The following is a 92,931-nucleotide window of genomic DNA, read 5'->3' on the forward strand; positions in this document are numbered from 1 at the left end:
GGCAGATATTGATAGCCTCATCCGTGTAGCAAGAGAGCAACAAAAAAATGAAGAAGCTAATGCAAAGTCAGCGCGTGAAAATAACCGCGAAATGCTTCGAAAAATGCCAGAAACGCGTACTGACAATGAAATGATAAGTGACACTGTCACTGGCGCAATTGCAGATGCTGACGTTGCGGACGGTAAACAAAACAAAATGGCCGGTGATTTTTACTATGTGCTAGTTTCTGCATCACTGTCTGATAAGGAAATTAAAGACATGATGACCGACTACGATGGCCGCAGGGATGTCTCGTTGGTTATTCGTGGCGTTACTGATAAAGCAAAATTAATGGACGAACTCACTCGCTGGCAACAGCTGGTGCTCGACTCCGGTGCAGAAGTGACAGTTAATCTGGATCCGGTCATCTTCAAAGATAATGCCGTTACCGCAGTTCCAACCATCATCCATGAGAAAGATGGTGAGTTTGTAGCCAGCGTATCTGGCATCTCGAATATCGACTTCCTGAAGGGTAAAACCGGTAAGCTGGGTACCGCAGGCCCTACGAAAGAAGTCGTGGAGCGCAGCCTGCTGGACATGATTGAAGAAGGGGTTAAAAATCTCGACTTTGAGCAAATGAAAAAAGACGCTTTGAACAACTATTGGCCTCGCCAGCGCCAGGAATTTGAAGTGTTCCCGACAGTTAAGAAGCGCGCAACCCACACCATCGATCCTACGGTAATCATTCCCCAAGATATTGTCACGCCTGAAGGGGTTGTCGTCGCTAAAAAAGGAAAGGTGAATCCGTTAGATGTGATTCCGTTCGGCCAGAAGCTGATAGTGTTTGATGCCAGCGTGCCGTGGCAGCGTGACTTTGCGCGCCATGAGTACGAAAACACGGAGCCAGGCATCAATCCCATTCTGATCACAACGAACGTATACGGTGATGGCTGGGATACGTTCAAAGATGCAGCGCAGCATTACGGTGAGAAAGCCCGACTCTACATGATCCAGCCAGGTATGTCTGAGCGCTTTGGTATTGAAGCGGTACCCAGTATCGTCACTGCTGACAGAAAAGTATTCATCATCAATGAGTACCCTGAAGCCAACTATGCTAATAAGGTGGCAAAATGAAATCCTTACACAAAAAATTAAAATCATTCAGTTTGCACCTAATCGCTGCCACGGCTGTTTCCTTATGCTTTGCAGGCAATGCAATGGCTGATAAAACAGCCGAGACTGCGCCTGCGGTGAATGAGGTATGCCGTGATAATCAACTTCTTTCCTTCAAGCTTTTTACCGACGTATGCTGGGGGTGTATTTTCCCAATCAAGGTTGCAGGAATTACAATGGGCCCCTCCGGTAAAGTGCCAGACAATGCCGCTAGTGGTATGGCGTGTGCTTGCCAAGACGGTCTTGGGGTGTATCACCCAGGCGTGCTGACAGCTATGTGGGAGCCCCGCAAAATCATCGAACTGACACGCACGCCAGGCTGCATGTCTTCGCTGGGAGGGGTTAACCTTAACCTCGGCAATAACCTTCAGTACGGCATCCAAACCGACGGCGGTGATGAAGAGCGACGTAATAAGTTTTCAATCAGCTTCTATAACGCCCACATGTACGCTCTTCCTCTGTTGCGTATGCTTGACCTGTATTTGCCGGGGCAATGTACTGCTGACCCGTACAGTGACTTTGATGTGGTTAGTTTCTCTGAGATTGACCCAACCTGGAACAACACAGCTTTGGCTTTCTTCCAGAACCCGGAATCGGCTGCGGTTGCAAACGTCGTGGCACAGCAAGCTTGTGCATTAGAGGCAGCGGCTCAATTCGCGGGGAAACAACCAATGGACTCGCTTTGGTGGTGTGCGGGCTCTTGGGGAGGGCAATACCCATTGACGGGATCGGTGCGCAGTATGGACACGACTCGAACAACCAGCTTGGCCGGTATTCGCGAGCTTGCTGTTGAACACCGTCGTGGTTTGGCTTACCGGACTATGGGGAATGATACAGTCTGCCGGTCAAAGATCTACCCGACCTTACCTAAGCAGCAATACAAACTGAATATGTTCAGTCCGACACCTGAAACCAAAGAAGGCCATGAAGTCGGTGAATCCCCATATCAGTGGCAAGGTGGAATGTATCGCTACCCCACAGGAAAAGGCCAAGACTCAACATACATGATCTATCAATGGATGGATTGCTGCCGAACTATTTAACTCGCAGTTTTGATTGAATCAGACCCTTGTATATCTACAAGGGTTTTTTATTACCACCCTATTTGTGGAGTTACCGTAATATCACATTCTTTTGAAGAACTTTGTCTGCATGAATCTTTCAATTTTTCAAAAGCGATTATGTATTCTTCAGCTGGCTTATACCCTTTAACCTTTGCTTTATTAATCAGAAAAATACCGAAATCAACATCTTTGGGAAATCCAGCACCATCTATATACATTGTTCCTAATGTAAATTCCGCCCTGGCAGAGCCTTGACCTGCGGCCTGGTGAAACCAATATCCTGCTAACCGATAGTTAACCTTACCGTTTTTTCCGAAGTAATAATGTAACGCAAGGGATTCCTGGGATTTAAGATGGTTTTGTTTGGCAGCTTTAAGAAATGATTGTTCTGCGAGGTCGAACTTACCCTCGTTCGAATACCGCCAACCTTCTTGATACAGATTTTCAAGATCGTTCGTGATTTGCGTGTGGGGGGGATTTGTATTTTGTTGCTGTGTATTTGCACCTAGGGCAGGAAGGCACAAGGAGAAAGTTAGCAGAGCAATGGCTGTCTTCTTCATAGAAACCTATTTGTTATTTTATTAATTAAATCAAACAGAGGATGCGAAGAACGTTAACAAATATTTCACTAATTGCAAGCAAGCGCATACAGAAAAGGCAGGTGGGTGGCCTGCCTTGGTGAGGGGGCTTGATGAGAGGGTAATTACGCTTCGGTATGGCTTTCGGTTTGCGTGGCTTCAGCTTCGCTTTGCTCTTTGTTCGCTGGGCTCGCAACATCTGCATTCTTGCCATTATTGTCGTTCAGTTCTTCGACAGTGGCCGATGCGTGCCGGTCAAGGGTGTTAACCATGTTGCGAATACTGTCGCGCAAGCGGGTTTTATAGTCATCCACTTCATCCTGATTAAACAGGTTGTTCAACCACAAGCGATCAAGCAGCGTTATCAGCTCATCGAAGCTACGGAACAAACGCACTACACGCATGGCATCAGGAGTACGTACTCGAATGCTGTAGTCGCGCGGGGCCGTATACGAAACCTCTTCAATACGACTCGTTCCAGAAGCCTCGGCCTCTTCAAGAACTTTAGTCAGCGTTGAAATGCCGAAGCTAATTTCTTTTTCTGGTCCCGCCAGGATTTCACTCACGGCTTTTTTGGTGCGGTCAATCGCCCCTTTTACACCGAGGCGTTCCAGTCCGGTGCTGTTAATGGTCAGATTAAACAGCGCCTTTGACATCAAATTGTAGTGGCGTTGCTGCATGCGAATACCTTCTTGCGTTTGCAGCTGGAACGGTACGGTGATCTCCGGGTTAGAGTATTCGCGGCGTTCGCGTGTAGGTGCCTGCCCTTTGTTTTGCGTAGGCTCCGGCGAACGTGTACGGTTGCCACGGTTGTTACGTTTGATTTGACCCTGCTTTGCGTTATCAGTCACTTTAGCCTTCTCTGTAGTTGCCATGATTTATCCTCACATTTAGTCGCATTTAAGCCTGACTATTTAGTCATACGAAAACGGTCAAGTCATGGGAAAAGGCCAGCATTTCGCGGAAGAAAAACAGTTCTTGATTTGACTGGTTATCTGAAGTAGGCTTTTGTAACAGCCTAGCTGATGGCCTACTCTCTTCTCAGCATAACTTCAAACGCGAACCCGTAACTTCGGTGTGAATATACCACCGCCCCCTGGTAGCCTAACTGGCTTTCCTCACGGGTTTCGCACGCCTAAATCAGGCCAGAGCATCTCTGACGTGTTCTTGTTCTTTGAACAAAACATGTCACCTTGCCGCCCTAGCAAAGGGTATTTTTGGATCTCAATCCAAACCAAAAAAATTGTTAACTTCCTCTTATCTCAACTCCTGCGTTTTGTCTGTGTCCGGACTTCGTTTTTACGATGTCTGTCGCTTTGTTTACATCCATTGAATCCTCACATTTCAGGGTGTTTCTCTGTGGCCGGACTTCGCATATAAATTTATGGTGAATATTATGTCTTCTTTCGAATTGCAAGGCTTTGTTTATATTGGCATGTTCCTCTCGTTGTTCTGGCGTCCTAAGAACGCTTCGTTCGTAGTGCCAGCTGGCATTGCTTTTTATATTTTCACGGCTGGATTTGTGCAATCCACTATTCCTTTAATCATTGCCTGTGGCTGTCTGACTCTGTCAGCTGTTGTTCTGGCTGTTCAAATCATGTCTCGTTTCTCTACTGAAGATGACGAACTTGATGAGTCTGACGATTCTGATGATTCCACCACTTCAAGCGCCAAGCGTCCTTCTCGCACTGTTATCACTGAGCACGAAGGTAAGTTGGTTTCTTTTGGTATGGCTCATTGGAAAAATGACCGTTCAAACGATATGTCCTTCTATGTTGAAATCGAAGGGCAAAATAAAGTTTGGGCTATTGGTCTTAAAAAAGCTGTCGAGAATTCTGGTGCTAAAATTGGTGACACTGTTGTTTTCTGGAAAGACTCCGAAGTGCGCACCAGTAAAGCTCAGGTTCTTGATCGCAAGGGTAATGTGACTGGTTATCGCGACCTTGAAACTGACAAACGTCGTGGTCTCTGGATCATGGAAGTTGTTAGCTGATATTCACTAATCTCTCTTAAACAAGCCCAGATTCCTGGGCTTTTAACTATTTTAAATCTATTAATTTCAAGGTGATTTATGATTATCATTAATGCTTCCACGTTCGAAAACTGTATTCGTTGTGGTAGTCCTTGTCAGTTGGAAGGCTTTGATGCTTCCCGCAATACCTATACCCTCAATTGTAATGATTGTGGATGGCATTGCTGTCACCATGAAGGTGCTGATGATTGCCCTCTTTGTATCAGTCAAAATGATGATATTGCACTTCGTGAATGCGGCGTTAAAAACCGGACTGAAGCTATCAAGTTGATGGCCAAAGTTAAATTCATGTTGGCTTCAGTAGCATGCAATATTGGTAAGAATCGATTGAGAAAAAAAGATCGTTCACGTCTAGAAGACGCATTCATGATCTTTGTCCATCTGGATGGAACGAGCTACTCCAATAGCTTTACCTATCGCGCCACCCTGGACTTCATTCATCGTCGATACCTTCAATTAGCTGCTGCGTATCATTGAGTTTCGAATGTTCTTCTATCATTTTTCATCTTAACCTCCCAAGAAACCCAGCCTATGCTGGGTTTTTTTTTGCCTTTCGATTGACCCTTACGCTCCTATCGCTTACTCTGTTCTGGCGATTACATCGCATAACTTCCGGCAATAGCCCTTAACCAAAACACCTAATTTCGGCCACCAGCGCCTCTACGAATGAATCCCGCATTCATTCTCACGGCTTTTTCATGCCTACAAAACAGAATTCGACAGCCCGGTGCCCTATAAGGCTCCGGGCTTTTTGCTGCTCGTCGAACCGGTGTTTTTCCTCACGCTGAGGAATATCAGTGCGTCCAGTCACTCTACTGGGCATTGCAATACCCTTAACTTCCCTTCCTAAACAGACTGTACCTGAGATTTAACCTCAGGCTAGTCAGGCCTTTCCAGGCATAAACTTTCTAAATATTTTAAATCTATTAATTGAGGTATTAACTATGTTCTCCAAAGCTAAAGGTAAAGTAGCGATCGACCCTCGTTATACTCCCGCTAAAAACGGTAATGACTCTGTCATTTTTTTCCGTTTGGGTTGTGAAATGAAGATCAACTCGCAAAAAGTGATTGAGTTTTTCCCTATCAAGGCTTTCGGTAAAGTTGCTGATTTTCTCCACAATACCATCAAGAAAGACTCTGAGATCTCTATCGAAGCTATCGCTCGCACAGCTCGCTATGTGAAAGATGGTTCCGATGTTCAGCGTACTGAGTTCCATGCATTCTCCGTTCACGATATTGCGACCAACCTGGTCGTTGATACGCGAATTAATGATGCTAATCCTCAGTCTTACGTTGCTCCAATCACTGCTTCGACACCAACTCAACAACCACTGCGTTCGCCTGAATTACAGGCGCGTCTGGATGCTGAGTTAGTTGTTCAGAAGATGAGTTATGACGAAGTGAAAACGATCGGTAACAAGTTCCGTGCAGCACTCCAGCAAGCACAGAAAAGTGCCGCAGCCAAGAGAGAAGCCAAACAACAGCCGCCCGCTCAACAACCTACCGTTAAGCAAACTGTGACAGCTCGTAGCAGTGCGATCTTCGTACCTTCTACAAAGCCTACCGTCACAGACCAACTCATTGCAGCTCGTGCAATGGTTAGTAATGGCAGTTATTCCGATATGCGCGGTTAATACTCCGCAGTAAACGCCACTCGTTGAGTGGCGTTTTCATATCTGTTTGGTCAATTTTTAAATCTATTAAATATGAGGTACTACCATGTCTTATTCGAACAATGCCCGTCGCGCTTATGACAACAATAACGCGAAAAGAGCCAACACTGACATCACGGTCAGAGTTGACACAGTGACCCGTCACATGATGACTCTAGGTAGTCAGTTTGAAAAGGCTGCAATGCACCCACATATCTCTTTCCAGAGAGAGTGTGTGTTTGCCAAGCACATCATTAACAACAGTGACTATCTCACTGGTATTGCGTTAACTAACCCGCGTTCTTTCGAGACTGCGTTTTTACAGTTAGCGAGTTCCGGTTTGACACTCGACCCTGCACAGAAACAGGCATATCTGGTTCCACGCAATAATCGGGTGATCTTGGATGTCTCTTATCTCGGCCTGATCAAAATGGCTACAGATGAAGGACTCTGCCAAGACATTGTTGCTGAATTGGTGTTTGAGAATGATGCAGTATTTAAGCCACAAGGTCGTCGTAATAGTCCGATCCATGAGTTTGACCCATTTGCTAGCAAAGGGGATTTGATTCTGACGGTGACGGATAAAGGTACCTTAGGCGCTCGCGGTAACTTCCGTGGTGTCTATGTGGACTTTCTCATGCGAGATGGCCGCAACCTCGTTTACTTTGTAACTGTTGAAGATTTAGCCGCTGCTCGCGCAGTTTCTGAATCTTGGAAAAAAGTTGATAAAAGAGCATTATCTCCGTGGACAACATTCCCGTGGAAAATGGTTCTGAAATCCGCCCTTAAACAAACCGTTCATTTAATCCCAGGCAACCGAACTCGAATCAGCGCAGTGATTGATTATCTCAATACCTACGGTGAAGAAGGGTTCAAGTCTTCCGCTCATGTCCCTGTTGAAGCTGCTGCTGCTGAAATGGCTCAACGTCAAGCTGCTCAGGCTGCTAACAATGATGTTGCTTCATCTCAGCCTATTGTTGCTGACGACAGTGTTATTGAGGGTGAAATTGTTGCTCATGATGACGTCGCTCCCCCTGCGCAATCGGCCCAACCCGTTGAGAAGGCATCTCAGCCTGCGTCACAGGAAGCTCAGTCAGCTCCAGTTGATGTTCAACCCAAGTCTGATGCGGGTGGATCTCAGCCAGAAGAACTTCAAGTTCCGATGTCTGAAATTCCAGGTGTTCGTCAAAGCAGTTTCAAACGAATTGCGAAACTCGTTACCCGCGCAGAAAAAACGCTGGCTTACGAAACCATGATCGCCGAACTGAAAGACGCATTTTCTTTCAACGACAGCGAATTGGCTTACGCAAAACGTCAATTGGAACAATCGCGCCGTGACCTGCTCAGTACGAAAGTTTCTGAGTCAGTTCACATGTGTGATTTTGGGATCGCAAATGACTTTGTTAATCGTCTTGCTGACGGGGAGTTTAAAGCCAGTGCAGCCCAGTGGGTTTCTTCTGTTGAAGCTGAAACTAACTCCATGCAAGTGCTCTACTCTCAAGCTCTTCAGTCCGGTCAATTCGACGAACTTGAATCTGCCTTGAATTCAGTCAAACACAAAGGTCTCAAAGAGATGTTGTGCAACCTGATTTCAACAGCTAAAGCAGCATAAAACATAACCGGCATTTATTGCCGGTTTTTTAATTTTATAAATTTATTAATGGTGATCGTATGTCTGATTCAATCTGTGAAATTGTCGATATTGAACAAGGAACTCCAGAGTGGCACAAATGGCGTAGAACAGGTGTTACGGCAACATGCTCCCCAATTCTCTTGGGTGCGCCTGGAGCTATGAAAACGCCTTATCAGTTATACCTTCAGTATGCAGGCTTGCTTGCTTCTGAAGATCTATCTGCGATTAAGCAGGTGGATGCCGGTAACAAACTCGAAGCGCTTGCGCGGTCTTACTGCGAAAGTGAATTGGGGCAAATAGCCTCACCCTTTTGCGTTCGACATGCCAAGTACCCGTTCATGATAGCTTCGCTTGATGGACAGCTCGATGACCGTTCTGTACTGGAGATCAAGAATCTCTCAGAGAAAAAACATTTAGCTATCCTCGAACAAGGTTCAGCCTCGCCGGAATTTAAATATTACTTCTGGCAGGTGCAGCATCAGTTATTCGTAACAGGTGCCCCGCAAGCTTATCTTGTTTTCTGGTCCGCTAAAGATCAGCCGAAGATTTTCCTTATCAAACCTAACCAGGGCGCTTTCACACGTTTGTTTGCTGCATGCAAAGAGTTCTGGGAACGTTTAAATCAAAAGGTAGCTCCGGCTTTTGATAAACAGCAAGACATCCTGCTGGTTTCTGATGCCGATATTCTGGCCCAAACCAGTGAATTTACTGCTCCAGATGATCTCTCTGCTCGTATCGCTGACATCCGCCGTCAAGTTGCGAATGTCCGCGCCAAAGAAGCCGAGTTTGAAGCCGTGAAAGCCCAGTTGTCTAATCTTGAAGAAACGCTTAAGGCGTCGATTCAAGGTCTTGCAACAGGTCTTGGTTTCAAAAGCACAGACCCTGTCCGTATTGATGGGTTTGGTTTTCGCTATCTGGAAAGTAAAGTCAAAGGTCGCACTAACTGGAAAATGATCGCTGAGCGTCTTAATGTGACTGCTGAGCAATATCCGGACTGTGTGACTCAGGAGTCTCTTCGCTCCAGCCTGTCTGTCTATGAGTATGAAGCTTCCCCAGAGGACAGCGTTTATATTCCACCTGAAGCCATCAAACCTGTTGTGGCAGAAGGAGATGCACTCACCGGTGTTGAAGACAATGCCTTGTTGTTGTTTTAACTCTCTCACACCCGACTTCGGTCGGGTTTTTTCTTGTTGACCCAGCTGTAAGAATTGATTATTGTAGCGGTGCGGTACACACCGCCTAACTTCTGGCAACCTGCCCCTAAACACCTAATTTCGGCCATATCGCCATTCTGAATGCGTTTACTCTCATTCACACGGCACACGCATATCTGTACCAAATTCGATAGCCCGTTGCTTTTTAAGCAGCGGGTTTTTTTATGCGTCGAAAACGGTGTTTCGTTCTCAAGCTGAGAACAACAAGTGCCTCCAGTCACTCTACTGGAACTTTGCAATACCTTAAATCTCGCCTCTTTTCTGAGGCCTTAAACCTTTTAAATCTATTAATTTTAGGAGTCTCTCCATGTCCATCGTTAATCTGACTGCATATAAAGCATCCGACGCACAACGCGAAATGGGTGTGATTGATGTTGAACGTGACATTTCACAAATCATTCGTGAAAAACTCTCGTTCAATGACTGCCCCACCGTTTCGTTAATGCAGCAACGTGCCGACGAACTAGCAGATATCGCTTTGCTGCTGTGTTCCCGTCACCAGGCTGAAGGTGTTTTGGTTTATGCCAAAACCTACTTTATGCCAACCCTGATCACCGCGCTTTCCGAGCGTGGTATTACGGCGTTTGCCACTTATGCACCTAAGTCGATTGTCTGTGAACAAGGACAAATGAGTAGCCGGTATACACATTCCAATCTGGTTTGCTGTTCTCCTGCTGCTTAATTCGACGACTCTTCACTTTTAAATTCCCTAACTCTTTTAAATCTATCTAAATTATTGAGGTAATACATGTCTACTTTTAACACTACTCTAGCTGCTGATACCCTGGTTCGTAACGTCGCAATCTCTCCGGAATTATTCGGCGTTGTCATTCCAGAACACATGAAAGCGCAGGTTAAACCGTATGCTGGTTTCGCTGCGGATAATGCATTCAGTGCTGCCATCCCTAGCCTAAATGATCATTACGTGTTTGAGCCGTCTCTGCGTGCGTCTGTCCTGATGTGGATTAACTACCCTCAGGGTCAGTCGCTGTGGATCTCCGGCCCTACAGGCTGCGGTAAAACCAGTATTGTTGAGCAAGTTGCCGCTCGACTGAACTGGCCTTTGATGAAAACAACAGCTTCTCAGGATTTGGACATTAATAGTCTTGTCGGTGGTCTTCGTCTCGTTTGCGACACAATGACCGGTGATACCCGTACAGACTTCCTTTATGGTCCTCTGGCACTTGCTTACAAATTTGGCCTCATTTTCCTTTTGGATGAATACGACCAACTTGACCCAAGCTGTGCTAACGCTTTTAACGCGATCTTAGAAGGTGGGAATCTTGTTATTCCTGAAACCAACGAAGTGATCAAAAAGCATCCTAACTTCCGTTTTGTCGCTACAGCCAACTCGATCGGCCAAGGTGATTTAACGGGTGTCTATGGTGGTGTAAAAGTGCTGAACGTCGCGAACCTCGATCGCTATATGTTCATCAACGCGAATTACATGCCAAAAGACGTTGAAACCTCGTTAATCAAGAAGTTCATTTCAGATGAAGTGCTCGCAGGTAAGTTTGTTGAAATCGCTAACATCATTCGTAAGTTGTTTGTCGGCAGTGATATCGCTGGTGATTTTAATCAGTCCAATGACAGTTCTTCTGTCAAGGTATCCGCTGTTTCGCCAGACACGCGATTGTCTGTTACGTGCTCTACTCGCTCGCTGATTGCCTGGGTTGAACGTTTCTCGCTGATGAATAAGGCCAAAATGCCTGAAGCTCTGCAAGTTTCCTTCGACTTACAAATCGGTAACCGTGCCGGTGCTGATGATAAGCGTGCTCTGCATGCCATCCTCAAAGCGGTATTCGGTTAAACCTTGTTAACACCTCTCTAAATGCAATTCTCTAAATAAATAATGGCCCATTTCTGGGCCTTTTTAATATTTTAAATTTATAAATAAAAGGTAACTAATATGTCTACGAATAACCAAACTCACACTCAAGTTTTAGACCAATTAATCCTGGTTTCTCTTTCTGAGATTTCCTGCATTAGCGGCCGTAAAAAGCTGCAACGTCAAGACTTAGGTGAAAATGCCGAACTGCCACCAGAAGTCATGGTGTCTCTTGGTTCTAAGAAAGTGATTGACCCGCAGTTGATTAACCCGTTTGAACGCTTTAAGAACAAGGCTAAGAAAGCTTGTTTGTCCTACGGTGTTGCTTTCATGGGCGGCTATGCTGTCCCAACGGATAAGGTCAATGCACTCATCGATGAACTGAAGGATGTGAAGCAAGAGTTTTATGACTACAAAAAAGAATTTTTGAAGGCTGATTTTAATGGCTGGATTAATTCATTTGAGGAAAAGTATCGTGCAATCCTTGTGCGCGATGCCGCGATTGATATCGGCTATATGGATTCCCAAATTCAATTTGGGTTTACTGCGATTCATATCACTCCTTATGGCAATGCCATCATTCAAGATGGTTTTGCAAGTCAGGTAAAAAGTCTGGCAGATGAAGTCTATGAAGACGTTGCCTCCGTTGCTGACAAGTTCTTAAAGAACCTGAATAGCAAAGATGCAATCAGTCAACACACACTGAATCCGCTACGTCGTTCTGCTGAAAAACTTCGTACTCTGGCGTTTATTGACCCCAGTGTTGAAGGTCTGTGCGAGTACATGTCTCAAGTGCTTGATAACTTACCTTTGACAGGCAAAGTTACCGGTCAAGACTACAACAATGCATTATCCCTTCTAAACAACCTCCGCGATCCACAAGCTGCTAAGTCGTTTGTATCGTTGCTTTCAAATCCGCAAGCTGATTCTGGTTTGGATGCCTCTTTGGTTCTCGACGCCTCTTTTGAGTTGCCGACTACCGATTTGGTTTCTCCACCAGCACAACCTGCTTTGGAAACAACACCAGCCACTCCTGCTGACGTGGTTCCACACACGAACGCATTCGCTGTTGCTGAAACGATTGATGATAGCTTCTTGGCCGACCTGCCACTCGACTTGCCTCCGGCCGGTCCTGTTGCAGACCCGGTTGTTACAGTGGCTGATACGTCAAGCACTGTTGAAGTTAATCAGCCTGCTGGTTCTGTTGAAGTTGTTGATGATAGCGCGCTGCTGAGTTCTTTCGTCGTTCCTGCTGCCGCTGTCGATTTGAATGCCCCGGCTTCTGCTACTCCAGTTAATCTGGATTTTGCTGATACCGATTCAGACGATGGGATCATGATGTTCTAAATCTAAGGCCCCTTTACGGGCCTTTTTTAATTTCCTAAATATGGACTTGGTTATGCAAAAGTATCTTTTGTGCAACAACGAGTTACTTGTTGAGTTTAGTAAATACGGTGAGCAGCTTCCTATGGCTTTTGCTGTGTTGTTTGGTAATACCCTGCCCTGGCTTGGTGTTTCTGAAACTGATTTCGACATCCTCCGTTTAGGCCCGTCTCACTCTCTCTACCGCTTTACCTGGCAACAGGTACTGCAAAACGCCTCGGTGACTTTGGATAGCAAAACGTTTTTTTTACGTTTGGCTGACAACGGTGACCTTCGCACCTGTTTGAAACGTCCTTAACGACTCGTTTTCGTCCTTTTAAATTTATATTAAATCTATTGTGAGGTAAGTATGGGTATTTATAACTCTCTGCCCGTCGTTGCACGCGCCCTGAGCGATCAGCTCGGAGTGAATGTAACTGTTGGTGGTTCTACGGCTTGTGCTTCTCAGCAAGGTTCTTCATTCACTATCAACATTCCTTTCTATAAGGATGCTGAAAAATTGTCTGACGTCCTTCTGGGTTATTTGGTTCACGAAGCTGCGCATGTCAAATACACAGAATTTCCGATTCTGAAAGAAGACATTCCTGCTCGTGCCAAACAAGGCTACAACCCAAGTGTTCTTGGTAAGTTGGTAAACATAACCGAAGATCTTCGTATTGAACGTGCGATAGGTCGTCGCTTTCCCGGAGTGCCTTCATTTCTCAAAGCGTTAAATCACTTTGTTTTTAATGAGGACACGAAACCAACTGATGATCCTGCTGTAGCATTTATCAACGGTTTACTCTTGTGTGGTTTCAAACGGTATCACGCACTTAACATTCCTGTTGATCAAGCCCAATCAGACTTCATTCGCTTATTCGGACAAAACATGTTTGATACAGCGATGGACATTCTCGGTTTGGCGATTAACGCGCCTTCCATTGCCGACTGTCTGGATATTTCCTGTCGTCTTTACGATCTTGCAGTAGATTCTTTTAACGATAATCAACAAGACCAACATGATCTGCCTCCTGAGACCGGTGACGATTCACAATCCGAACCAAGCAGTGATAACTCACAGCCTGGCGAAGATAATGATAGTGCTGACTCTAATGTAGATGCTGGCGATGGCTCTTCTGACGGTCAATCGTCTCAAGGTACTTCCGCTCAGCCTGGTAATGAACCTGAAAATGGTGACAGCCCTGCTTCTGGCAGTGATGTTTCCACCAGCGTTTCTACCAGCTCAACACCGTCTAAATCAGACCATTCAGACCCTTTTGCCAATGTCACTGATGATAATCTCAACGAGGTTATTAAAGGTGCTGGTGAACGCTTGAATGACTGTATTAAAGACAACGTTTCTCCAAGTGAACGCACACCTGCTGCTACCCCGTTCGGTATTGCTCCGGCTAAGCGTCACGCAACCAGAGAAGCTTCGGTTCTCCGAGGTGTTCAGGCTGCGTCTGGCCTTCGTCAGTCAATGCACGGGCTACTACAAGGTATGCAACAAACTCGTCGTACACACAAAGAAACGGGTCGTGTTATGGATACGCGTCGGCTGACTTCGGCTCTTTTAGGAGAAACCAAGTTATTCCGACACAAATCTAAAGCTGTTGAGTTCAACTCTGCCTTTACTGTTCTGCTTGATTCAAGCAGTTCATTGGGTTCTGACATGGTTGAAGCTGAAGCCGCTGTTGTCTCCTTGCTCTTTGCGTTGGACGGCATCAAAGGTGTTTCGACTTCGGCCTATCATTTCCCACATGCCACCGCAAATAACGTTGGCTTGCTAAAAGCGCGTGAACAAAGCTTCCGGGCTGCGGTTAACGCTAAGCAATTTGGTATTAGCGCAAATGGTTGTACGCCACTGGAACAAGCTTTATGGCCTGCGTTCAGTGACTTGCTAAATGCGCGCGCTGATCGCCATGTCATGGTCGTGGTCACTGATGGTAAGCCCGATAACTCCGGGCCTGTTATTCAGATGGTTAATGACGCGAAAAAAGAAGGTGTGATTGTTATTGGTATTGGCTTCGGCGGTGCTAATTCAAACATTATGACTTCTCTATTCGATGATACTGGTGTTGCTGTAGGTTCTGTCTCTGCCCTTCGCGGAAAGCTTCTCGAAGTCTCCCGCAAAGCTTTAACTCGTTAATTTTAAAACCTTCCTAAACAAATCCTTAGCCTCCTGCTTTGCATGAGGCCGGGTTTTTAATTCCTAAATTTATTTTAAATCTATTAAAGGTGATCAAAATGACTATGTCCAAAAATGCATTTGCTCATGAAAATCAGCTGTCCTTCAACGAACTGTTTGAAGCTGACGACCGGACTTATGAAGCAATTTGCGCTGCCAAAGATGATCGTTATGAATTGCGTTATTCGCAACAGATGGCTTACGAAATTATTCGTGACTCTCTGTACATCATGACGGCCCCCAGAAGCAACGTTGAACAGCGTGTTGATGAAATTCTCTGGATCTTCTCTGATAAAAATCAGTCGGATCTGTGCTCTTTCACTAGCTGCTGCTTCTTCGCCAAACTGGACCCAGAAGAGACTCGTATGAGTGTTCTGCATCGCTGGAAGCATGACCTGGCTGAACAAGATCGTTTAATTCAGTCGAACCACTACGATGCGCCATCAAATATGGACTTCGTTGAATCACAGCGTCGCGGTTTCGAAAAATACAAGAAGGCGTTCTATCACTACTACCCGAACGAAGCTGCTCGGAAGTGTGCATAACCGCTTAAAGAATAACGCTGGCATTTGTCAGCGTTTTACTTTCTCTTGGAGATATTCATCATGGCTAAATATATTAATTTTGATACTTCTGTCGTTGAACCACAAAGCGGCTTTACCGTTGAAATGATTGATGACCTCATTGGTTACGTGCATGGCAATTCACCAAAGCGTAGTGTTAGTTTGTTTGAAAACCTACCCGTTTTTGAAGAGTCTTTCGTGATCAATACGTACCACCCAATGGCCCCGGATTCACTAGAAATACACTTCTTCCGTGATGAGACAGGTAATTGGTGGCCGTACATGACCGTTGATGCACTGTGTTTAGTGCATACGTTAACGACATACGGCTACGGTCTGATGGGCTCAGAGGGTTAAGCAATGCTGATACCTTATGTGTCTTTCACATCAAATAAACGGTCATATTTAATCCGCGAAACCTCAATTTCTCAGTCCTGGCCTGATAGTCGCCATGCTGATGTTGAGACCTTTGTGCTCTCTACTGGCAAAGTGCTTCGCGCCACCAACATTAAACGTTTTAACTTCATCGATATTGCTGCACATCAGGATCCTATTCCTGTCACAGTAAACGATAATATTAACTTCTGAAAAGCAAAGGCCCCGTAGCGGGCCTTTCGTTTTGGTGAACTGTATGAGTGCTTGTGCATTGATTGAATACAATAACGCTTCCGCGAAACTGCGTGGCGTTGTCGTTCCGGGTGATGAAGCTTGTATTAAATATGCTTTATCACGTTGGGCAGTGATTGCATTTCGTATCCGCAATACAGACGACAAATTCACCCGCATACCGGTTGAGGATTGGATGGAAGGCATTCAGGCAACTGTTAGCCCCTCCCCTGCTCGCGAACGCATTCTGGCCGCATTGGCTCGTTGCAAGCCCGGTATCTTTTAATTTTCTAAATTCATAAATCTATTAAAGAGGTACGTATGTCTCATTCTGTCGAATTGAGCATTTACGGATTCGTATCTGAAAAGATGCGCCTTTGGCCCACTTCTGATGTTCAGGAGCAAGCTGACTTGGCGTTAATTCATTCCGATATGTTAACTGTGAAATTGCTTAACGATCGTGGACTTGGCATTGCCAATACTGCGTTTGGTATTAATCAGAACGAATCCCAGGTATTAAAGCTGGCGACTCGTTTTGCGTATTGTTGTGCATGTGGCCGTTTCTCCGACCCTAGCCTTGACCTTCTCAAAAAAGAGATAGTCATGCTTGGCCGGAGTTTGTGTTCCAGGTTCTTCGACTCAACGATGGCTGAGGCTGTTCGTTTCGTGGCACATGAGCCCGAGTTCATGAAAGAACAATGTGTTTGGTAATCCTTACCCTTCATTTTTATCTACAGGAGTATTTCTCATGCGTTACGTTACCTCTGACAATAGCTACACCACAACTTTCCCTATCGCTGTTCGCAACATCCTTTTGGAAATTGTGCCCGTTGATGAAGAAGATTACTCGCGCGGTTCTGATTTACGCGATGATCTCGGTGTGGTGATTAATGAAGAAACCTATATTGACATCAATCATCGCTTTGCTGATTTGGAAGGCGAGGTTCGGACATTGCTTGCAATGAACCGAATTGGTGTTGGTACGGAATCGTTCAATGACCCTGACTGCCCTTCGCTGTCTGTTAATCAAGCATTATTGATTAACTTGGCGATGGACTTGAATGGGGTGATTCATACCAGTTTGTACCGGGATTTGTTTAAGAAAAACTCATTCTGCGCGCAGATGTTGGTGAGTATCGTGGAGATGGCTGAGGCTGTTTTGTCTGATAATGAAGAACCGGATGTTTTCAAAGATTCTCTCTTTGGTGGTATCTACTCTCGTTACACCATCGGTTTAAAAGCACACCTGTTTCACTAATTGCTTTTTTGCTGTCCACAAACTCTCTTTCACTGGTGATGTATGAAAAACATATTTAAATTCCTGCCGCTGATTCCTGCGGTAATCATTGTAGCTGCAACGGTATTTTTCAGCTTTGATGTCATGACTATGGTAGTTGTTATTGTTGTCATGTCTGTCATTGCTGCCGGTTGTGTTGCATTGGCCGCTTATTTCATCGTGCTCATCCTTCAGGATGTCTACGGTAAAATTATGAAACTGCGTCACTCTCTATAACTTCGATTTAACTTCCCCTCCGCACAACATCCTCGTTGTGCTTAACTTCCCTCAGTGAGCCCTAAAATGAAACTTAATACCCTTCGCTTCTTCTCTCTTGTTTTTACTGTTGCAATTGCTGTCATGGTGATTGTTTTCGGTAGTCACTTTGGCATCAAGGTGACAGAGGACTTTGTCATCAAAGTTCTTTTGATTGTCTCGATGCCGATCGCGTTTACTCGCAACAAGAGCAAATCGTAATTCCAGCCTAGGGTAACCACCCAAAACCCTGTCTTCGGACAGGGTTTTTTTTTGCTTTTTTTTACCAGCCATAACCGGAGCTGCATTCACAGACAACGGAAGGATGGTAAACAAAACGCAAGCACATGCGATTCCTTCAACCCTTTGAGAACACCGGTTTTTGGCCTCATTTTGCTGGCCTTTTTTGCCGTTTTCCTTGCCTGTGTATGACAAAATGACCGCTCATTGATTCATCAGATGAGGGATTTGATGAAACTTCTCGTATGTGCTCACAGCCGTTCGATGCTCATGCCTGTTTTTAAGCTGCCAGCCATACTCTGCACTGACTCTAACCGTCTCAGCTTGCAGCGTGAACTTGAACGTAAGTACGGCGGACGCATGACCCTCGATGAGGCCTGTAAGGAAATTGGTATAAAACCCGAAAGCATCATTAAGAAGATCGGGCAACAAAGATATAGACACTATCAACTGTGCCAACAGCTTGAAAAAGCCAGGGTTTTTAAGGGGAAAAACTCCTTTTTTTGGACTGACAGGATAGCGGCAATTCTTACCAAAGGTAATGAAGATGAAATTCCAAAGTTTCAATAAAACAGTCATCGCTACCCTGGTATTTGGGGTGCTCTCTGCTCATGCGGTAGCAGAGGGTGGCAAAGATAATAAACCAAAGGCTTCCAACGGGCAGGTTACCGCTGGAGGTACCTCGTTTCTGGATGGAAAAGAAGAAGGCTGGTTCTGGAAAAAAATGCCTCCTGAACCGCCGAAAGAAATCGAACCTGAGACTACTGTTGCTAAAGCGGACAAAACCGAAGAGCAGGACAAGCAAATGCCTGTCCCTGAACCTTCCGTTGCGGTTACTCCTGAAGAGGGGCCTGAAGCCTTTACCGTGGCCTGGTACCGTGAAAACGTACAGAAATTACGTGACCGCGCAATTGACGAGCCAACCCAGGAAAACGTCCGGGCCTATTACCTTGCGCAGCGCATTATGTTGGACAAGGCGAGCCGGTTTACTGATATGGCGCGCTTAGTGACATCTACAGATCCATTGATTGATGAAAGCAGTCGTCGCTCTACGTCTACCTTCGGCGCTATGGACCAGTCTGCGGAGGCTGAAAAAAACTCACGGCTTGTTATAAAAGACATTGCCACACGCGCTGGGGTTTTCTTTTTCTTCCGTGGCGAAGATTGCTCAATCTGTGTGAAACAAGCGGCGATCATGAATACGTTCACTTACATGACCGGTATGAAAGTTATTCCAATTTCGATTGATGGTAAACCAATGCCTGGAAACATCATGGAGAACTGGCGTGCAGATACTGGTCAAGCAGCAAAATTGCAGATCACCAACACTCCTGCGCTCGCACTGGCTATTCCTCCAGAGGCAACGCGGATTCTTTCATTCGGGCCTCTCAGTGCCGATCAGTTGATATCCCGCACAATCATGATTGCACATGACTCGGGGCTCATCACCAACGAGCAGTACAAAAGCACGCTTCCATATAACGACAATGGGTATATCGATTCGAGCATCCTGAAAGATATGCCGGAAGAGTACCTGGAGAACTCGGACGACTTTATCAAATACATTCAGAAGAAATCTGGTTACGCAGCATCTACAAAGGCGAAATAACAGTAGCGGGAGTAACAAAAAATGGTTTTACAACATCAAAAATCTAAAGGGCTCAAACGCACTATCTTAGCAATATCGATTGCTCTGTCGGGTGTGTTCACGTCTTCTTCCAATGCTGCGGATATCAGTACCCAGCTCGATAGTATGTTCGGTTCAATGTCCAATGTAACTGGCGCGGGAGATTATCACAGCATTACTCGTGATGGGTACACTGGTGGGGGCTTTGTTCTCCGAAATAAACTAAGAACTCTTACGCCAGTCACAATCGATCTTCCTGCCGCGTCGGGCGGCTGTGGAGGGATCGACCTTTTTGGTGGGTCTTTCTCATTTATCAATGCCGAGCAGTTTGTTCAGATGCTACGTAACATCGCCGCTAACGCGGCTGGTCTGGCTTTTCAGCTGGCACTTAACGCAATGGATGCAGTTCTGGATAATGCCATTTCAAAAATGCAGGCTGTTGTTCAGCAAATGAACGATCTGACCGTTAACTCCTGCCAATTAGCAAAAGGATTACTGGTAGATACAGCTTCCGCATTTGGTGAAAATGCCAAAATGTCCGTGTCATCCCAACTCTCGTCTGATGGTGTTGTTGACCAGTTCAAGGCAATGTGGGGTAACTCAGGTGGTGGTGAAGCCCCAGAGAAAGTCAAAGGTGATACAGGGAAACGTAAGCCTTGTGGCGACTATGGCAACCTCATGTGGTGCTTGCTGCAAAATGGACAGTTCTCATCTCAATTCGAAGGCTCTGAGCAACAACAGAAAGAATTGGTTATGTCTCTCACTGGTACGATTATTGTTGGAAAAGATATCAGTACAGACAAAGACGGATCCATTAAAAAAAGCGTTGTTCGACTTGGCCCTCTGGCAACTAGCTCCGTGTTGGATTCTATTATTCATGGTGACCCCGCCTTCCATATGTGGAGTTGCGTAAACCAAACCGAAACGTGCGAAAACCCAGTGCAACAGCAAATTGGCTTGAATGGCGTTGCTAACACCATTAATAAATTCTTCATTGATGATGGGTATCTGGTTTCGGCAAAATCGGGTGGTGAAGTATCTAGAGAGCGGCATGAACAGGCTGGGTATTACAACGTTGGTGGCGCTGGTAATAAAGCTATCATTTTGGCAAGGCATGACCTGAACGCCAGTCATTCGTATATTCGAGCCATCTCACCTGTCCTATCCTACTCGGCTGCGAATCAATACCTCAGTGATCTACTAACGGCCGCAGCAACAGGGGCCCGTATGGCGCAGTCTAACGATGATTCTGCTTCAGCTTACTACGAAGAGATGTATAAGTTGATAGAAGATGCGCGACGTAATTTGGCAATTTCCTATAGCACATTAGCGGCCAGATACGGCGGTGAAGAGAAGATCCAGGAAACCTTCCAGTCCTACATGCAATCCCTGCCTTTAACTGAATATCAAGGTGAAGGGTCGGTAGACGGCGCACTCTAAGAGGATATGAGTAAATGACTCAGTGGAACGTATATACCGTTGGTGACATTGAATTTATGCATAATGTTTTCAACGCAGTTGCAATGCTAATGAATAGTGGGATGTTCTCAGATCTATTTCGCATTGCTGCATTGTTAGGGGTGATCGGGATTGTTATTTCATCGGCTATTTCAGCAGGTAAAACCGTCTCCTTCCAAAACATGGCCGTCTGTATTGTCATGTATATGGTGTTCTTCCAGGTTTCGGCTCGTGTCAACATCGAAGATGTTACTAGCGGACGTTTCCGTGCAGTTGATAACGTTCCGGCAGGCCTTGCAGCATCGGCCTCCATCATATCCACTGTCGGGTATTCAATTACAGAAAAAATGGAGCAAGCATTCTCCACTCCTTCAATGACTGAGTATGGTGCATTGGATCCATTGGTGGCAATGACGTCTCTTTATGACACATTAAAAAACCCAATGCGCTGGTTTTTAGCCAACGAAAAACCGCGTGTAGATTTCGCCAGAAGCGTGGAAAGTTATATGAAAACCTGCGTGACTAAAGATGTTATTCGGGGGGCGAAAACCTACTCAACTCTTTATAGAGGCACTCAAGGCGTGCAAGGGCTGAGATCTGATGACCGCTTCCAGCACGTCGTGCTTTATGATGGCAATATGGTGGGCTGGGCTCCAGGAATGGAAGATATGAAAGGTGTATCTTCACAATATTCTTGTGCAGATGCTTTTGATAAATTGATCATGCAACATGCATCCTCTTCTGACATGTTCCGTAAAGCCTACCAGCGTTCTTATGCCGCTTTGGGCCGGACTTGTCAGGGCGATGGTGACGTCTGTAATACGAGCAGAAAAGTTCAGGAGATCATGAATTTTTACAACCTAAGCGGTACAACGATGCGTGATTTCCAAATGACGATGATCATGTACCCCTACCTTCGTGATGTGCCTAAGTATGGATATGAAGCCTCCTTCCGAGGTGCCGCTGCTATCACCCGAACTCAAACGCAAACCCAACAAGCCTTCCAGTGGGCATCCTCCGGCGCGTCTTTCCTGTCTTGGATGGCGGCGTTTATGCCAATTTTCCAAGGGCTAATCTATGCTCTTACGCCATTCATGGCCTTTTTATTCGGTCTGGGCATTATGGGTGTTCGCTTGGTTATGAAATATTTTCTGGTCATTATCTGGACTCAGACTTGGATGCCACTGGCAGCAGTTGTAAACATGTACGTGCTTGTTCACACTCAAACTAACTTGTCTGCCATTTTCAATGGTATAGATCCGATTTCATTCGATAAGCTATATCTGATGCTATTTGAAACTCAAAAAAGCATCGGCCTTGCTGGGAATTTATATGCGATGATCCCTGCATTGGGTGGCTTTATCGTATGGGGTAGTTCGGTCGCCTTTAACTCACTGGCAAACTCCGCCGCTGCGCCTCACGCAGCTGATACCAAGCAGATGGCTCCTGATGTATCGAACGCGCCAGCCATGAACAACCGAAGCGCTGATGTGAACTTCGATCGCTCCAGTGGGTCTGTCATGGGTGGTGCATCTTCCGCATTGCCTAAATTTGATATGAAGCAATCTGCTTCTACTAACCTCGCCAGCGCTAAACAGAACGTCGAGTCAGCCTCGGTTGAACGCTCTGCATCAGAAGGGAAAATGTTCCAAGAGGTTGCTTCCAACATGCGAAATGGAACCCAGTCTCAACAAAGCCAGGATGCCATGCAAGCTGCTTTGGGTTCTCTAACCTCTTCCCAGCGTTCGTTTGTTCAAGATGTCGCTTCGCGTAACGGGACTTCCGAAGCTGAAGCATTGACAGCTTTGAATATGGGCTCTGTTCAAGGTAGCGCTGAGGCATCTGCTGGTTTGAAAATTGGAGGGTCTGGTGCCTCAGTTTCTGGGTCGGCATCCTTACAGCGTAATGAGTCAGCTTCAAAAGGTAAAACTCACACGGCGGACGCGAGCTACTCAAGCAGTGATAACGCTTCAAACAGTGACGCGCTAAGCTCGCAACTCAGTCAAATCAGGTCACAGTCTTCAATGGCTTATTACAGCAGCATGCAGGCAGCAGGACAAAGCACTGCGGCAACCCAACAATACGGTGAAGCTTATAAAAAACAGGAGTCGGCTCAAAAATCCTATTCTGAAGCACAACAGTATTCGATGAGTAGCTCTCTGGGCCAAAACATGAACTCAGCACAGATTGCGCAATCCATTGGAGGTAGCAACGAAGCTCAAGCCGCACTAACTCAGGTATTGGCTGGTCGCGAAGACTTATCTCAGCGGATCAACGAAGATACAGCACGCCTCTCTTCACTAGGGATGACACAGGAAGATGCGCATACATTCGCTCAGTTCAGCGCAGCGGCTTCAATAGGTCAAGCTGGCGAAGTAGCTAAACTGTCAGGTTTCGTTAGTGGAGGTTCGCAACAACCAGAGGTCAGCGCTGATGCTGCCAGGGCAAACCAAGGGATCGCAGCTAACGCAGAGCAAGCCGAAGCGCATATCGATAGTATTGCTGGTGGTGTTAATAATGGTTCAAGTTCTACCCAGGGTCAGGCAGCAGCAGGCATAGCTGGTAATTATGCCCAATCAGCACCAGGCACAGCCCAGGGGCACGTTATTGATCAGCATTTCGATAATAAAGGACAGGTTGAGAATCATGAATCCCGTTCAACCCAAGAACTCAACACTATGAGAGGCAATGCTGCACGATATGAACTGGTGAACAAATCAAATTATGGAATGACGGGGGATGCGATGCCTAAGGTTCAAAGCGCCTTAGACAAGGTTTCAAACGGCATTAAGCCGGGGGGGTTCTCTTATCAGGAAGGTTACGGTCAGGGACAGGAAATGGCTTCTCAAGTAACTGGTGTTGGAGGTGAAAGAGGCGAATACGCTAAAAATGCCATCTCACACTTGTACGGTACCGTCAAAGACAAAGACAATACGCCAGAGCAAATGGAACACGCTCGTATTCAGGCCTTCCACGCTGTCACCCTCGCAACCGGCGGTGAATATGTGAACGGTAGGCTTGAAGGCGGCGATCAGCAGCTAGCAATGGCGATTATTGGCAAGGTAGAATCCACGAAGAGCAACATGCATCGTACTGATGCTCATGTCGTAAAAGAATCTGTCGAGGCGCTGATGTCTGATAACGAGAAGAAATAACCCTTAACATACAAAAGCCTCCAGTCGGAGGCTTTTTTTTGGCCTAAAAAACTCAACCGATATAGAGCATATAAGCAGCGGGAACGCTGAGTACCAGCCAAAACATGCAAAGCGCAATGTCTCTTTGGATCCCCGGTGGTTTGGGTGGTGACTTTTTCGTGCTTATTGGAACTCTGTGAACCACAATGGGGGGTAGATAGGCTACGCCGTGTGCGCCAAATGTACTCATGTTTTACTCCCAAATATCAGTAAAAGAAAAGCACCTCGTTTTGCTGCCCTTCTTTGTTGCCCGTATACGTCATTGATTTATGCTTGCTCAATGGCGTCTCTATGCATTGATTCTCTCACAGTTCTTTCAGGTGACGAAATTTTCTGTGATACGCCTAGCCATCAATGCCTGCAATCTACAAGGTGATTACGAATGATAACCCTTTTTAGGAAAAATTGGTTTTCAAAAACGGTCTGCACGTTGTTCACGATGAGCCACTTGGGTGTAGCGATGTATGCCCCCTACGCTTACTCGGCAAACTCGGCAGCAAATGCTCAGTCAGCGGTTGAATTCTATAAGTCTCTACCCGGTCTTTCTGCAAATAGTAACGGCACTGTTCAGTATGGGGATGGTGAGGCCGTTAACTTAAATAACGTGTATCCTGGCGAGGCGTCATCCACCTCCCTGGATCAGCTGAAATCCGTGTATGGTAATGATGGTGAAACCCAAAAGTTAGGCTTTGATACTGGTTCTGCACTTGCCTCTGAATCGTCATTGCGAGGCGAAGCCTATCGCGCCGTTTCAGGCTCAACGAAAACGACTGCAAAACTGAAAGCCACGGATTCTATCTTTGACAAACACAAAGATTTCTTGGCGAACCAGGATAAATACATGCAGGATCTGGATGACTGCTCAATGACCTCCGAACTGAATACGGACGGTGTTAAGCAACACATTCCTGATTATAAAGAGTGCACTCGCACCACCAGCGTCAGTGGCACCTATCGTTTAACCCACCCTTACGTGGCAGGCTTCCTGAGCCATAGCTCCGGTTCTGCCAACATTGAAGGTTGCGGTGAAGCCTGCGTAACTCTTTGGGTGGGTAGAGTCGGCGATAACTACTGGGATGGTCGTTGTAAAATATATGAAGAATATACAGGTGTTCGCGTTTACAACCCGCAAGCCATTTCCAGTGCAAAACTGACTTACGCAACCTGGGATGATTATATGCAGATCTACCTTGGTGAGAAAAAAGTATTTGCGGGCCCTGTTGCAGGAATGAAGGATGCAGGTACTGATGGGAAATACCGACCTTGGAACTACAGCAAAGGTGAGTTATTCCCACCAGAAACCGAAGGGCCTTGCGAGTTGGATACCAGTTGGCGTGTTGATCCACAGGCTGACGTGACTCAGAACTTCCAGGAAGTACAAGACGGCGATGAACTGATTTTCAAAACACGCGTTTCAGTTTATGGCAATGGTGAAGGCTATGCGAAATTGGAAGTTCGCTACGACCCATCTAAGGCCGTTAGCAAAGATGAATGGATTGCCGACAACCAAGAAGGGTTCAATACTTTTCTGGATGCAGTCAATCAGGGTTATTGCCAAAACTATTCGGTCACCTGCAATGAAACAGTCACACCTGACGCGAATGGCTGCGCTTATATCAATGGGGTTACTGTGTGCGAAAAGGATCTTAAAACACCACCGATCGGCGGGCTTTCCCCATTCTGCCGTAGTGCAACCGTTGTATCTAACTGTGGTACTGATGCCGGAGTGAATAACTCATGCAAAGACTTTGATAATAACAATGCCTGCAAATTTATTAAGTCTTCCTGCATCACAGGCGCAGCTGGTGGGCAAAGCGGTTGTTGGCAAGCTTCTGAGACCTGGGACTGCGGTCAAGATGTTACAGTGCCAAGCACTACACAAACCGAGACTTACCAGTGTGCTGGAGCGGTGCAGTGCATCAACGGTACCTGTTTAACGCCAGAATCGGAACCTAGTGGAGACTTCCAAACGGCAGTCGCAATGCTTCAAGCGGCGACTTACGCGGTTAACGAAATGACCTGCGGTGATGAAACTATCAACGTCAATCGCACTTGCTCCTTATTCAAAGGTGAAGCTGCTACTTGTAAATCAGCACTGGGTGGCTGGGTCGATTGCTGCAACCAGCCTGTTGATGTCAGCTGGATTGAGTATCTTCAGCTAACCTACTACACCCTGAAAGTTTCAGATGCGCTGGCCGTTAAAGCGGGCATGTTCGAGCAAGGTAAAGGCATGTTCGACATGGGTTCTGAATTGGCTAACAGTGCTATTGATGCAATCACTAAACCTGCAATGTCTGCACTGGATAGCTTAACTGGTAATGCAGGGTCAGCGGTTGCAGATAAAATTGCAGATCTCGGTATCGGAGAAATGATGGATCAGGCGGTGGGCACTTTAACTAAACAAGTTGCTCAATGGACTTTGGACACCTTTGGTTCGAGCGTAACAAATGCGTTATTCCAGGCCGGGGGCACAGCTGCTGGGTCAGAATCGGTTGCTGCGGTCGGGTCCGACGGCGCATTAGCCAGTTCTGTAGAGCTGTCTTCCACCCTTACTTCCGCTATTTCCGTTGTCGGTTATGCCTACATGGCATATCAGGTTGCAAACATCTTGGTAAACATCATCTGGGCTTGTACAGCAGATGAATTTAAGCTTGCTGTGAAAAAAGAAACCAAACTTGCGACCTTCATCGATAGCTGGTGCCAATCCAAAGTGTTAGGGCAGTGCATTGAAAAACGGTCAAGTTACTGCACGTTCAACTCACAGATTGGGCGAATTTTCCAAGAACAAGGGCGCGCCCAGTTGGGCATTGGTTGGGGTGATAACAAGAATCCGGATTGCCGTGGCTTAACGTTGGAAGAGTTTGGTCGAATTGACTTCCAAAAAGTCGATCTGTCGGAATGGATTGGTTCACTTTACTCAGCCGATTTACTGCCAACGCCCGAATCAGTCAATCTCGACAGCATTACCGGTTCAGGCAGCATTCTCAACGTTGACGGTAAACGTAAAAACAGCCTCGACCGTTTCAAGGATGGCGTTGATAGCGTTGATATAAATGACCTGAAGGATAAAGCAGGCGCTTCAATACAAGTGCGTTAATCATAAAAAACCCCGCTCAGTTTTGGCGGGGTTTCTACTTTCGTCTGTAATATTAGTTTTTGAATTCAAGAACCTTACCGTTGTAAAACACATACGGAGCATGCTCTTGGGAGGCTGGCACAAACAGAGCTCGTTTTGCACCAAGGGCCACAGATAGTTCCTTCATCAATGGCATGTTTTCTTTTTTCGCCGCAAGATAGAAGAAACAGGCCGATGCGTACCCAGAGCGATACTCTTCAGGGCTGACTAAAACAGGCGGTTTTGGTAGGTGCCCGGTTTCTTTAGCTTTACTTAACGAGAACCAACTCCAGCTCTTGTCCTGCCCGCATAGTTCATATTCATTAAAACCTGCCATTTTAGGGGCGAAGGTTTTAAAGGCTTCAAACATTTGAGACTGATCTACTTCCCGGTCTCCCCCTGCCCAGGAACCGAATAAAACAACCCCATCAGTATAAGGCTGAGGTCTTTTCGCGGTTAAAAAACCTGTTAAAGCAATGAATGGATCTTTAATAGCCAACCCACCAACAACATCTGCCGTACCGGCACCTGACCGTTGAGTTTTGGCAACCTCTCCTGCTCTTACTGGATTCTCAAGTGGGAGAATACGCCCGCCGTCAACCAGCTTGTTATAGATGACATAATTATCACCTGCATCTGTAATTTGGCGCATCTCCATTGCACGGGCAAACTGTAAAGCCTCCGACGGATTGGTATCCACCGGCATCGGAACAGGTTTAGAAGCACAGCCCGTCATTGCCATTGCCAGAGTAATCAAAGAAGCGGTCAGAATCTTTTTCATGTTCGGTACCTTATTCGTAGAGTTGCAGGTAAGTAGTTTTTCGTGTTGAGAGCATAGTAACCCCGCCATGACAGCTGACGAAGAAATCTGGCTAAAAAAAATCCCCTATTGTTTAAATAAGGGATCTAACACTGTGAATTTGATTTAAATTGAATCTTTCCAAGCGGTTAGCACTTGCTGGTGGCTGCATGTCGCATCTTTCGTGCAAGGTACTTTAAGGGCTGGTTCGAAATTTCCCGGAATAAATTCCCCTTCCAGAGGGGGGATTTCTGTCTTCAGTTCCGGGTCGTAGAAAACAAAAGGTGCATTCACTTTGTTTACCACCCATCCCCAACCAACAGAATCTGGAATGATATACCCCGCCGTGGAGGAAATGTCTTTCACGATCAGCCGTTTCTTGAACTCGCCAAACTTCGACTTGCAAAGCTCGGGCGAGTCCAGCTTTTGGCACAGATTCACGCGCATATAACCGGGAGCAACCAACTGGCTGCCAGGCAACGTATGAAAAGTGCATCCCTGCAAAGCTAACGCTGTGAATATTCCAATCAAAGTTCGCGTTTGCATTAATGAGCCTTATCTTCGCAGAACGGGCACTTATGCTTTTTATTCGAACGATCACCATCAAAGGGAGTGATAAAGGACATTTTACAATGTACGCATTTCACCATTCGGATCTCATCAGAACGGAAGTCACGCGCCAGTGTCCAGGCTTCGTTCGGATGAAGCATAACATCCGCCGCAATAGTCGGTCTGAATCGCATATTTAACTCGCGATACACTTCAAACGAATCGACCACTTCACTGATGTCATCCTGATTGCTAGGGTCCTTCGCGCGACGTAGATAGATGCTCATAAAGTTGGTTGCCTCCATCTTTTTTGGCTGCGAAGCCAAGAAGGTTTCCGACAGTTTCAAGCGTCCGATTGCCACTTCTTCCTGACCGAACTGTTTTTTCAAATGGTCAATGAGTCGGTCACTTGCATTAAGCGACGTGGTAATGATACGACGACGGAAGCCCAGTTTGACCATCCGCTGTGCCAAAGCAAAAATGTCTTCATCTTTTACGAGTGCGGCTTTCATAGATCTGTGCTCCAATGTTCAAAACGTAATTGCAAATAAGCTGGCAAAGTCATGTGCGGGTTATCACTGCCAAAAACAGAGCTCCACTCCCCAGAAGCGAGCTCCCGCAGCGAACGAACCGGTTTGATATACAGTTCGCCCTTGATGATGGCGTCAATGGTTTGACTATCGTCAAGCCGCTCAATGAAATTCAACGCTTCATCGGAGCCCAACCAGTAAAATGACTCGGCCAGCGTGCCGTTGAGAATTTTCACCCTGATGCTGTACACGAGAAGTGCAAGCCGAAGAATATAGGAGTCATGCCGGACGAAGTTATCCACTTCTGTAAGTTTGCGTCCAGGCATGTAGTCAACTATAAAAACAGGTACGTTGTATGATTTAACAGATTTTGTCAGCTGCGCTAGAAGGTCTTTGTCTTTTAACACTAAGCGATCATCTTCAGACAGAACAAACGGACTGCGGAAAAAAGATTGCGCGCGTGTTTCCAGTGAAGCAGCGCAGCTCAATAGCGATATGTTTTCATTAACCATTTTCAATCAGCCTCTTCCAGATTCTGAGCACATTCGTACCGTACCAACGCGCTTTGTCACGCAGTTCCGGGTTCGGAGTGTGATAACTACCTATTGCTAAAACGATGTCATCTGGGGAGTTTTTGATAGCGTTACATAACACTTTCGCGCCAACCCGAATGTTAGTGTCTACATCCAGAAGATCCTCTGGCTTGCTGACATACTTCCCGTTCCAGCGATAGTTGACCTGGGCGATACCGATATCGGTTACTTTAGATGCGGCTATGTAGCGCTTAAGCGCGCGCTTCGCATCTTCGTAGTTTTTTGGATAGTAGGCACCGTAAACTGCATTATTCAGTGCCCAAGGGCTTGGGGCGACATAACCGCCGCCACCGGCACGCTGTTTGCTTTCCCACAAAGCAACGGCGTATAAGAGATGCGGGTCCAGACCGCATTCATTCTTGGCATGTTTTTCCCATGCCGTTCCTTTCAAATCAACCACCCCAGCTTGTGCCGGGAGTATTTGAGATGAGAGGATTACTGCTGCCACACTGGCGCTTAACAGTAATTTACCCATTTTGTTTACCCCTAACCCAACAGAGTGGCTTAGCCTAAGCGGAACCGCTTACGCGGCAACGCGGTCTCTGTATGGATCGATTTTTCAGCGTTAACATCGGTATCCCTCTCAGTAGATTGAGTATCTACTGATACCGACAATGTATTTTCGCTTCCTGCCTCGCTCTTCATCAACACCGCCCCACGCGGCTCCGAAGACTCAATATTGCTTCCTGGTATAACGGATACTGCTTCTACTGCTTTTGATGCCAACGGCTGAGCTACTTGCTGCTTTGCTAACTCAGGTTGGTTTTCAGAATAAGACGATTGTAGACCGGTCCCCACCGGCGACGAAATATTCTGCCCTGTTTTTCCTCCTTTTGCCAATTTTTGTGAGCGCGGCTTCTCGCTTACCTTTCCTTTCTTGTAGATGTTGGGCGTTGCCTCACGCCCTAACCCTTCAAGATAAGCCCTGTTCGCCAGGGCAACCAGTGCGCTACTTCTTTTGCCTGGTGGACAGGACTCAAGGTACGCAGCGAGCTCGGGACAAAGAATGTCATTAATCGTCACCCGTAACTGCATTACGTATCCTTATCCGTTATTCGTCACCGTAGATGACGGTGTCAACGCCGTAGTTCCAGAAGCCAATTGCGTTGCTTGCGACCGGATTTGGGCTCGTTACAATACGGGCATTCTGGAACGCTTCGCGCACGGCCTGCTCATAATAAGGAGCTCCACCACCAGCGGTCACAATGATGTGAATAGCCCCTAACGCACGGACATTTTTGCGCAATTCTTTTACTACGCCACCAGCGATTTGCGGAATAACTTTGCTTAGCAGCGGTTTTACTTCAATGTGGCGGGCACCATTGAAGAACGAAGCCGCATCTTTGCGTAACGCAATTTCGACCATTTCAGGAAGATCATCACGCCGCTCATGCGGGTTTTCTTCATTGAGAGTGCGAACAATTCCTTCAATGATCGTGCTGGTGGCTTTCAGTGAAGAGCCGCTGGAGCCCATCACGCGGCTACCATTACTGAAGGCCACATAGTCCATCGAGAAAAAACCAGGGTCGATGACCAGAATATTAGATTCTGACAGTTCATCTTCACTGATAAAGCCTTCGCGGTTCGCGACATCGTTGATAACACCAACACCTTGCGGGATTACCATCACTTGCTTGACCGTCACTTTTGTGGACGGATTAATCGTGAATGTACCTGTCAACCTGGCGACCAACTTGGAGCGCTCGTTATCATCACTGGCGAGCCTTACAGGCAAACCAGTTACCAACAGGTCAATGGTGCTACCGACCTTCTCGGCAATTTTTGCCAACGAGCCAAAGTACAGCGCCAAGTACATTTCCGTGGTGTGATAACTGTCATGTAGTTCACGCCCATCTGGACGATCAGTAAATGCTCGCCACATGTTTCCGTTCGGGTAGACGGTGACTTCGTGGTCACGATTGCGCTTCACCAGATTTACATCCTCTTCTTCTTCCGTGGTGGCATACGCTGGGAAGATTGAGACGTCTGGTACAGAAGCAAAAGCATCGCCAGTCGCAATTTTGACGTTGCTATAACCAATGTCCACACCACATACGATCGCGTTTTTCTTACTCATTTGTTAACCTTTTATTAACACAATTACAGCTTGTGATACCCTTCCGTCCCCCCCATCCTTGCCACTTCATGCTGCTAACAAAGTGAGACAGTCGAGATATCACCCCGAAAAATTCGTTCGCCCCGAGACAATCGGAGCACATCATAGCCATTCGAAAATCACAAAACATCCTTTTTCATCGACAAAACGAGGACGAAAAAGGACATGATTTACGGCTATATTTAGCCAATTTTTAAGGCCAGATTTAGCCTTCATTCATGGCCTTTTTTATCCCTGATTTACGGCTAGATATGGCCGTAAATCAGGGCTATCGACTTAAAAATAATTCTTGTTTTTGGTACGGATTACCCCTCTCGTTTTATCATGGGGATAACCGCTGACGAAATTAACTAACCCAAATACAGGTCAGAAACTCACCGATTGAACCAAATTATTTTGAGTGGCAACACCTGCTAATCTTCATCTCTTTTCCACGATGTTTCGGCTGTTACCAGGATAGATTTTGATGGGACGATTTCGATCGCAAGCCGGAAAAGCGCCTCGTTTCGGGGACGAAAAACCTTGAGTTGATGTGCTGTTTTAGTGCTTAGTGTGCCTGGTGACTGGATTACGTAACGACTATTGAACTCTTATGCCTTTCTTTTCGCCATAAGAGTGTTAATCAAGGGAAATGCCACAAGATCACTCTGCTGCCATATTATATACGGGGTTAGTTAAAAGGCAGTGATTTAGCCTCTTTGCCCCCCAAAATCGCAGTCTTGCTCAAAAAGGTATTTTCATGTGTTCACCCAACAACTCTGATGCCTTTCTTTTCGCCATGAGAGTGCAAAAGAAGAGAAACAGTCCATGAGATCACTAAGGCGGCGTAATAATATTACCGCTTTTTTTGGGGGGGCTGAGTTTTTGAACCTATTTAGGGTGTTTTTGCTTTAGCCGGAAGAGATCTCATGTGGGGTAATAATAGGGGTTCCGTTTTTTTGGTCTTTTTGAATTTTTAAAGTGAGGGTAACTCTATGGATGTGGAAAGCTACATCAAGCATCTGGAGGAAAGCGTCAAAGCCTTGGACAGATCGGCTGATGTTTTGACTGCCGAAGCAACGACGCTGAGAGAAGATTTTTGGAAGCTGGCAACGGCCGGTGGTGAAAAAGCGCATTACTCATTCAACGTTGTTAAGCAGGGTCCATCCGTTCGGATCCGCTGGGCGAGGATGACTCCATTGCGAAAGGCGGGAGGGGAAATTGCAAGGGTGGTTCCGAAGTATTTGAAAGTGAACAAAGGGGAAAGCTATCCAGCGAAAGTTTTCACGGATGCTACACCCCGTGAATTGACGCTCATTGTTACTTACGAACCGCAGCTGAGTTTGATCCGTTCTGAGATGAAAAAGAACCGGGCAATTCGCCAGCTGTTATCCCGGCGGATAACAGAGAGTAGGAAGCAGCTTTAGCGTGGGGTTATAGCTGCGTAAACAAAACGACCGGTATGGTTAAAATCAACTCAAGAGGAATGTTGAGAATGTCTCACGAAAACGTTAACAGACACGCAACAATTGCAATCAGTGAAGTGTGCGCAAATTTCACCCGCAACCTGGGTACAAAACACGAAGAGTTACTTTGGGGACTAAAGGCGACCCATGAAGTTTTGGACGGTACTGTCGAAACGGTAATGACAATGGCGAATCACAAAAAGATCGCGGCCGTTAAGGTGTTGGCTGATACCAATAGTGATCTGGCTGCACTTGAAGTATTTGCGAAGGGTCTGCAACGCAACACTCTGGTGTATATCCATCATGCTGATGAATGGGATCAGGACGTTCTCTTGAAGGTGATGGCATTGTTCGGGGCGAGGGAATCGAAATGCATGCTGGGCTTCACTGAGCCTTCACGCTTGTGCTTCGGGATTTACATGTTCCTGGTCAGCTATCAAGTTGATGCTGAGAACAAGGTCTCCCGCTGGTCTCTCAATATGAGCGCGCCAATCCATGAGCTTGCCTCTATGAGCTAACTTAACGCATCGCCATAGCACATCTGAAGCCGGGCACCGTCCCGGTTTTTTACGCCTAATTTTAAACACGTCTCCCTCTGTAAAGTGAGCCTTCAGGCGATCAGTTAGTGAGCCTTTAGGCGACTCTCGGGCTTTCAACGGGCGCTGGGGTATCAAGAATGAATTCGGGATGGCCGGGTTTGTTTTTTTTGCGGTGACTATTTGCGATCGGGAAAGGTGGGAAGGTAAACGAAACAAGAAGGAGCGATTTTGTTTTTGTTTTGTTCTCGATGTGAATGTAATTCGGGTAAACAAAGTGAGAATGAGGTACGGAAATGGCGCTTTGTTTTTTCTCAGGGATTGCGGGCAATGATATGGGTGGGATTGTTTAGGGTGTTGAGTTAGAGCACTTCGCGGGTCGCGGATGGCGGGTTCAGTATGAGGTTTAGATGAGCAGGATGCCTCGAATGATTTTCCTCCGGGGGTTGTTGAGGGGTGTGAATGCATTTTGGATTTTTGGAGTGAGTTTCCTCCGGGGGTTTTGGGGTTTTTTACGGTTTATTCCACTGGGGGTGTTAACGGATTTGGTTTTGAGTCCGTCCCAAAACGGGCGCAAAACGAGGCCGATAACCTTTGCCTGATTTTTTTGGCTCCCGTACTCTTTGAGTCGTTTCTCGGGTGTGAAAGAGGGTTCAGCTTTCCACCCGGTTATTTGAGAAGGAAGCCCTGAGGGAGAGTTTTGGGGGTCCCCATAGTTCACGCTGTTGAAAAGTGTGGAGCCGAGCTTGTCGGATGCGGCGGAATTGCCACAGAGCGATCGGCGCAACGAGCATCTGGGGTGGGAGAGCGCACAGAGGTAGTTGCGTTGACGTTGAGCCTGGCGCTGGTGGATGAGATAGGTTTGGTGAAGTTACTTTGTGATTTCGCGGGCAAGGCATTCAGTGACGAAATTGGATACTCATCATTGGCTTCGTTAAGCAATTTCGTCACGGAGCGTATGGGTCTTAATATTCATCTGGTGATGTTGTGTCACAAGGTGGGTCACTCTGTCGGGGGCGAAGAAAGTGGCTTTATCGCGATTTGGTGATGAGGCTGGGCAGGGTTTTAAAGTTCTGAGTTTTGCTCTCGTTATCCGTGGGGGATGTCGAGGGCTCAAGTGATTGGATTGGCCGATCACGAACTAACAATCAACGAGGGGTAAGCATGAGCATCGAAGCGGCAAAGGCACCGAGTGAGTCTGGATTGTTTGGCACTAAAATACCGGCACCGGGATCTCTGTACTGGTTTAACGTATCGTTACTGTTTCTGGTTGTGGCGGGGATGAATGCCCTGGCTGATGGAGCGTTTCCGAGCCTGTTTATCTGTTTCGCTTTATTTGGTTGCGCGGTGTATGGGTGGCTAAGGCCATTGACAAACGGAGAGCAACGTTTGGTATCCGTTTCTGGTTTTCTGTGTTACGCCGGTTGCATGTGGGCGATCATGAACATTCAGCAGCATGTACTGCATGAACCAATTGGGTTTACTGGAACCATGTGTGTGGTGTTGAGCTCGTTCGTCGGGTTCTATCTGGGTCGCTATACCCGGATTGGGCGTTTCTCGTTGAAGCCTCTGACCGAGGAATAACGCGAGCAATATGCTGGATTTGAAACCGCCTTCACTTGGGCGGTTTTTTCATTTTGGGAACCGTGAACAGGAAAATAACTTGTTGTTCTCCTGTGAGGGGTTGGCCGAGAGAATCGCTGGCAAGTTGTGTTAATCCCGCTTTGTCGGAGGGTGCTTGGTGGTAGGATTGACCACAGACAAGAAAACGACACAGGAGAAGCGTATGGAGTTGGCAGGCAAGGTAAAAACGGCAAATGGTTATGCGCATGTTTCAGTGGAAGCGAGCTTCAGCCGATCGGTACATGGTGAACAAGTAGAGTTTCTGGTTACCCGCTCCATGAATGACCATCACCTGGTGGTCACCCATAAGCTGTCTGGCCGCATGGTGTGCCCGATCGACTTCCTGGCAACGGCATTGGAAGGGGCTGAGTTAGCGGGCCGTAAAGCGCTGGACTCGTTCTTGTTTGGTGTTGGGGAAAAACGTTTTATCGACGCCGTGAGTCGCTCCACGGCGTCGTAAAGTAGATCGGAGAAGGATCGGGATCCCTTCTCATTCGCCATGAAAACGTCTCAGGGCGACTTTTTGATTTAAATCCACATACGATTGCACTGGAAACAAAGAAACGCCTCTGGGAGCCGCTGAGGCGTTTTTAGCACATTTTAAGATCCCTTGGTTCAGTATCACTACATAGGGTGGAATTATGTCTGGGTGTATCCATGCAGTACATAGCAAAAAGCGGATTGAAGCCACCAGCGACGTGAGTACCATCCTCGAACGACTGGAGTCAGTAGGCATTGTGGTTGAGTATCAGTGCCGGGAAGGTTACTGCGGTTCGTGCCGAGTGTCTTTACTGGCCGGTACGGTGGAGTATGTGACTAAGCCCCTGGCCTTTGTGAATCCAGGCGAAGTGTTGCCTTGTTGTTGTCGTCCCCGAACTGACGTTGAGCTGGATATCTAATCGCTTCCGTCTGTTCCGTTCGATAATTCATACACGATATGATTAAGCGCCACCAGCAACAGTGGCGTTTTTTTCTGGTATCTCTCATACGTAATCAAGCGCTCTCACTTACCCAAAAAAGACGTTCTACTGTGGCCGCTCGCTATTCGTCAGCCAAATGCACCGTGCTAGCTTTGTTTTAAGATTAACAACCGGAGTATTTACGATGGCACTCTACGACCCCTCTCAAGGTGTTCTCCTTTCCATCCGGGATGACCGCTTCAGTACCATTCGCCCAATCATGCGCCCAGTAGTTCTATTGGTCATTGCGGTGCTGGTGGTAAAGCTGTCTATGTGGATTAACGACGGCAGTTCCTCTATGCCGATGACATCACTCCCAGCCATTTCCTTCTCGCTGATCGGTAGTGGGGTATTGGTATTTGCTCTCTTTGTTATGCGTATACAGCGGCGTGCTCGCTATCACCTCTATCTCGATTCCATTCTGGAGGAACAAATCACATTGCAGGCCGGTGACATGGATGCTGATTCTCAAAGAGAGATTGAGGCCTGGCAACAAATTCAGAAGAGCAAAATCAGTCAGTAAGCAGTAAAGACCCGTTACAAGTTGGCTTTAAAATCTGCGCGTTAAAGCGTTTATGAAATCGGAGAGAAGATGACTTTGCCGAAGTACACTAAACAGCAGCTTGAATTCCTTCAGGCAGATACGTCTGGTAATTTGACTGTGTTGGAGCGGTCGCTGGTGGCGCAGTTGTTGGCAGCTATGCACGTACAAGTAAAACAAGGCTCCGCCCCGGATTGGATACTGACCCACAGCGGGAAACGTTTTTCGTTCCAAGATATCAACCCTGATGCGATTAATATTGAGGATATCGCGACGGCTCTGTCCAATATCTGTCGTTTTACCGGTCACCTGGATCAGCATTACAGCGTGGCTCAGCATTGCGTGCTGGTCAGCCATTTGGTTGAACCGCATCTTGCGTTCGAAGCCTTGATGCATGATGCCAGTGAAGCATACTGCGGTGATGTGAGCAGCCCTCTTAAAGCGCGCTTGCCGGACTACCGTGAAATCGAAGGTCGTGTCGATCGCGCTATTCGAGCAAAGTATGGTTTGCCGCTGGTGGAGTCGCCGGAGGTGAAAGTGGCTGATTTGCGTATGCTCGCAACTGAAATGAGTATGTTCGGCCGACATGGTGCCCAGGCGTTTCCGGATCCCGCTAAATATCCACCAGCGGATTTGATGGGGTTACGACTTCTCCCGGCGGAGGAAGCCCGCGTTGCTTTCCTTCAACGTTTCGAGTTGCTTTACCCTGGCGGATAACCCAAAAAAACAGAACCGAGGTATATCAGAAATGATATGCTTCGGCAGATTATAATCCCAACAGGTTAATATCCAATGAAAAGATTGCTTATTTTATTGTCGCTGACCCTTGCGTTACCTACATTGGCTCAAGCTACTACGGCTGAGGGTGAGTTGCCAAAACTGCATCTGAACGAAGAGAACGAGCACATCGCTCGCAAGGTTGCATTTGATTATTTAGCAAATGCAAAGATTTTCATTTCCCAGGGTACGGTTTCTAAAGACACGTTAACCTATGAAGCCATCATTGCAGACCAGAGATGTACCATTGAAATGGAGTTAGAGACCCTCCCGGTTCAGCGCTGGCTCGTCAAAAAGCTCGACTGCAAAAACTGAGATCTGCTGCGCCATTCATATCGGCAGACCTAAGCATGATGTGGTTTGCCAATCTCTTTGCAATTAATCCCCGTTTTAACACCTTCCAAATTTGTCGTCCTTTTAACTTCGTCAGCGGTAAAGGTCATGGTTAACTATTAACACAAAAATAATTAACACATGGAGTTACAATGTTAAATCTGATTGCTCACCTGGCAGAAAGTGGTCATCAAGTTTGGTTCGGTGAAAACGATACTGTGACGGTGACACAGGTTCGTGGTGATTCGCGAGTGGTTCTTGAAAGCATCCTCGCTAAGGAACCAGCGGCCATCCTGAATCTGTTATCCCGTTATGGGGCTAGCGTTAAGGCTGTAGATGATAAACTGCTTATCTGGCGTGACGTAGATGGTGATGACTGGGCCTGCGATCGTGGTCACCTCTATCGTGGCATCAGAGGTGAATATGGTGTTCGCTGGGAAGTGAAGCTGATACATGGCATCAATATCCACTCCCCATTCGATGCCGTGTTCTGGTTTGCTATACCTTGGGCGTCCCGCGTTGATGTGAACGTCCATTTCTCTATCGGTAATTCGCTCCTGGTTGCCGCTCCGGCTTACATCACCCTGAGCGGCCAGTTGGACAAAGAACAAGTTATGGCCTGGGTGAAACTTTCCGGAATGCAAAATGCCACCAGCATTACCGAACGGTAATACGCCATCTAAACTATGGGGGGATCTCCCCCATTCTGTTTTGCCCTCCCCTCTCAAAAAAATATCTTTTTTTCCTTCGATTCGCTTCGTCAGCGGTTACCCGTGGGTGATACTGTTTTTAGAGGCAGTAAACAAAACGAATAACAGTTATCGAGGTCATTACTATGAACGCTATCAACCAAAAACCAAAACGCCCGAGCCAGACTCCGGCTCAGTTCATGCGCATAGCAAACGAGTCCGACCTGTTCAAGAAAGGTCGCACGTTGTGGTACCACTACAGCAGCAGCTTTGGTTATGAGCGTGAGCTGGTTCGTTCTAACACTCAGCGCCTGGCGCATGGCAGTGGTCTGCCGGTCTCGTTCGTTGAGCGTGCCATCAACCATTATCTGACCCACTGATCCACCAGCGTAAGGACAAAAGCGATGAGCGCAATCAACGGTACATACTGGGTCAAGAACGGCCACACATTTGGTTATACCTTTCCTGAGCAACCGAACATCTTAGGCGTTCTGGCAAGCAAGCCGCAGTTAGGTGCGTGCCTGTCTATGGAGCCGCAGCTGATCACCCCATCGGATGACATGCGTAAGGCCACCGTGCAGGACTTCGATTTTTTCCGCGTTGTCGTCCCTTCGGACTTCAAGCCTGAATAAAACCCTCGGTGCTCTTCGGGGCACCCTGCATTGAGAGTTACCTCCATGATTGACGAACTGAAGGGCCTGATCGTAATGCTCCTGGAAGATGCAACGCGTATTCAGCAGTTGGAACCAAACGCCGGAACATCGGCACGCATTCAAGCCGCTAAAAAAGCCTTGGCCTCTGGAGTATTCGACACACTGTTAATGCTGGTGGCTTCCAATTATCGCTTAGCAATTGCAGAAGCTGGGTATGAGTATGTCATTGGCGCTGATGGTTCGCTGATTGTCAGGGATCCTGTCCAATGCAGTAACGGTGCTTTCAAGTGGGTGGAGCACAAAGACGTTGTTCTGCGTAGCAACGATGATGCTATGCAATTCCTCATTGAGCGAAGTTAGGGGGTAGGTATGTTTCCTCAGGGTATAGAGGTGCGCGCACACCGTTACACTCAGGCGGGTGGCAAGCGCATGGTGCAATACAGCACCCCAGGCACCAATGGTTGGCTGATCACTAACGGCAGCGTAAGTGACTTGGCAGATGTACAGTCACGGCACAATGCTTTGCTAATACATGCCCGCGATAACGGCCTATTGGTGAAATCCCTACACTGATTAGCCATTTCAAAACTCGATACCCTGCCCGAACGCGCGTCGAGCGGGGTATGTCTGCTTGCCAATTTTGCGGCCAAGAGTTTGGCTCTGGTTTTCCTGGGGAATGGGATGAAAGGGCGCGTATTTTTTATCGTGATTCACTTCGTCAGCAGTTCGGGTCGTGTGAGAATTTAATGAGTAAACAAAACAAATAACACGAGGAAAACCGATGCATACTTTAGCTGAGTTGTTACGTTACGCAGGTATCACTTCCCATAAACGTACCCTGCTATCCATCCGTCAGCACACGACCAATTGGGGTCGCTCCGGTCGCGGTGTGCGTCAGAAGCCTCGTTACACGGTCTGGTACGACACCGAAGACAATAACGACCGTATTGTCTTTACCTTCGATGCTGTGCTTAACCTCAAACGTACCGCGCCGGAAAAGCTGGCGGATATCGATATTCAAATCAGTCATTACAGTGGCTGGGATCCCGTGAAGCGCAGATTGACCGTCACCCACCCAGAACGCTACCTGAAGGTCGATGGCATGGTTGAAGGTGGCGGTGAGAAGACCAAAGCCCTCTGGCAAGAAATCATCGCGCTGACTGAAGGCATGGAACGTGACGATAAACTGAGTTCGTATGAGATCACGTTCCTCGCAGCTTAATTGACTGACGACTGACCGCTCCGGCGGTCACTCCCCCTTCCCTATACCAATAACGAGGCAATAATGGGATATGAGATAATCATCACCTCTGACGAGGAACAAGCTGTTTTCGATTCACTCTTGGCAAGCGCGCTTACGGGTGTGGCATCTACCCTTTGGGACAATAACCGTCCATCGGGGCCGAGGGATAGCGAAGCGGCTAACGTGGCATTCAATCTTGCTGAAGAAGCCTTTAAACTCAGACAGGCATATTGCCGTCGAGCGTAATTGTATCGCCTCCGGTTACGGGGGCTAATTTCCCAATCTGAGGAATTTGTATGAATTTCGGCACTCGTGAGTACCTGATCAATTATCTGATGAGCAATTTCAAAGAAGGCCAGATGATTGCCATCGATACACTGACGCTCGAAAACGTCGCGGATGTTGCTTCTGACCTTTCCCTGGAACGCGCCCTTACTCCAGCCGAACAGGTACAGGTGCTGAATGCGGTAGTCAGTGATTATGATGTGAATACTGGGGCTGGCTTTGACCATATTCGCAAAGAGATCGCAGCTCTGGGTATTGCCCAACAGGACGGTGACAAATGAAAAAGGGGCTGCGCAAATTTTACTGCACACTGCCAAATGGCAAAGTGCAAGAAGCGGAACTGACGTGGAAAGCTACCCATGCTGTTGCCTGCCGAACTGGAGAGCGTGACTGGTATGCGCACTCGTGGTGCTCTGCAAAATCTGCGGCGTTGCGCTGTGTCGAGTTAACGCAAAAGGAACAGGGCGCTGAAGTTGAGATCTTGGTCGTTAAAGAAGTTCCACCCGCTGCGTAGCGAGTGAATCAAGTCGCGTGAGGTAGAACAATGCTGATACTTACAACCGATCTCATTCCTGATATTTATGCCATACAAAAAATTCATGGGATGGTTCAAGTCATCGCTAATTTTGAAGCCAATAGGCGGGGAGTGATACCGTCAAGGCAAGCTCGCGTCGCATTGGAGGAATTAAGTGCGGCTGCATCCGAGGCGTCAAATGGCGAGGCGAATGCCGTGTACGGTGTTAAAGCAACACCACTCCTGAACGGCGGCATGCTGTATATCGGAACTGCGGTAACCCTCAAGTGATGCAGCGGTAATAAATATGTTTTTTTCATCCTTTTGCCTTCGTCACCGGTTGGTGCTGGTGGATACTGGAAGTCCAACAACTGATAACACAAACGAGGATACACCATGTCTCTGAACCCAACTCTGGTCGCGATGTTCATCTTCAGCAGCTTCAACGAAACCCGCGTCCCACTCATCGTGAATGATGACACCGCGCAGGAACGTATCGACTTCAACGTTGCTGGTGGTGGTGAAATCGAATGTGCCGATTGGATCCGTGAACTGGCTATCGACATCGTTGAAGAGTGCGATGAGACCTTCACCGGGAAAGAAGGGCCGGGCATCTGGTATTACGAAGTGGCTGAAGTTATCGGCGCTAAGATCGCGAACGATGCTAACGAGGGGCACGTTTACCAATGTGACATCGTTAAGTTCGCGCTGGAGCAAACCACCAGCTGGGTTAACTCCTAACGTCCATCCACCAGCCGCCTGCGGGCGGCTTCATTTTATCTGCCGGGAACTCTGCTATGGTCATTAGCAAACTGAAGGTGGGCGATACCGTATGGTCTATCACTCGCCACAAACTGGGGAGCACGAATATTCCCACCGTGTCTGTACACCCTGTCCTGATCGTCGAGGTCAATGAGACCAGTGTTATCGCAAGCTGGAATCACAACAAGCCGAAGCCGTTTGGCTTGAACTCCATCAAGGGATGGAAAAAAGAGAAACCTGTTCTGATCAAGGGGTTGTTTGGTAGTCAGCGCCTTGCCACAAGAGCGGAAGTCGCTGCGTTACAGACTCAATAATTCGTCAAACGTACATTCCCTCTCAAACACAGTAATGCCAGTGCATTGGAGGGGGTGACCTATCTTTTAAATGTGAAAACAACCCCCTTGTTCGCCAACCCCCACCCTGACATTCACGATGCGAATATTTAATAATTGTGCATTACAATGCACTTTTACCTTGTCTTGCGCTCAATTTGCATTAATAATAATGAAAAACAATTAGAGGGCTATTTATGTCAATTCTTGATCAAATCCTGGTCATCGGCCAGCGAATGAAAGCCGAGCAAATTTCTCTGAAAGAATCCATCACCGAAGCCAATACCATCAAGGTCACTGATGAGCAGGTAGATGGCTTAGATAGACTCATTTATAACCATTGCCTGAACAAAACGATGCTCGCTGATTTCTTCGGCAAGTCACGTAATACGTTCACTAAAATTCTGACCGAGTTACAAGATCAGAAAATTATTGGTGAGCCTATCTTCCAAAACAAAAACCACCTTTACACACGATTTGACGTGCAGGCCATCATGAATGAGTTGGGCGCGCCCCGTTACTCCGACATGTATGAGTCTCGGGTTATCGTCGTTGAAAACCACAAAGGTGGTACAGGCAAAAGTACCACGACCGCGACGATCGCCTTGGCGTCAGCTTTGGATTTAAATCTGAACGCGCGTTGCTGCATCATTGACCTTGACCCCCAAGGGTCTATCGGTAACAACCTGATCCGCTCCACCAGCGAAGATGATATCTATCTGACTATCACTGATGTGCTGTTAGCCGAATACGAGCCTGAGGGTGATTTCTCACAGTACATCAACGCCGGTTACTCAGAAGCGGACATCATTGCCAACATTCCGTTTAGCACTCACCTGCCAAATATGGACGTCATCACGGCCTTCCCTACTGATGACCGTTTTACTGATACCTATTGGCGGTTGAACAAGGAAGAGCGCAATACGCTTTTAACGCGCTTTAGAGATGTTGTTATCCCTGTGCTGAAACAGCATTACGACCTAATCTTCATCGACACCCCACCGCAGGACTCACCAATTATCTGGTCTACGAACGAAGCCGCCGACGCCCTTCTCGTTCCTATCACTCCGCGTGAATATGACTTTGCATCCACGACGAACTACATGTTGACGATCGGCGCTCGTCTGCAACAACTTCCATCCAGGGGTGAAAACATCAAATGGATGAAGGTGCTGGCTGTTAATGTCGATGATAAAAGCCAGCACGAAGTTCGCACTCTGAATAAGCTGGTGCGAACTGTGCAGGACAAGTTTATGACTACGAACATCAAACACTCTGAAGCGTTTGTTGCTGCGGCCGAACGAGGCCGCACCGTCTTGGATATCAAGAAGTCAGAAGACCTGTGCCCTGCAAAACAATTTGACATGGCAGAAATGTCAGTCACTTCTGTGTATCAGCAATTTATTAATGAAATCAAAAGTTTTTCGGCGAAAAGTGAGAAATAAAAATGACCGACGTAGAAAGAGGCACAAGCAAGGATATGTATCTGGGTGCAGGCAAGCGAACCGGCTTTGAGCAAAAAAGCGGATTACCACCACTGCGGGGTGCAGGCGCACCTAAGAGAACATTCACCTTAAAAGATGGCCGTAAAGTCGATGCCGAGCATGTTGTCGTTCCTGGCAGTAAAGTATCTGAGCAAACAGTGGTTCACGCCCTCAACCCACGCAACCAGGAAGCGCTCGACGAGAACTCCATGCGTGACATCCTTGAGCAGATCAGGGAAAGAGGGGTGGATACCGAAGGTATCGCTGTCCGCGTAGATGGAATCTATCAACTCATTGAAGGTAGCCGACGCCGCTACTGCTGTGAAAAGCTATCAGCTGATTTACCGCTGTGGGTATTACCAAACGATATCTCAAACGAAGATATCTTCTCTATCATCAGCGCCGCACAAAGCTCTCGCAAATTCTCGTATCGCGAAGTTGGTATGCAGTATTTGAAACTGATGGAAGAGAATGGTTTCACGACCAATGAGGAACTTGCGCAGCATATCGGCATTAGTACCGAGTCTGTCCGTAAGCGGATTCAAGCTGCCCAAATCGACCCTCGCCTGATCGCTCTGTTCCCAGATTGCGAAGGTATCCCGAATACTTTCTATAGCCGTTTAGCGAAGGTGCAGGGTTCGGCGAAGAAGGAAATGATCGACATTGGTGAGCTGTGCCAGGAAGTCCAAGACAACCGTAAGGACAAGCCTGTTGAGAATATTCAGGAGACGCAGAAAGATATCCTGGAAGAAGTAGCCACTATGTTGGAAATCATGGCTGATAAAGCGAAGCCCGCCGCTGCATGGAAAACATCTGATATTGTCGCATTCGAGAACAAGGATCAGTATGCACGAATCAGTTACAGTGGTAACGGCCGGAAAGTCCGCTTTGAGTTTAACAGGCTCAATCAAAAAGTCGTCGAAGACATAGAGCGTCTGATACGTCTGAAGCTAACAAAAAGTCTTCAGGAAGACAGTGAGTAAGTTCTTTTCTAAGCCACCTACCCCGGTGGCTTTTTCTTTACAGCCCTCCCCTCCCCTCATTTCCTGTAGCAAAAACCATTTTTTTCGCCAAAAAAACCAAAGTTTAAAATCGCTTAATAAACAGCGTGTTACGATAGAATATCAACTAAAGCAGAAGAAAAACCAATAAAAACCACCCCCTTGTTCGCCAAAACAAAAAACACCTCCATCCCCCTTCGTCAACTGTAGAACTGCTGGATAATAGAACTCAATACCGCCCTTACTCGTGGATTAAAAATGCAGATCTCAAAGACAACCCATAGCTTTGCCGAGCGTCGCGGTTTGGAACTGACGACCGAAAACAACGACGGTACCGAGTTGCTGTGTATTTGGGAAACCAATAACGATTGGGAGTGGATTTGCAGCTTCCAACCAACTCAAGATCAGCTGGTATTCTTCGGTAATATCTACCTGCCCCAGGAATGCCTGAACGCCATCCCGGCTATCATCGCCGATGAAACTCAGCTGCGTGCGGTGCTCACCAAAATTGCCGAATCACTGAAAACCAAATCCTGACGCTGGAAAGGAAAATCATGAAGACGTGGACGCCGAACGAGAACATCACACAGGTCATTCTGGCATTTGGGCCTCCGGACATTGAAAAGTTTCTGCCAAAATGGGATCTCATCCCTGACGAATTCAAACAGGGAAAGAACCCCTGGATTGCATTCATTGAGCGTTGGTTTTACCACGGGCTTGAATGCCCACCAGCAGCCAAGGAAGGTGTCGAACTGAAATGGGCGCTGGCGCATATCGTGGTTATCCTGAAAAGCTTCGACCCGAAGCACGAACAAAAGATTGCCGGGTGCGCCTATCTTGCCTCGCTCTGGTTTGTGGAGTAAGTGAACTAAACCGCCTTTGTGGCGGTTTAATTTTGGATGTCACTTTGTCAGCGCTGGTGGTGCGATAAAATTAAATCAGTAAATAATAAATCTATGGGATAGAACGATGAGCAGCAAAACCAAATTGACCGCCGAAGAACAAACGGCAAAAGCATACAGCAACTTCCTGGAATCCAAGGGACTGAAGCCGCGTGCTGGTCAACAAGACATGATCCGCTTTTGCTCATCCATCATTACCAACATTCCCGAAGATAACGACAAGCCTATTGTCGGTGTAGTTGAAGCCGGTACCGGCACCGGTAAAACGCTGGGGTACTGCCTGCCGCTGATCCCGTTGGCGATGGAAAAGGGAAAGACTCTCGTTCTGTCTACAGCAACCGTGGCGCTTCAGGAGCAAGTTGTCGTTAAAGACCTGCCGGAAATCCAAAGCCAGGGCGGTCTTAAATTTTCATACGCTATGGCGAAAGGTCGTGGCCGTTACTTCTGCCGACTGCGCTACGATGCGCACGTCGATGCCGAGCATAATGCGTATGGTTACGTTCGCGACGACATGACGAGTCTGGGTAACGAATTCGCAAGTGGTGACTGGAATGGTGAGCGTGATACATATCCGCTGGAGCTTGCCGACAAATCCTGGAACAAAGTTAATGCGGTCGCCAGCCAGTGCCCTAAGATTAAATGCCCGCATTACAAAAACTGCCCCTTCTTTGCCGCGCGTAGCCGACTGGAAGAAGTCGATGTGGTGATAGCTAACCACGATATCGTTTTGAGCGATCTGTCTTTGGGTGGTGGTGTCATCCTGCCACCGCCGAAAGAAACCATCTACGTTTTCGACGAAGGCCATCACCTTACAAGTAAGGCCATTGAGCACTTTGCCGCAAATGCCTCGTTGGATAACACGGCGCGCTGGTTGGGTGACGTCAGTGACATGGTGATGGACATGCAGACCCCTTACGGTGAGAAGATGAATGACCACGTTTACAAGCTGGTGGCGCTGGCATCGGACACGGCTGCCGAGATGATGACAGTTCGCGGAACTCTTTTATCTTCACTCAACTTCCGGAACGACCACGGTAACATTGACGTCTATCGGTTCCCTGAAGGTGACGTACCCAATGATGTGCGCGCACTGTTTAAAAACGGGCTGTACCTGGCAAACCAAATGCAGAGTTTGGTTGAGAAAATGATAATCATCATTGATGAGGCAGGCGATAAAATTGTCGCTGAGGATAATGCCCGCCACAAAATGGCTATCGGTGATTTAAAGAACCGTGTAGAAAACTTGCTTGAAGCGATGAGTCGTTTTGCTGCCCCGGCGAAGAAAGGTGAGTTTGCAGTACCGGTAGCGCGCTGGGTAAACATCAAGCGTGACAATAAATCCGAGGTCATTATTCATAGCAGCCCAGTGCATGCTGGTGAGCAATTGGATAGAGAGCTGTGGAACGAAGCCTATGGGGTGATCATTACTTCAGCGACTTTGCGGACAATGGGCAACTTCAATGCCTACCTGAATGAAGCGGGTTTGAAAATGGACACGCCAACGTTGCTGGCGAGAAGCCCGTTCGACTACGAGAACAACGGTGTTCTGTTCGTACCCAGGATGCGCAGTACCCCAAAGAATGCCGAGGCGCATACCGATGAGCTGATCGAGTTGATGCCTAAGCTGATGTTACGGCGTAAAGGATGTCTGGTGCTGTTTTCATCCCGCAAGCAAATGACAGAGGTGTGTGAGGGTATGCCGGAGGACATCAAAGAGCACATCCTCATGCAGACCACGATGCCGAAAACGGAAATCGTTTCCCGTCATAAGCTGCGTATTGATCGTGGCGAGCCAAGCATTATCTTCGGCATGGCCTCTTTCAGTGAAGGCGTGGACCTGCCTGGGGATTACTGCGATAACGTGATTATTGCCAAGCTGCCATTTAGCGTACCGAGCGATCCGGTTAGTCAGACGATGACTGAGTGGATGGAGAAGGCGGGGCGTAACACCTTTGAAGAAATAACCGTTCCTCAGGCGTGTATCAAACTTATCCAGGCTGTGGGGCGACTCATCCGAACCGAGACCGATACAGGTGCAGTGACGATACTGGACTCTCGCATCAAGAACACACGGTACGGCCAGAACATTCTCGACTCGCTTCCGCCGTTTCGCCGTGTGATCAGATAGTGGTATCATTCGGTAAACAAAACGAATGAATAGGTGTGTAATGGAAAAGTATGAAAGTGTCATCACTGTGGTATTTCAGTTTGTAGGCAAAGTGCCCGCACCTTTTTCCACAAGCAGCCTGTTTGCCGAAAACCTACTGAAGGGCGAGAAACTGTGGAATGACCCTGGGACAGCAGGCAACCTGATGCTGCAAAAAATTCTGGCAGAGCAGGGCGCAGCCGATCACGACGATGGTAAAATTCATACTCGCACTACGGAGCTGAAAACACACGATGAACGTATGGCTTTCCAAAAGCTGGTGGGTTTACCGCCTTACAGCGATTTGACCAATGCCGTAGGTATCCTGATCGGTGGACTGGAGAAAGCAGGGCGGTTGATTAGTGTGAAAACCACTTCAGCCAGCCCGCTACCAAACGGGGAAACTATTATCTCTACCCGTGATGCACAACGTCGTTTGTTCTTCATGAACCAGCACGGGATATGCTTTACGGTAGATAGCCAGTTACTGATCGCTGTCGATAAACTGGAAGGAGCAAAGTTCTTCGCCACAGAAGAAGAGCTGGACGCTGCTGGTGTTAAGCTTTGGGGTGAGAATGGTACAGGTCGCTGGCGCGTGCTGGTGGCTCCGATCGGGGAAGAGATTTGCGGCCTCTTTGAATTCGGCGAGATGACGACCTTGGGTAAACGGCCGGAGGGCAGGATTAACGAACTGTCGTTGTAAGGCAAATCCCACTATGCATAGAAAGCACCTTTTTTGGTGCTTTTTTTGTTTTAGCTATTCGTCAGCGGGTGGAGTGGGATGATACTGATTGCAGGTAAACAAAACAAACAACATAAGGGAATCATCATGAAAACTCTTCTTGCTGCTCTGCGTGTTACTGATCAGGTTCAGCCTGATATTGCTATCCCGGCTTCAGGTAAAACTACTGGCTTTACCTACGACGCTGCCAAGATCGGTTCGTTCAAAGGTGAAACCATTGCTATTTATCCGGCCTGGTCAAAACCTAACTCACACGGCGCGGCCGGTAACCCAACTGAATTCTACGGTGGCTTGCCGCTGTATTCGACCAAGCTACTTGCCTATCAGGCACTGCGTAACGAAATCGAAAAGCGTTTCGCTGCACAGCTTCAGGCGATTGATAAACAGATCCTGGCACTGGAAGACCGTCCATAACCAATAGGGCAGGGGGGTTCCCCCTGTTTATGACAACCACCAGCTGAGGAACGAAAAATGAAAGAACAAGAACTGGTCACCAAAGCGGAACAGCTTATTCAGCGCAATGATGGTTCGCAGGCAAAAATTGTTGCTACGGCAATGTTTGGCGCTGGCCTGCACATGTCGGTCGATGTCTTCGTGCTTCGCCGCGATAGCGCTGACCAGAATTGGCAGCTTTGTAACGACAGGCCACATCCGGATTACAAAACCATGTCCCGTGAGGATTACGTTAAGTTCGGGCGCTCCGAAATGCTGCGCACAGTCACCGCTGGAGAACTGTTGAAGGTCACTGGGATGATCGGTCAACCACTTTCCAATTATCAGTAAAAGCACGGTTGCAGCGCCCCCCATTTTTCCACCAAACATCATGCGGGCCTGGCGTTTTAAAATACCAAAATAAAAGCATCTTTCGAGGTGCTTTTTTTATGTCAAATGCTTCGTCAGCCGTTGGGGGGAGGGGATACTGGTTGCAGGTAAACAAACTAACCGATAACAGGGGTCACCATGAAAGTCATTATCTTCAGCCTCCCAAATTGCCAGCCTTGCCGTATGACCAAAGAGCGCCTGGCCGCAAACGGTGTTGAGTTCGTAGAAGGCAGCATCGAAATTCATCGCGAGCTGTTCCGCAATATGGGCTTCAAGTCTGCGCCGGTTGTGCTGGTGGAGCCTGATGCAGGCGAAGCGGTGTCCTGGTCGGGTTATCGCCCCGATTGTATCAAGGCGCTGATTGACGGAAAGCCAGAAGGCGATGCTATCTCTGGTTATACCCGGATGTGTGTCATGATCGAGATGCGCGAGCCTGAACTGTTTTCGGCTCCTGGCGAAGCCAAGTAAGAAGGTGAATGCCGTGAGCTATCAAACCGTCGCAATCCCTCCAGCCTTAGGGCTTCAACCACCAAGCGGGGCTGACGTTGTCTTGCTCGCCGAGCTGACACAAGCGCTGGTGGATGCAAAAGTCGAAATGAAAGTGATGCTGGAGCCTATCAACTGGACGCCGCCTTCCGGCCGTCCGGTGATGTACCGACAGGACGCTATCGACGTACTGTTTAAAGCCGGGGTTCCTGTTGATGCGGGCGAAGTAGTGTCGGCCACCAGCAATGCCGTGCAGCCGATCGACGATGCCGAGCTGGAAGCGCTGCTGGATATGCGTGACGAAATGGCTGGCACAGATTCGTTTTACAAAGCGCTGGATGGCGCGCTGGATGGCATTCTGGCTCGCCTGTATGCCGCTGAACGTCAAACCAATCACTAAGAGTATCGATAATGACTGTACACGACTTTGTATCAGGAGCGAGTGGCATTTCACCCTTTGCCATTGTTATGTTGGCCTTTTTCATCCTCTTTTTCGTCGTAGCGTGCTGTATCCCTCGCCCATCATTGGGTCTGATGGTGGCGGGCGGAATTGCTGGGCTGGGTGCAATTGCCACAATTCTTTGGATTAACTTTGCTTAGACCTTAAGGCGATTTGTCATTAATGGGCCATTTAAACCAGATTTTATCGGCTATCGGTAAAACACCAGAAGGGCACGCTACCCTGGGTTATTTTCTTCTTGGGCTGATGAGTGTGATATTCGGTTGGGCCCTTTTTCAATTCAACAGCGAGAATGACATTCCTAAACGTTACCGCGTGATGTTGTCACTTTCTCTCTGTGCAATATGGCTGAGCATAGCCATAGAAATCATCGACCATCTCTGAGGAAAGTCGAATGTCACCAGTTCTGATGAACAGTTATTTTTGCGGTGCCGGGCTGATGGATATCGGCCTGAAGAATGCCGGTATTCAGATCGCCCAGTCTTTCGAACTGGACGAAGATGCCGTTAAGACCTATCGCCACAACCTGGGCGACCATATCAAACACTGCGATATCACACAGGAAATGGTGCTGGAGCAGGATAGCTGCCACGGCATGTCGTTTACCTATCCCTGTACGAAGTATTCGACGATCGGCGACATCCACGGCACGCGAACGGGTGATGAGCTATTCCTTCACGCACTGCGCCACCTGGCTGTCGCCCGGCCTGAGTTCTATGTCATTGAAAACGTGCCGGGCATGCAGGCTTTCCCGGTCGTTATGGAAGCCATGACCAAGCTGGCGGGCTATTTCATTCAGGTATTCTGCCCCGTGAAATCTGAGCTGTGGGTACCGCAGCGTCGGCACCGCCTGATCATCATTGGCACACGACGCCCGTTCGATATCCGCCCGCCGGAAAATACGCGCCCAATCCCCCTCAGCGCGATTTTAGAGGATAACCCGGATGTTCGTATCCCTAAGTCGGTAGAAACACGCCTACAGGGCGGATATCGCGATTTACCCATCATTAGCGACCCGGCCAAAGACGATATCGCGCCGACGTGTGTAGCTCACTATGCAAAGGATAAATCGACACGATTAGTCGTTGATAAACGTTTCCCTCTGGGAGCGCGTCCGTATTCAGTGCGTGAATATGCACGTTTGCAAGGGGTTCCAGACTGGTTTGAATTCCCGGTATGCGATACCTCCGCGTATAAGCAGATCGGTAACGGTGTCAGCACCTACGTCGGCGAGTGGGTAGGGATTGAGATGATCCGCTACATGGCGCAGGTTAGCGATAAGTTTTCCCTCATTCATTAACCCTGGAGAAAAAGATGAAATTAACGGAAGAGCAAAAAGCCGACCGTCGGGAACTTGCCATGCTGGTTCAGTATGCCGCTTTGGCATACGCACTGTTTGGTGCAGGCGTCGCGGGAATTCTGGGAGCGTTGGATATCAACTCACTGTGGATGGGAGTCGCGATTGCGCTGGTTTCTCATGTTCTCATTTTTTCCAGGCCTTCTGTCCGAGAGAACTTCCCTGAAACCATCTATTGGTTATCGCTGTGGGCGTGTGCCCTTGGCGGGCCGATCGTGATCGGTTTCGGTCCCTTTGAACCACCGTTTAAAAACCCACTCATTATGGCCGCGCTGATTGTGTTCATCGTTACAGCGCTATACCGTCGGCAGGAAAAAAAGGATATGCAGTAATGAGCCACTCACCAGCTAAAACCACCAGCGAACAGATACTGGAAGCGGGGCTGCGGATAATTCACACCTGCACGCACAGCGATCACCAGGGGTATTATGTGATAGGCAAAAACAGGGCTGTCTTATCCGATTGTGCAACGGTTAAGGCCTATGACGGCGGGGCTGTATCGGTTGAGTATTTCCGTCCTGGCAATATCCCCCTGGTGGTCGTTAACAATGATGATTGGCTCAAAATCATCACTCACCTGTTAAATGAGCCACCTGCACCATCATCGCTAGGCCGGATCCCTTTAGAACTGGTGAATTTTCTGGAGAAGATTGCGGGGCAAACACTGTCGCCTGAAGCCCGCATCCGCGCGCGCGATCTGGCTGAAGGTGAGTGCTTTAAAAATGAAGTGCTCACGTTAACGACGCTGTTCAACGTCTGGATGAGGGATCCGCTGCTGACTGAGTTCGTCTCGCCGCTGAAGCAATATACATTGCCAGGAGAGCACGCCAAACATTTCTGGTCATGTTGCAAATGACAGGGGCGAAAGCCCCTTTTTTTGTACCTGCAATAGCTTCGTTGGCTGAGAGGGCGGGGCGATACTGGTTGTGGAATATAAGCGCCCTTTGGATGGAAAAACGAAACAATGACTACTGAACAGAAACCCTCGCTCGCGACCGGTGCGCCATTAAACGCGGAAACCTGGGCTGATTTTGTCTCCCGCCTGAAATATCACTGCGTCGGCAAAGGCGTTGATGAGCACTGTACCGCAGACCCGTTGTTCGTCGTTCAAAAGAAACGCCTGATCACGGGGCTGGATATGGACTACATCGAAGACCGGCTGGTGGCCGTAGATGATGCTCGCTGGTTTAGCCCCCAAGAATACTGGGATGACCTGGATACGGACGAGCGAAACGAGCTCAACCAAAAATGCCAGGCCGAATACCAAGCTGATTTTCTGGCTATTCGCGTCGATCAGCAATGGGATGTGCTCGGCGAGTTACCAGAGCATACCGTAACCGGCTACGTCTGGGAGTGGGAATACGTCAACGCACACTTCACGCGCGAAGCCGCGCAGGCCTTCATTCAACGCAAAAAGCACGACTACAACAAGTTGGAAATTTTCGTCGATTCGCAGTATTGGGCGAAGGAGTTCAACACCATCCGCGACGCCATTTTGACTGGCAAACTGGTATATCAGGAGAAGAAAGATGACACCAATTGAGATCCAAGGTCTGCTGGACGGCAAATGCATTCCTCGCGACATGAAGGTCAACGAGCCGCTGGTGAATTATCTGGCGCGCAAATTGACTGAAGGCGAGCAGATGCGCGCTGAGAACATCCATCTGGTGGAAGAGCTCAAGCGCGTGACCGACGGTTTGGAGTTTTTCTCCTACAGTACCGACGGCGGTTACGATGAGCACGACAGCGCCGACAAAGCCCGAAAAGCCGCTGAAGAGCATATCGACTACTACCGGGGAGAGGCCTGTGACGGCTGGCCTGAAGAAACAGACCAGGTTGTTTGGGGTATCGTCGTGCAACGCGCCAGTCAGACCGACCTGCGCGAAGTGGGGCCGGAAGACAGCGTGGGCCGTCACATCACTCAGGTTTGTGACTATGCACTGATGCCTGCACTGGAAAACAGCCCGACGAAAGGTTACATCCCGACGTCTGAAGTGGAACAGCTGATGGCTGAAGGTAAAATGCTGAAAGATGCTCATGCGGCCATTCTTGAGCACATCGACGTGACGGACAAAGGCGCGGCCGGTACTGCGGCTATGATCGCAAACGACGCTCTCCACAACACGGACTACCCGGCGATTGAACGCGGCCTGCGGAAAATCAAGAAGGATGCCACCATCGCAGCGGCAAACCATGCCGGTAACATTGCGCAGGAAATGACGCGTGAAAGTAGCCAGGAAGTTGTCAAGGCCGTCGGTCGTCGCCTCCTTGTGCTGGCGGAACATGTAGGGAACGGCCAATGAACAACCTGAAGGCAACGATGCGCCGGATGTTGGATGGCGATGATATGGACTGCGTGAGCGATCGCACAGGTAAAAGCGGCGACTACTGCGAAGGCTTTGTGGACGGTATGCACGAAGCGCTTAACCAGCTGACTGAAGGCGTTGCACCTTTGCTGGCTGGGGCTGAAATCGCTGGGTTGGAGCGCTTTGTTGCTCGCATGTACCAGCGCGCTAATCAGCTAGTGGACGACAGCATGAGCACGGCGCTGATTAACCAGGCGCGCTCTGCGGCGGTATTGGCTGAGCAGATGATCAGCGAACTGAAAGGTGAAAGTAGGCAGTTATAGTCCCAACTTAGCAGTTCTTACTGACCAAGTTGGGATTGTACAAATTTTAATGTCTGCTCATGCCGTAATTTACAAACGACATTTTGGTTCGCGAAGACGCCTGAAAACGTTTTCGCCTGCTCTTTCGGAAGTTGTTTGATCCAGCGAACACCAACAACCCATTCTGAAAGCTCTTCATTGTCAGCGTTTTCGTCTGGGTATTGCGCTTTTAATCCGGCAGAGAGAAGAGGAACATTTGAATCAGTAATGAAATCGCGAATCATAACTGCTGATTTGGTTACTTCTCCAAAACCGACATAACCACATCCCTTCATGTAAGCATAAATTTTGTCACCAACTGCAAGTCGCTTAAGCGCAGATGAATACACTTTCCCTTGACCTGCGCCAATGAATCCAAATTTTCTATTATCATCCCAAGTTCTATATTCGCATTCACCTACATTCACGAACCAACTACCAGTCCAATCATCTTGACTTGAAGCAATGACTCTTTGCTTAACTTCTTTTCGTTCAATATAATCTTTAGCCTCCGGTAACGGAATAATCGTTTCAGGCTTAATAAATAGCTCCCCATTGGAATCAACATATGGAGCCAAGCGAGTGCATTGAATGTCTACACCATATTCTCGCAACCATAATACTGCTGAGATGACTTCCGAATTGAACTCCTTTGAGGCCAAGATAATATGCTGTTTAGTGTTAAGTGACGTGATATCAGCATCGATAAATTGCTCAATTTCTTTTGTTGCATCAAATTCTGATTTACCTAAATACGACGCGTATTGCTTAAAAATCTCACTGGGTAAAAGGCTTGAGCAATACGATGCATATTTTATTGCCTGCCATTCAACGGACGAGCCTGAATCATCCCTTTTTAGTTCTACAATAACAAGTGCTGCCGATTTATTCACGCAAAGCAAATCAAGACGCTTGTTGGAAGTAAGGGTGACCTCTTTTCCAATAACAAGGAGTTCCTGGCCTAAAATAGTTGGACTTTTTTCGATCCACTCCTGAATATCAAAGCGTTCCTTTAGCCCAAGCTCCGAAAAGCTTGTTGGTTTTAGTTTGATTAATGACTTATTTTCTACATCAACACGAAACATTGGTTATATCTCCTTTCAGAGGTTTCCCCCTCTTGAATATGCCATACTTGGCACGATAAGGCTGCCAAAGATAGTACGATAGCTCTGCTTTCCTCATAACAGAACATCGGGGGTTGATTGGAGTTCCAGTAAATAAGGAATAAAAAAGATATTAATTTTCATTTAATTCTTCATTACAATATTGACGATGTTCTTCCAAGTGAATTTCTAATGGCCAATGTCGTTTATCACTTGGTAATCTTAGTTTTTGCCCATCAAGTTCTGCATATTCTGTTCCAGCTAACAAATCAGATAACCTAATTAACATTTTGGAATCAATCCAAAGCAAGCCTCGGTCAAAAAGAGTATGAATGTCTGTTTTAAGTAACAATCCATGCTGGACTTGGGTGTGCCAGAGGCCTTCATAGGGAATTATATGAGCAGCCTCTAATAACACTTGGATAGAACACCCTGTCACAGCGCACTTACCCTCATAAGCTTCAATCAGCTTTCTTCTGAACGCTGGCTGGCCTTGTCGAATAACAACTTCACGTAAAGCTTTTAATCGGGAATCAACTTCTTCTTCAGATAAATCAGCAAATAATTCATCCCTAGCTTCCACAACTAAGCGATCACATTGCCTAGGGGAAATAATGCGCTTTGGCGTTTTGCCATCATCACTAATATCCCAAACTCCATGAAGCTCCTGAACATATAGCTCATATCTTGTATTTCTCAATTTTCCTGTACGGAATAATAAGTCATATGGGCTGCCCTGATCAGAACGTGCATTTTTGCGGCTACCAAGATATCTATATCTGGCCTTGCTGTTAACTGTTAATGCATCTAATTGAATACGAACTTCAGATTCCTTTAACGGAGCATTGCTATTAAGAATCCATTTGACAATATCCACTGCTGAAGCAGAACTAAGCTGAGTGACAGCATACCAAACACGAAGATATTGAGGATGAAGCATTTCTTCAGGAATAATCCCCGGAATGTCTGCTACATAAGTTGAAAAGTTATGAAAACGAATCCATTCTCCCCATTGCCGAGAATGAGTGCTAATACCAGTTCGATGGGGCTCACGTTTTCGTATTTCATTGTTAAATTCCTGACGGCTAGGAGCGCGGCCAAGTTTTTCATAAAGATCATCACAACAGTCCCAAACCGCCCGCACTAGCAAGCCAGTTGGATAGCCATTTTTATTTAATTCCATAAGCCCCTCTAGCAAAAATGAATTGAGCTGAGTAATAACAGATTCCGTTACGACGTTCACTATAATTCATTAACGCAACTGTAGCGAATGACAACTATCAAATTAAAGTGTATGGAAGGTTGTGAGTGCCAAACCTTCCAACACAAAATATCCATTCTATACATCACTCATGCCTCATGCCAAAAATCAGATCGGTAAGCAATAAAATAGGCGCCTTCAATAACTTCGTCAGCTGAACGGGTGGGGTAATACTGGTTTCACGGCAAGCAACACCGCCACACAATCCATAAATAATTTATGCGCCATCAGCGCGATAAGGATCTGACATGAAAAACGAACTGCTGGAAGTTGTCATTGCAATGCGCGATTACATCGACGCGCTGCCGTCTGATGTTGTGTCACGTTTGCCTGCAATGCCAGGGTTCGACCGCGATTGGGCTAATGAAGTGATTGATGCGGCGCAGCGCGCTGAAATAAGCCAAACGATCAGCGCTCCGGGTGCTGTGGCGTTCCGTGAACAGATCGTGAAATATGTCGGCGGTCTGGGTAGCTCCGTTATCGCACAATCCGTGGTGGAAGCCATTTTGAGTGCAGCTAAGCGCTCCGAAGCGAAGGATGCCAAAGCATGAAAGCATTATCTATCCGACAGCCGTGGGCATGGCTTATCACTCACGGCCACAAGGACATCGAAAACCGCAGCTGGAACACCCACCAGCGCGGACCGGTGCTCATTCACGCCAGTGCGCAACTGGCATCCAAAGCCGACATGGAAAAGGCGCGGGAGATCCTGCGCGCCAAATATGGCGATTCCCTGATGCTGCCTGAAAGAAAGTATTTATCTTACGGCGCGATTGTCGGCGTAGCCACAATCACAGGCTGTGTCGAAGAGAGCGAATCTCCGTGGTTCTTCGGGCCGAAAGGCTTCACGCTGGCGGATGCCAAGACGCTGAAGCCAGTGTCTATTCGCGGCCGACTGAGCTTTTTCGAGACTGGCCTTCGTCCACATGCGGTATTCAGCTTGCTCGTACCTAATGAGCATACGGATGATACCGAAACCAAAGCAGCATGTTTGCAGGGGGAAAGGGCATGAAACTGTTTCCTATCAATTTCACCGACGAACAGGTACGGGCAATCCACAGCGGCCAGAAGGTGCAAACCCGCCAACTGATCAAAGAAATCTGCCTCGATACCTTCCCGGAATCCCTGACCAAACGCCAGCGCGCGCTGGTGGATAAGGTTTTGCCCCCCAAGTTTGGGCCGACGTTTTTCTGTCGTTTCGGGCATGTAGGCGATCGGTTGTGGGTCCGTGAAACCTATGGCGATTGCGGTGTGCGACTGGTCTATCGTGCAGACCTTGAAGATGGCTCAGCCAATAAAGTTAAACGCTGGTTTCCGGCGCAGCAAATGACGCAGTTTGAGTCGCGAATTACGCTGGAGATTACGGCGGTTCGTATTGAGCCCCTTCGCGACATCAGTGATGCCGATGCGCTGAGGGAAGGCTGTTCTATCAGGGATACCCGCAGCGGTGACTGCCTGGCCGATGTGTTCGCCCGTAAGTGGTCGGTTATCCACGGCGTTGACTGCTGGGAGGCCAATCCGATGGTTTGGGTGATCGACTTCAAAGTCGTGGAAGATGCCCGATGAGCCGCCTGGTTGTTGTGACTTTGCTGGAAGACGGCGGGGAAGAGCATGTTCACTTGCCCGTGGGGGATTTGGGCACGGGTGGCGGCTATACGACTCTGTGCGGCCTTGATGGTGGCCTGAGCGACACGGCGATGGAAACCAAACCCGCACCTCGTGGCGCAAAAGTTAACTGTCCCAATTGCTGGGCAATCTTCAATACCTGCCGTTCGTTCCGGGCAACTGACTTCGATTCGGCTGTAAAGCAGGAGTAATACCCCATGCAGGAAAAAGACATCGTTCACGAGAATGGAAAATTTTGGGTGTTGCGCGATAAAGATGCTTACTGCGTGATGAAGTCCGGTGTAACCCACTCCGAGGGGGATAGTGCTTATGCACTCACTGAAGATGGTCTGAGCATTGCGATCGCACGCTGCGACTATCTGGCTGGCCGGGCTGAAACGACAGAGCGAGTGGGCTTCGCCAAGACCCTGCATTTCTACATGACTGAAGCTTCTGCCTGGTTGTTGGAAGAGCGACGGGAATACATTCAGCGTGTGATCGTTAAAAAGCTGGTTGTCGGTCTGGCCGACATGGCGAAATGGTCGCCGGAGTGCGCTGCTGAGCCGGGTTCTGCTGAACTGAAGCAGATGTACTCCGAAGGGCTGGCTTTCTTCACTGAAAAGGGATTCCCTGCTAATGGGCAAAATTGACAAATACCAGATTCAAGACCTGAGCCGCCTCCGGAATGAAACCGGTGAGCTCGCGCGCTGGGTTATTCAGCTTCAGACAGACCTGGACACTGCGCGCCGTGAAAAGGCCTCTGTGGAGGCGGAACTATACAGGGCAACAGCGCCTATGCCGGTGGCGGAGTATCAATACCGGTATAGTTCTTCCGATCGCAGTATGTGGAGCGCCGGCACTCCATCCCTAACGAATCGCTGTACCAACGTATGCGGGCTATTCATACCGATGGTTCATACCAGTTCCGTGAGCTGTTTGAAAAGCCACATACCCTCTAATTGACGTAGCAAAACAGGAAATCGTAATGGCAATGACAGTAGAGCAGTTAAAAACGCGCGCTGCGGCATTTCGTCTGGAGGCGTTGCGCTGGGAAGACATGGGCTATTCCGAGCAAACGAAACGGCTGCGGGATAATGCTGATGCTTTGGAAGAGCTGGCCGAACTGAAGGAAGCGCCTCCATTGGGTTATGCCGAAAACGGCAAAGGCTTCATTTATCCGGCTGACCGTGCCGATCGCATTACAAACCCGGTGCCGGTGTTTGCCGCTCCACCAGCGCTGCATATTCCTGTCGGGTTTATGCTGGTACCGAAAAAACCGACCGACGAACAGCTGCGGGCGATGCTCGCAGTGCAGTGGCCTGCGATCTACCGTGAACACCTTCGCCACCCAGACAACGGGCCGAAGTCAGCGAAAAAGACTGAAGACGACATTGATGTCGCTACCCGTCAGTATGCTGCGGCGATGTGTGCTTCACCTGAGGCGGATCTGCCTACTGAAATCAAGCAGAGTTAAAAGCAATGTCAGTAATTCCCGGAAGGTGAACCCGGTGTTAGACTCAAAAATTCAAGCGTTAAAGTACCGTGTTCTATCTTTCTGAAAATTATTGGGGTTGTTAATCATGCCAATTGCAAAAGAGAAGCCAGCGGAAAATCCAATTCTCCAGGATCTGGATTTTTTCATTGAAGACCGTTCGGGTATTTGGGTCAAACAATGGAAGTCTGGCGGTGGGTGCTGTCCGGCCACTGATGAAGAAGTTGTGATGTGGAATTTGCTGGTAAAACTAACCGATCAGTAGATGTTGGCTTAAGCCACCCGCGCGCTGATGAAAGTCAACTTATACAAAAGGTAATGACGATGAAAGTAACTGAAACCAAGGTGATGAGCCTTGAGATCAGCGAGCTTCGGGACTTTGACCCGATCCGCGTGGTGACTGAAAACTACGGGCCTGGGCGTGGCCGAATCACGATAACGTGTGAGGGCAAGGCGTGGACAGGCTCCTGGTTCGCAATGAGCGACCGCTCCGTTGAGCAGTTTTTCTGTGACTGCGGCAATGATTACCTGGTCAATTGCATGGCCGGTAACGTGAGCAGCGAAATCGACAATGACAATGAGGCGAATATGCGTTTCATGTTCAGTGAAGTGCTGCGCCTGCGCCGGGAAGGGGAGTTATCCAAAGACCAAGCCCGTGTGTGCTGGGAGGAAATCGACGGATCTGACGATATCAAAAGCACAGTCTGTGCCTATTCTTCAGTGATCAGTGAGGTGCCATACTTCAGCACTGAACCGTGGTACCTGCCGTGGCCGACGGTGCCGAACCCAGTCTTTATCCGCCTGAATAGCATGTTTGACATCGTTCGGGCTGCACTGCAACAGCACCTGGCTTTGGCCGGGCAGTCAGAGGAAACGATAGCATGACCGAACGTGAGCAGTTTGCCAAAGATAACGCCATGTCGATGGACTTTGTGAATTGGTTCTTCGACAACAAAAAAGACAGCTGTGGCAACGTCTGGTTTATGATGGCTGCGGCCATGTGGGAAGGGTGGAAAGGGCGGGCGAGCCGAGAGGCTCAGGCAGTTCAAGTAACAGAACGGATGGCGCTCGACTTTCATCACGCCCTGACTGATGGCAGTATCGGCAACGACGAACTAGAAGAAATCAAGGTCGGTCTACGTGCTGCTCTATGCAATGTCGCCGTTCCACCAGCGCCAGCAGTGCCAGATGCTGTCGATTATTCAGATCTCGACACTACCAGCCAAGATAGAGAGGTTATCGAAGCTATTGCTGAGTGCAAAGGCTGGAACGCCTACCGCACCGCATTGCTTGCTCAGCCTGTAAGTAGCTGTTACACGTTAGCAGACGATGCCCGGCGCATGAATTGGCTGGTGGCGCATCATGTTGCGGTTAGAAAACCGCTTCGCTATGGAAGTGAGGCTATGTTCACAGCCCAAACCATAACCGATGAAGAGGATGATCATCACGCCACTAAGCTGCGAGAACAAATTGATGCAGCCATGAAGGCTGAAGCGGTCAAAGTACAAAAATAACACCTCTCCTTCTTTTTCCTACTTCCCCCAGAAAGTCCTGCTTATGAAGTGACCCCATTATGTCGGGCTTTTTTTAATCATTAACAGCTGATGACCTGTACGTGAGGATATCAAAATTCCCCTTATGTATACTGAAAAAATACGTTATTTTATTGTCTTTAATTAAAGGTATTAAAAATACTATTTCTTAGACTTTTCAGCTTGATCAGCCAATCTTAGGTTGATACGTATAATTATCAAAAATCACCAAGTATTTATAAGCAATTAAAGGGTTTACATATGAAACGGATTTTTTTTATATCGCTAACATTGATATTAAGCCTCAGTGCTACTGCTAATAATTTGCCTGTCAAAAGTGAGCAATCCTTGATATCTAAACTAACAACCCTGGCAAACAATGGCGATGCTCTTTCTCAACAAGCTTTAGGCAATGTATACCTAGAGGGGCGGCTAGTCGAAAGAAACCCCGAAGAGGCGATTAAATGGTATATGAAATCAGCAGAACAAAATAACCCTGAAGCTCAAGCTCAGGCTGGATTTTTTTACTATATGGGCTATGACGGGAAACGAGACTACTCAAAAGCTTTGTATTGGCTAAAGAGAGCGTCTGAGAACGGTTCTGGCCAAGCTGACGTAGTTTTGGGCTCTATGTACATGGTCGGTGAGGGGGTGAAGCAAAATGAAGTCTTAGGTATTAAATACCTTCAGTCAGCCTCGAGCAGAGGAGTTAAAGAGGCTGCTGATGTACTGGCAAGGTTAAATAATCAAACTGAAAATGGTAAAAGTACAGTTGGAATAATGGATGATAAACCATTAAAAATACTTAAAAGGGAGGCTGAACAAGGAAATGACCAAGCTCAATATGGCCTTGGCTCACACTATTATAACAGCCATAATTATGAGGAAGCTTTTAAATGGTTTGAATTATCGGCCAAGCAAGGGAATGCCTATGCTCAATTGCAATTGGGATTTATGTATGGTGACTCAAATGGGTATAGTCAAATGATACTGAATCATATAGATAGGATCAAGTACTAAATGATACTATTTTAGTTGAATTAGGCGGGTATCATTAGGGAGTAGTCTATAGATAAGCATTAGCACAAATAATTGATATGCTGTATGGGGAAATGTTACTCTTATTTTTCCCCATTTATCTAAAGTATTAGGCTTTATTTATTGCTTCGATTTGATCTGCAATTTTTGATATCTCATTTAATGGTATATTATTTTTTGCTAATGAAGTCATTGCATTTAGGTATGGAACTATTGTTGAGAACATTTTTTTATAACCATGACAAAAGTAAGATATATTTGCATTTGTAGCTTTATTAATCCGATGCTTAGGACATCCTCCATTACATATGGATTTATAATCACATTCCAAACATTCTTTAGAAAGATTTGCCTTTTCAAATGATAATTTCGGAGTGGAAATATTTTCGATATCTTCATCTATATTTGTTATTTTAAAATCTGGATATACAAAGTGGTCACATTCATATATATCACCGTTTGATTCGATCACAAAATTATCGTGGCATACAGGTTGAAATATGCAACTGCTATGTCCATTCCCTAGAAAACAGCTAATAAAACTCTCAAACTGCCTTATAAATATATCTCCAAAATCATATTTAATCCAACGTTTAAATATTTCGGACATAAAAATACCATAGGACTCGGATGGTACAGAGAAATTTATAATATCAAACTTTATATCACCAATAAATTTTTCATTGGGAACATCTGTTTCTAGTAGTTCTATAAATTGAATATGTTTACTACCAATTTCTTTTAAAAATTCATAAACGACAATTGGATGATTTACATTATAATTATTTATGACTGTTAAGGTGTTAAACTCTATATTGTACTGTTTAAATAGTTCAATAGCATTTAGTACTTTTTTAAACGTACCTTTCCCTGAACCTGTTTTTCTATATTTATTATGTAGATCCTCTGGTCCATCTATAGATATTCCAATCAGAAAGTTATTTTTTTTTAGAAATTGACACCAATCATCATTAATCAGTAATCCGTTCGTTTGTAATGCATTAAAAATTTGTTTACTGCCTTTATATTTATTTTGTAATTCTACAACTTTTTTATAAAAGGAGATTCCTGCCATAGTCGGTTCTCCTCCTTGCCATGTGAAATAAACACTTTTTGTATTACAAGCATCTATATATTTTTTTATGAATTTTTCAAGAACTTCATTGTTCATCCAGTTTTTATGTTGAAAAATATGTTCTTTTTCTAAATAGAAACAATAATCACATTTGATGTTACATTGGAAACTTGTTGGCTTAATTGTGAAGTGCATATACCCACCTAAATATGGCAGGTATTACCTGCCATTTATTAATTAAAGACCTAATGATTTTTTAATCTCACCAAACTTATTTTTATTAATATCATTGATTGGTGGTTTACTTGAATTAATAAATTCTTTTATTGTTTCTTGCATTTCTTTTACAACTTCTGGTTTATCATCTGCTAGGTTGTTTTTCTCTTGTAAATCCGTAACTTTATATAACCCTAATTTGTCATCTTCTACTGTATAGACTAAGGAGTAGTCATTATTTCTAACTGTATAAGAAAATTGACTCAAATCCTCAGTATTTGGATTGTGAGGATAATCATCTGATTCTTTTCTAACAAATTTATGATATCCATCCCAGAATGGAATGTTTTCTTCATCAAACCAATGTGAATATGCAGTTATCCAAGCTAAATTTTTATGAGGTTCACTTGATTTAGAGTTGCTTTTATCTTTAGAAATATAAGGGAGTAGAGATACGCCATCTAAATTTTTAGGACGCTCTATTTGAGCTGCATCTAAAGCTGTTGGGAAAAAATCCATTGCTGAAGTTAGCTTATCGTAATTGCCATTCTGAAGTTTTCCTTTCCACCATACAAACATTGGAGTATGAACACCACCTGGATTTGTTTGGCTCTTATAGCCTTTTTGGTCACCATTTAATGGTAATGGTCCATCAATAACAGCACCATTATCAGATGTAAAGAATATAATTGTATTATCTAATTGGCCGTTTTTTTCTAACTGAGAAAGTAATTTTTTAACGCCCTGATCAACTGAGTAAACGGAAGCATAAAAATTATCTGCTGTCTGATTTCCAGTATTAAAGTGTTTTTGATAAATGTCAGGTGCTGGATCATCGTTAGGTAGATGTGGTGCATTATAAGCTAAATAAAGCATAAATGGTTCATTAAGCATTTTGGCTCTATCAACAACACCAATTGCTTCATCAGTTAGTTGATCACTACTATAGCCAATTGCTTCAATACGTTCTCTATTTTTAAAAAATGATGGAGAATTATAATATGCTACACCAGCTGCATGATAGCCCATGAAGTAATCAAAACCGCGATTTTGTGGCTGCCACGGTTCATCTGAATAAGTGATAAAGTTATCATGATAGTCACGAGTTTGTTTTTTTTCATCAACAGGAACATTACTTATTTTTGACAAGTGCCATTTCCCTATTGCAGCGGTATAATAGCCATGTTTTTGAAATAACTCAGGTAAAAATAATTCCTCTAGAGGTACTCCATCCTGAGCATCTGTGTTTGAATAGATACCAAAGCGTGCAGGTGAACGACCTGTCATTATTGCCGCTCGAGAAGGACCTGAAACACCGTGAGCAACATAGCCATTAGTTAATTTTACACCGTCATTCATCAATGATTGCAATGTTGGTGTTGATTTTTTAGCGGCTTCAATCGCTTGTTCAATACCAATTTTATAAGTATCAACGACTTCTCTGTTTTCCATTGATTTATGATTAAAAGAACGTTCATCAAATGGAAGTTGACCATAGCCTAAATCATCAACAGTAATAAGTATAACATTTGGTTTGTTTTTTGTGGAATATTCTGTAGGGGTAAAATCAGAAAACGCTACATTCGTTTTTGTGGCTTTTAACTTGGTATCATCTGCGGCTAATGAACTTGTACTAATCATCCCAGTAATCGCTAGTGATAATGAAGTACTAATAAGCTTTTTTTTTAGATTCATTTTATCCTCACATTATTAAACAGTTATTTTTTACAAGAAATAAAGTAAATATTATGGAGCTTTATAATCAGTAACAGGTACAATTAGACATTATTTTAATTTAAATTTCCATGCCTTCTATCACACATTTACCATTCTTATTTTGTGATGAAAAATATATAATTAAGATATCTAATATTATGAATTATATATAAAATTACCCAAATAAAGAATTTTGAACTGTTAATATCACTTATGATAATCCTCCTGTTTATTACTTGAATAAATGTGAATCTAGTTCTAATATCGAGAGGTTTATACATAGTTCTTAGTATAAAGTACTGAACTTTTACTTCAATGATATAAAAACCTCATCATTTTTTACTTCAGTAAGGTATTACTTTAAGTATTCATAAAAACAGTTTACTCCCCTGACTGACAATAATTCGAGTACTAAAGGCAGGTAACTTTGTCATGAAAATGCAATGAACTTCAGTTTTGTACTTATCATAACGCTACTCTATCAGTACTGATTCCTTCATGTATAACATAATTAATTATCATATGGATATGAAATCTAATTAACAATAATGATGAGTTTTTATTGGTTTAGGATTCAGTACTAATAGAGCTAATTGATAAACTCAATAGTGATATTGATTTAATGCTCAATAGCCCTGATTGGTGGTCGTGAATCAGTAAAAAATGTCCAATGGTAATAATGTATCTCTTAATACCTCTGCTGACCCATTGGACACTTTTTTATAAAAATAAAATGGCAAGTACAGTAATCAACAAATATTATTGATAGCTTAGCTAAGGTGTATGCATACCAATAACCGCAAATCAGTACTGAACTTTTACTTCAATGATATAAAAAGCCCTTCATTTTTTACATGAGCAACAGATTCCTTAGAAACTTTCGATAGATAAAATCCATCCTGACCCAAAACAATTCGAGTACTAAAGGCAAGTAACTTTGTCGCGAGAACACATTGAGCTTCAGTTTTGTACTTATCATAACGCTACCATATCAGTACTGGAGCCTGATATAATCATGTAATATTCATGTAAAACTAAACTCATTAGCATGTGAGTATGAATTATAATTCATTGTAATAACTAATTTTTTTGGATTAGGATCCAGTACTGATAGTACTCGAAGATGAGTAACCAGTACTGAAAGGTTAGGTGCTAATATAGTACCTAACCTTTATTTTCAATGTGTTATGTGAATATTCGCGTGCTGATGGTAAAAACTTAGCTATGTTGGAACAACATGGCTAAGTTCGGTCAATTGCTTCTTTCATCAGAAAAATAGGCTCTTTCCCTCTGTATACGCTATCAGTCATAGTACTACTACTGTGACCAAGTATGCTAAACCTTATATGGTCGGGAAGGTCTGATATATCTCTTAGCCTATCACTCATAGCGTATCGATAGTCATGTGGGCTATGCTTTTCATCTATTTTTTTAAATAGGTTTGCTACAGCATTAGATACTGGATTATGAACAGCCCATGGAAATACTGGCTTCTCATCCATAATTCCGCTTTGAAGTAAATTTTTATGAATTGGTATAGTTCTTATACTACTTGAATTTTTAATCCTCTTACCATCCCTATCATTAACACTTATACAAGCTATCTTTTGTCCTTTATCCGCAATGTATACATAATCCTGCTCTGTTAGCTGTATACATTCGGTCACTCTCATACCTGTGTAATATAGTACCTGTATAAGCCACCACAGATGAGATTTGTGCTCTATAAGTTCAAGTACTTTTTTGTGTGATTCAGTGGATACTGAGATTCTAGGGTTAATTTTTTTAATCTTCTTATATCCCATATTACTAAAAGGATTTTTAGTAATATAATCCCTTTTATCAGCGGCAAAGCTAAAAAGAGCTGATACTTTCTTAAACATGGATTGGCTAGAGAATTCAGACTTATACTTATTCTTTAAAGCTTTTTTAAAACTAGCTACCTTTGGTTTGTTAAATGATTGAATATCTTTATCACCATATAGGCTAATTAAATAATCAATCGCAGCCTTGTTACCTTTAAATGTTAATGGCCTCCATTCAGATTTCATTTCGTTGTACCACTCATCAGCAACTTGACTAATTTTATGCCCTTTAGCTTGAAAGCGGCTATCATTCAGCTGTCTATTAGGTAAATTCCCGCTATTAATCCAATAAATGTAGTTTGCCTCTAAATGGATCCCTTCTTCGATGAACATATCTCGTTCATTCATTAAATGTGCTCTGATCTCATCAAAATCAGTGCATTCTTTTTTTAATCGATGAAAAGTACTAAGTAGAATTTTTGAACGTTTATGAGCGATTTGTAGATCTCTAGTTCTCAAGTCAAATCGAATTAGCTTTCCTACATATGACTTTTGCCAAATATAATAACCACGAGAATTACATGAAATATACATGAAATGTACATGTGCCATTGGTGCTCCTTGATTTACCATCAGCACGCGAATATTCACATAACACATTGAAAATAAAGGTTAGGTACTATATTAGCACCTAACCTTTCAGTACTGGTTACTCATCTTCGAGACGGATTTGGTCGAAATATACGGCCTGCGCATGTTTGCATGCTACTTTCACGAGTACGCGCATGTTTGCAAGGATAAGGAAATTGGCTCATTTTATTCCATTAACCGACTAGACCATCTTCGGGCGCTGGTAGCGCATGAGCTCGCGCATTTTTTCCAATTCAATACTGCATCGAAAAACTATAATCAACACGATGCAAAGCAGCATCTACCGCGCCTGGATTACCGTACACCACACGGGGAAGGGTGGCAGTTCATTTACCGTTACCTGAAAATGCCCCTCAATTTGCGACTGAATTAATTACTATTTTAATTATTAACATTGTACCATTGCTTCAAAGTATGTATTCCTGAGTTTTGGAGAGTAAATGTATTTAATAATGACGGTCCTATTTATGATCGCAGCGATATTTTCCTTCGCAAAAACAATGAAAGTTGTGCTAGAAGAAGCGAGCCTTGACAAGGAAAAACGTATAGCAGCTATCGGACAAGTAAAATTGACTTGGCTATTCTATGTTCCGGCTTTCTTCTTGCTCCTTGCTCCATTCATCAAATCATTGATGGATGCAGGCTCTGAACAGGTGGACCAATCAGGCTCCAATTTACCTGTATGGCTTTTCCTGGCTGGTGGCCTGTACTTGCTGTTTGGTGCCGCGCTTTTATTACGCAAAGCCATGAAAGAAAAAACTCTCGGACAGATAGGCACTATCCTTAATATCCAGATCCTTCTGTGGGTCGGCCTTTACAGCACATTTGCGGCCTATGACCACTTGAAGTTTGCAGATGAACATTTTGGGATAATGAGCACCCGCCTGATTGAGATCGGTGGTGTGAAAGATGTCACTTGCGAGCAAGAACTGATGTTGGTTAACTTCACTGAAGGTCAAACGACTCCAATGCAATGGCGGTGCCCTACAGGTTTCTCTTTGCTGAACAAAACAAATCGTCCTTTCGTTCCTTGGCCGGATTACACCGAAGGTGAAAGCGAGCAGCTTGCCGCTGCAATGAACAAAATCATGACGGAAGCGAAAGCCAACTCACAGTAACGGAACTCTCCAACCAAAGGCCAGCAATACTGGCTTTTTTTACGCCCATTTCCCATCGATAAAAAAACAATCGAAAAAAGACTATTTTTTTCCGCATTTGCTATTCGTCACCGGTACACGCCGTGTTTAACTGGATTCAGAAGTAAGCACAAACACGTAAACAACCAATAACAATTTGCGGAGTAACTATCATGACTATCAACGTACAACAAATCTTCCAAGCTTCCCGTGACAACGAGCTGATGGGCAATCTGGGCGCTATCATGCGTCAGATGGACAAGGCCCCATCCACGCTGCGTGGTCTGAGCGACTTCGTATCCAAAGAGCGCAAAACAGCTGCAAACAGCGCGCTGTTTGAAGAGCTGAACGTTGGTCGAAACAACGTGTACGCGGTCAGCGTCTCATGGTTGTACGTTGAAGAAGGCCTGAACCTGCGTGAGGTTGATGTAGAGCGCGCAGAGATGTTCAAGAACGCCTACCTGAACCACCCGAGCAGCGTCCCGGCTATCCGCGTTAAAGTGGTTGTTGTGAACGGTGTGACTCGCCTGAAAATCATCGACGGTCACCACCGCTTCACCGGCCTGATGGCCGCTATCGCTGAAGGTGCAGTATTTGAAAAGCTGATCATTGAAGAGTTCGAAGGCGGTAAGGACGAAGAAGTCTTCAACATGATCGAAAGCGCCAACACCAAGCACCTGAAGATGATTGAGCGCGCTGAAGGTTTCCGCCGTCTGGTTGATTGGGGCCACGAAATCGACTCTATCGCTCGTCGTCTGGGTCTGTCCGGCGTAACCGTTCGTCGCAGCCTGATCCTGGCTAAAGCCGAAGAGCGCATTAAAAAATTGGTACGAGACGATAAAGTGTCCGGTGATGTTGCGATTGACGTGATCACTGATTGCCAAGGCACCGACCGTGACGCTTTCGACATCCTGATGGCTTCTCTGGCTAAAGCCGAGCAAGCAGGTAAAAACCGCGTCACCGCGCGCTATGTGTCTTCGCCGAAGAAAGCCAAGGTGAAACCAAAAGTCGTGCGCAAAACCTTCGAAAGCCTGTTGCCGACGTTGGATCAGCTGCGCTCGCAGATCCCTCCCGCACCAACGGCTGAGCACGAAAACCAGATTGAAATCGCTGAGACCGTGCCGGAAGAAGTGGTGCTGCGTCTGTCCCCTGAAGTTGCCCGCCAGCTGATGGCAGCGCTGAGCGATGTAGAAGCGGCCAAGCTGGAAGAGGAAGCCGAACAGGCGGCGAAAGAAGCTGCTGAGGCTGAAAACGAAGGCAATGAAGAAGCCACTGAGGCTCATGACGGTGAAGGCGAGGGCGACGCTGAGGCATAAACCAACGCGCTGTCTTCGCAAGATTAGGCCGGTTCTCCGGCCTTTTTTATCTCACTTCACTACACCGCCCGTGCCGTTCAATAAAAAAATAACGTCACGGCAGCTCGGAGGTTTTATGGATCACGCACTGCCTATCCTGCCTAAAATCACCATCCGCGTCATTGATGACGCTTCCTTGGAAACGTTAGCTATCTCCCACTATGAAAGCCGAGGCTGTAAGCCGCGCGCGCTGGGGAAAGGCCATTCCATTCGCCGAAAAGGCAAAAACACCGACGCGTTTCTGGCTCGCATAAAAGTGAATTACGTTCGACAGCTGCTCAGCAACTACGATCACGATAAAGAAAATGCGTATCGTAGCTCTGGGCAGGAACGTGAAGCCTCTTGCATGAGCCAGCAACTGTATTCTGCAATTGCACAGCATTACCCGTCCTTGGCGGCTGAATGTGAACGCCAAATCGCGCAACGAAACACGCTGTGAGGCCGGTGATGAAAGAGAAAAATCAACGTTCGTCCACGATCGCCACTGAACAAGATATGCGTCTGGCTGGTCTTCGAATGCCTCCCCATTCACTTGAAGCGGAGCAATCCGTTCTTGGCGGTCTGATGCTGGACAATGAACGCTGGGATTTGGTGAGCGAACGTGTTGTGGAAGGGGATTTCTTTACCCGTGCCCACAAAAGTATTTTTACCATGATGCAACGGCTGGTGGAATCAAGCCGACCGATTGACCTGATCACACTTGCTGAAGCACTGGAGCAACACAACCAGCTTGACTTGGTCGGTGGCTTTGCCTATCTGGCCGAACTGTCGAAAAATACCCCAAGCGCCGCTAACATCACAGCCTACGCCGACATCGTGCGTGAGCGTGCCGTAGTGAGGGAAATGATCACTGCGGCCAATGATATTGCGGATGCGGGTTACGATCCCCAGGGTCGGAATAGTGCTGAATTACTGGACCTGGCCGAAAGCCGTGTGTTCCAGATTGCAGAGGCTCGAACTAATAAAGACAGCGGGCCGATGGGCATTGATGCCATTCTGGAGAAAACTGTAACGCGCATCGAGCAGCTGTACCAAACACCGCATGACGGGGTGACAGGCGTCGATACGGGTTACACCGATCTGAACAAAAAGACAGCCGGACTCCAAAAGTCCGACCTGATCATCGTCGCAGCGCGCCCTTCAATGGGTAAAACCACCTTTGCGATGAACATCTGTGAGAACGCAGCGATGACACAGGACAAGCCTGTGATGATTTTCAGCCTGGAGATGCCAGGTGAACAAATCATGATGCGTATGCTGGCTTCCATGTCCCGCGTTGACCAGACCAAAATCAGGACGGGCCAACTGGATGACGAAGATTGGGCTCGTATTTCAAGCACGATGGGCATTTTGCTGGAAAAACGAAACGTCTATATCGACGACAGCAGCGGCCTAACTCCGACTGAATTGCGATCGCGGGCACGGCGAGTGTTTCGTGAAAACGGTGGTTTGAGCCTGATCATGGTGGACTACCTTCAGTTGATGCGGGTTCCGGCGTTGAAAGACAACCGAACACAGGAAATAGCAGAAATATCCCGCTCTTTGAAGGCGCTTGCGAAGGAACTACAGGTACCCGTGGTGGCCTTATCGCAGCTTAACCGCTCACTGGAGCAACGAGCAGATAAACGACCCGTAAACTCGGATCTGCGCGAGTCGGGTTCGATAGAGCAAGATGCGGACCTCATCATGTTCATCTACCGTGACGAGGTCTACAACGAGAATAGCGAGCACAAAGGGGTAGCCGAAATTATCCTGGGTAAGCAGCGTAACGGGCCTATCGGCTCGGTTCGTTTGGCCTTCAACGGCCAGTGGTCGCGATTTGACAACTACACCGGACCACAGTTTGAAGAATATTGAATGTTACCAAAGCCAGGGTATTCTGGCTTTTTTTAAACTTATCTATTTGTTCTTATTTACTTCTTCAAAATACTCTCGCAATAATTCTTTATTCATAAAATATAGCTCAAGAATTATGAGTAGCAAGTAATTACCTTTATGCTTATAGAAAAAAGGAATTTTCGAGTTGTCAATTTTAAATGTTTTTATTTTATCTACACTGCCTTTTTGTTCAGGTTTTTCCTCTTTTAATGTATATTCAGATGAATCATATAAAATATACTCATGATCTAGATGCTCAATGAAGTATTCTCCACATTCTTGACTATAAAATATTTAATGTGAATAACTTGAGTAACAACGCAGCCGTCATCCAATAGATTGTAATCATCCCTTAATTCTTCAAATGTTATTTCTTGCTTTTCTTTGTTGTGTGAAACTATTAATTTATCATTATATATCACACCATAAAAACAAGATAATGAAGGTAGCATTTTTATTGATGCACCAAGAGGGGCGCCTCGTTCTATAGATTCCAATCCGAAACCTACGTCAATGATACCCATTGGCTTTAATGCTAGATTTTTTAAATAGTTACAGGAGATCAACTCTTTAAATATATTTAATAACTTTGGAGAAGTATTAATTTGCAATTTCTTATTTATTCGACTGTCAAACACAGCACCAAACGGACCGTCGTTTTCTATGTTAGTAAACTCATTAATAGATAACAAGCTATACCGGGCAAACTGTGCGTCAACCAGTTTTAGCTTCACTCCATTGGCATTGTATTCCTGAGAAATTGATTCGATATCGACATTTCTTTCTGTTAGATCGTTCGGTTTATCCCTATTGAATTGTTTTATAATACTATCTAAAATATGGTAATACTTATAATTGTCTTTATGTTGTGTTATTTTATTATCATTAACACTTGATGTTTCATTCGGATAGTAATATCGTTTTTCTATAAAATCAAATAACTCAAGTTTGTTTTTAATTAACTTTATTTGTTGCAAGTTATATGTTGCTACATCAATTCTTTCGTGCGCACCACTCAACCAAGATGCATAAGAGCCGCCATGATGGCATTTCCATTTTGTTTTTTCTTTATGCTCATTGATAAAGCTAAGGCTAATAATATTTCGGTGGCTGCGTAGGCAGTTACAATTATTATAAATGTCAGCCCCTTTAATTACGAATGAAATGTCTTTACTTTCATCATTAGAAATATACTGATTAATTATTTCTTGATTTTCATAGGATGTTAGGATGTAGGTGAAGAATTTGCTATTCGAAAAAAATCTTTCTATAAAACCAATTGCATATTTGAAGGTTTCTGTATTTGCTTCAAAAGCACAATAAGCTGCCCCTGAACAGCATAATGTTTCCTCCTTCGCAATTTCGTAATCTGAATCCAATTTCTTAATTATACTTTCCAGTTCAATTTGCCACATGAGATAACCTTTTAGGTTTTAGTCTAATTTATCACAGAATATTATAAATTTAATTATCTAGCTAAAGAATTGTTTTTAGCGCTCATTACTTCGTCAGCTGTCTGCCTCATGAGAAAATATCCTGTAAACAAAACAAATAACAGGTGATTTATGCAGCATTCCTTCAACTTTAAAAATCCGGAACTACCTTCCATATCAGTCTTAAAAGCGGATAAGTGGCAGGCCGTATGGCAAACACTGAAGGAAGATGCCGACCTGAACTATCGTGATGCCAGTCGTGGAGTCAGCATGGCTGATCTCATCCATAATGGCACAGCTTCTATCTACCAAGCCCTTGCTGATAATTGGACGATCTCCCTCGCCTGGAGTAGCGGTAAAGACTCCGAAATTGTCCTGCACTTATTCCTCATGGCGTTGGTGCGCGCTGTTCGCGCGGGAATTCCTATTAGCCAACACCATTACCTTTTGCATACCGATACTGGCATTGAAAACCCTGAGATACGCTGGCTCGCCGATCAGAAACTGGCTGCGCTTGAAAAGTTCATCGATCAAGAAAACCTGCCGCTGTCTATTGTTCTCGCAAAACCGGGGCTCACCTCCAGCTGGACGGGGCGGATACTGACGGGGCGTGGCTTGCCCACGTTCACCAACAGCTCAGTGCGTCAGTGCTCCAACGACTTGAAGATTTTTGCGGCCAAACGCGCCAAAACGGCATACGTGAAAAGCCTGCCAAAATCCGTGGGTAAACGCGTCTGTTTGCTGCTGGGAAGCCGCGATGCAGAGGGCGTTATCCGAGCCAAAAACATCGCCTTAAAAGGCGGGAATGCGAGTCAGGTTAAGATCACAAAATAAGGCGGCGAATTGTACCCCATCAGGCATTGGTTACAGGGCGACGTGTGGGAGTTTCTGCTAAGCGCCGGAAGCGCTTCTAAGTATCTGCTGCCGAGCTACCTGGACAGCAACAACGACACCGCTGAGCTCTACAAGGCCGCAACAGGGGAATGTGTTTGGTCGGGTTCTGAGAAAAAATCCAGTGAAGCCTGTGGGAGCCGGTTTGGATGTTGGGCTTGCCAGGCGGTCGGTCTCGATAAATCAATGGAAAACCTTCTGCGTTCTGATGACGATCGCCACGGTTACATGGCTGGGCTCAACCGTATTCAGAGATTTTTGTCCAAGCGTCGCAATGCGTGGGAAGATAGGCATCCTGTGGGTCGCACCTTGTATGCTGGAGGCTTCATCAAGGTTCAGCCTGATGTCTATTCACCGCGCTTCCTGGAGCGCCTGCTGCATGTTTGTTGCAGTATGGACTACGTTGAGCAGCTGCGTGCTGAGGATGTAGCCGATAAACTTCGATCGGGCGAACTGGAAAACACCGCCCACAACCGCCGCATGGCGTCACCTCAATTTCGCATTGTCAGTGAGGTTGCGTTAATCCATATAGACTTCATGTGGTCATTCCACCATTTTAACGAAAAACCGTTTCATGCTCTGGAAATCTATCGCCGCGTCTGGGCAAAAGGTGAGCTCGACTTACTGGAAGATGAGCCTGAAATGCCTGTCACCCCAAAGACCCCTATGCCCAAAGCATTGTGGGTCAAGGTCGGGCAGTTTGGTAATGATTCCGGTATGGATGGCCTGGCTGATCCCATCGCTGAAATGGCCTATTTTAACGGTGCCGACGATGAGCGTGCCAGCCGCATTATCAATACGCCGAACGGAAAACGTCGCGTGGTTAGCTTCAGCGAGGACAGTGAAGTGACCATCGACGCGGATGCTGCTGAGTTCATCATTTGGGAGGAATATCCTCGACTGCGTGAAGCGGTATTGGCTGGGCAATACACCTCCGGCAGTGCTGCTCAATTTTATCTGCGCTTCGGTGCAGTTTCCCTGTGCAAAGGAAAGTCAGCACTGTACAACCGCATGATGCAGCGCGGCCAAACTTATCGCAGCCTGGGCTTAAACGGCCATCAGACAATGGATGGGATTGCGTCTCGTAAAGACCTGCGTGTACTAACGACGGAACGCTATCAGTTTCTGATCGCCAACAAAGTGAACGCCAGTATCATCCGTCTACGCTGGTGGGCTAATCTGGCATTCACCATGCAGTGGCACTTGGCGAATCAGACCTCAACCGGTCAATGGATCCGTGCATCTTTGACGCGCGAGGATGAACTATCCATGCAGCAAGAGAAAAATAGGGCCAAAAACACACTTTCGGTTTTCGTGATCGGACATACCAGTGCTTGGTGCTCGTTGAAGCTGAGTAAGTCCGGCACGTCCACTGAGCGCGCTTTTCGTCGTTACCATCAACATACTCGTCGTAATGCAATTAGAACGTAAGCACGCCTTTGGCGTGAGCATCGCGGCAGAGCCGCTCTATTCCTAGGCAACGCCCTGTTCGTCTTTTATACTCCGCTCTATGTATATTCCCAGACCCGCTAAACTGCTATTTCAATACCATGACGGATGGAACCGCTTCATTGATAACAACACCGTCGATGAATGGCAACTCATCTCTGTCGAAAAGATGCTCGCCTGCAGCACCTGTGCGATGGGCGTTCGCCGTTATTGCTGTTCTTCTCCTGAATGCTCCCATTCTCGTTTCTTTTGCCAAACCTGTAAATCCAAAGCCTGCAGTGCCTGTGGCCTCAAAGGTACCGAACAATGGATTGCCCAACAACGGCATATTTTGCCAGATTGCGAGTGGCAACACATCACTCTCACTATGCCTCACCTGCTTTGGCCTTTCTTTAACAACAACTGGGCCTTACTTAATCAACTTTTTCGCTGCGCCACGCATGCCATGCTCAAACACGCCAAACGCCTTGGCCTCGAAATTGGTATTTTTTGTGCGCTACATACTTATGGTCGCCAACTCAATCAACATCCACACATTCATTTATCGGTGACACGAGGCGGACTCACAAAATATGACACCTGGAAACCCATTTTTTTCAAAAAGAAAGACGTCGAAAAAGTCTGGCGCAGCGCGGTCATTCGGCTTCTTCGAGATAGCTATTTTCAGCTACAACCCAACACATTACAGGGCTTCGGGCATATTCGGGATTATCCGACCTGGTGTCGTTACCTCAATGCCCAGTTTCAGCGTTATTGGAAACTCCATTTTGCCAAAAAGACACGAGGGGCTTGGCACAATGTAAAATATCTGGGCCGATACCTAAAACGTCCGCCTATCTCGGCTTCCCAACTGAAACATTACAGCGGGGGCACAGTGGTGCATCATTATTATGACCACCATAGCCAACAATACCGACGACAGACCTTATCCCAAGAAGAAATGATACGACGTTATATCAATCATATCCCTGCCCGACATTTTAAGATGATCCGCTATTACGGTTTTTTAGCCAATCGCAAACGCGGCAGTTTATTACCTAAAGTGTATGATGCGTTGGACATCATGTCCCCTAGCGTACCCGAAAAACCAGGCTTTGCCGCACTGATGAAAGGGTTTTTAAACACAGATCCGTACCAATGTATTTTATGTGGAAACCGACTGCGATTTATGAGTGCGGAAAAAGGCATACACGCAACCACGTTACTGTCTGAAAGGCGGGATAAAATGGCCAAAAAACGATGGTTACAAACCGCAGCGTAGGATCAGTGTGCCTATTATTTCATTTTTTGGCTAAAAATAGCGCAATTACACGTTATCATGGTTAGGTTTAAATACGATAGAGACCCTTTAACAGACTCTGATACCAAACATATTGTTATCGACTCGTTAAACCGTTCATTCAGTTTCCTAACCATCAAGAAGGTCTGAAGGTTACAGAAGCATTGATCAGAGCTGGTGGTTTGTCTGGAAAGACTATTGAGATCATTCGTTATAGTAAGACATCAACTCAGGTAGAAATTCGTGATGCGGATGGTTGCCTGGTGTGGCGTGATTTTACATTCACTAATGATTTTGTTTTTGGTCTGGCAAAAAATATTGCTTTTTAAATAAATTCGATCCCGTGTGGCTACTTAAACTTTAAGCGGATTGCATTCCAGATGTCCGCTTTTCAAATAGTTATACCCATTATTCACAGGGATGATCTAATAATTGGATCTTTTGATCTAATAACTGATCTAAAAAGACCTAAGGGATCTAAGGGCGAGATTGATTAATACTATCAAAGTATTATAGAACATTTTTCCCCCGCAAACATGCTGTTTCCTCCTGCAAATATGTAAGTTCTCCTTGCAAGTATGTAAGATCATCCTGCAAACATGCATATTTTCCCTTGCAAACATGCAAATCATTCCCCTGCAAACATGTATATGTTACTTCCGGCTGTGGACAAATAAAGGAAACCAAATCCTTATAGTTAATCTTTAAAATCAATCAATTAAAGGTGGTTTTTGATTTATGCAAGAATGAAGGAAAGGAGTTATTACTGAATAATCCACTGATTTCTAGGGACGGAAAGGCATCGGTTTTTAATAGAGATGCGGAGTGAAAAAGTAGGATTTGAAATTATTTTTCCCAATGGAAATACATTTAGAGTTTTTAAAGTAAATTGAAGGGTGGTAAGGAAGTTATCCCCGTTATTAACAGGAGTGATCTAATAATTGGATCTATTGTGATCTTAAATAACTAAAAACAACTAAGTGATCTAAGGTTGATATTTTATTTTATTTTCAACCAGTTGCAGAGTTAAATTCCCTTGCAAACATGTTATTTCCCCTTGCAAACATGCAAGATCAGCTTACAAACATGCATTTTTCCCTTGCAAATATGCTGATTTCCTCCTGCAAACATGTTATACATCCCCCTGCAAATATGCAAAGGCTCAAAATGCCTGTTAACAAATAATAATATTTTAGGAATAACTATGGCTAAGGATATTAATGATTTAGGCCTGTCTGTGGAAGTAAAAAACAAGACGACGGGCGAAATTGATTACATATCATCAACAGATACGCGATCGATTCAACCTATCTCACTGCTTAGGCTTAGTGTTTTTAGTCCCGTTAGTAGCAGGGAAAAGAAAAATGTTGGTAGCAGGGTGATGGATGCTTCGGAAGAGCTGAGAAACCTTGAGATTGTTAATAGCGAAGGTTATGACAGAGTCACCATATCTGGGCCTAAATTAGATATGGATACAGACTTTCGTATCTGGCTTTCAATAATTCAGTCACTCAGTGAATATCCAATGGTAGACAATAAAGTTGTGCTTCCCTTCAGTGATTTTGCAAAGATGTGTGATTACAACACAAGGCAAATTAACAAAATCCTGAAAGAAAGGGTCGCTAAATCACTTCGAAAAATTACATCCACTTCAATATCTGTGTACAAAGATACTGGCGATGATTTGATTAGTGCTACAACTCACTTGTTGAATTTCTCCAGGGTGGATACAGCTGCAAACGAAGTTATTTTGGAATTCAATCCAAAATTAAGTGACTTGTACAAAATGGACTACAAGCGCGTTCTGAAGCTGAAGGTATTCCCTGCGATCAAAAGAAATGAAGTGGCAAAGGCTATCTATGCTTTTCTTGAAGGGTTGCCAAACAGTGAGAATAGGGTGCAGATAGTCTCATTTGAAAGGTTGATGAAGCGTTTAAATATGCGCTCAGACCCTTATAAGCAACTTGAAATGGTTAGAAGGGCAATGAAGTTATTAGAAGACGTCAAATACCTCAAGTACACTGAAGGCTATAGGGTGTCGAAAGGAAAGCGACAAGTTTTTTTCTCAATCAATTCGCGTGACCCAGATTTGTTGAAAAATACCGACCTGGATTAAGTATATTCCAGGGCGTATGCGTCCCCCTGCAAACATGTTATTGAGGAACCGTGATTTCCTCCTGCAAACATGCTGTTCCCTTGCAAACATGTCGTGGAAGGGCAGTTATATCCCCTTGCAAAGATGCTATTCCCTTGCAAACATGCAGCGAAGGGGCAGTTATATCCCCTTGCAAATATGCTGTTCCCCTGCAAACATGCAGCGGAGGGGCAGTTATATCCCCTTGCAAATATGCTGTTCCCCTGCAAACATGCAGCGGAACGGCAGTTATATCCCCCCTGCAAATATGCTTTTCCCTGCAAACATGCAGTAGTAGGCTGAGTTTATCCCCTTGCAAATATGCATTCCCCTGCAAACATGCAGCGGAACGGCAGTGAATTTCCCCTGCAAACATGTAGGGGAGGGGCTGGAGTTTCCCCCCTGCAAATATGCATTCCCCTGCAAACATGCAGCGGAACGGCAGTGAATTTCCCCTGCAAATATGCTTTTCCCCTGCAAACATGTAGGGGAGGGGCTGGAGTTTCCCCCTGCAAATATGCATTCCCCTGCAAACATGCAGCGGAACGGCAGGGAATTTCCCCTGCAAATATGCTATTCCCCTGCAAATATGCAGCGGAACGGCAGTGTTATTCCCCTGCAAATATGCTATTCCCGTGCAAAGATGCAGCGGAACGGCAGTGTTATTCCCCTACAAATATGCTATTCCCCTGCAAACATGCAGCGGAGGGGGCTGAGTTTACCCCCTGCAAATATGCTATTCCCCTGCAAACATGCAGCGGAGGGGCTGAGTTTACCCCCTGCAAATATGCTATTCCCCTGCAAACATGCAGCGTAGGAGCTGATTTTACCCCTTGCAAGTATGCTGTTTTCCGCAGACGCGTAACGATGGGGCGGAGTTTCCTCCTGCAAACATGCAGGTGAATGAAGGTGGTTTCGCCCTGCAAACATGCGCTGGTCAGATCCCTCTATCCCTATTCAAATATGTCTTTCTGTGCGCCTGTGACCTATTCGTCAGCTGTTCACTACGTGTAAAGATAGTAATAGAAAATGAATCACAATTGAGGGCAGAGCCATGACAGGCATTGTAGTTCGTGAAGAACACGTCGAACGTATCCAGCGTTTCAACTCACTTCAAAGCGGGCAATATTGGCGCGCAATGCAGGATATCCCAGAAGAAGCTATCCTGATGGATGAGGTACTTCTCATCGAATCCCTACGTTGGGTTGAAAATCAGCTTCATACCGTCATCCTCCGCGCACATCCGAAGCACTACGAGCAATACGCAACCTTTGTCACAGTAGACAAAGACGGCGTTTCTCACAGTGTTAAGCGAACTGTCAAAGAGCACCGATTCTTGTTTAATGACTTTGTTGAGCTTTTTGTATTCGCTGATGATGCGCGTCAGATCCGTGATGCTGAAGTCGCATTGTGCCAGCAGCGTGTTACCGATCTAACTCAATCTCTGTCGAAGTCTCTCGCTAACCCTGAGGCGATGAAAGCTATTGTGACAGAACGTATTGAGCAAAAAGCCGCAAAGAAAGGTGTAAGTGCGAGCACCATGCCTGCTATCAGTAATAACGCTATTCGCCTGGCTACAGGCTCGGTGGGTAATGCTATTGCAGCGGGCGTGACTGAAGCCGATATCAAGAACATGCGTGATGCGGCCGAGCAAAACCATCAAATAGCGACAATCCAATCCGAGTGGATCCAAGAGCGTAATATCGAAATTACAGCGGCAGTTCAGGCTGTGGTGCCTTATTTTGCCGAAATGGCAGCGGCGCAGCTGGCTGCAACAGAAGATGCGCGTTCTCAGGTTGACAAACTGATGGACGGTATCAAGTCTTTAGATCTCTATATTGGCAAAGACGTCAACGTGAAGGTGATCCGTAAAGGGCAGTCCGCTCCCAGCAATGAGCCTCTGACCTTTGTTCAGCAGAAATTGATGGTCGATGAAGAGTTGGCCATCTACCACGACTTAAGTGACTGGTTCGACTTTGGTGACCTGGACAAGTTCTATCAAGCGCTGTGCAATACCCATGCGCTGGTGGATCAAATTTTCCCTTCGCCGCGCTGCGTACTGGTCATGGCAACGACTCGCCGCTATATCGACTACAAAGACCGTATGGAAAACCTTATTAATAACAGCGAGAATGCCAAGGTATTCTTGATGGTTCGCGACGGCGAAAACCTGTATCGCATCGTGTCCCCTGTGGAGTCTCACCTGGGTGCGAACATGCTGTTCCCGTCTCGGGATGAGCAAGAGCGCTTGTTCCGGGGGATGGATGGGGAACAAATTAAATTCCAAAACGTCGCTTATTCTGATCGGCTGAAGGCGCATGAGCGCATGGCACTGCACTACAAACGTTTCCTGATTATGTGTTGTGGGCTTGACCATCGGGAACAACTATTTGGTGATTTCTACGACCGGAGTCTGGGTCTGAATTTTGTGTCGATGAAATTCCAAGAGCAACATTGCCGCTTCATTCATGATGCTGACGGTACAGGCATGCTGAGTAACCCAGAAAATAAAAAGTATCCATCCTTGGCTGGTTTCATCGAATGGGCAAACAGTCACCTACGTAGCGGCTCTCGTGTGATGTGCCAATGGCATTCACTGGCGAACCCAGAGACTGCACCAGGTGCAGCCAAAGAAAATGACGATCGTTCCTATGGTTCCTTTAGTTTTACCGTGGACTTTAAAGACGACCGCAACGTAGCTGTAGCCTTTATCAAAGACGGCCTGTTGAATGTCAAAGCGCCAGTCAGCAAGACCAGTTATAGCAACAAGAGAGGAAGTGTGACGCGTGACTATAACGTCAACGTCTGTATCGAAAAGTACAACAAACAGTGGAAGGAAGACGACGCACGTTTGCCTTACCTGTGCCTGGACGCGGTCACCGCTGAGCATCTGGAGCACTACATCTATTCTCGGGCTGTGCGCTCGGACCACACCTACTACATTGCGCTGTTCAAATCGTTGGCTAAGTACCTACGAGAAGAGCGTCAGTCAGAGCAGAAGTCTCGCGACCTGCTGAAAGCAGCGCTGGTGGTAGGGCGTGTGGGGAATGAAGCCGACCAAGATACCGTTATCGACAAAACAGTCATGGCATGGCGTGCAGCGAACCGTGGAGCACCTTTGGCAGAGGCGATGGCCGACAAAGCGCAGTGGGAAAACCTGCTGGGCGTGATGGACATGATCGCCTGCCGGGGCATGAATATGCTGCCTCAGATAGTCGATTTTGCGCGCATAATTAAGGCCGCACCTTTGCGCCTCATTGTGAACACGAATGGTAAATTATCGTTGTACGTTGCGCCAACGGATGGTGAGCGTGATGATCGGATAGAGCCGCATATCTGGGTGCAGCGCATTAACTTCAACCTGACGAAAACGGGAATCAAAGAAGGCTCACGCAGCTGGGTGAAACTGAACGCCTCGAATGTGGCGGAAACAACAATTTTTGAATGGCCGGAGGCGGAGGCGTGGAAGAATCTGAATGCTGCTTTTGGCAGTTATGAAGAAAAACAGGAAGCGTTTAGCTTTGTGGAAAGCAGAGCCGGTGATCTACATCGTTTAAACCCAGCCAACCAAAGACGTCTGGCGGAAATGTCTCATCTTTGGAAAGAAGCTTACTACGAGATGAACTACGTTCATGAGACGGGTGGGCAAGTCCAGGTTCCAGCTTTGATGATCCCGATCGGCATCCGCATTGAAGGCAGTGAATGGAACTTTGTGTACGTGGGCTCTATAAGCCGATCGGTACACTGCATCTATCAGTTGCTGGAAAGTGAGAGCGCCAAGAGCGGTCTGGCGGAGATGTATGCATCGTTCTACAAACACCCTGAAGGGCGCATCAAAGAACTGAGCACAAAGGCTGCTGACATGTGGATGTTTTCCTCTAAGGAAATGCCCGACGTGAACATGTTCAGCACGAACAAGGATCTCGAATACAGCGGGCTGGACTATTCACTGAATAGCAACTCTGTATCCGAAATACACAGCTTTGATGTCCGCTGGCGCTACGCACAGGAATACGTGTCACATCCACATCGTTCTAAGAGCACGCTGTGGCTTGCAGAGAGCCTACGCGATGAAAGCGGCAGGCCTATGATCGATACACTGCTTGGTAGTCCTCACCTCCACCAGGATGCCCCTGTCGATGTGATTGAAGTGACGTTGCCTCAGCGTTATGACGATCCGAATAAAGCGAAGATTGCGAAGACAAAAGCACCATTCAACCATGCTCATTGGTTCGATATCTGCCCTGTTGGGTACAACGAAAATCAATGTCTGGAGGGCATTATTGCACCAGTGAAAACCTTTACCAGGATGACTTTTGCCAACAAAGAACTGGCGTTGCATTACATCTTTTCGCGTAACTCAGAAGCGAGAAAATACCAGACCGGTTACTTCTCCGAGGTGGAAGTGCCATTGCCTGAAGGCGTGACACGCTGGACAACGCGTAATTAATACAGTGTATGAATAGCATTATCAACCGCCCCTGAGGGCATTTAGGAGGTGAATGTGTCTCAAGAATATAACCCGATCCCGCGCAATGTGATGTTCACGGAATTCCTTCAGTTACTGGAGGAAGACGGCTTACCAGCCAGTCACCTGGAAACCGTCCGTAAAATTTTTGCGGAGATCACCCAGCAGGTGAATGAATTTGGTCCGGAGCGTGGTGCGTTGTTGGCACTGGCAGAGGCTCACTCACCGTTTTACCGTGATTTGAAAGCTGAAAAGGACTTTATCAGCGGCGTATTAAACATGCCTATTTTCTTTCACGGAGTATTAAACATGCCTATTTTCTTTCACGGATAAGTAGGCGATATGTGTTTTTATAGGCCGGTTTCCGGCCTATTGCTGTTCATTTAGATAATAAAGAATGTAACCAGAATAAAGCAGATTGCTTTTCGTTATTTCAGCGTCGAAACATTGCTTTAATTCATCAGGTGTTTGAAATCCATATTGGCTTAAATTGTCCTTTGCAAAGCCGGATAAGCGCCAAAAATCGAAACCATTGAATTCCCCGTGTTCTCCAAAATCAAAATCGATAGTGCCCGTTCGTAAATGCACGGCGCATCCGTAACCATGTTTGAAATACCTGATGCCACTATGCAACTCCCCGCTTTGTGGAATGCTGTTTCCTGCCCACGCGTTATTAGATATTGGCAATTCGAACCCTGAGAGCTTCATTAACTCAATGGCTTCAGAAACGCGTTTTAAATAATCATTGATTAGGTCGCGAAGACGACTGTCCATATTAACCACCTTGTTATTAATTTTAATCAAAACAATATCCTCGCTAGCGGTCTTGTCAAGTTAGAGGGGGCTTGATTTTTAAAATGAGGATTAGAAATTTCATTACCGGTTGTCTACGGGGGACAATATCCTGGTCTACCACAACACTTAAGCGAGGAAATATGATCACTTTATTCACCGCAGTGGCTTCTACCTCTGGTGGGGCGCTCTTTTTCATTTGCCTGGGCATTACCTGTTCAGCGATAGCCATGTTGACCGCGAAAGGAGTCAAAGCAAAGATCGCTAAAATTGGCCTGGGTATCTTAGCGGGATATTTCCTGTTATTTGTTGTGACTAATTCAGCGATGAAAACGCAGAAATCTGTCGCAACCTCCATCGCGAAACGCGTACCGTTACCTACTTTCCCCATCGCTGATGCAGAGGCAAATCAGCTGAAGTCTGAGTATCTTGAAGCTATTGCTACTGCGTCGTTGTTCAGCGAGCCCATGCCAACCAAACGTATGATGGCCGTTCAGGAAATGGCGGAAGCACTGGCACAGGAGCAGAATGAAAGGTTGATTCGGATCATCAACGGGAAAGGTTAAGTTGCCCCGTTTTAATCGCTCACTTCGGTGGGCATTTTTTTGCCTGAAGCAAAACCAATCACAAAAGAAATAATTCAAAATAATATAGTTTACGCTATTCGTCAGCGGCTGAGGTCATGGTTTACTAATTACATAGAAACCAACAAGGCTGAATGAAATGAACGACGTGAAAATGGTTAAAGTATTGAGAGATAATACCTTCTGTCACGCTGCGTGGATGGATTTTAAAAAGGTCTTAGGAGAGTCACCTTTTGGTGTTTTCCTGGAGTTTGTAGACCCACGCAATGGTGCATTAGTTCAGCTGATGTTTCCATTCTGGTGCAAGCCTCAGAAAACGTATAAGCCAATGGGTAACGTGTTTATGACCCAATGGCACGGATTAACTCTGACAATCCCGCCCGACTTTGATTGGTGGGTTCAGGCTCAATCTAACGGCATTGGAATGCGTCGTATCGACCAGAAAGTTCAGTTTCTAAAGCACGGGGAATATGTGGAGGTAAATCTGAAAGTCGAAATGGCTACAGTCATTCGCGTTAACCCAGTGTTTTCACCCGAGTTCGACGCTGCCACACATGCTTAGCGTCTGATCAATGAAGTGGGCTTCCCAAACCCACGATACCCCTTAATGCCCATCACCCTCGATGGGCATTTTTTATGATAAAAATCAGCGTGTAATCACTTCGTCAGCGGTCAATCTCATGCTTGAATGATTGGGTCAACAAAATGAATAAACCGAGGAAGTTACGATGACCCCATTAGTCAATGCAAACGAAAAACGTGCTGAAAACCATTTAGCTTCAGCAATCCGTTTCAACGGTTCAGTAGTGACTGTCCGCGAGTGGATTGACGCGTTGATCGCGCAAGGCTACAAGCCAAACGCCAAGGCTGTCCTGAAGGGCAAAGAAGCCAGCCGTATGCAATTGCACCGCTGGAACAATGCTCAGCAAACTGAGCACATGAAAAAACGTGCTAATGCTGGGACAAAAATTGAATACACGATGTCACATGAAGAAAGTGGTAGTTTCTATGACGTGAAAAAATTTGCGTTCGATTACGCTGTATCAATAGCAGGACCGGAATATGGTGAGCCAGAAGACCGTTGCTTCATCGTTTATGCAATTCCTCAGCTACGAAAAGGTGCTGAGTATGAGCGCTGTGTCGCGGCATACAAGCCCGTGTTTGCTGAGGATGAACAGCGCGCTTTGAACATCCTGCGCTTCGACTTTCCTTCAGCAAGGATCTTGTGGTTGGGGATCGCTAAAACTCAAGAACAAGCTTTGTCTCTGGCCGAAACCGCAATGGCCTGATGAGGCGTGCTAAAAAGTTCGACTCCAAGCCTGCACCAGATGGTGTGGGCTTTTTTGTCCGCAAAGCGTCGGCCTTTAACGTGGATTAAAAAAGTATCTTTTTTAAAATCATCGGCAGTGTATCGACCTGGAAATAGTTATGAAAACTGCCTTATTTCTTACCCTGTTCCTGCCTGCAATATCATTGGCTAAGCCACTGTTTATCGGTGATAGCTTAACCTATACCCTCGCGACGAGCGCAAAGAAGCACATCCCAGTAGACGGCCTTTATAAGGAGAGCACAGGGCTTACCGACCGCAGTTCGGTAAAGTGGAACGATTATGTTCAGACAATGAGTTTTCAGGACTATGAGACCGTGGTTATCTCTCTGGGGGCTAATGACGGCATCGGTGCAAACCAAGTCACGAACTACCAGCAGAAGGCAACACAGTTTATCCAGCAAATCCAGCAGAGCAACCCCGGTGCATCGATTATCTGGATATTGCCACCTGCAATGAAGAATCCTGCCACCGAAGCCGCCTTGGTAAATACCAGACAAGCAATCCGTCAGGCGGTGGATGAAACACAGATCGCTTTTTTCGACCCCGAGGTCGCTATTGGGCGTCAGTTTAACCTTACCGTGAACGATGTGCAGGTACGAACCCATGACGGGATACATTACACGAGCAAAGGTAGTGATTTGATAATTGGGAGGCTGTTCAACCAGTAAAAACAGGGGGAATGTATTTTATTTTGAACCTCTTTGTCAGCGCTGAACCTGTGGGATGATCTTCCTATCGAACCAACTCGGGTTTAAAAGGAAGATTCATGGGTGCCAACCGTAGAAACAAGTTTGGGGTCAGCCGTCGCTTTGCTGTCCGTTATGACCGGGCAAATGATCCGGAGTATATGGCTTTGGTTGAGCGATACCAGACAACTAAGCGATACAGCCAATCGGGCAAGGCGGGTGATGACGACCACAAGGAAAGCGTTCGCGCGCTTCATCATTACCACGGGAAAATAGCTGTGGAGTCCTTCCGGAAATAACATTTTCACTACTCGATATTGTTTCTCAAAATAATCTCTTTTCTATTATTCGTCAGCGGCTTAGGTCATGTTTTACTGGTTAAGTAAACAAAACAACGATACCAATAAGAAAAGAGGATTCACATGTCAGATAAGCAAGAATTTATCCAAAGTTTTATCGTCACGTTTAGTGCAGATGCGCCCATTGGATCCTTGCCCAAAGAAGGGTTGGAGTTTTTCCATTCATCTAATCGCAGTGTCTCATTCGGTTTTAATCGACTAAGTGGAAAAGAAGCGATTGGTAGCTTTCTTAGAGCGTTTAAGCCAGACCATGAGTTTGTGCAGCAGCTGGATGAACTGCTTGCGGCTCCTACGCCAGATGAAGGGGCATTGGAGGATTTGCGTGGTTGGATCAATGCGATGGAATGGACGGCAGAAGAGCTGTTGTATGAGCTTCGCAGCGTGGGGGTTATCTCCATTGTCATGAATAGCATCATTTATCGTGGCGCGTTTTTCCACACTGAAGTGACTGGCGCTGCCTATATCGGTGGAAAAATGGAATCGCTGGAATTGAGTGGGGAAACAGTCCTAAAGCAGCTTCATCAAGAGTTAAACGTACAGTACGTAGTCTGACACCTAATCGTTCGGTCTGATCGCAGGCCGAACATTATCGCAACGAGGAAACCCGTTATGAACCAGCTGAAAATCGACAAGCTAAAACAGCAATACGTTTTCACTCAAGACCGTGGTGTTTTCAAGGTCGGGATAGCCCTGCTGGCGAAGCGTGCAAAAGCCGTGGCTCAGTGGATGGGGGTTGTCGAACCGAAGAGCAAAGCAGGCTCTTTCGAGCATTACACCGAGTGTATGGCAATGATGGAAAAAGGCCATCAGTACGCGAAGCGCACCGGTTTGCAATGCACTGGGAACCTGAGTCCTCAGCTGGTGGGCTATGAAGGCGAACGGGTATCCGTTGTCGATAATGCTGGGCATACCCGAAGTTTCTGGGTTGCACGCACTCTGGGATGGATGCCAAGCCATCTTGAAGTTGATCGTCTACCAGCCATGTTCTGGCAGGACAACGATGAAGACGACGTACTGGCTGCTGAAAGCTATCAATCCGTCGTAGTGATCGGGTAAAGCAATTTAAGCCGTCAGCGTGGGGCTGGTGGCTAATTCAATATCAATAAATTGGGGTAAGAAATGCAAGTATCAAATGACGTCCTCGCAGTTCTGTCTGAAGCGCGTGTGGAGGGCAACAAACTCTTCCTGGAAGGCCAGCTGGATCGTCGCCTGTACACCAACACCAACAAGGTGCTTGAAGCCGCTGGTGGGAAGTGGAACCGCAAAGAGAAAGCCCATATTTTTGATGGCAGTGCGGAAGGGCGTATCGACGACATTATCCTGTCTGGATCGGTTGTGGTGCCAAAAGACGACTTCAACTTTTTTCCAACGCCGGAAAAAATCATCAATACGATGGTTACCAGTGCCAATATTCAGGACGGGGATCGAGTGCTGGAGCCGTCCTGCGGTGATGGGCGTATTGTCAAAGCTGTGGCTAAAGCGGCAAAAAACCTCAATATCGTGGCTGTTGAGCTGGATGAAAAGCGCGTTCAGCAACTGAACAGCGACCCTGAAATTACGTCGCTGGTAAACCCTGAATTTACGGGCACAAGCCTTGAACTGGTCAATGCTGATTTTCTCAGCCATGAAATGGACGAGAAATTCGATGTCATCATCATGAACCCGCCTTTCAAAAATAAGGCCGACATTAAGCATACAAACCGAGCGTTGGATCTGCTGCTTTCAGGTGGGGTGTATACGCAAGGTGGTCGCCTGCGGGGCATTTTGTCTGCGGGCGTGCTGTTCCGTGAAGATGCCTTGACCAAGGCCTTCCGTGAGCGTGTGAAACTGCTCGGGGGCTCATTCACTGAACTGGAAGACAAAGCTTTCAAAGAGTCCGGCACGATGGTCAAAACTGTTCTACTGGAAATTGACCTCTAACAGCCAATGTCAAAGCCGCCTTCGGGCGGTTTTTTCGTCAGCGATATCTGCTGAGTGATACTGGAACTTCCCGATACCGGGGGGGAACGCCATCCAAAGTGAGGCGCTGAAAAGAGCGCTGGGGGGATAGATGAAGCCACGAAACATTATCAGCGTAAATCCGAATTCAACCGTCTTTGGCGGCCAGGGTAGTTGGGTTAACGAACACTTGCTGGAGGTGCTGATTAATCGCGGCATGTTCAGTTCGGCGTTAGAGCGATATCGCCAGAGGGGTAAAGGGGTGATGTCTGTTCCCGTACATATCAGCATCCGGTTGTTTGGGATCAGCGTATCGGGTGCGCACATGCTCATTACGCCGTATGGCCTGGTGTGCAAGTTCGATGATAACGAGTTGGGTGAGAGCTACTCATTCGACGTGAGTGGTGAAGCGCGAAAGCTGTGGAAAAGCGTTTGCCATATTGGCTGACAAGTTGGGGTTAAGGGGGTTGTCATGCTGGCACTACTGATCGGCACTTTAACGTTGATGACATTGTCCTTGCTGGTGCTGTGTGGATTGTATGCAAAGTACCAGTATCACGAAACACACAAATTGCCAGGGCTGCGAAGTCCAGTGGTTGTGTGTCTCTCGTTGGCGGTTAAATACATAGGCCTTTTTGGTTTGATGTTGACGGTGACAACGGCTTTCCTAGACTCGTTTCATATCCCAGCTTCAGGGGGATTTGTGTTGATAGCTTTCGTGCTGCATGCGGGTCTTGGTGCGACCTGTACTGTTCTGCACAACCGGCAGCTAATTCGGTAAGATTGTCCACTGAATCAAAAAAGAAACCCGCATAAAAAGCGGGTTTTTTGTTAGTGTAGGAACTCGATTGTAACCGTTTAGTCTATGAAAATGGAGGCAGGGATATTAAAACGCGCAGACAGTTTTTTAATGTGCTCCAGTGTTAATCCTCGTTCACCGTTGAGGATGCGGCTAACGTATGAGCGCGAACCGAGCTCATCTTGAAAGTCTGTCGTATTAAGGTGGTATTGATCCATCAGCGTTCTCAATGCTGCTACACCGCCATTGCTTTTTGCTAAGCGCTCGTTAAATTCAGCAAATTCGGGCGCTGTTTTTTCATACGCATCAATCTTCGCGCAAATCAAGTCGATAAGCGGGTTGTCTGGGTCATTTTCGACAAGGTGCTCAACCAGTTGAACGGCTTTTTCATAGTCTTCGCGAGAATGGCTGTTTCCCAATAACGGCACAATGCTTATCAGGTTTTGTGCTGCGTTTACTGCATCTTGAAACATCATGCTTTTGTTCTCCGGTAGTGATCAGTCAACCTATCGTATTCAGCGTGGGTTGTTATATGTTTCACGAATATTTTCCCCCGGTCAAAGTCGGCAAAAAACATCATTCTTAATGAATTGCCACTGATGTCGATGACCCACCATTTCTCTCTATACTTCATCCGATCAAGGCTGGGGAAAACCTTTTTAAGCTCATCAGGCGTTTGATAACTGTCGCGCTTGAGTGTTCGATATATGTCAGATAGCGCCTGAGCACTGTTTGGAAATCGCTTGGATGCCTGGTCAAAAGGTTCTCTTGATATTACGTGCATTGCATCTCTCATGTTTCCTATTTGTCAACATTGTAGCATCTAAACTATTGGTTGCCAATATGGCAACTAATAAATTAATTATTCTGCTATCTATTCTTCGTCAGCGGTTGAGGTCATGCTTCAATAAAGAGGTAAACAAAACAAACAATATCAATAAAAGAGGTTTCTTATGTACTGCACAGTCAAAGAGTTAATCGCGCACCTGTCCACAAAAAATCAATACGATGTTGTGCTTTCCAAGCTGTGGGATACTGAAGACATCCACCAAGTTTTGTCTGACAATGAGATGGAACCCATTTCTGAATATGAGGCACACAAGGCGCTTCAGCTGGTGGATCGAACTCATGATGCAAACATCGGCATTACATGGGATACGCTGCTCTGTGCAGTGGAGTCGCCACGAAACCTAACAGCTGAGCAATATGCGCTGGCTAATACCTGCTTTACCGTACCTCGCGAACTGTACTCCGTCTGTAACGAAGTGACGCTCCCAGCTGGGTCAATTACCGTGGAGTTTGATGCGTTTGAGCTCCGCTCAGCTATCGCCACGTCCAAACTTACCATTGCAAAAAAGCATGAGCTCGGTGGCTTTGTTAAATCAGTTTCCGGCAGCTGTGATACACCCGCATTCCACTGGAGTGTTTACGCAGAGTGCCGCAACGGAAAATGCACGATCTGCTTGCAGGATAATTTCCAATCCAAAGAATATCGTTGGGTCGAAAAGAGCCTGCAATGAAATAGCGCTGTAACGCTTTCTACGATGCGATGTGGTACTCATCGCATCATTTCGCACAAAACATCGTAAAACTGCTGAGGATCGCCATGAGAGAGCCTCAGGGCATGAAAGGGTAACCAATGCTGACTGAACTTAAACTCCAAGATAATATTCGCTGTTTGAACGTAACGCTGAAATTTGACAAATCCGCGCTGATCGACGCTTTTGCTGTATTGGAAAGAAACCCGCAATTCCTCCATGTTGTCATCTATAGCGAAGCGACGTTCGACGACTTTGATGACTCGGATGAGAGTGTTGAAAACTGCATGAGCGACCCCGTTCTGGCGGTATGGCGATCTGGAGCGTGTATAACTTGGATAGACCGTGCCGATGACACTGAATTTCAGTGCGATTTGCCAAGCATCAGTGTACTGAACTCTACGAGGGATTACGCGTGACCAGTGAAGAAGCCATTAAGCATTTGAGACGCAGTATCTGGGACTTGTCAGGGCAAAAAGAAGCGCAGGCTGAGCGTGTGCTGGCTTACCTGAAAGTGCGTGTCAATCGCGCCAAGGGGCTGGTGGTGAATCCTATTAGCCCAAAGCCGATGACATTCATGCAAGCGATAAGACTGGGCTATATTCGGCAGCAAGGCAACTGGAAAGATGCGCCCTGGGTTTTCGATAACCGCATCATGCCCTCAGCTTCAGCTGCGTTAGATGAAGCTAACAGACAACTCAAAGCCCATTGGGCAGAATAGCCACCCAAACAAAAACCAGTACCTGTGTTGGGCGCTGGTTTTCACTTATCAACTTTTCAACAAGCTAGATCCTAATAATTAACCTAATTAGTTCCTAACAGATCCTAAAAGATCCCTGTCGCTCGCAGGCCGCTGGTGGCGTGGCCTACAGAGGATTGAGGTGAGTTTGAAAGGGAGGAAAGTGAGTTTGAAAGGGAAGAAAGTGAGTTTGGATGGGATTTGGGTGTGGTACAGTGGGAAACTCGGTGAGTCTGAAAGGGGAAAGCCGAGTTTTTATTCACAACCATGAGGGGTTATGGTTTG

At 46.4% G+C, this 92,931-nt stretch carries 116 protein-coding genes (1 of these 116 cut by a window edge); 97 read left to right on the top strand and 19 right to left on the bottom strand.

Annotation, left to right across the window (positions count from 1 at the left end):
• Positions 1-1,114: the 3' portion of a TrbC family F-type conjugative pilus assembly protein gene (locus P3L56_RS21980; RefSeq protein WP_173424828.1), read on the top strand. Its footprint begins 146 nt before the window's first position; only the last 1,114 of its 1,260 coding nucleotides appear in the window; the start codon falls outside the window, past its left edge; it ends in the stop codon at positions 1,112-1,114.
• A complete protein-coding gene (locus P3L56_RS21985) occupies positions 1,111-2,196 on the top strand; it encodes a TraU family protein (protein ID WP_226617178.1) in 1,086 nt (361 codons plus the stop codon). Before P3L56_RS21980 ends, P3L56_RS21985 begins: the two co-directional genes overlap by 4 nt.
• A gap of 50 nt (positions 2,197-2,246) precedes the next feature.
• On the opposite strand, the gene P3L56_RS21990 is transcribed toward P3L56_RS21985, so the two are convergent.
• Positions 2,247-2,777, bottom strand: coding sequence for a tetratricopeptide repeat protein (locus P3L56_RS21990; protein ID WP_042847238.1), 531 nt, complete (start codon positions 2,775-2,777; stop codon positions 2,247-2,249).
• 143 nt (positions 2,778-2,920) lie between these two features.
• Positions 2,921-3,670 carry an AcaB family transcriptional regulator gene (locus P3L56_RS21995; RefSeq protein ID WP_052219379.1) on the bottom strand — a complete coding sequence of 250 codons (750 nt, stop codon included), beginning with the start codon at positions 3,668-3,670 and terminating at the stop codon, positions 2,921-2,923.
• A gap of 647 nt (positions 3,671-4,317) precedes the next feature.
• Between P3L56_RS21995 and P3L56_RS22000 the strand changes: the two genes are divergently transcribed.
• The 17 genes from P3L56_RS22000 to P3L56_RS22080 all read left to right on the top strand — a co-directional run bounded on the left by P3L56_RS22000 (position 4,318) and on the right by P3L56_RS22080 (position 17,386).
• Positions 4,318-4,788 (top strand): hypothetical protein, encoded by a 471-nt coding sequence (locus P3L56_RS22000; RefSeq protein ID WP_162762202.1) that lies wholly within the window; start codon positions 4,318-4,320, stop codon positions 4,786-4,788.
• A 78-nt stretch (positions 4,789-4,866) separates the two neighbouring features.
• The gene (locus P3L56_RS22005) at positions 4,867-5,304 is read left to right on the top strand and encodes a hypothetical protein (RefSeq protein ID WP_042847236.1); all 438 of its coding nucleotides are present in this window, start codon (positions 4,867-4,869) and stop codon (positions 5,302-5,304) included.
• 467 nt (positions 5,305-5,771) lie between these two features.
• Positions 5,772-6,461 (top strand): single-stranded DNA-binding protein, encoded by a 690-nt coding sequence (locus P3L56_RS22010; RefSeq protein WP_052219378.1) that lies wholly within the window; start codon positions 5,772-5,774, stop codon positions 6,459-6,461.
• Between the two features lie 85 nt (positions 6,462-6,546).
• A complete protein-coding gene (locus P3L56_RS22015) occupies positions 6,547-8,091 on the top strand; it encodes a recombinase RecT (RefSeq protein ID WP_042847235.1) in 1,545 nt (514 codons plus the stop codon).
• A gap of 59 nt (positions 8,092-8,150) precedes the next feature.
• Positions 8,151-9,266, top strand: coding sequence for a lambda-exonuclease family protein (locus P3L56_RS22020; RefSeq protein ID WP_052219377.1), 1,116 nt, complete (start codon positions 8,151-8,153; stop codon positions 9,264-9,266).
• A gap of 367 nt (positions 9,267-9,633) precedes the next feature.
• A complete protein-coding gene (locus tag P3L56_RS22025) occupies positions 9,634-10,008 on the top strand; it encodes a hypothetical protein (RefSeq protein WP_042847234.1) in 375 nt (124 codons plus the stop codon).
• Positions 10,009-10,074: 66 nt separating this feature from the next.
• Positions 10,075-11,136 carry an AAA family ATPase gene (locus P3L56_RS22030; RefSeq protein WP_272686065.1) on the top strand — a complete coding sequence of 354 codons (1,062 nt, stop codon included), beginning with the start codon at positions 10,075-10,077 and terminating at the stop codon, positions 11,134-11,136.
• Positions 11,137-11,235: 99 nt separating this feature from the next.
• The gene (locus P3L56_RS22035; RefSeq protein WP_052219376.1) at positions 11,236-12,501 is read left to right on the top strand and encodes a DUF3150 domain-containing protein; all 1,266 of its coding nucleotides are present in this window, start codon (positions 11,236-11,238) and stop codon (positions 12,499-12,501) included.
• 52 nt (positions 12,502-12,553) lie between these two features.
• Positions 12,554-12,835: a hypothetical protein gene (locus P3L56_RS22040; protein ID WP_042847232.1), complete on the top strand. Its 282-nt coding sequence runs from the start codon at positions 12,554-12,556 to the stop codon at positions 12,833-12,835.
• 51 nt (positions 12,836-12,886) lie between these two features.
• Positions 12,887-14,665 carry a VWA domain-containing protein gene (locus P3L56_RS22045; RefSeq protein WP_252501076.1) on the top strand — a complete coding sequence of 593 codons (1,779 nt, stop codon included), beginning with the start codon at positions 12,887-12,889 and terminating at the stop codon, positions 14,663-14,665.
• A 98-nt stretch (positions 14,666-14,763) separates the two neighbouring features.
• Positions 14,764-15,249, top strand: coding sequence for a hypothetical protein (locus P3L56_RS22050; RefSeq protein WP_042847230.1), 486 nt, complete (start codon positions 14,764-14,766; stop codon positions 15,247-15,249).
• A gap of 60 nt (positions 15,250-15,309) precedes the next feature.
• The gene (locus tag P3L56_RS22055) at positions 15,310-15,624 is read left to right on the top strand and encodes a hypothetical protein (protein ID WP_042847229.1); all 315 of its coding nucleotides are present in this window, start codon (positions 15,310-15,312) and stop codon (positions 15,622-15,624) included.
• A 3-nt stretch (positions 15,625-15,627) separates the two neighbouring features.
• Positions 15,628-15,855 carry a hypothetical protein gene (locus tag P3L56_RS22060; protein ID WP_042847228.1) on the top strand — a complete coding sequence of 76 codons (228 nt, stop codon included), beginning with the start codon at positions 15,628-15,630 and terminating at the stop codon, positions 15,853-15,855.
• 43 nt (positions 15,856-15,898) lie between these two features.
• Entirely contained in the window at positions 15,899-16,159 is a 261-nt protein-coding gene (locus tag P3L56_RS22065) for a hypothetical protein (protein WP_042847227.1), read from the top strand.
• Positions 16,160-16,194: 35 nt separating this feature from the next.
• On the top strand, positions 16,195-16,584 hold the full coding sequence (locus P3L56_RS22070; protein WP_042847226.1) for a hypothetical protein: 390 nt from the start codon (positions 16,195-16,197) through the stop codon (positions 16,582-16,584).
• 37 nt (positions 16,585-16,621) lie between these two features.
• Positions 16,622-17,131 carry a hypothetical protein gene (locus tag P3L56_RS22075; RefSeq protein ID WP_042847225.1) on the top strand — a complete coding sequence of 170 codons (510 nt, stop codon included), beginning with the start codon at positions 16,622-16,624 and terminating at the stop codon, positions 17,129-17,131.
• A gap of 42 nt (positions 17,132-17,173) precedes the next feature.
• Complete coding sequence (locus tag P3L56_RS22080) at positions 17,174-17,386, top strand: hypothetical protein (protein ID WP_042847224.1); 213 nt, start codon at positions 17,174-17,176, stop codon at positions 17,384-17,386.
• Positions 17,387-17,437: 51 nt separating this feature from the next.
• On the opposite strand, the gene P3L56_RS22085 is transcribed toward P3L56_RS22080, so the two are convergent.
• Positions 17,438-17,839, bottom strand: coding sequence for a hypothetical protein (locus tag P3L56_RS22085; RefSeq protein WP_042847223.1), 402 nt, complete (start codon positions 17,837-17,839; stop codon positions 17,438-17,440).
• A gap of 36 nt (positions 17,840-17,875) precedes the next feature.
• Between P3L56_RS22085 and P3L56_RS22090 the strand changes: the two genes are divergently transcribed.
• The 5 genes from P3L56_RS22090 to traN all read left to right on the top strand — a co-directional run bounded on the left by P3L56_RS22090 (position 17,876) and on the right by traN (position 27,020).
• A complete protein-coding gene (locus P3L56_RS22090) occupies positions 17,876-18,214 on the top strand; it encodes a hypothetical protein (RefSeq protein ID WP_166268095.1) in 339 nt (112 codons plus the stop codon).
• Positions 18,192-19,253 (top strand): conjugal transfer protein TraF, encoded by a 1,062-nt coding sequence (traF, locus tag P3L56_RS22095; RefSeq protein WP_042847222.1) that lies wholly within the window; start codon positions 18,192-18,194, stop codon positions 19,251-19,253. Before P3L56_RS22090 ends, traF begins: the two co-directional genes overlap by 23 nt.
• Positions 19,254-19,274: 21 nt before the next feature.
• Positions 19,275-20,711 carry a conjugal transfer protein TraH gene (locus P3L56_RS22100; RefSeq protein ID WP_042847221.1) on the top strand — a complete coding sequence of 479 codons (1,437 nt, stop codon included), beginning with the start codon at positions 19,275-19,277 and terminating at the stop codon, positions 20,709-20,711.
• 14 nt (positions 20,712-20,725) lie between these two features.
• On the top strand, positions 20,726-23,884 hold the full coding sequence (locus P3L56_RS22105) for a conjugal transfer protein TraG N-terminal domain-containing protein (RefSeq protein WP_052219375.1): 3,159 nt from the start codon (positions 20,726-20,728) through the stop codon (positions 23,882-23,884).
• 421 nt (positions 23,885-24,305) lie between these two features.
• On the top strand, positions 24,306-27,020 hold the full coding sequence (gene traN, locus P3L56_RS22110; RefSeq protein ID WP_200129301.1) for a conjugal transfer mating pair stabilization protein TraN: 2,715 nt from the start codon (positions 24,306-24,308) through the stop codon (positions 27,018-27,020).
• 52 nt (positions 27,021-27,072) lie between these two features.
• Here the strand turns inward: traN and P3L56_RS22115 are convergent, their stop codons facing one another.
• The 7 genes from P3L56_RS22115 to P3L56_RS22145 form a co-directional block, all read right to left on the bottom strand.
• A complete protein-coding gene (locus P3L56_RS22115; protein ID WP_042847220.1) occupies positions 27,073-27,819 on the bottom strand; it encodes a hypothetical protein in 747 nt (248 codons plus the stop codon).
• 144 nt (positions 27,820-27,963) lie between these two features.
• Positions 27,964-28,383: a hypothetical protein gene (locus P3L56_RS22120; protein WP_042847219.1), complete on the bottom strand. Its 420-nt coding sequence runs from the start codon at positions 28,381-28,383 to the stop codon at positions 27,964-27,966.
• Positions 28,383-28,898, bottom strand: a complete 516-nt coding sequence (locus tag P3L56_RS22125; protein ID WP_042847218.1) for a FlhC family transcriptional regulator — start codon at positions 28,896-28,898, stop codon at positions 28,383-28,385. The genes P3L56_RS22120 and P3L56_RS22125 overlap by 1 nt, the downstream gene beginning before the upstream one ends.
• Positions 28,895-29,428 carry a hypothetical protein gene (locus P3L56_RS22130; protein ID WP_042847215.1) on the bottom strand — a complete coding sequence of 178 codons (534 nt, stop codon included), beginning with the start codon at positions 29,426-29,428 and terminating at the stop codon, positions 28,895-28,897. Before P3L56_RS22130 ends, P3L56_RS22125 begins: the two co-directional genes overlap by 4 nt.
• On the bottom strand, positions 29,421-29,984 hold the full coding sequence (locus P3L56_RS22135) for a transglycosylase SLT domain-containing protein (RefSeq protein ID WP_042847212.1): 564 nt from the start codon (positions 29,982-29,984) through the stop codon (positions 29,421-29,423). Before P3L56_RS22135 ends, P3L56_RS22130 begins: the two co-directional genes overlap by 8 nt.
• Before the next feature lie 29 nt (positions 29,985-30,013).
• Positions 30,014-30,544 (bottom strand): hypothetical protein, encoded by a 531-nt coding sequence (locus P3L56_RS22140; RefSeq protein WP_042847210.1) that lies wholly within the window; start codon positions 30,542-30,544, stop codon positions 30,014-30,016.
• A gap of 16 nt (positions 30,545-30,560) precedes the next feature.
• A complete protein-coding gene (locus P3L56_RS22145) occupies positions 30,561-31,586 on the bottom strand; it encodes a ParM/StbA family protein (RefSeq protein ID WP_042847207.1) in 1,026 nt (341 codons plus the stop codon).
• Positions 31,587-32,599: 1,013 nt separating this feature from the next.
• Here P3L56_RS22145 and mobI point away from each other — a divergent pair.
• The 39 genes from mobI (at position 32,600) to P3L56_RS22340 (ending at position 54,346) form a co-directional block, all read left to right on the top strand.
• A complete protein-coding gene (gene mobI / locus P3L56_RS22150) occupies positions 32,600-33,031 on the top strand; it encodes a conjugative transfer protein MobI(A/C) (RefSeq protein WP_042847206.1) in 432 nt (143 codons plus the stop codon).
• Between the two features lie 68 nt (positions 33,032-33,099).
• Complete coding sequence (locus tag P3L56_RS22155; RefSeq protein ID WP_042847204.1) at positions 33,100-33,588, top strand: hypothetical protein; 489 nt, start codon at positions 33,100-33,102, stop codon at positions 33,586-33,588.
• Between the two features lie 1,182 nt (positions 33,589-34,770).
• Entirely contained in the window at positions 34,771-35,190 is a 420-nt protein-coding gene (locus tag P3L56_RS22160; protein WP_042847197.1) for a hypothetical protein, read from the top strand.
• 202 nt (positions 35,191-35,392) lie between these two features.
• Positions 35,393-35,689 (top strand): hypothetical protein, encoded by a 297-nt coding sequence (locus tag P3L56_RS22165; protein ID WP_042847195.1) that lies wholly within the window; start codon positions 35,393-35,395, stop codon positions 35,687-35,689.
• A gap of 181 nt (positions 35,690-35,870) precedes the next feature.
• On the top strand, positions 35,871-36,128 hold the full coding sequence (gene yfaE / locus P3L56_RS22170) for a class I ribonucleotide reductase maintenance protein YfaE (protein WP_080750913.1): 258 nt from the start codon (positions 35,871-35,873) through the stop codon (positions 36,126-36,128).
• Between the two features lie 205 nt (positions 36,129-36,333).
• Positions 36,334-36,711: a hypothetical protein gene (locus P3L56_RS22175; protein WP_042847192.1), complete on the top strand. Its 378-nt coding sequence runs from the start codon at positions 36,334-36,336 to the stop codon at positions 36,709-36,711.
• Between the two features lie 177 nt (positions 36,712-36,888).
• Complete coding sequence (locus P3L56_RS22180; RefSeq protein WP_052219409.1) at positions 36,889-37,446, top strand: hypothetical protein; 558 nt, start codon at positions 36,889-36,891, stop codon at positions 37,444-37,446.
• Positions 37,447-37,521: 75 nt separating this feature from the next.
• On the top strand, positions 37,522-37,821 hold the full coding sequence (locus P3L56_RS22185; protein WP_042847189.1) for a hypothetical protein: 300 nt from the start codon (positions 37,522-37,524) through the stop codon (positions 37,819-37,821).
• Between the two features lie 170 nt (positions 37,822-37,991).
• The gene (locus P3L56_RS22190; protein WP_042847185.1) at positions 37,992-38,510 is read left to right on the top strand and encodes a hypothetical protein; all 519 of its coding nucleotides are present in this window, start codon (positions 37,992-37,994) and stop codon (positions 38,508-38,510) included.
• 164 nt (positions 38,511-38,674) lie between these two features.
• On the top strand, positions 38,675-38,908 hold the full coding sequence (locus P3L56_RS22195) for a hypothetical protein (protein WP_162762200.1): 234 nt from the start codon (positions 38,675-38,677) through the stop codon (positions 38,906-38,908).
• 24 nt (positions 38,909-38,932) lie between these two features.
• A complete protein-coding gene (locus P3L56_RS22200) occupies positions 38,933-39,160 on the top strand; it encodes a hypothetical protein (RefSeq protein WP_042847181.1) in 228 nt (75 codons plus the stop codon).
• 45 nt (positions 39,161-39,205) lie between these two features.
• Complete coding sequence (locus P3L56_RS22205; RefSeq protein WP_042847179.1) at positions 39,206-39,541, top strand: hypothetical protein; 336 nt, start codon at positions 39,206-39,208, stop codon at positions 39,539-39,541.
• Between the two features lie 30 nt (positions 39,542-39,571).
• Positions 39,572-39,754 (top strand): hypothetical protein, encoded by a 183-nt coding sequence (locus P3L56_RS22210; RefSeq protein ID WP_162762199.1) that lies wholly within the window; start codon positions 39,572-39,574, stop codon positions 39,752-39,754.
• A 50-nt stretch (positions 39,755-39,804) separates the two neighbouring features.
• On the top strand, positions 39,805-39,948 hold the full coding sequence (locus tag P3L56_RS22215) for a hypothetical protein (RefSeq protein WP_162762198.1): 144 nt from the start codon (positions 39,805-39,807) through the stop codon (positions 39,946-39,948).
• Between the two features lie 14 nt (positions 39,949-39,962).
• The gene (locus P3L56_RS22220) at positions 39,963-40,403 is read left to right on the top strand and encodes a hypothetical protein (protein ID WP_042847174.1); all 441 of its coding nucleotides are present in this window, start codon (positions 39,963-39,965) and stop codon (positions 40,401-40,403) included.
• 63 nt (positions 40,404-40,466) lie between these two features.
• Positions 40,467-40,670 carry a hypothetical protein gene (locus P3L56_RS22225; protein WP_042847172.1) on the top strand — a complete coding sequence of 68 codons (204 nt, stop codon included), beginning with the start codon at positions 40,467-40,469 and terminating at the stop codon, positions 40,668-40,670.
• Positions 40,671-40,720: 50 nt separating this feature from the next.
• The gene (locus tag P3L56_RS22230) at positions 40,721-40,990 is read left to right on the top strand and encodes a hypothetical protein (protein ID WP_042847169.1); all 270 of its coding nucleotides are present in this window, start codon (positions 40,721-40,723) and stop codon (positions 40,988-40,990) included.
• Positions 40,987-41,223 (top strand): hypothetical protein, encoded by a 237-nt coding sequence (locus P3L56_RS22235; RefSeq protein ID WP_042847168.1) that lies wholly within the window; start codon positions 40,987-40,989, stop codon positions 41,221-41,223. The genes P3L56_RS22230 and P3L56_RS22235 overlap by 4 nt, the downstream gene beginning before the upstream one ends.
• A gap of 30 nt (positions 41,224-41,253) precedes the next feature.
• Positions 41,254-41,514 (top strand): hypothetical protein, encoded by a 261-nt coding sequence (locus tag P3L56_RS22240; RefSeq protein ID WP_042847166.1) that lies wholly within the window; start codon positions 41,254-41,256, stop codon positions 41,512-41,514.
• A gap of 105 nt (positions 41,515-41,619) precedes the next feature.
• Complete coding sequence (locus tag P3L56_RS22245) at positions 41,620-41,964, top strand: hypothetical protein (RefSeq protein ID WP_042847164.1); 345 nt, start codon at positions 41,620-41,622, stop codon at positions 41,962-41,964.
• A 56-nt stretch (positions 41,965-42,020) separates the two neighbouring features.
• On the top strand, positions 42,021-42,299 hold the full coding sequence (locus tag P3L56_RS22250; protein ID WP_042847162.1) for a hypothetical protein: 279 nt from the start codon (positions 42,021-42,023) through the stop codon (positions 42,297-42,299).
• 215 nt (positions 42,300-42,514) lie between these two features.
• Entirely contained in the window at positions 42,515-43,762 is a 1,248-nt protein-coding gene (locus P3L56_RS22255; RefSeq protein WP_042847160.1) for a ParA family protein, read from the top strand.
• A 2-nt stretch (positions 43,763-43,764) separates the two neighbouring features.
• Positions 43,765-44,784 (top strand): ParB family protein, encoded by a 1,020-nt coding sequence (locus P3L56_RS22260; RefSeq protein WP_042847158.1) that lies wholly within the window; start codon positions 43,765-43,767, stop codon positions 44,782-44,784.
• Between the two features lie 276 nt (positions 44,785-45,060).
• Positions 45,061-45,339, top strand: a complete 279-nt coding sequence (locus P3L56_RS22265; protein WP_166268101.1) for a hypothetical protein — start codon at positions 45,061-45,063, stop codon at positions 45,337-45,339.
• A 17-nt stretch (positions 45,340-45,356) separates the two neighbouring features.
• Complete coding sequence (locus P3L56_RS22270; RefSeq protein ID WP_042847153.1) at positions 45,357-45,665, top strand: hypothetical protein; 309 nt, start codon at positions 45,357-45,359, stop codon at positions 45,663-45,665.
• Between the two features lie 106 nt (positions 45,666-45,771).
• Positions 45,772-47,832, top strand: coding sequence for an ATP-dependent DNA helicase DinG (dinG, locus tag P3L56_RS22275; RefSeq protein WP_072035186.1), 2,061 nt, complete (start codon positions 45,772-45,774; stop codon positions 47,830-47,832).
• Positions 47,833-47,872: 40 nt separating this feature from the next.
• Complete coding sequence (locus tag P3L56_RS22280) at positions 47,873-48,553, top strand: hypothetical protein (RefSeq protein WP_200129378.1); 681 nt, start codon at positions 47,873-47,875, stop codon at positions 48,551-48,553.
• Positions 48,554-48,631: 78 nt separating this feature from the next.
• Positions 48,632-49,006 carry a hypothetical protein gene (locus tag P3L56_RS22285; protein WP_042847151.1) on the top strand — a complete coding sequence of 125 codons (375 nt, stop codon included), beginning with the start codon at positions 48,632-48,634 and terminating at the stop codon, positions 49,004-49,006.
• A gap of 57 nt (positions 49,007-49,063) precedes the next feature.
• Positions 49,064-49,375 carry a hypothetical protein gene (locus P3L56_RS22290; protein ID WP_042847150.1) on the top strand — a complete coding sequence of 104 codons (312 nt, stop codon included), beginning with the start codon at positions 49,064-49,066 and terminating at the stop codon, positions 49,373-49,375.
• A gap of 177 nt (positions 49,376-49,552) precedes the next feature.
• A complete protein-coding gene (locus P3L56_RS22295) occupies positions 49,553-49,882 on the top strand; it encodes a glutaredoxin domain-containing protein (protein WP_052219372.1) in 330 nt (109 codons plus the stop codon).
• 13 nt (positions 49,883-49,895) lie between these two features.
• Positions 49,896-50,300 carry a hypothetical protein gene (locus tag P3L56_RS22300; protein ID WP_042847149.1) on the top strand — a complete coding sequence of 135 codons (405 nt, stop codon included), beginning with the start codon at positions 49,896-49,898 and terminating at the stop codon, positions 50,298-50,300.
• Positions 50,301-50,311: 11 nt separating this feature from the next.
• Positions 50,312-50,500 (top strand): hypothetical protein, encoded by a 189-nt coding sequence (locus P3L56_RS22305; protein ID WP_042847147.1) that lies wholly within the window; start codon positions 50,312-50,314, stop codon positions 50,498-50,500.
• A 22-nt stretch (positions 50,501-50,522) separates the two neighbouring features.
• Positions 50,523-50,744, top strand: coding sequence for a hypothetical protein (locus P3L56_RS22310; RefSeq protein ID WP_042847145.1), 222 nt, complete (start codon positions 50,523-50,525; stop codon positions 50,742-50,744).
• Between the two features lie 10 nt (positions 50,745-50,754).
• A complete protein-coding gene (locus P3L56_RS22315; RefSeq protein WP_080750912.1) occupies positions 50,755-51,660 on the top strand; it encodes a DNA cytosine methyltransferase in 906 nt (301 codons plus the stop codon).
• A gap of 14 nt (positions 51,661-51,674) precedes the next feature.
• The gene (locus P3L56_RS22320; protein ID WP_042847144.1) at positions 51,675-52,049 is read left to right on the top strand and encodes a hypothetical protein; all 375 of its coding nucleotides are present in this window, start codon (positions 51,675-51,677) and stop codon (positions 52,047-52,049) included.
• Positions 52,049-52,573, top strand: a complete 525-nt coding sequence (locus P3L56_RS22325; protein WP_042847142.1) for a hypothetical protein — start codon at positions 52,049-52,051, stop codon at positions 52,571-52,573. The genes P3L56_RS22320 and P3L56_RS22325 overlap by 1 nt, the downstream gene beginning before the upstream one ends.
• 108 nt (positions 52,574-52,681) lie before the next feature.
• Positions 52,682-53,260, top strand: a complete 579-nt coding sequence (locus tag P3L56_RS22330) for a hypothetical protein (protein ID WP_042847139.1) — start codon at positions 52,682-52,684, stop codon at positions 53,258-53,260.
• Positions 53,247-54,020 (top strand): hypothetical protein, encoded by a 774-nt coding sequence (locus P3L56_RS22335; protein WP_052219371.1) that lies wholly within the window; start codon positions 53,247-53,249, stop codon positions 54,018-54,020. Before P3L56_RS22330 ends, P3L56_RS22335 begins: the two co-directional genes overlap by 14 nt.
• Entirely contained in the window at positions 54,017-54,346 is a 330-nt protein-coding gene (locus P3L56_RS22340) for a hypothetical protein (RefSeq protein ID WP_042847137.1), read from the top strand. The genes P3L56_RS22335 and P3L56_RS22340 overlap by 4 nt, the downstream gene beginning before the upstream one ends.
• A gap of 17 nt (positions 54,347-54,363) precedes the next feature.
• Here the strand turns inward: P3L56_RS22340 and P3L56_RS22345 are convergent, their stop codons facing one another.
• Together P3L56_RS22345 and P3L56_RS22350 are read right to left on the bottom strand one after the other, a co-directional pair.
• On the bottom strand, positions 54,364-55,449 hold the full coding sequence (locus P3L56_RS22345; RefSeq protein WP_042847135.1) for a hypothetical protein: 1,086 nt from the start codon (positions 55,447-55,449) through the stop codon (positions 54,364-54,366).
• Between the two features lie 151 nt (positions 55,450-55,600).
• On the bottom strand, positions 55,601-56,650 hold the full coding sequence (locus P3L56_RS22350; RefSeq protein ID WP_052219370.1) for an HNH endonuclease: 1,050 nt from the start codon (positions 56,648-56,650) through the stop codon (positions 55,601-55,603).
• A gap of 326 nt (positions 56,651-56,976) precedes the next feature.
• On the opposite strand from P3L56_RS22350, the gene P3L56_RS22355 reads away from it, so the two are divergent.
• The 10 genes from P3L56_RS22355 (at position 56,977) to P3L56_RS22400 (ending at position 62,377) form a co-directional block, all read left to right on the top strand.
• Positions 56,977-57,279 (top strand): hypothetical protein, encoded by a 303-nt coding sequence (locus tag P3L56_RS22355; protein ID WP_042847133.1) that lies wholly within the window; start codon positions 56,977-56,979, stop codon positions 57,277-57,279.
• Positions 57,276-57,740 (top strand): ASCH domain-containing protein, encoded by a 465-nt coding sequence (locus P3L56_RS22360; RefSeq protein WP_052219369.1) that lies wholly within the window; start codon positions 57,276-57,278, stop codon positions 57,738-57,740. The genes P3L56_RS22355 and P3L56_RS22360 overlap by 4 nt, the downstream gene beginning before the upstream one ends.
• On the top strand, positions 57,737-58,294 hold the full coding sequence (locus tag P3L56_RS22365) for a hypothetical protein (RefSeq protein ID WP_042847132.1): 558 nt from the start codon (positions 57,737-57,739) through the stop codon (positions 58,292-58,294). The genes P3L56_RS22360 and P3L56_RS22365 overlap by 4 nt, the downstream gene beginning before the upstream one ends.
• On the top strand, positions 58,291-58,545 hold the full coding sequence (locus P3L56_RS22370; RefSeq protein ID WP_042847130.1) for a hypothetical protein: 255 nt from the start codon (positions 58,291-58,293) through the stop codon (positions 58,543-58,545). Before P3L56_RS22365 ends, P3L56_RS22370 begins: the two co-directional genes overlap by 4 nt.
• A gap of 6 nt (positions 58,546-58,551) precedes the next feature.
• Complete coding sequence (locus tag P3L56_RS22375) at positions 58,552-58,983, top strand: hypothetical protein (protein ID WP_042847127.1); 432 nt, start codon at positions 58,552-58,554, stop codon at positions 58,981-58,983.
• Positions 58,984-59,318: 335 nt separating this feature from the next.
• The gene (locus P3L56_RS22380; protein WP_042847123.1) at positions 59,319-59,807 is read left to right on the top strand and encodes a hypothetical protein; all 489 of its coding nucleotides are present in this window, start codon (positions 59,319-59,321) and stop codon (positions 59,805-59,807) included.
• Between the two features lie 106 nt (positions 59,808-59,913).
• The gene (locus P3L56_RS22385) at positions 59,914-60,090 is read left to right on the top strand and encodes a hypothetical protein (protein WP_162762197.1); all 177 of its coding nucleotides are present in this window, start codon (positions 59,914-59,916) and stop codon (positions 60,088-60,090) included.
• 59 nt (positions 60,091-60,149) lie between these two features.
• The gene (locus tag P3L56_RS22390) at positions 60,150-60,710 is read left to right on the top strand and encodes a hypothetical protein (RefSeq protein WP_052219368.1); all 561 of its coding nucleotides are present in this window, start codon (positions 60,150-60,152) and stop codon (positions 60,708-60,710) included.
• Complete coding sequence (locus P3L56_RS22395) at positions 60,707-61,339, top strand: hypothetical protein (protein ID WP_052219367.1); 633 nt, start codon at positions 60,707-60,709, stop codon at positions 61,337-61,339. The genes P3L56_RS22390 and P3L56_RS22395 overlap by 4 nt, the downstream gene beginning before the upstream one ends.
• 279 nt (positions 61,340-61,618) lie before the next feature.
• Positions 61,619-62,377: a tetratricopeptide repeat protein gene (locus P3L56_RS22400; protein ID WP_227336991.1), complete on the top strand. Its 759-nt coding sequence runs from the start codon at positions 61,619-61,621 to the stop codon at positions 62,375-62,377.
• Between the two features lie 127 nt (positions 62,378-62,504).
• On the opposite strand, the gene P3L56_RS22405 is transcribed toward P3L56_RS22400, so the two are convergent.
• The 3 genes from P3L56_RS22405 to P3L56_RS22415 form a co-directional block, all read right to left on the bottom strand.
• Complete coding sequence (locus P3L56_RS22405) at positions 62,505-63,665, bottom strand: anaerobic sulfatase maturase (RefSeq protein WP_166268324.1); 1,161 nt, start codon at positions 63,663-63,665, stop codon at positions 62,505-62,507.
• Between the two features lie 42 nt (positions 63,666-63,707).
• Complete coding sequence (locus P3L56_RS22410; protein WP_166268322.1) at positions 63,708-65,381, bottom strand: sulfatase; 1,674 nt, start codon at positions 65,379-65,381, stop codon at positions 63,708-63,710.
• A gap of 1,262 nt (positions 65,382-66,643) precedes the next feature.
• A complete protein-coding gene (locus tag P3L56_RS22415; RefSeq protein ID WP_210843311.1) occupies positions 66,644-67,819 on the bottom strand; it encodes a tyrosine-type recombinase/integrase in 1,176 nt (391 codons plus the stop codon).
• A gap of 479 nt (positions 67,820-68,298) precedes the next feature.
• Between P3L56_RS22415 and P3L56_RS22420 the strand changes: the two genes are divergently transcribed.
• From P3L56_RS22420 to dnaB, 4 genes are all read left to right on the top strand, one after another.
• Positions 68,299-68,976, top strand: a complete 678-nt coding sequence (locus tag P3L56_RS22420; RefSeq protein ID WP_191901265.1) for a hypothetical protein — start codon at positions 68,299-68,301, stop codon at positions 68,974-68,976.
• A gap of 191 nt (positions 68,977-69,167) precedes the next feature.
• On the top strand, positions 69,168-70,310 hold the full coding sequence (locus P3L56_RS22425; protein WP_042847065.1) for a ParB/RepB/Spo0J family partition protein: 1,143 nt from the start codon (positions 69,168-69,170) through the stop codon (positions 70,308-70,310).
• Between the two features lie 115 nt (positions 70,311-70,425).
• A complete protein-coding gene (locus P3L56_RS22430; protein WP_042847064.1) occupies positions 70,426-70,788 on the top strand; it encodes a hypothetical protein in 363 nt (120 codons plus the stop codon).
• An 8-nt stretch (positions 70,789-70,796) separates the two neighbouring features.
• Entirely contained in the window at positions 70,797-72,206 is a 1,410-nt protein-coding gene (gene dnaB, locus P3L56_RS22435) for a replicative DNA helicase (RefSeq protein WP_042847063.1), read from the top strand.
• 269 nt (positions 72,207-72,475) lie between these two features.
• On the opposite strand, the gene P3L56_RS22440 is transcribed toward dnaB, so the two are convergent.
• Positions 72,476-73,642 (bottom strand): hypothetical protein, encoded by a 1,167-nt coding sequence (locus P3L56_RS22440; protein WP_166268269.1) that lies wholly within the window; start codon positions 73,640-73,642, stop codon positions 72,476-72,478.
• A 150-nt stretch (positions 73,643-73,792) separates the two neighbouring features.
• Here P3L56_RS22440 and P3L56_RS22445 point away from each other — a divergent pair, with 150 nt between their 5' ends.
• The 7 genes from P3L56_RS22445 to P3L56_RS22475 all read left to right on the top strand — a co-directional run bounded on the left by P3L56_RS22445 (position 73,793) and on the right by P3L56_RS22475 (position 84,214).
• Positions 73,793-74,494, top strand: coding sequence for a hypothetical protein (locus P3L56_RS22445; protein ID WP_252501083.1), 702 nt, complete (start codon positions 73,793-73,795; stop codon positions 74,492-74,494).
• A gap of 9 nt (positions 74,495-74,503) precedes the next feature.
• Complete coding sequence (locus P3L56_RS22450) at positions 74,504-75,982, top strand: hypothetical protein (protein ID WP_272686066.1); 1,479 nt, start codon at positions 74,504-74,506, stop codon at positions 75,980-75,982.
• A 79-nt stretch (positions 75,983-76,061) separates the two neighbouring features.
• Positions 76,062-77,261: an IS91 family transposase gene (locus P3L56_RS22455; RefSeq protein WP_252501085.1), complete on the top strand. Its 1,200-nt coding sequence runs from the start codon at positions 76,062-76,064 to the stop codon at positions 77,259-77,261.
• Positions 77,262-77,461: 200 nt separating this feature from the next.
• Complete coding sequence (locus P3L56_RS22460; RefSeq protein ID WP_166268277.1) at positions 77,462-77,608, top strand: hypothetical protein; 147 nt, start codon at positions 77,462-77,464, stop codon at positions 77,606-77,608.
• A gap of 875 nt (positions 77,609-78,483) precedes the next feature.
• Positions 78,484-79,395: a RepB family plasmid replication initiator protein gene (locus tag P3L56_RS22465; protein WP_042847057.1), complete on the top strand. Its 912-nt coding sequence runs from the start codon at positions 78,484-78,486 to the stop codon at positions 79,393-79,395.
• A gap of 1,072 nt (positions 79,396-80,467) precedes the next feature.
• Positions 80,468-83,863: a hypothetical protein gene (locus P3L56_RS22470; RefSeq protein ID WP_042847054.1), complete on the top strand. Its 3,396-nt coding sequence runs from the start codon at positions 80,468-80,470 to the stop codon at positions 83,861-83,863.
• Positions 83,864-83,917: 54 nt separating this feature from the next.
• A complete protein-coding gene (locus tag P3L56_RS22475) occupies positions 83,918-84,214 on the top strand; it encodes a hypothetical protein (RefSeq protein ID WP_042847053.1) in 297 nt (98 codons plus the stop codon).
• 36 nt (positions 84,215-84,250) lie between these two features.
• On the opposite strand, the gene P3L56_RS22480 is transcribed toward P3L56_RS22475, so the two are convergent.
• Positions 84,251-84,655 carry a DUF6896 domain-containing protein gene (locus P3L56_RS22480; RefSeq protein WP_042847052.1) on the bottom strand — a complete coding sequence of 135 codons (405 nt, stop codon included), beginning with the start codon at positions 84,653-84,655 and terminating at the stop codon, positions 84,251-84,253.
• A 161-nt stretch (positions 84,656-84,816) separates the two neighbouring features.
• Between P3L56_RS22480 and P3L56_RS22485 the strand changes: the two genes are divergently transcribed.
• From P3L56_RS22485 to P3L56_RS22530, 10 genes are all read left to right on the top strand, one after another.
• Complete coding sequence (locus P3L56_RS22485; RefSeq protein WP_162762193.1) at positions 84,817-85,239, top strand: hypothetical protein; 423 nt, start codon at positions 84,817-84,819, stop codon at positions 85,237-85,239.
• A gap of 157 nt (positions 85,240-85,396) precedes the next feature.
• On the top strand, positions 85,397-85,819 hold the full coding sequence (locus P3L56_RS22490; RefSeq protein ID WP_042847049.1) for a hypothetical protein: 423 nt from the start codon (positions 85,397-85,399) through the stop codon (positions 85,817-85,819).
• Between the two features lie 166 nt (positions 85,820-85,985).
• Entirely contained in the window at positions 85,986-86,546 is a 561-nt protein-coding gene (locus P3L56_RS22495; protein WP_042847048.1) for a hypothetical protein, read from the top strand.
• Positions 86,547-86,685: 139 nt separating this feature from the next.
• The gene (locus P3L56_RS22500; protein WP_072035184.1) at positions 86,686-87,255 is read left to right on the top strand and encodes a GDSL-type esterase/lipase family protein; all 570 of its coding nucleotides are present in this window, start codon (positions 86,686-86,688) and stop codon (positions 87,253-87,255) included.
• Positions 87,256-87,353: 98 nt separating this feature from the next.
• Positions 87,354-87,572, top strand: coding sequence for a hypothetical protein (locus tag P3L56_RS22505; RefSeq protein ID WP_042847047.1), 219 nt, complete (start codon positions 87,354-87,356; stop codon positions 87,570-87,572).
• A 123-nt stretch (positions 87,573-87,695) separates the two neighbouring features.
• Positions 87,696-88,184, top strand: coding sequence for a hypothetical protein (locus P3L56_RS22510; protein WP_042847046.1), 489 nt, complete (start codon positions 87,696-87,698; stop codon positions 88,182-88,184).
• A gap of 57 nt (positions 88,185-88,241) precedes the next feature.
• Positions 88,242-88,688 (top strand): hypothetical protein, encoded by a 447-nt coding sequence (locus P3L56_RS22515; RefSeq protein ID WP_052219361.1) that lies wholly within the window; start codon positions 88,242-88,244, stop codon positions 88,686-88,688.
• Positions 88,689-88,751: 63 nt separating this feature from the next.
• On the top strand, positions 88,752-89,552 hold the full coding sequence (locus tag P3L56_RS22520; protein WP_042847045.1) for a methyltransferase: 801 nt from the start codon (positions 88,752-88,754) through the stop codon (positions 89,550-89,552).
• 130 nt (positions 89,553-89,682) lie between these two features.
• Positions 89,683-90,018, top strand: coding sequence for a hypothetical protein (locus tag P3L56_RS22525; protein ID WP_166268283.1), 336 nt, complete (start codon positions 89,683-89,685; stop codon positions 90,016-90,018).
• Between the two features lie 24 nt (positions 90,019-90,042).
• Positions 90,043-90,351, top strand: coding sequence for a hypothetical protein (locus P3L56_RS22530; RefSeq protein WP_166268285.1), 309 nt, complete (start codon positions 90,043-90,045; stop codon positions 90,349-90,351).
• 77 nt (positions 90,352-90,428) lie between these two features.
• Here the strand turns inward: P3L56_RS22530 and P3L56_RS22535 are convergent, their stop codons facing one another.
• Both P3L56_RS22535 and P3L56_RS22540 read right to left on the bottom strand, forming a co-directional pair.
• Entirely contained in the window at positions 90,429-90,845 is a 417-nt protein-coding gene (locus P3L56_RS22535) for a type II toxin-antitoxin system HigA family antitoxin (RefSeq protein ID WP_042847042.1), read from the bottom strand.
• Positions 90,842-91,153 carry a type II toxin-antitoxin system HigB family toxin gene (locus P3L56_RS22540; protein WP_042847414.1) on the bottom strand — a complete coding sequence of 104 codons (312 nt, stop codon included), beginning with the start codon at positions 91,151-91,153 and terminating at the stop codon, positions 90,842-90,844. Before P3L56_RS22540 ends, P3L56_RS22535 begins: the two co-directional genes overlap by 4 nt.
• Positions 91,154-91,322: 169 nt before the next feature.
• Here P3L56_RS22540 and P3L56_RS22545 point away from each other — a divergent pair, with 169 nt between their 5' ends.
• From P3L56_RS22545 to P3L56_RS22555, 3 genes are all read left to right on the top strand, one after another.
• A complete protein-coding gene (locus tag P3L56_RS22545; protein ID WP_042847041.1) occupies positions 91,323-91,889 on the top strand; it encodes a hypothetical protein in 567 nt (188 codons plus the stop codon).
• 119 nt (positions 91,890-92,008) lie between these two features.
• On the top strand, positions 92,009-92,326 hold the full coding sequence (locus P3L56_RS22550; protein WP_042847040.1) for a hypothetical protein: 318 nt from the start codon (positions 92,009-92,011) through the stop codon (positions 92,324-92,326).
• Entirely contained in the window at positions 92,323-92,628 is a 306-nt protein-coding gene (locus P3L56_RS22555) for a hypothetical protein (RefSeq protein ID WP_052219360.1), read from the top strand. The genes P3L56_RS22550 and P3L56_RS22555 overlap by 4 nt, the downstream gene beginning before the upstream one ends.
• Positions 92,629-92,931: the final 303 nt, after the last annotated feature.

This window comes from Providencia sp. PROV024 (assembly GCF_032709665.1).
Lineage (GTDB): Bacteria > Pseudomonadota > Gammaproteobacteria > Enterobacterales > Enterobacteriaceae > Providencia > Providencia huashanensis.

Bases quoted from the DNA above. Each gene is read 5' to 3' on its own strand.
- P3L56_RS22090 (WP_166268095.1), top strand. From the start codon at position 17,876: ATGAAACTTCTCGTATGTGCTCACAGCCGTTCGATGCTCATGCCTGTT.
- P3L56_RS22470 (WP_042847054.1), top strand. From the start codon at position 80,468: ATGACAGGCATTGTAGTTCGTGAAGAACACGTCGAACGTATCCAGCGT.
- yfaE (WP_080750913.1), top strand. From the start codon at position 35,871: ATGTCTGGGTGTATCCATGCAGTACATAGCAAAAAGCGGATTGAAGCC.
- mobI (WP_042847206.1), top strand. From the start codon at position 32,600: ATGGATGTGGAAAGCTACATCAAGCATCTGGAGGAAAGCGTCAAAGCC.
- P3L56_RS22160 (WP_042847197.1), top strand. From the start codon at position 34,771: ATGAGCATCGAAGCGGCAAAGGCACCGAGTGAGTCTGGATTGTTTGGC.
- P3L56_RS22515 (WP_052219361.1), top strand. From the start codon at position 88,242: ATGAACCAGCTGAAAATCGACAAGCTAAAACAGCAATACGTTTTCACT.
- P3L56_RS22180 (WP_052219409.1), top strand. From the start codon at position 36,889: ATGCACGTACAAGTAAAACAAGGCTCCGCCCCGGATTGGATACTGACC.
- P3L56_RS22065 (WP_042847227.1), top strand. From the start codon at position 15,899: ATGAGTGCTTGTGCATTGATTGAATACAATAACGCTTCCGCGAAACTG.
- P3L56_RS22240 (WP_042847166.1), top strand. From the start codon at position 41,254: ATGCTGATACTTACAACCGATCTCATTCCTGATATTTATGCCATACAA.
- P3L56_RS21990 (WP_042847238.1), bottom strand. From the start codon at position 2,777: ATGAAGAAGACAGCCATTGCTCTGCTAACTTTCTCCTTGTGCCTTCCT.
- P3L56_RS22410 (WP_166268322.1), bottom strand. From the start codon at position 65,381: ATGAATCTAAAAAAAAAGCTTATTAGTACTTCATTATCACTAGCGATT.
- P3L56_RS22305 (WP_042847147.1), top strand. From the start codon at position 50,312: ATGACTGTACACGACTTTGTATCAGGAGCGAGTGGCATTTCACCCTTT.
- P3L56_RS22375 (WP_042847127.1), top strand. From the start codon at position 58,552: ATGCAGGAAAAAGACATCGTTCACGAGAATGGAAAATTTTGGGTGTTG.
- P3L56_RS22230 (WP_042847169.1), top strand. From the start codon at position 40,721: ATGAATTTCGGCACTCGTGAGTACCTGATCAATTATCTGATGAGCAAT.
- P3L56_RS22345 (WP_042847135.1), bottom strand. From the start codon at position 55,449: ATGTTTCGTGTTGATGTAGAAAATAAGTCATTAATCAAACTAAAACCA.
- P3L56_RS22215 (WP_162762198.1), top strand. From the start codon at position 39,805: ATGTCTGCTTGCCAATTTTGCGGCCAAGAGTTTGGCTCTGGTTTTCCT.
- P3L56_RS22500 (WP_072035184.1), top strand. From the start codon at position 86,686: ATGAAAACTGCCTTATTTCTTACCCTGTTCCTGCCTGCAATATCATTG.
- P3L56_RS22420 (WP_191901265.1), top strand. From the start codon at position 68,299: ATGTATTTAATAATGACGGTCCTATTTATGATCGCAGCGATATTTTCC.
- P3L56_RS22545 (WP_042847041.1), top strand. From the start codon at position 91,323: ATGTACTGCACAGTCAAAGAGTTAATCGCGCACCTGTCCACAAAAAAT.
- P3L56_RS22270 (WP_042847153.1), top strand. From the start codon at position 45,357: ATGAAGACGTGGACGCCGAACGAGAACATCACACAGGTCATTCTGGCA.
- P3L56_RS22190 (WP_042847185.1), top strand. From the start codon at position 37,992: ATGTTAAATCTGATTGCTCACCTGGCAGAAAGTGGTCATCAAGTTTGG.
- dinG (WP_072035186.1), top strand. From the start codon at position 45,772: ATGAGCAGCAAAACCAAATTGACCGCCGAAGAACAAACGGCAAAAGCA.
- P3L56_RS22175 (WP_042847192.1), top strand. From the start codon at position 36,334: ATGGCACTCTACGACCCCTCTCAAGGTGTTCTCCTTTCCATCCGGGAT.
- traN (WP_200129301.1), top strand. From the start codon at position 24,306: ATGATAACCCTTTTTAGGAAAAATTGGTTTTCAAAAACGGTCTGCACG.
- P3L56_RS22225 (WP_042847172.1), top strand. From the start codon at position 40,467: ATGGGATATGAGATAATCATCACCTCTGACGAGGAACAAGCTGTTTTC.
- P3L56_RS22380 (WP_042847123.1), top strand. From the start codon at position 59,319: ATGGCAATGACAGTAGAGCAGTTAAAAACGCGCGCTGCGGCATTTCGT.
- P3L56_RS22250 (WP_042847162.1), top strand. From the start codon at position 42,021: ATGGTCATTAGCAAACTGAAGGTGGGCGATACCGTATGGTCTATCACT.
- traF (WP_042847222.1), top strand. From the start codon at position 18,192: ATGAAATTCCAAAGTTTCAATAAAACAGTCATCGCTACCCTGGTATTT.
- P3L56_RS22370 (WP_042847130.1), top strand. From the start codon at position 58,291: ATGAGCCGCCTGGTTGTTGTGACTTTGCTGGAAGACGGCGGGGAAGAG.
- P3L56_RS22455 (WP_252501085.1), top strand. From the start codon at position 76,062: ATGTATATTCCCAGACCCGCTAAACTGCTATTTCAATACCATGACGGA.
- P3L56_RS22290 (WP_042847150.1), top strand. From the start codon at position 49,064: ATGAAAGAACAAGAACTGGTCACCAAAGCGGAACAGCTTATTCAGCGC.
- P3L56_RS22385 (WP_162762197.1), top strand. From the start codon at position 59,914: ATGCCAATTGCAAAAGAGAAGCCAGCGGAAAATCCAATTCTCCAGGAT.
- P3L56_RS22185 (WP_042847189.1), top strand. From the start codon at position 37,522: ATGAAAAGATTGCTTATTTTATTGTCGCTGACCCTTGCGTTACCTACA.
- P3L56_RS22205 (WP_042847179.1), top strand. From the start codon at position 39,206: ATGATTGACGAACTGAAGGGCCTGATCGTAATGCTCCTGGAAGATGCA.
- P3L56_RS22115 (WP_042847220.1), bottom strand. From the start codon at position 27,819: ATGAAAAAGATTCTGACCGCTTCTTTGATTACTCTGGCAATGGCAATG.
- P3L56_RS22005 (WP_042847236.1), top strand. From the start codon at position 4,867: ATGATTATCATTAATGCTTCCACGTTCGAAAACTGTATTCGTTGTGGT.
- P3L56_RS22510 (WP_042847046.1), top strand. From the start codon at position 87,696: ATGTCAGATAAGCAAGAATTTATCCAAAGTTTTATCGTCACGTTTAGT.
- P3L56_RS22335 (WP_052219371.1), top strand. From the start codon at position 53,247: ATGACACCAATTGAGATCCAAGGTCTGCTGGACGGCAAATGCATTCCT.
- P3L56_RS22525 (WP_166268283.1), top strand. From the start codon at position 89,683: ATGAAGCCACGAAACATTATCAGCGTAAATCCGAATTCAACCGTCTTT.
- P3L56_RS22400 (WP_227336991.1), top strand. From the start codon at position 61,619: ATGAAACGGATTTTTTTTATATCGCTAACATTGATATTAAGCCTCAGT.
- P3L56_RS22315 (WP_080750912.1), top strand. From the start codon at position 50,755: ATGTCACCAGTTCTGATGAACAGTTATTTTTGCGGTGCCGGGCTGATG.
- P3L56_RS22140 (WP_042847210.1), bottom strand. From the start codon at position 30,544: ATGCAGTTACGGGTGACGATTAATGACATTCTTTGTCCCGAGCTCGCT.
- P3L56_RS22280 (WP_200129378.1), top strand. From the start codon at position 47,873: ATGGAAAAGTATGAAAGTGTCATCACTGTGGTATTTCAGTTTGTAGGC.
- P3L56_RS22535 (WP_042847042.1), bottom strand. From the start codon at position 90,845: ATGATGTTTCAAGATGCAGTAAACGCAGCACAAAACCTGATAAGCATT.
- P3L56_RS22050 (WP_042847230.1), top strand. From the start codon at position 14,764: ATGACTATGTCCAAAAATGCATTTGCTCATGAAAATCAGCTGTCCTTC.
- P3L56_RS22430 (WP_042847064.1), top strand. From the start codon at position 70,426: ATGGATCACGCACTGCCTATCCTGCCTAAAATCACCATCCGCGTCATT.
- P3L56_RS22440 (WP_166268269.1), bottom strand. From the start codon at position 73,642: ATGTGGCAAATTGAACTGGAAAGTATAATTAAGAAATTGGATTCAGAT.
- P3L56_RS22530 (WP_166268285.1), top strand. From the start codon at position 90,043: ATGCTGGCACTACTGATCGGCACTTTAACGTTGATGACATTGTCCTTG.
- P3L56_RS22285 (WP_042847151.1), top strand. From the start codon at position 48,632: ATGATACTGATTGCAGGTAAACAAAACAAACAACATAAGGGAATCATC.
- P3L56_RS22295 (WP_052219372.1), top strand. From the start codon at position 49,553: ATGAAAGTCATTATCTTCAGCCTCCCAAATTGCCAGCCTTGCCGTATG.
- P3L56_RS22415 (WP_210843311.1), bottom strand. From the start codon at position 67,819: ATGGCACATGTACATTTCATGTATATTTCATGTAATTCTCGTGGTTAT.
- P3L56_RS22080 (WP_042847224.1), top strand. From the start codon at position 17,174: ATGAAAAACATATTTAAATTCCTGCCGCTGATTCCTGCGGTAATCATT.
- P3L56_RS22155 (WP_042847204.1), top strand. From the start codon at position 33,100: ATGTCTCACGAAAACGTTAACAGACACGCAACAATTGCAATCAGTGAA.
- P3L56_RS22550 (WP_042847040.1), top strand. From the start codon at position 92,009: ATGCTGACTGAACTTAAACTCCAAGATAATATTCGCTGTTTGAACGTA.
- P3L56_RS22390 (WP_052219368.1), top strand. From the start codon at position 60,150: ATGAAAGTAACTGAAACCAAGGTGATGAGCCTTGAGATCAGCGAGCTT.
- P3L56_RS22105 (WP_052219375.1), top strand. From the start codon at position 20,726: ATGACTCAGTGGAACGTATATACCGTTGGTGACATTGAATTTATGCAT.
- P3L56_RS22360 (WP_052219369.1), top strand. From the start codon at position 57,276: ATGAAAGCATTATCTATCCGACAGCCGTGGGCATGGCTTATCACTCAC.
- P3L56_RS22350 (WP_052219370.1), bottom strand. From the start codon at position 56,650: ATGGAATTAAATAAAAATGGCTATCCAACTGGCTTGCTAGTGCGGGCG.
- P3L56_RS22075 (WP_042847225.1), top strand. From the start codon at position 16,622: ATGCGTTACGTTACCTCTGACAATAGCTACACCACAACTTTCCCTATC.
- P3L56_RS22145 (WP_042847207.1), bottom strand. From the start codon at position 31,586: ATGAGTAAGAAAAACGCGATCGTATGTGGTGTGGACATTGGTTATAGC.
- P3L56_RS22130 (WP_042847215.1), bottom strand. From the start codon at position 29,428: ATGGTTAATGAAAACATATCGCTATTGAGCTGCGCTGCTTCACTGGAA.
- P3L56_RS22495 (WP_042847048.1), top strand. From the start codon at position 85,986: ATGACCCCATTAGTCAATGCAAACGAAAAACGTGCTGAAAACCATTTA.
- P3L56_RS22100 (WP_042847221.1), top strand. From the start codon at position 19,275: ATGGTTTTACAACATCAAAAATCTAAAGGGCTCAAACGCACTATCTTA.
- P3L56_RS21985 (WP_226617178.1), top strand. From the start codon at position 1,111: ATGAAATCCTTACACAAAAAATTAAAATCATTCAGTTTGCACCTAATC.
- P3L56_RS22425 (WP_042847065.1), top strand. From the start codon at position 69,168: ATGACTATCAACGTACAACAAATCTTCCAAGCTTCCCGTGACAACGAG.
- P3L56_RS22330 (WP_042847139.1), top strand. From the start codon at position 52,682: ATGACTACTGAACAGAAACCCTCGCTCGCGACCGGTGCGCCATTAAAC.
- P3L56_RS22220 (WP_042847174.1), top strand. From the start codon at position 39,963: ATGCATACTTTAGCTGAGTTGTTACGTTACGCAGGTATCACTTCCCAT.
- P3L56_RS22060 (WP_042847228.1), top strand. From the start codon at position 15,628: ATGCTGATACCTTATGTGTCTTTCACATCAAATAAACGGTCATATTTA.
- P3L56_RS22120 (WP_042847219.1), bottom strand. From the start codon at position 28,383: ATGCAAACGCGAACTTTGATTGGAATATTCACAGCGTTAGCTTTGCAG.
- P3L56_RS21995 (WP_052219379.1), bottom strand. From the start codon at position 3,670: ATGGCAACTACAGAGAAGGCTAAAGTGACTGATAACGCAAAGCAGGGT.
- P3L56_RS22265 (WP_166268101.1), top strand. From the start codon at position 45,061: ATGCAGATCTCAAAGACAACCCATAGCTTTGCCGAGCGTCGCGGTTTG.
- P3L56_RS22320 (WP_042847144.1), top strand. From the start codon at position 51,675: ATGAAATTAACGGAAGAGCAAAAAGCCGACCGTCGGGAACTTGCCATG.
- P3L56_RS22070 (WP_042847226.1), top strand. From the start codon at position 16,195: ATGTCTCATTCTGTCGAATTGAGCATTTACGGATTCGTATCTGAAAAG.
- P3L56_RS22465 (WP_042847057.1), top strand. From the start codon at position 78,484: ATGGCTAAGGATATTAATGATTTAGGCCTGTCTGTGGAAGTAAAAAAC.
- P3L56_RS22485 (WP_162762193.1), top strand. From the start codon at position 84,817: ATGATCACTTTATTCACCGCAGTGGCTTCTACCTCTGGTGGGGCGCTC.
- P3L56_RS22405 (WP_166268324.1), bottom strand. From the start codon at position 63,665: ATGCACTTCACAATTAAGCCAACAAGTTTCCAATGTAACATCAAATGT.
- P3L56_RS22010 (WP_052219378.1), top strand. From the start codon at position 5,772: ATGTTCTCCAAAGCTAAAGGTAAAGTAGCGATCGACCCTCGTTATACT.
- P3L56_RS22340 (WP_042847137.1), top strand. From the start codon at position 54,017: ATGAACAACCTGAAGGCAACGATGCGCCGGATGTTGGATGGCGATGAT.
- P3L56_RS22135 (WP_042847212.1), bottom strand. From the start codon at position 29,984: ATGGGTAAATTACTGTTAAGCGCCAGTGTGGCAGCAGTAATCCTCTCA.
- P3L56_RS22520 (WP_042847045.1), top strand. From the start codon at position 88,752: ATGCAAGTATCAAATGACGTCCTCGCAGTTCTGTCTGAAGCGCGTGTG.
- P3L56_RS22245 (WP_042847164.1), top strand. From the start codon at position 41,620: ATGTCTCTGAACCCAACTCTGGTCGCGATGTTCATCTTCAGCAGCTTC.
- P3L56_RS22195 (WP_162762200.1), top strand. From the start codon at position 38,675: ATGAACGCTATCAACCAAAAACCAAAACGCCCGAGCCAGACTCCGGCT.
- P3L56_RS22480 (WP_042847052.1), bottom strand. From the start codon at position 84,655: ATGGACAGTCGTCTTCGCGACCTAATCAATGATTATTTAAAACGCGTT.
- P3L56_RS22035 (WP_052219376.1), top strand. From the start codon at position 11,236: ATGTCTACGAATAACCAAACTCACACTCAAGTTTTAGACCAATTAATC.
- P3L56_RS22395 (WP_052219367.1), top strand. From the start codon at position 60,707: ATGACCGAACGTGAGCAGTTTGCCAAAGATAACGCCATGTCGATGGAC.
- P3L56_RS22235 (WP_042847168.1), top strand. From the start codon at position 40,987: ATGAAAAAGGGGCTGCGCAAATTTTACTGCACACTGCCAAATGGCAAA.
- P3L56_RS22505 (WP_042847047.1), top strand. From the start codon at position 87,354: ATGGGTGCCAACCGTAGAAACAAGTTTGGGGTCAGCCGTCGCTTTGCT.
- P3L56_RS22310 (WP_042847145.1), top strand. From the start codon at position 50,523: ATGGGCCATTTAAACCAGATTTTATCGGCTATCGGTAAAACACCAGAA.
- P3L56_RS22020 (WP_052219377.1), top strand. From the start codon at position 8,151: ATGTCTGATTCAATCTGTGAAATTGTCGATATTGAACAAGGAACTCCA.
- P3L56_RS22015 (WP_042847235.1), top strand. From the start codon at position 6,547: ATGTCTTATTCGAACAATGCCCGTCGCGCTTATGACAACAATAACGCG.
- P3L56_RS22045 (WP_252501076.1), top strand. From the start codon at position 12,887: ATGGGTATTTATAACTCTCTGCCCGTCGTTGCACGCGCCCTGAGCGAT.
- P3L56_RS22260 (WP_042847158.1), top strand. From the start codon at position 43,765: ATGACCGACGTAGAAAGAGGCACAAGCAAGGATATGTATCTGGGTGCA.
- P3L56_RS22025 (WP_042847234.1), top strand. From the start codon at position 9,634: ATGTCCATCGTTAATCTGACTGCATATAAAGCATCCGACGCACAACGC.
- P3L56_RS22540 (WP_042847414.1), bottom strand. From the start codon at position 91,153: ATGCACGTAATATCAAGAGAACCTTTTGACCAGGCATCCAAGCGATTT.
- P3L56_RS22165 (WP_042847195.1), top strand. From the start codon at position 35,393: ATGGAGTTGGCAGGCAAGGTAAAAACGGCAAATGGTTATGCGCATGTT.
- P3L56_RS22355 (WP_042847133.1), top strand. From the start codon at position 56,977: ATGAAAAACGAACTGCTGGAAGTTGTCATTGCAATGCGCGATTACATC.
- P3L56_RS22030 (WP_272686065.1), top strand. From the start codon at position 10,075: ATGTCTACTTTTAACACTACTCTAGCTGCTGATACCCTGGTTCGTAAC.
- P3L56_RS22445 (WP_252501083.1), top strand. From the start codon at position 73,793: ATGCAGCATTCCTTCAACTTTAAAAATCCGGAACTACCTTCCATATCA.
- P3L56_RS22325 (WP_042847142.1), top strand. From the start codon at position 52,049: ATGAGCCACTCACCAGCTAAAACCACCAGCGAACAGATACTGGAAGCG.
- P3L56_RS22255 (WP_042847160.1), top strand. From the start codon at position 42,515: ATGTCAATTCTTGATCAAATCCTGGTCATCGGCCAGCGAATGAAAGCC.
- P3L56_RS22040 (WP_042847232.1), top strand. From the start codon at position 12,554: ATGCAAAAGTATCTTTTGTGCAACAACGAGTTACTTGTTGAGTTTAGT.
- dnaB (WP_042847063.1), top strand. From the start codon at position 70,797: ATGAAAGAGAAAAATCAACGTTCGTCCACGATCGCCACTGAACAAGAT.
- P3L56_RS22200 (WP_042847181.1), top strand. From the start codon at position 38,933: ATGAGCGCAATCAACGGTACATACTGGGTCAAGAACGGCCACACATTT.
- P3L56_RS22125 (WP_042847218.1), bottom strand. From the start codon at position 28,898: ATGAAAGCCGCACTCGTAAAAGATGAAGACATTTTTGCTTTGGCACAG.
- P3L56_RS22490 (WP_042847049.1), top strand. From the start codon at position 85,397: ATGAACGACGTGAAAATGGTTAAAGTATTGAGAGATAATACCTTCTGT.
- P3L56_RS22365 (WP_042847132.1), top strand. From the start codon at position 57,737: ATGAAACTGTTTCCTATCAATTTCACCGACGAACAGGTACGGGCAATC.
- P3L56_RS22055 (WP_042847229.1), top strand. From the start codon at position 15,310: ATGGCTAAATATATTAATTTTGATACTTCTGTCGTTGAACCACAAAGC.